Raw genomic sequence first — 113,644 nt, 5'->3', positions numbered from 1 at the left:
GCAACGCACCGGTCCCACACCCCCGCGCGTCTGCCCACGGAATCGACCCCGCGCGGGAACAGGAGATCCTGGCCGCCGCCAGCGCTCGACACTGACCGGGTTGATGTGGGTGGGTGGACCAGAGGTCACCCACCCACACCGGCTGAGGTGACCTACTCGATCGCCAGTCGTGAGATGCTGCCGCCGATCTGCCTCGGGGCAGCGACCCGGGTGTATTCCTCGAGCGCCTCCTTGAGCGCGATGGCACCGGGCGAGGTCCTGACCGGCTCCGTAGTGAGCAGTCGGCCGACATGAACGACTCGCTCGACCAGACCCGCAGCCCGGCGCTCAGGGGCGAGCGCCCTAATGGGCTCCAGGACCTCGGCGGCCTCGTCCAGCTCGCTGCCGAGAATCAGGGCTGCCGCGAGATCCGCGCGGGCCTCCGCCTCGATCCGGGGAAGCCGCTGGGCCTCGGGCAGGGCGGCCTGCAGCTCCAGCACACGCCTCGCGTGCTCCTGGGCACCGGCTCCGTCGCGGAGGAGCAGGAACGTCGTGCCGTGCGAGCGCGAGATCCGCTCGGGGCCGTGGAGGAACTCGCCGGCGACCTCGTCGTGGAGGTCGTCCACCTCTGCGGGGTCGAGGTCGAGTGCGCGCTCGACCGCGGCCGTCGCCCGCTGCCGGTCGCCGAGGTGCCCGTAGGCCCTGGCCTCGATGGCGGCGATGCGGGTCCGGCCGGCCGCGCCGACACCGGTGAATGAGTTGGCTTGGCGGATGAAGCGGATCGCCTCGCTGGGGCGGCCCTCCCAGTAGGCAAGCATGCCGAGCGTGCCGGCCGCGAATGCGGCCAGGGGGTTGAAGCGGGTGGCTTCGGCGTACATGCCGGCAGACCGGGCGAGCCGGGTCGCTTCGCCCAGGGAGCCGAGGTCGAATGCCGTCATGGCGAGCAGGGCCGTCGTCTGGCCGATCACGATCAGCAGTTGCTGCCGCTGCTCGGGGATATGGGTGCGGTCCAGGAGCTCCTCGGCATCTGCCCGAAGCTGCCGGGCTTCGCGGAGCACGTCGAACGGCGGCCGATTGTTGTAGGTGCGGGCGAGTCGGCGCACGTCTTCCTGGACCTGTTCTATGGACAGGTCGGAGAGGAAGGCGGACGCAACGGAAGCGGCGTGGTCGGATGCTTCGCGTGCGGTCATCGCGAGTTCTCTTTCAAGGTCTTGCCGGGATAGTGCGGTCGGGTCTCCCTCTCGGGGCGGGGCGAGGAGTTCGGCGATCGACCTGTTGTCGAACAGGTGCTGGATCGTCTGTACGAACACCCCTGTCGGCCGGCTGACCGTCCCCGCGACCCAGCGCCGGAACGTCGACTCGGACATGTCCAGGTTGCGGAACCGCGGGTCCTTGAGGTTGCGCGCCAGCTCGTTCCCGGCGCTCCTGAACTCCCTTAGGAAGTCCGGGAATTCCCATCCTTCCTTCTCGATCAGGGCACCCAGTAGCGTCCTGTTCGCCATATCGTGGCCTCCGCCCCCGTGGTCTCAACCTGGCCCGACCGCGAACTGCGCGGGGAGAGCCTGGCTCAAGCAATACCCGACAAGGAGCCTCTCCACAGCGCGATCTGACGAGATGACTCCTCGATGACGTGTTGCTGACTTCGCCATGCGACAGATGACACCTGGCTGTCGTGGCGCTGCTCTGGCCAAGGCGAGACAGTGAGTCGCCGATCACTGAAACGCAGTTGCGAGGTGATCCGGTCAGCCCCGTCTGCCTGCTCAACCGAAGGTGTCTCCGGCTACCTACTGGCCGCCCTGCCCACGGCTTCGGTTGTCCGGTCAGGCGGGACGGCATCCGACAGACCACGAAGGGGGAACCGGTCATGCCATCAGCGCCTACGGCTGACGATCAGCTCGTGCAACACCCCGCTGGTCACGACGGTGAACTGCGGTCCGCAGTAGAAGAATTGCGGCAGGGACAGTGGTGGTCGACGCGCACGCTTCTGGCTCGCTCTTGGGGTGACCCCGGCTTGTGGGCGTCGCGCACCCAGGTCTTCGGCGCGGTGGCCGGCCACAACGACGTCCTGCACCACTGGGGCGCCGAGGAGCCTGCCGCGTTCGGCCTGACGACGCTGCGAGCCCGCGTGGCTGTCGATCAGGCTCTGCTGGTCGGCCAGCGGCAGCCGGACTCGCGCGACGCCCTGGCGCTCGAAGGCGGTGCCCGGCAGTGGTGCTGGCTGGCGGCTTCAGTGCTCGGGGGCGATCCAGTGCCGTGGCTTGGGCTGCTCACCCTCGCGCAGCTGGATCTCAAACAGGCTCGTCTCGAACACAAGGTTCCGGCTCCGGACCTGATGCTCCCGGTCGGTCCTTGGGGGCTGTTCGACCAGGCTCGCCGGACCGACCCGTGGGGGCGGGAGGTGTTTCATCGGATGCTCCGCTTCTGGCTGGCCCGCGGTGAGGTTGGCCCGGCAACAGAGTTCCTGGCCACCTACCTGCCCGGCGCACCAGGCGGTTCCGCCCTCCACGCGCTACCGCTGTACCTGTACGTCGACCGCTACCGCCGCGCCGAGCGCAAGGAGGCCGTCCAGCTGCAATGGACGGACGATGAGACGGTCCGCGACACGGTGCTACGCGCCTTCGGCCACTGGCAGGCTGCCCGCGAACGGGGCACTCGGTGGCCGGTTACGGATGAGAGCCACCTCGCCCACGCGCTCTGGGCCAGTCGCCAACGTCGTGAGGCCGCCGAGGTCTTCGCCGCGATGGCCCCGTTCATCTCCGCTCAGCCCTGGCAGAACCTGACGGACCGGCCCAGCGAGCTGCTGCGGCAAGCAATGGCCCAGTCCTACGCCGCCGGCTGACCACCGTCGACCGGTCTTCCGCCCGGTGCCGTACCGGGCCCACTACCCGACTTCCCCTGGGGGTTTCGCCATGTCCTGGCCTCAGCGCACCGCGTCCGGACCCGAGGACCAGCATCTTCGGTCATTGGGCTACGAGCCCGAACTCGTCCGCCGGATGGGCGGGTTCGGCAACTTCGCCGTCTCCTTCTCTGTGATCAGCGTCCTGTCCGGGTGCATGACCCTGTTCGGGTTCGGGCTGGTGACCGGCGGCCCGGCGGTGATGATGTGGGGCTGGGTCGCCGTCGGCCTGGCCGTGCTGCTGGTCGGCGCGGCGCTCGCCGAGGTCACCAGCGCCTACCCCACCTCCGGCGGCCTCTACTACATGGCCCAGCGGCTCGGCGGTCCGCGGTGGGGCTGGACGACCGGCTGGTTGAACCTCCTCGGGTTGTTGGGCGGGATCGCCGGCATCGACTACGGCGCCGCCAGCTTCATTGCCGCGTTCGCCGGGCTGCAGTGGGGGGTCGCCCCGACGCCGGGCCTGATCCTGACGATTTTCGCGGGCGTCCTGGTGCTGCACGCCCTGCTGAACGTTGTCGGGGTCCGCGTCGTGAGCCTGCTCAACAGCGTCTCAGTTTGGTGGCACCTTCTGGGCGTCGCCCTGATCGTCACCGTGCTCACCGTCGTCCCCTCCCACCACCAGTCCCTGTCCTGGGTGTTCGCGCACTTCGAGAACGGAACCGGCTGGACGAACCCCCTCTACGTCTCGGCGATCGGTCTGCTGCTGGGCGGCTACACGTTCTGCGGCTACGACGCCTCCGCGCACCTGTCGGAGGAGACGAAGGACGCCCGGGTCGCCGCGCCGCGCGGCATCGTCCGCTCGATCTACGTCTCCTTGCTCGCGGGGTTCGTGCTGCTGGCCGGACTGCTGTTCGCCGTCCAGGACTACGCCGGCGTGTCCGGCGCAGCCGTGCCGCCCGCCCAGATCTTCCTGGACGCGGTCGGGACGACCGGCGCGAAGCTGCTGCTGCTCGTCGTGATCGGTGCCCAACTGTTCTGCGGCAGCGCGGAGACCACCGCCGCGTCGCGCATGATCTACGCCTTCTCGCGGGACGGTGCGCTGCCCGGCTCGGCGACGTGGCGCCGGGTCTCGGCAGGCGGCGTGCCGGTTCCCGCCGTGTGGCTGGCGGTGTCGGTGGCCTTCGTCCTGGCCGTCCCCTCGCTCTGGTCTCCGGTCGCCTACGGCGCGGTGACGGCTGTGAACGTCATCGGGATGAACCCCTCGTACATCATCCCGGTCTACCTGCGGCTGCGGCAGGGCAGCCGGTTCGTCCCCGGGCCGTGGAACCTGGGCCGGTGGAGCAGGCCGATCGGGATCGCCGCTGTGGTGTGGGTGGTGATCTTGACGGTGCTGGTGTGCCTGCCGCAGCGCGCCCCCGTGACCATCGAGACGTTCAACTACGCGCCCGTCACCCTCGCGGTGGTCCTCGTGCTGGCGTGGGCGTGGTGGAAGCTGGCCGGCAACAAGTTCTCCGTGCCGGTGGTGGAGGACCCGCACCTGGCCCGGGTCGAGGCGCAGATCGTATGAGGGCGACGATGCGGGCCGCCCGCTCCCGTGCGGCCAAGTCCCGGACGGTGGCGCTCTCGTCGACCGGGCCGCTGGAGCATCTGATCTCCGCTTTCGGCATCGACACGGTGCTGCTGGCGACGGTCGATGCGCAGGGCCGGCTCAAGGGCAAGGAGTACGACGCGGCCCAGCTGGTGGAGCGGCTGCGGTCGGGGGCGCTGTCCCCGGAGATGTGCGGGTACGTGCTCGGCACCGACCTGGGGATGACCCCGGCGGTCAGCGGTCCGTTCTCCTGGCAGTCCGGGTTCGGTGACGTCGCTCTGCTGCCCGACACCCGGCGGGCCCGGGTGTTGCCGTGGCTGCCGGGCACCGCTCTGGTGCTCGCCGAGCCGATCAGCCATGGCTACCCGCACCCGCTGGCTCCGGGCACGGTGCTGGCCGAGCAGCTGCACCGGCTCGCCGGGCTCGGTGTGGTTCCGGCGGTGGGGATCGAGACGGAGTTCGTGCTCTACGAGGGCACCGCCCGGGACTCGGCGGCGGTCGGCTGGCGGGGACTTCGCCCCGCAGCCCGGGACAACCGTGACTACGCCCTCGACCAGCCGTCCACGGTGCGGGATTTCGGACGCCGGCTCCGCCAGGTCCTGGCCGCCGCCGGCATGCCGGTCGAGGCCGTCAAGGGCGAAGGCGCCCCCGGTCAGATCGAGGTGACCTTCCCGTACGGGGAGGCGGTGGCGGCGTGCGAGCAGCACGTGCTGTTCAAGCACGCCGCGAAGACGGTCGCCGAGGACGCCGGGTTGATGGCGTCGTTCATGGCGGCCCCGTCCACCGACGTCGGCAGCGGCCTGCATCTGCACGTGTCGCTGGCCGACTTCGACAACCGGCCGGTGCTGGCCGCCGACCCGCAGTACGGGACCGAACTGTCGGAGCTGGGCGAGCAGGCGGTGGCCGGGCTGCTGACGGTACTGCCGGAGGTCGCGCCGATGTGGGCGCCGTACGTGAACAGCTACAAGCGCCTGCAGCCGCACTCCTTCGCGCCGGCCCGGCTTGCCTGGGGCTGGGACAACCGGACGTGCGCGGTGCGGGTGGTCGGCCACGGCCGCAGCCTGCGGCTGGAGGTGCGGCTGCCGGGCGCGGACGCCAACCCGATGCTCGCCCTGGCCGCGGTGTTCGCCGGCATCCGGCACGGCATCGAGGCCGGCCTCAAGCCCCCGCAGCCCACCGTCGGCGACGCCTACGAGCAGCGGGATGTGCCGCTGGTGCCGCAGTCGCTGGATGAGGCCGTCGCCGCGTTCGAGGCCAGCACGCTGGCCGGTGCGCTGCTGGAGGAACGGGTGGTTGCGCACCTGGCCCGGATCGCCCGCATGGACCTGGACCACCACGCCCGTGTGGTCACCGACGCCGAGGTCGAGCGCGGTCTCGTCCAGGCATGAGCCCCGGGCCGGTCGCGGGTCGAATCCCCCTCCTCGCGCCCGGCCCGGACCCAACCCCCACACCCTGCTTCCCTGTTGGAGAACATCATGGACACCACCACCCGCCCCGAGACCGTTGTCGGCACCCAGGCGCTTCCGGTCGTGCCCGGTCTGTTGGCGGCCGTGCACCTGGTCGACGTCGCCGCCCCCGGCATGGAGGGCCTGGCCCGGTGGCTGGCCGAGGCGGGAGCCGACGTCACCGGCAGCATCCGCGAGGCCGACCAGCACAGCCCCGTCGTCGCCGCTCTCGAAGCGGCGGGCGTGCGGGTCCTCGTCGGGTTCGAGGCCGGGCACGTCCGCACCGACCGTACGGCGGTGGTGTGGTCGGGCGTCGTCGCCGGGCCGCACCCCGAGCTGGACCGCGCCCAGGTGCTGCGGCTGCCGATCCTTCCACGTGCCCTCGCGCTCAAGGCCATCTCAGTCCAGGCCGCCTCCGGGGCGGTGGCCGTGGGGGGCAGTCACAGCACCGCGACCGCGGCAGCCGCCCTCGCTCACGTCCTCGACGACGGGCAGACGGGCTGGGTGCTGACCGCGCCGGCCCGCGACGGCGTGGCCGGGCACGCGGGCGGCGGCAGCCGGATCGTCGTGGATCTGTGCCCGGACGCCGGCACCCACGAGGCCGCTCCGCCCGCTGCCTGGCAGCACCGCCCCGCCCCGCACTTCCTTCACACCGAGCCCAAGTTCACCGCCGCGCTGATCCTCGCCACCAGCGCCAACGCGCCGCACTTCGAGGACAACATCGCCGGGCTCGACGCCGCCGAACGGCTCGCCCGAACCGCGAGCGTGGTCGTCCTGCCGACCTGGGACACCAGCGTGGCGAACCTGCGCGAACGCCTCGGCGACCGTCCCGTTCCCGGCCAGCGGGTCGTCACCGTCGGCACCGACCCCGCCTCCACCGTGTGGATCATGACGCCGCGCTGGACGGGCGAGGACTTCCGCGTCGTCCTGCGCTACCAGGAGAGGGACCACGCCTTCGTCCTCCCGGTGGCCGGCCGCCACCACGCGCTGGCGTTGTGCGCGGCCATCGCCACCGCCCTAGTCCTCGGCGAGGAGCCGCAGGCCGTCGCCGATCGCGCCGCCTCCTTCCGCGGGGTGGAGCGCTCGCTGTCCACGGTCGGCTCGTACCGCGGCATCGCGGTGGTCGACTCCCGGGCCCGGCATCCGCGCGAGGTCGCCCAGGACGTGGAGGCCGCCCGGATGCTCACCGAGGGCTCCCTGCTCGTCGTCCTGGAGCCGGACGGCATCGCCCGCACCAGCGAGCACGCGGCCGACCTCGGCGCCGCGCTCAAGGGCGTGGACCACGCGCTGCTGCTGCCGGTCAGCACCACGCTGGTCCGCCACACCGTGCCCGACCCGCTGGACGTCGTCGAGCAGGCCGCCCGCCGCATGCTCGGCGACGGCAAGGTCCAGCGCGCCCGCTCGGGACCGTGCGAGCCCGGCCCCGAGCAGCGCATCGGCGAGCTGGCCGCCGAGGGCGACCTGGTGCTGGTCGTCGGTACCGGGCAGGCCGAGCGGTTCGGAGCACGTCTGCTGTTCCACCTGGCGGCACCGGCTGCGCCGATCCCGCAGCACCTGTGAAGCCGTCCGAACCACCCTGTTGGAGAAGCCGCTGTGCTCACCGCCCCCTTGCCCGCCCTCGCTGCCGCCGAGCTTCGGCTGATCGTCCTGGCCGCCGCCGGAGCCAGCTTCGAGCAGATCGCCGCCGACCCCGAGACGCGGCTGCGCCTGGATGACGTCCGCAGCGCGATCGAGGCGGTCCTCGTAACGACCGGCACCCGCACCCTGCTCCAGCTCGCCGCCTGGGCCACCGCCCACCGGATCGTCACCCAGCCCGTGCACCCCAGCGGGGCACTGGCCATCAAGCCCTCCCTCGCCCCTCGACTGTCGCAGATCCTCCGCGGCTGGGCGGGCGGTCGCAGCACCCCGGAGCTGACCGCCGACTTCGGCATCTCCCCGACGACGATGCGCACCTACACCAAGACCCTCCTCACCACGCTGAACGTCGACTCCCCACCCCAGGCCGTCGTCGTCGGTGTCCTCGCCGAGCTGGTGCTGCTGAGCGACATCGACCCCACGTGGCCGGCCGAACCGCTCGCCCGCACCGCCGGGACGAAGAGCGCGGCACCGTGAGCGCCCGGCCGAAACCTGGGCGGATCGCCCTCGCCGTGCTGTGCTTCCTGCTCGGCGTCCTCGTCGGCGGCTGCGCGATCTACCTGCTGGAGCACCTCACCGAGATCGGCCAGCCCATCTACCTCGGCATCTTCGCCGCAGCCGCCCTGACCACCCTCGGCGTCGCCGACCGCCTGGTCAACCACCGCGCACCCTCGCAGAACTCCCGCCGATCCGGCACCCGCCGCACCGGCTGAACTTCACCCCGCTCCACCCCATGGCGGCCGTTCGGGCCAGGGCCGCACCCCTTCGACCACAGAGAGCCGATGTCCTCACCACCCGTCCACCACCGGGGCACCGCCCTCGGCAGTGCCCTCACCATCGTGTCCCTGCGCTACATCGAGGCCCCGGAGCCGTACGAGCCGGACGCTCTGCCGTCGGTGTTCCTCGCCGGTGCGACCGTCGGCTGCCCGGACTGGCAGTGGGAGGCGGTCGAGTTGCTGGCGAGCGCCGGCTTCGAGGGCACCGTCCTCAATCCCCGCCCCTCCCGCAACCGGGCCACCGACCCCTACGCCGCGTGGGCACCCTTCGGCTGGCAGGACCGCAACATCCGCCGCACCAGCGCCGTCCTGTTCTGGAACCCGATCGGCCACGTGCGCGTGCACGACTGCTACGAGGCCGGCCTGTTCTCCCCGTACGGCGGGACGGTGGTCGTCGGCTGCGACCCGGCCGACCCCGTCCAGCAGGCCAACCGCGTCCTGCTCTCCAGCCTCATGCCGTGGCTGCCCGTAGCGGACACGCTCGCCGACACCGTCGCCGCCGCCCTCACCGCGCTCGCCACCCCGACCACCGTCCGCGGCTGACCACCACCCCTCCCACCCACGTCAGGACCTCCATGCTCCGCGCCCCTGCCCCGTTCCGGATCGAGGACCTCGCCCTCCTCGGCAACACGCGCTCCGCCGCGCTGGTTCGCCCGGACGGCGCCATTAACTGGGCCTGTATGCCCGACTTCGACTCCCCGGCCGTCTTCGCCTCGATGCTCGGCGGCGAGGAGCACGGCTTCTGGCGCGTCGGCCCGGCCGTCTACGACGGCTCCCCGCCACCGGCCGCCGACCGCCGCCAGTACCTGGGCGACACCATGATCCTGCGCCAGGAGTGGGACACCGACACCGGCACCCTCGCGATCACCGACTTCATGCCCGCCCCCGACGTCACCGACAACGCCGAACCGCAGATCATCCGGATCGTCGAGTGCGTTAGCGGCGTGGTTCGCGTCGCCTCCGTCTTCCGCCCCCGCACCGACTACGGCGCCACGCTGCCGACCATCCAGCGCTTCAACCACGGCACCCCGCGCCTGTCGGCGACCACCTACCCGCACTCGTACTGGCTCGACGGCCCCTCCCACACCGTCAACCGCGACGGGGTGTGCCGGGCCGACCTCTCCCTCCACGCGCACCAGAGCATCACGCTCTCACTCACCTGGAAGCCCTCCAACAGGCCAGCGCCCATCCCACCGGACGCCTTCGCCGAGCTGGACGCGACCGTGGAGTACTGGGACCAGTGGGCGCGCGGGTGCACCTACCGCGGCCCCTACCGCGATGCCGTAGTGCGCTCCGCCCTCACCCTCAAGGCAACGTGCCACCCGGGCGGCGGCGTCGTCGCCGCGCCCACCACCTCCCTGCCCGAGCAGCTCGGCGGCGAGCGGCAGTGGGACTACCGGTTCGTGTGGCTGCGCGACAGCGCGCTGACCATCGCCGCCCTGATCCGGCTCGGACAGCTGGAGGAGGCCCGGCGCTGGCGGAGCTGGCTCATCGACACGGTCACCCCCGTGCGCCTCCAGCCGATCTACCGCCTCAACGGCGACGCCGACCTCGACGAGGAAGTCCTGGACCACCTGCCCGGATACGAGGAATCCCGGCCGGTGCGGATCGGCAACGGCGCCGCCGGCCAGCTCCAGCTCGACGTCTTCGGCGAACTCGCCGACACCCTGCTGCTCGCCGAGGACACGGGCTTGCCGGCGGACCCGAAGATCGACGCCCTGCTCCTCGCCCTGATCACGCAGCTGGAGCTGCGCTGGAAGGAGCCGGACGAGGGCATCTGGGAAATCCGCGGCGAGGCGCGGCACTTCACCCACTCCAAGGTCATGTGCTGGGTCGCCGTGGACCGCACCCTGCGGCTGCTGGAACGCCGGCCCGACGCCGACCCGGCCGTCCTGGTGCGCCTCGCCGTGCTGCGTGAGGAGATTCATCACGATGTCTGCACCCGCGGCGTCGACCCCGAGCGCGGGGTGTTCACCCAGTACTACGGCGGCGAGGACCTCGACGCCTCCCTGCTACTGATCTCCCAGGTCGGCTTCCTGCCTGCCGACGATCAGCGCGTCATCGCCACCGTCGAGGCCATCCAGCACCACCTCACCGAGTACGGTCTGGTGCTGCGCTACGCCACCCGCGAGGAGCCCGGCACCAACGTCGACGGCCTCGCCGGCCACGAGGGTGCCTTCCTCGCCTGCTCGTTCTGGCTCGCCGAGGGCCTCGCCGCTATCGGCCGCTACGGCCAGGCCACCGGGCTGTTCGACCGGCTCCTCGCCCTGCGCAGCGACCTCGGCCTGCTCGCCGAGGAGTACGACCCCCTCGCGAGGCGCCAGCTCGGGAACTACCCGCAGGCGTTCTCGCACTGGGCCTTGGCCGATGCCGCCGTCCGACTCTGGTCCCGGGCGGGCCGGTCCAACCCGTCCCGCCCTCGTGCCGCCGTCGAGCAGGCGGTGCCGGCCGCCGTGGTCGCGTAGTGAGCGGGGGCGAGGTGCACAGGACCGCTTGCGGCTCCGGGGCGGGGGTCGCCGTCCGGGCCGGGCACATCACCGCAGGCATACATCTCCACCCGGGCCCGCCCTTGGCGCCGGTGCCAGCTCCGTGCCAACTCTCCCCCGTCCCAGCGGTGTTCACCGGCCGGGAGCAGTCCCTGCTGTCCCTGGGCGCCGTCCTCGGCCGGACGGCGGCGGACGGGAGCGCGCCCGTCGTGGTGATCACCGGCGCGGACGGTGTCGGCAAGCGGACCCTGGCCACGAAGCTGGGCCACAAGGTCGCCGACCGATACCCGGACGGCCAGCTCGTGGCCCGGCTACGCGCCGACGCCCCGGGCGGCCCCGCCACGACCGCCGAGGTCGCGCGGTCGCTGCTGCGCTCGCTCGGCCTCGGTGAGCACGCCCCGCTGCCCTGGACCGAGCAGGACCTGCTCGGCCTGTGGCACAGCGAGACCGCCCGGCGGCGCCTGTTGGTGGTGCTGGAGGACGCTGTCGACGCCGGGCAGGTGCTGCCGCTCGTTCCGGCCACGCCGGGCTGCCTGCTCGTGGTCACCAGCCGCGAGCCGCTGCCGGCGCTGCTTGCCCACGGTGCCGTCCACCACCGTCTCGGGCCGCTTGCGGCCGAGCACGGTCTGTGGCTGCTGTCGCGGATCGTCGGCGAAGAACGCACCGGGCGCGACCCGGACGGGGCAGCCGCCTTCGTCGGGTTCCACGGCGGGATGCCGCTGGCAATCGTGCTCGCCGCCGCCGAACTCATCCTCCAGCCGGACCTGCCGCTGATCGCCGGCCTACCCGAACCCTCCCCGTCAGGCCCGACCCGATCGGACAACCCCGTGCGCGACGCCGTCGACACCGCCTTCGCCCACCTGTCTCCGCGGGAGGCAGGCTTCCTGCAGCGGCTCGCTCTCGTCCCGGCTCCCGACCTCGACCTCGCCTCCAGCGCCGCCGCAACCGGCACCACCCGCGGCCAGGCCAGGGTGCTCCTCACCGAGCTGACCGCCCGGGGCCTACTCGACACGGCCCAGCGCGCCGCCGTCCGCGGCGACCTCTACACGCTCCGTCCCGCCGTCCGCTCCGCCGCCATCGGCGTCGGAACACCAGCCAGGCTCGCCGCTACCGAAGCCACCGCCGGCTACCTCACCCACCTCCTCCAGGCCGCCCGCGCCTGCGCCCAGCTCCTCACCCCGCACCACCGCGCCCTGCCCCGCCCGACCCTGCTGGAGCAGCCAGTCGAGCCGGTCCGCTTCACCAACCGGCACGAAGCCCTGGCCTGGCTGGAGGCCATCGCACCCGCCGTCGGGGCGGCCATGATCACCGCCGTCTCCTGCGACGACCCGGCGGTTGCCTGCGCGCTCGCCTCCGATCTGTGGCCCCTCTTCCACTACCACCGCGACGTCACGATGTGGATCATCGTGTACGAGGCCGGGCTGCGGGCCGCGCTGCGCTGGGGCGACCCGATGGCGATCCACGAGATGTCCTCCATCCTCGCCCTCGGCCTGGTCGCCGCCGAACGCTACTCCGAGGCCGCCACCCACTACTCCCGGGCCGCAGCCCTGGCTCACGCGGTAGGCGACCGTGCCGGGGTCGCCCAGTCCACCTTCGGAATCGGGGCAGCCCTCCATGACGCCGGGCTCAACGACGAGGCCCAGGTCTTCCTCGGAGACGCTCTCGGCCTCTACGCCGACCTCGACGACCGCAGAGGCGCGGGACTCGCCGGGATGCTCCTGGGCTCCGCCGCCGCCCGGCAGGGGAACGCCGACTTCGCCCTCCCCGTCCTGCGCACGGCCCGTGCCGATCTCGCCGACCTCCAGCCGCCCAACCCGCTCGACGCCGCCCGCGCGCTGGCCTACCTCGGCGAGGGCTACTCCCTCGCCGGCCAGCACGATCTCGCCGTCGCCGCACTCCTTCAGGCCCGGCGTGAATTCGCCGACGTCGGCCACGGCCACTGGACCGCCCGCACCATCGAGTTCCTCGGCCAAGCCGCCGAGCGAGCCGGGCAGCCGGACGTCGCCCTCGGCTGGTACACCGCCAGCCTCAGCCACTACACGGGCCTCACCAGCATCAGGGACCTTGAGCGTCTCAACGGCCGCATGTCGGCGGTGCGCGTCTCGTGACCACTCTCACCACCATCAGTCCCACTGGCCTGGCCCCGTACCTGGCCGCCCAAGTTCTGACTGGGGGAACGCAGTTCGCTGCAGTGCGGGGGTCTACCGATCAACGGCGATGGCAGGGTTTCGTGTCCTAGCCCCGCCGATCCCTCCGTCCCCTGGTCTCCGAAGGAGCCCCGCTTGCCGCCGTCCGCCGACGCCATCGCCACCGTCACCCGCGCCTACCTGGACTGTCACCCCGCCGAACGCGCCAAGCTCGAGCCGCTGCTCGCGATGCTCGCCACCGAACTGGAGCCGACCAGCCGCACGACCCTGCCCGCGCACGTCACGTGCAGCGCCGTCGTCATCAACCGCGACCGCGAGGTCCTGCACATCCACCACAAGGCCACCGGGCTGACGCTCTGCCCCGGCGGCCACGGGGGCGAGGAGAGCGACACCACTCTGATGGCCACCGCGCTGCGGGAGGTCGCCGAGGAAGCCGGCGTCCAGCCCGGCGCGCTGTGCCTGGCCCCGCAGCTCCTCGACCAGCCGGTCGACATCGACATCAACGACATCGACCCGAACCCCGCGCGCGGTGAAGGCGCCCACCAGCACTACGACTTCCGCTTCGTCTTCTACCTCGCCGACCCGGCGACACCCGAGACCGCGCTCCAGGAGGAGGAGGTCACCGGCTGCGAGTGGCGCCCCTTCGACCAGGTCGCCTCCCCCTCGCTGCGGGCAAAGCTGCAGTCGCTGGGTCTGGACGGGCGGCCCGAGCCGGTGAACGCGAGCGCTCTGATCCACGACGGAGCCGGCCGCTATCTCCTGCACCTGCGCGATGCCTTCGACCACATTTGGGCGCCGGGTGAGTTCAGTCTGCTGGGCGGCGGCGCGGAACCTGGTGACGGCAGCTTGGAGGGCACCCTTCGGCGTGAACTGGCCGAGGAAGTACCGGGGCTGCGCCTGGGTGAGGTGGAGCGGCTGAGGGTTGAGTGGACGACCGGCGTGGACGGCCTGGCCGTGCCGATCCAGATCTTCGCCGCGTCCTGGCAGGGCGACCCGCAGACGGCCGATCTCCGCGAGGGTGTCCTGCTGCACTGGTTCCGGCCCGAGGACCTGCACCGGCTGCGGCTGCGCGACTCCACCCGCCGGCTCATCCACGACCACCACGCCGCCCTGCCCGGCCAGGTCCGTCCGAGTGTTGCGGAGCCCGCCGTGGTGGTGCTCGACGGGGCCGGGCTGAGCCGCACGGCGCCGCAGGAGGCGCTGGAGTGCTCTGGCTCCGCCGGGGAGATCGAGGGCTGGACCACGCTGTCGTCGGTCGTCGCGTTCAGGGGTGACCGGGTGGTCCTGCGCCGCGACGAGGTGCGGCGCGCCGACCAGAGCCTGGGGACGTACGAGTACTCCGAGTTGGCCGACGGGGTGAGGGTGGTGGCCCTGGATGACCGCGGCCGGATCGCGTTGGTGGAGGAGAGCGTCTACGTCTGCGGTCAGCGGCTGCTGATGTGCCCCGGTGGGGGGTGCGAACCCGGCGAGGCCCCGCTCACGGCCGCGCACCGCGAGCTGGCCGAGGAGGCCGGCATCCGTGCTGCTGAGGTCGAGCCGCTGACCACGATGTGGCGGATGCCCGCCGGCGCCCGCACCCAAGAACACCTCTACCTGGCCCAGGACCTCACGGTCGGCGAGCACCACCGGGACGCGAGCGAGGCCGACATGGACCTGCGCTGGGTACCGCTGGAGGAGGCGGTGGCGATGTGCGGCGACGGCCGGATCACCGAGGCAGGCACCCTGGCGGCCGTCCTGCTCACCGTCCAGCGCATCACCCGCTCGTCGAGCGCGGCCTCCACTGACGAAGCGACCAACCGAGAGCAGGAGAGCATCTGATGCACACGACCAGCAGGTTGACCGTCAGCGTCATCGTTCACGACCTGGCCACCGACCGGATCGCCACCCTCCACTACGCCGCGCGCAGTTGGAGCCCCGGCCCGGTGTGGACGTTTCCCGGTGGGAAGGTCGACCCCGGCGAGGAGATCCATACGGCTGCGGCGAGGGAGCTACGTGAGGAGACCGGCCTCGTTGTCGCGCCAGCCGACCTGCGCCTGGTCCACACGGTCCAGGTGAAGGAGGGCTGGGACGGCAAGGGCGGGTTCGTGACGTTCGTGTTCGCGGCTTCGGAGTTCACCGGCGAGCTGGTCAACACCGAACCCACCAAGCACCTGGAGGTCCGCTGGGCACCGGCGACCTCGCTGCCCGGCCCGATGTTCCCGACGTCGATGACCTCGGTGGAGGCGTACCTGGCCGGTGGCCCGGCGTTCGCCACCTACGGGTTCGATGACACCCCGGACCACCATCGGCTGGTGGAGGCGTGATCGGCACCGACTCCTCGACCGGCCACGCCGCCGTGCCGCCGGGGCCGACCGATCGCGGCGGGAAGTCGATGGAGGGCTTGAGCGCCCCGGGTCCGTGGGATGCCGACTACCGCGAGGGCGCGCGCTTCCGGACAGTCACCGGCCAGGAGGTCGATCTCCTTGCCGGGCACCTCCACCGTCCGGTCGCCGGGATGGCGGTGCTGGATGTGTGCTGCGGCACCGGTGAGTTGAGCGTGGCCCTTGCCGAGCGGGGCGCCGCCGTCACCGGCGTCGACTTCGCACCCAGCGCGATCACCGCCGCCCGCGAACGCTGCGCCCACCTGCCCGGCACGGTCTTCCGCGAACTCGACGTCAACCACGCCCTGGACGAACTGCCCGACCGCAGATTCGACCTCGTCGCCTTCCGTCTCGCGCTGGCTTTCCTCGACCAACCGGCTGTCCTCGCCGCCGCCCGCCGCCGCCTCGCCCCGGGCGGCGTGATCGCGGTGACCACCCCGCTCGCCGAGCGGCAGAGCGACGGCCGCCACCACATCGGCCTCGACCACGCCGCCCTTGAACGCCTGCGCACCGGCTGGCGTGAGGTGACCGAATACCCGCTCGGCTCCCTGCTGTGCCTGCTCCTGCGCCCCTGAACACCATCCAACGCGCCGCCCCGATCAGCTCCGGGGCGGCACTGACCCATGGAGTTGACGACATGTCGGAGACCGAGCGACCCGGGCGCGCGGTGTTCTCGACCGCCGCCGGCGGACTGATCACCCGCGGCGACACCGAAGTGCTGCTCGTCCACCACGGCCGCTCCCGCACCTGGGTCGTGCCCGGAGGTAAGGCCGAATGGGACGAGGCCCCGGCCGCAACCTGCGCCCGCGAGCTCTCCGAAGAGCTCGGCGTCCCCGTCACCGTCGGCCGCCTGCTGGTCTACAACTGGATGACCACCAAGGCCGAGCTGTTCCCCGGCGCCGCCGCGAACCCGTCGGCCTACCCCTGCCACGTGTTCACCTTCCACGCCACCCTCGCCCCCGGCACGGAGGAGCGAATCCGCACACCCGACGGGGAGTTGCTGGGCTGGCGCTGGTGGGACCTGGACCAGGCGTGCGCGCCGGGCGTGATGGAGCGGTACAACGCCCGCAACCTGCGCGCCGCCCACACCGCCCTGCGCGGCGGCGGCACCGCCTACCTCGAATCCTGACGAACCGGCGGGCCGCCGCCCGCCGCCTCGACGAAAGGCACCTACTTGACCAGTGGAACCACGAAGCCGGATGAGCCGGCGTCGGGCAGCGAGCAGCTGCTGTTCGGCGGCCCGATGCGTTACGACTACGGCTGGGCCAAGCACGAGCTGGCCAGCGGGGAAGTCACGTTCTGGGCGGTCGCGCGCCAAATGCCCCGGTTCCTGCGCCTGGCCGGGCGGATGGCGTGGCAGGCCGACCGCCGGGCCCTGGTCGCGCTGGTCGGTGCCGAGGTGCTGCGGGGCCTGGCGGCGGCTGCCGCGCTGATCGCGACCAACCGCGCCCTGTCGGCGGTCCTGGCGCCCGGCGAGGTCGGGCAGGTTCTGCGCGCGGCGCTCCCGGCGGTCGTCACCGTCGGTGCCCTGGCCGCGCTCTCCTCGGTCCTGTCGGCGCTCTCCGCGTGGGCGGGCGGCCGTCTGGAGCCGGCGGTCTTCCGCCGGGCCACCGTCGAGTTCCTCGGCATCGTCAGCCGGTCCGAGCTGGAGGCCATCGAGGACCCCGAGTTCCTCGCGGAGGTCGACAGCGCCCGCTGGGGCGCGATGTCCCTGCAGAACATCATCGGCCAGGCGACCTCCGTCCTCACCGCCGGCTTCTCCCTCGTCTCCGCCGCCGGCGTGCTGTCCGTCCTCCACCCGGTACTGCTGCCGATGTTGGTGCTGATCACCGCGCCGCGTGGCTGGGGAGCTGTGCTCATCGCCCGCCGCCAGTACGCCTCCACCCGGTCCTGGCTCCAGCACTCCCGCGCCAGCACCGCACTGGCGGACATGATGATCCGCCCCTACTCGGCGGCCGAGCAGCGCGTCCACGCCAGCGGCCCCTTCCTGCTCCACCACTACGAGCAGATGGCCGCCTCCGCCGAACAGGAACAGGCCCGCCTCGCCGCCGCCCGCGCCCGCACCGACCTGCTCACCGCCACCCTCGCCGGCCTCGCCACCACCGGCGCCTTCGCCCTGCTCGGCTGGCTCGTTGTGGACGGCTCCATCCCGCTCGCCGCCGCCGGCACGGCCGTCGTCGCCCTCCGCACCGGGTCAGCGAGCATCGGCGGCCTCGTCTCCCAGGTCAACCGCCTCTACGAGGAGAGCCTCTTCGTCCGCGACCTCGACCAGCTGCGCCGCGACGGCCACCGCCGGGCGATCCCCACCGGCGGGACGCCTCTTCCGGAACGCCCCGAGACGATCACGGTCGAAGAGGTAACCTTCAGCTACCCCGGCCGCGAGGCCCCGGCGCTCGACAAGATCAGCCTGACCATCCCGCGAGGGAAGGTCGTCGCCCTGGTCGGCCGGAACGGCTCGGGCAAGACCACGCTGGCCCACATCCTGTGCGGCGTCTACCAGCCCCACCAGGGCAAGGTGCTGTGGGACGGCGTCGACACCGCCACCGCCGACCGCCACCAGCAGTTCCGCAGCGTCGCGCTGCTCGCGCAGAACTTCCAGCGGTGGATCTTCACCCTGCGGGCCAACCTGCTGCTGGGCCGCCCCGAGGTCCCCCTCGGCCAAGAGCACCTGGACGCCGCCGCCGACTACGCCGACCTCCAGCCAGTGCTCGACGAACTGCCCCGCGGCTGGAACACCCTGCTGGCCAAGGGCTTCGAGGGCGGTGTGCAGCTGTCCGGCGGCCAGTGGCAGAAGGTCGCCCTGGCCCGTACCCGCCTCCGTCTGACCACCCCCGACCAGGACAACCGGCTGCCAGCGCTGGTCGTCGTCGACGAACCCACCTCCGCGCTCGACCCGCAGGCCGAAGTCGCCGCGTTCGAGCAGATCCGCCACCTCACCGAACTCGGCGTCACCGTCGTCCTGATCACCCACCGCCTCGGCGCCACGGCGAAGGCCGACCACATCTTCGTCCTGGACCACGGCCGGCTCATCGAGGAAGGCACGCACGCCGACCTCATGGCCCGCCAGCCCGCGACCCACTATCGCGAGGGATACCTGCTCCAGGCCCGCCAGTACGACACCACCGTCCCCGTCCAGACGCGCGGCCGGGACGGCGCCGACACCCACTGATCCCGATCCGGGTGCCGGCAGAGCCAGCAGGCACCCGCTTGACCTGGAGGTGCTGATGGAACCGCTGTTGGGCCACGGACCGTCCGCGGGCGCCGGGGAGCTGCCCCGCGCGGGCTGGCAGGCCGAGGCACTGCCGGTGCTGCGGGCGCTGGCGGCCGACGAGCCCTCCGTGCAGAAGCTGGATGTGGCCGGGTCTGCGGCCGGGGACGGCCGGGCGCTCGACGTCTGGTCCGACTTGGACGTGCTGGTCACCATCGACGGTGACCCGGCCCCGGTCGCCGAACGCCTCGCGCAGGCGGTGCCCGCCGCTCTCGGGCCCCTGTACGCGAGCAGCCACTCGGGGGACGGCCGGGAGGCCGGGGTGCGGCTGGTCCTGGCGGACCTCCGCCGCATCGACCTCACGGTCCGCACTGCCACCAGCGCGCTGTACCCGCCGAGGATGTGCGGTGCTGTCGGGCTGGCTGGAATCGCCGCGGCGTTCCGGTTCGACGCAGTGCTCGCCGCGTTCAAGACCGCGCGCCAGGACCTGCTGATCGGTGCGCACCTCGCGCTCCAACTTCCCCGACACCTCCTGGTCGCCGCCATGATTCTCCGCGACCAGGAGACCGGCACGTGCCACCACCGGTACGGCAGCACCGAGTGGAACGTCTGGCCCGAACGCCTCGGGGCAGTCGCTCCCCCGAGCGACACGCTCACCGTCATCGCCTCGATCCGCCACCACGCCCACGTCCTCCAGGACCTGCTCGCTGTCCACGCGCCCGACCTGGCCGTCGACGACGACCCGCTGCACCGGCTGCTCGCCGCCGTCGACCGCAGCGCCGAGCGTCATTCGGCGCCCTCGGCCAGGCCCTGACCCACCTGTTCTGGCTCCGGCACGTCCGGCTCCAGCTGTTCCTCGAGAAAGAACCTCATGACGACCATCGACGTCCTCAACAAGGCCGGGCACTCCGGCGAACCGTACGTGGCGCCGCTCCGCGCCGCGCTGGTGAGGGTAGGCCCGCGAGTTACCGCCCTGACGGGGCTGCCGCTTCCGCCGATGGTCCGGCTGCGGCTGCTGAGCGTGCCGGACAGCGTGACCGCGACCAGCGTCTCCCTCCAACGTGCGCTTCGCGAGGCGGCTCCCACAGTGGCAGGGGCGACCGACGAGTTGGTCGGGCGGTTGCACCGCCAGGCCACGGATGCCACCAGGGACGTGGAGACCGCTCTCTGGCCGCGCACCCTCGGCAAGGTCATTTACGGGCCCGCCGACACCCCACCGGAGATCGTCGTCACGCCGGCGTCGTACGACGAGGCTCGCGTCACCGAGCCTCTCATGTACGTCACCCTGGCCAACAAGCTCGTCCAGCTGGCGGCCGTCGCTCTCCGGCCGAGCCTGCTCGCTGACGCGGCCCGGATCAACCTACTGGCGGTCCTGCGGCGTCAGACGCCGATTGACCAACCTCGGCCGCTGCACGTGGTCGAGGGCTACGCGCGCTTGGTCAGTGAAACCATCGCCGCGGACCTGACCGGTGCCCCGTCGCTTGAGCGCAGGCCGGGCGATCCGCAGCCCTCGGGGGCGTTCCGAGTCGCAGAGCAGCTTCGCGAGCTGGCCCCGTACAGCCACGCCACCGCTCTCGCAGAGCAGGCGAAACCGTTCGTCGAGGCGGTTCTCCAGGCAGGCGGCCCGGAGCTGATCAAGCGGGTGCTGCTGGACGACCTCATGTGGCCGACGTCTGCGGACCTGGCCGCTCCGGCGGAGTGGATCTCTCGGCACGTCGCCGGAGGCGGCGCCCGCTGACGTAACCAGGCAACACGAAGTTCTGAACGGCGAGGTCGGGTGCTCGATGAGCACCCGACCTCGTTCTCGTGGCGGCCGGGGTAGGCGCGGTACTCGGCGGGTAAGCGGGCGGCGCGTTCAGGTCGGTCACCGCCCGGGGAGTACGCCCGTCGTGCCGATCCTGTCGAGCCATCCCGCCACCGCGACCGTGGCGACGAGCCACAGGGCGAAGGCGCCGAGGAGCCCTGCCACCACAAGGACGCGGCCCGCGATCTCGGCGACCGTCATGCGCGTCACCGGCCTCATCACGCGGCAGCCTTGCCGCTGGGCACGTCCTCGACGCGCAGAAGTCGTTGCAGCTCGTTCTTGCGGACCCGGTACTCCTTGCCGAGGTGGATCACGGCGCACGGGTACTGGCCAGTCCTCGCGAGCTTGTACCCCGTCGTGCGGCTGAGCGACAGCAGCGTGTTCGCCACCGGCAGCGGGATGGCCGGCGGCAACGCGGCGAACGCGCGCCGGAGGCCCGTGTCGTCCAGGCCGAGGAGGCGCAGAAGCTCGGCCGTCACCACCCTGTGGCCGTCACCGACCTGGATGGTGGCGCAGGGGTATTCGCCGTCTCGGGCCATCCGGTAGCCCTTGGTCCGGCTCAGGGCGAGCAGGCGGTTGGCGTCCGTCAGCAGCATCGCCGGGGGGAGGGCCGCGAGCGCTGCCCGCGAGTACCGCGCTTCACCCAATGCCTTCACTTCCCGCATATCAACCTTCCCGGTGCTGCACGTTCTCTGTGAGAGAAACATCTATCACGACTTCCACCAAAGAAGCATTCCGCAAGTTACACTTCTCTCATGACAACGCAGCCCACCATCCCAGACCTCACCGCCCGCATCGGCGTCGCGGTGAAGGCCGCCCGCAGTGCCGCCGGCCTCAGCGCACCCGCCCTCGCCGCCGCCTGCACCGAACTAGGAGTGCCAACGGCCGCGAACGCGGTCAACAAGATCGAGACCGCCCGCCGCGAGTCCATCAAGCTGGAGGAGGCCATCGCCTTCGCCGTCGCCTCTGGTGTACCGCTCGTCAGCCTCCTCGTCCCCCTGGACGGCGAGGCCGAGGTCGACCTCCTCCCCAACCTGAGACTGCCGGTCTGGGAGGCCGCAACGCTCATCACTGGCGAGGACTACTCCGAGGACGCCGCCCCCGAGGACCGGCCCCGCGCCGTCCTCACGGTCTTCCGCGAGCACGCCATCGACGTCCGCACCGCACTCATCTCGACCCGCGAAGCCCGCGACCGGCGCTCCCAGGCAGCCCACCACCACGTCGGCTCCGACCGCTATCAGCAACTGTCCCGCCAGGCAGCCGAGTTCGAGCGAATCGCAACCGAGGACTGCCAGCGGCTGCGGGACACCCGTGCCCGCATGCGCGCTCAGGGGCTTCACCCCGCCCCGCTTCCGGCCGCTCTGGCCTTCATCGCCCCCGACGAACAGGAGGACACCACCTGAAAGGCTCCATAACCCGGCGCTGCTCGTGCCGGAACCCCGCCACCGGGGCGCACTACTACTCCGCCTGCCCGAAGCTCAGCTCCCGGAAGCACGGCGTCTGGTCCGTACGGCAAGAGGTCCACCCGGACGAGGACGGGAAACGGCGCACCTTCCGCCGCTCCGGCTTCTCCGGAGTCGATGCCGCCCAGAAGGAGCTGGACCACGTCCGCGCGCTCCTGGCGCTCGCACCCAAGGACGACCCTGAGACCCGCCGGGTCGTCAGCGACATGATCATGGCGTGCGTCCGGACCAAGTCGGACCTCCCCGACGTCGAGGAGACCAGCCGGAAGGTAAAGGCCGGCCACAGCCTGACCGTGGCGATGACGGTCGGCGAGTGGCTCGACACCTGGCTTGCTGGCCGGAAGAAGCTCCGCCCGAACGGAGTCGCCCGCTACGAGACGGATATCCGCGTCCACCTCAAGCCCCACTTGGGTGCCCTGCGACTGGACCGGCTGCGGGTCGAGCACTTGGACACGATGTTCGAGTCGATCAACGACACGAACGAGGAGATCGTCGAGCAGAACGCCCAACGGCGCCAGGCGGTCAACGACCTCAAGCTGGTCGTCGGCCGCGCGGCACGGCGAGCGGCCAAGGCCGCCATCGCGGAGATGCCCCCGTTCCGCCGCGTCACCGGTCTGTCGACCCAGCAGCACATCCGGGCGACGCTGCGGGCCGCGCTCAACGTCGCCATCGCGCGGCAGCTGATCACCTTCAACCCCGCAGCCCACGTCGAGCTCGAAACCGCCCCCAAGCCCAAGGCGCTCGTCTGGACCGCCGCGCGCATCGCCGAGTGGCAGCGCACCGGGCTCAAGCCGTCCCCTGTGATGATCTGGACCCCGGCCCAAGCCGGTCACTTCCTCGACTCCGTCGAGGAGCACCGGCTGTACGCCCTGTGGCACCTCTACATCTTCCGCGGTCCGCGCCGCGGCGAAGGCGTCGGCGCAAGGTGGGTGGACTTCGACCAGGAGTCCCAGAAGCTCACCGTCGAGACCACCCTCGTCCAGCTCAACTGGGAAGTGCTGGAGGGAACACCGAAGACGACCAGCGGCTCGCGCGAGGTCAGCCTCGACGGCGACACCACTGGGTCGCTCGTGGCCCACCGCCACCGGCAGAAGCTGGAACGGATCAAGTGGGGGCCCGCCTGGGTCGACACCGGCCGCATCTTCACCGCCGAAGACGGCACCTGGCTCCACCCGGCCTGGGTGAGCGAGGAGTTCCAGCGCCTGGCCGCCGCAGCCGGACTTCCTCCCGTCCGCCTGCATGACCTGCGCCACCTCGCGGCCACCCTCGCGCTGCTCGCCAAGGTGGACATCCGCGTCGTGTCGGAGATGCTCGGCCACAGCGACACCTCGATCACCCGCGACACCTACCAGACGGTGCTGTCGGAACTCGCCCGCGACGCCGCCGAAGCGGTCGTCAGCCTCGTCCCCCGGCGACGGCGCGCGGTCCCCGGCGCGGGTGCCGCCTGAGCCGCCCGGTGACCGTCCTGCCACCGCAGCCGTAGCTCCACACCCTGACCGCCGCCAGCGGCCAGGGCCAGCCAGCGCCACCGGCGCCTGCCCATCTCCCGACCAGTGGAGGACCATGTCCACTCCCCCGTCCACCCTTCCCACCGCTGCTGAGCTCCGCCGGCTCCTGGCCGACCCCTCGATCCCCGAGCAGGCGCGGCTCCTCAGCTGGGCACTCGCCCACCCTGCCCCCGTCACCCTGACCTTCGCCGAAGCGGCTACGCTCGCAACATCCCGCCGCCCCGCCCCGCGGACTGCACCTGGCTGACGCCTTGTCGAACGGAACCCTGCTCTCCAGCAGGCCACTTGATGGCCAGCCCTGTCCTGCCACCAGCCCTCGACGACAAGGAGCACCCATCCGGTGAACCTCCGCCAAGCGCACGCCATCATCACCACCGGCGACCAGCTCACCGCCCTGGCCCCGGACCTCGGCATCGTGCTGTGGCCACACGACAGTGACCACCCCACCTCCACCCCGGGCCTACCCGACCACATCTCGGGACACCTCGAAATCCCCGACGCCACGGGCGCGACCTCGCGGTGCTACTACGGCCTGACTATCAGCCCCGGTCCCACCACGACCGAGATCACCGTATTCCTCAACGCCGCCTCCGACTCGGACCTGGACAACGGCGTGCTGGTGAACCTCACCGCGACCGTCCACGACCCGGGCGAAGAAGCTGGCGCCCCGTTCCGCCCCGTCGGAGCCGACCTTGCGCAGACGGTGATCGACACGATCCGCGAGCGGGAAGCCCGACGGCCCCGCTAGACCGATGGGGGCCTGTCCCCGTGCAGTCCGACCCTTCGAAGTGATGAGCAACCGACGCGGGCCCCGGCACGATGTGCCGGGGCCCGCAGCGCTATCCACAGCACTCTCGGCCGCGCGGTCCAGCTCGGCAACGGCCGGATCAGGCTCCAACAGCCCTTCATGACGGAAAATCTCACGCTGTGTAACGAGGATCAGGGTGCCCCAGTCCCCGTCGCGCCACCTCGTCCACGAGCGGCGGAGCGCTGCCGAGACACGGCCCGGGACAACCGGGCACCCCTTGGGCACTTTCATGGCGCGTGCATGTCACTTTCATCCCTCCCGAGGGCGATGAACTTGACCGCGAACATGCAAAAGGCCAGGTCACGGGCTATGTGACCTGGCCTTTTTGCGAGCCGCCTATGGGATTCGAACCCATGACCTACGCATTACGAGTGCGTTGCTCTGGCCAACTGAGCTAAGGCGGCGCCGCTGCCGAGTGCTTCGGCAACGCGGGCCAGTCTACACAGGTTCGAGGGGTGATCCGTACCCGGTTCTCCGGTGGGGTCAGGCGGAGGAGACGGCGAGCTTGGCGGCGAAGCCCGCGAAGAGGACGGCCACGCCGCTGGTGAGGCCCGCGGAGAGGCGCCGGCGGCGGCGGAAGGCGGTGGCGAGGGTGGTGCCCGCGAAGATCAGCATGGAGAGGTAGAGCAGGCTGAAGGTCTGCAGGATGCCGCCGAGGAGGGCGAAGGAGAGCGCCGGTCGGCCGTAGGAGGGGTCGACGAACTGGGTGAAGAAGGTGACCCCGAGCTAGGCATAATCGTGATGATCACATGATGGGGGGACCTTGTGAGCCCGCAGACACTTCCACGACGGCGCAAAGCACAGCAGGGCCAGTACGCGGGGCTGCGCGCCGGCATCTACGCCCGCAAGTCCCAGTACCGGGGCAAGAAGAACAGTCGGCACCGTTCGGTCGCTGAGCAGCTCACCGCAGGGCGTGAGGATGCCGACAGGCTCGGTGTGGTGATCGGCCCCAACGGCGAGTACGTCGATGACGGGATCTCGGCGTCGCGACACGCCGCCGAGCACACTCGGGATGACTTCGAGCGCCTGCTCGACGACATCGAGCACCGCCGGCTCGACATCGTGATCGCCTGGGCCTCCACTCGGCTCCAGCGCGACCTGTCGGTGTATGTCCGACTCCGGGACGCGTGCACGAAAGCCGGCGTGCTGTGGTGCTACGGCGGCCGGATCTACGACCTGTCCGACAAGGACGACCGTTTCCGGACCGGCCTCGACGCGCTCGTCGGCGAGCGTGAGGTCGACGAGCTTCGCGACAACGTGATGCGCTCGTTGAGGGCAAACGCCTCCGATGGCCGACCGCACGGACGGGCCCCCTACGGGTATCAGCGGGTCTACGACGCGAAGACCGGCGCCTACGTCCGAACGGACCTCAATCCCGAGCAAGCCAAGATCGTCAGGGAGATCTGCGAAAGCGTCGCGTCGGGGAAGGCGTACAAGGCCATTGCCGAAAGCCTGAACGCTCGGGGAATCACCCCGCCCACCGAGTTCTGGTCGTCGAAGCAGGTCGAGCGCATGACCTGGATTCCGGTCGGCACGCACCCGCAGCACTCGGCAATCAAGGCCGAAGTGGTTCGCCGCCTCGACGCTGGCGAGACCTCGAAGGACGTCGCGAAGGACTTCAACGAGCGCGACGTGCCGAAGCTCGCCGCACAGTGGTACCCGGCGACGATCACCGCCTACGCGAGTGACCCGCGGTACCTGGGTGCCCGTACGCACAACGGTGTCGTCACCGCCGAGAACGCATGGCCGGAGATCATCGACGCGAGCACCCACGCCCAGTGTTTGGCAGTGATCAAGAAGCGCAAGAAGGGTAAGACCTACAACACGCGACCGGGTAAGGCTAAGTACTGGCTGCCCGGCATCGCGACCTGCCACGTCTGCAGTGCCCCGGTGTTCTTCGGGATGAACGGCACCAAGGCGACCGCCACGGCCAAGGGAACGATGAAGCCGCGGCTGAACTGCACGGCGCCCGGCGTGCCTGGCCTGTACGACGGCAAGGGGTACCACGTCAGCTTTGATATGGAGCTCGCGGACGACTTCGTACGGGACAAGCTGTTCGACTGGCTTGCGTCGCCTGGCTTCATCGCGGCGTATGTGGCGAGCGACGCGGAACGGGCGAAGCAGGTCGGGAACGCCGAGGGAGAGCTAGCGATCCTCCGGGCACGCCTCGACGAGTTCGAGGAACAGGCGGTCAACGGCGTTCTCTCGGCTCAGAGCTTCGCGAAGATCGAGGCCGGCCTGCGAGTCAAGATCGCCGAGGCGGAGAAGCGACTGGGCCAGTTGCGCGTGCCGACCGTCGTCGCGGATCTGGCCGGGGCTACACGGGACGAGATCGCGGATGCTTGGGAGCTGCTCGATCTGCCGCAGCAGCGCCTCATCGCGGAAACACTGCTGGACGTGCGGATCAAGCCTTCCGGTCGCGGGAACCGCCCAGAGTCCGCAGAGCCGTATGTCACGGTGACGCCGAAGCGACTCACCCTCGCTTCGTAGCGGCCGAACGCCGAACGGGCCACACAGCGTGCTGTGTGACCCGTTCGGCGTTCGGGGGCCTTGATCAACGGCCTTTGTCCTCGGTCGTCCCCTCGTCCCCGACAAGGCCGTTCAGGGCGGCCTCAATAGCTGCGGCGCCCGTAGGGGTGATGTGCCGGTCGTCGACTGCGAGTTCGAGCGTCTTGGAGGTTGCGCGGGCGACGGCCGGGGCGCCTGGATCGAGTCGGGTACGGGTGACCTTGATCATGGAGATTCCCCCTTGTGGGCATGCGGCACGCCCGATTCGGACTGGCGTACGAATCGGGCGTGCACACATTACCGGCACGGTCGCGGCCCAGTCGAGCACGTTCCGTGACGGTTCCTACGGGGTAGTACGTTCCGGGGCGGCGGCCCAGTTCCGCAGCAGCGCCTCGACTTGCGGCATGTCCGCCCGCCGGAGGCCGGGCACGTGCGCGACGACGACCGCCGCATCTGGGCTGCTCACGTCAAACGGATCGCCCGCAACCAACCCCACGTATTGCTCAGCGGCAGCCGCTTGCACCTCTCTCACGGGCCTACCGAGCGCGGCCGCGGCCGCTCTGATCACCCATGGGGCGATCTTGACCATGTCACCCTGAGCAATCTTCCACAAAGTGTTGTGGGTGAGGCTCTGCCCTGTCTGAGGGTCGGTGGCCCGCTCGGCGAGCTTCCGCCATGTCATCCCGGGGGCCTCGTTGGCCTCGCGCACCATGTCGGCGAACGGCGTGGATTCCCAGGTCATGTCTCATCTCCGTTCGTGTCTCGTTACGCGAACGCTCCCATTGAAGCGCACATGAGGACGGTTTACCCAACCAGGAACTTCGTTGACGTGCAGAATCAGCCGACCTACGGTCGTATCTGTCTCAAAACGAAGACAGGCCGTTAGGTGCATTTCAGGCCGCGCCGCGCGCTCCTGTCTTCGTTCTACAACACCGTAGAAGACGAGGGGGAGCTGATGTCTGACTTCGACCACACCACCCCGCCGGCACAGGTGCAGGGGTGGCCCGATCCCACCACCGAGCAGGTGTCGTTGATCGCGCGAGTGCTCGCGCCGCACATTCACCGTCTGCGTGCCGAGCGGCGCGCGGCCGAGCAGTCGACCCGGCGGAGCACCGCTGTTCGGGCGGCGGCATGAGTACCGCCTCGACTGCTGTGGAGTTCCTTGGGCCCCCGCCTCCGGCGGCCGCGTCGACCAAGCACGGCCGTATCGCTGCCGCGCTCCGCGGGCGTCCGGGCGAGTGGGCGGTCGTGCAGCGCGCTGCCACCATCGCGCGTGCTGCGAGTGCAGCTCAGGCGATCCGGTCGGCGAAGCTCGCCGCCTACGGGCCGCCCGGCTCGTTTCAGGCGGTCTCGCGGACCGTGGACGGGGAGCACCGGGTGTACGCCCGGTTCGTTGGGGAGCAGCGCCGGCCGCCGGTGGTCGGTGGTGGTGCCCAGTGATCCGGGCCGATCTGCACCCGGACGGGTACACCGTCCGCCTCGACATCACGGACGACTCCGAGCGCCTGCTCGACCGGGTCGCGCTCGCCTACGCGGCCGACGAGCAGCTCGTCGGCGAGCTGCTGCGCGAGCTCGCCGCTGCCGCCGACCAGCACCGCGCCCGGAAGACCGACCCGCGCGCCGACGACGTCGCCCTCGACTGGTCGGGCGCCTCATTGGATGCCGCCCGCGTTCGGGCCCGGGCCGGGGTGCGCGGCGCATTGCTGCGCTGGGCCTACCGGCGCCGCCGGGGCGCAGTGCTGCTGCGTCGCCGGGCCGCGCTGGTCGCCGAGCTTCCGGGGCCCGACGGCCTGCTCGCCGCCGACCTGTCCTACCGGGCCGCGGCCGAGCTCGGCCGCCGGCTGCAGCAGCTCGCCGAGCGCACGGTCGCCGGCCGACACCTAATCGAACTGGAGTACGACCGATGACCGAGCGGTGGTGGTTGGCCGCTGCCACCAGCGCGCCGGACGTCGACCAGGTGCGCGGGCTCTGGCGCGCGGCCCGGGCGGCGGGCGAGCCGCGGTGGTACCTCGATCTGATCGCACGGATCGGCCGGCAGACCGCCGCCGGGCCGTCGAGGGCCGGCTCGTGAGCCGCCGGCGGCCGGCCGTCGAGGGCCGGGTCGAGCGGCCGGTGCAGCTCGCCCTCGACGGCAGCGCGCAGCCGTACCCGACGACCCCGCCGCCGGTGCGCCCGCGTCCGCGGCGCCGGCCGGTGGTCGAGGCCGTCGTCGACCCGGTGCCCGGGCAGCTCGACGCGCTCGGCGCCGACGGCTCGTGAGCCCGTTCTGCGGCGCCGGCCCGGGCCCGTGCGGCAGGCCGGCCCGCCCGTACCCGTGCGGGCCGCGGTGCGCCGCCCACTCCCCCGCCGCCGTCTCCGGCCGCGCCGATCCCCCGTCTACGCCCAACACCCAAGGGAGGGAACCCCGTTGAGTCACACTGCACGCGAGTGGGTGTGGGAGTGCTCGGACACGCGCGGCACGGCCCGCCTCGTCCTGCTCGCCCTGGCCGACCGCGCCGGCGAGTCCTGCATCGCGTTCGGCTCGACCCGCGCCCTGTCCGAGCGCGTCAACTCCTCCGAGCGAGCCGTGAGCGACGCGATCAAGGCCGCGATCCGGCTCGGCGAGCTGCAGCTCGTCGAGGGCCGCAAGGGCCCCTACGGCGCGCGCGTCTACCGCCTGCCCAAGGCCGTCGGTTGGACTCCCGGCGCGCCCGCTGAGGGGGGTGAAGATTCTTCCGCTCCCGCCGATGGGGGGTGCGAGAACTGCACCCCTGGGGGTGCAGATTCTTCGGGGCGGGGGTGCAGTTCCTGCGGGGCCGCCCCCGAAGATTCTTCCCCCCAGAACCAGAAGAACCAGAGTGGAACGGGAGGGAACCAGAGGGGCGCGCGCGGGCGCGCGGGCTCTGCGCCTGTGGGTGGTGCTGCTGCGATCTCTCTGCCTGCCGACTGGCAGCCCGACGACGAGCTGCTCGGCTGGGCCGCGGTCGCCGGCCACCTGCAGCGGCTCGGCCCCGATGGCCTCGACCACGCCACGGCGAAATGGGCGCGGCACAGGGCGACTGCGCCCGCACGGACCCCCGCGCAGTGGCGCGCCGACTGGCAGCAGTGGATCGGCCGGGAACGCCCGACGAGCCGCCCGCCGTTGCGGGCCGTGCCCGGGGGCGCCTCCCGCCCCTCACCGCCGGCTAACCGGAACGCCGCGCTGTTGCAGGCCGCGCTCGACGATCTGCAGGCCCGCGGGGGTGCCCGATGACCCCCGAAGAGGTGGCCGCGCTGCTCGCCTACGCCGGTGAGCTCGACCCCCGCACCGCCAACACCGACGAGGAAGAGGCCCGGGCCCAGCTTCGCCGGTGGTGCGAGCTGCTGCAGGACGTGCCGGCCGTCGCGGTCGAGGGGTGGGACGCCGCGGCGGTGGTCCGTCGACACATCGCGTCGTCGCCGTGGCCGATCATCGCGGCGGACGTCACCCGGCCGTGGGCCGCGCACCGCCGGGCCCTGCTCGCTCGGCACACCGACCCGCGCCCGGCCGTCGACCCCGACGACGACCGCGCCTACCGGGACGCGATCCGGGCGCAGCGCGCGGCGGTGGCGACGGGGCAGGCCGCGCCGAACAGCACGCGGCAGCTGACCGGCGGGCCGGCCGCTTCGGTGGCCGCCCGGCTCGGCCGGGTGCTGCCCGCGGCCGCGGCGGAGCAGCTCGCCGCGTACCGGCCGATGCGGGCGGCGCGGGAGGCCGAGGCCGCCGCGGGCCGCCCGGATGCGCTGGCCGTCGCGTGCGACTGGTGCCACGCGCCGGCCGGTGAGCCGTGCCGGCGGCGCACCCTCGCGCCCGGCGCGCAGGCCGGCACCTGGTCGAGGCGCCGAACCGTCCACCCGACCCGGACCGACAAGGCCGCCGCCCGCCGACAGGAGAGTGCCGCATGAAGTCCCGCCACCGCCCGGGCGCCCGCCACCCGATCCCCGTGTCCGCCTACCGGCTCACCGCCACGTGGCCCGGCCACGCGCGCCGCCCGGCCCTGTTCGAGACGTCCGACCGCCGCCAGTTCCGGCGGGTGGCGCGCGAGTACGCCGCGGCCGGCGCCGTGGTGCTCTGTGAGGAGTCCCTCGGGTACGGCCGGTGGCGCGCGCTCGACCCGATCGACGGGCCGGCCCTGCTGCGGGCGCAGCGTGAGGCCGAGCTCGCCGCCCGCCGGGTCGAGGCTGATCTGCTCGCCGAGCAGCGCCGCGAGGAGCAGCGGGCCGTCGAGCTCGCCGCCGTCGAGGCCGTCATGGTGCAGCCTCCGATCCCGCGCGACGGCGGCCGCCCGCGGGCCCGAACTGTCGCTCGCCGTAGGGGAATTCGATGATCCTCCCGCCGCGACCGGTCGATGCGCCCCCCATGCGCGCGGGTGTCCGCGCCGCCCCTTCCGAAAGGTCACTACCCGTGTCCGTCCTGCCCTCCCGCTACCTCGTGCACGAGACCCGCGCCGAGCGTGCCCTGCCCTTCCCCGTGTCCCTGCCCGTCGTCGCCGAGCTGCTCGACACGGTGCGCGCCGAGCTGCGCGCCGCCGGCCGTCCCGCCGCGGACGCCGAACTGTCGCTCGACCCCGTCGAGGGCCGGCTCGTCGTCGCCTACGTGCTCGACCCGCGGGACATCCCGTGAGCGCGGGCGCCGCCGCCCGGGCGGACGTCGAGCAGTTGCTGCACCTGGTCGACCGGGCGGCGCGTGGCGCGCTGCTGCCCGGTGAGGCCGAGCTGCTGCGCGAGGGGATCGGCGAACTCGCCCGCTACCGGGAGTGGTGCGCCGAGTGGAGTATCCGCTACCTGCAACTGCGCCGCACCGCCCGGCAGCGGCTGCTCGCCCTGCGCCGAGCACTGGCCCGGGCGCAGCGCGGCCGGCTCGTCGAGGCCGAGCTCGCCCTGCTGCGGGCGCGCCTCGACGCCGCGGCGCAGCCGGCCGTCGTCGAGCAGGCCGAGTACGAGCGGCTGCTCGCCGCCGAGCTGCTCGACGGGTGGGTGCTGGCCCGCGGCCGCGCCGCCGTCGAGCTCGCCGCGGCCGGCCTGCAGGTGGACGTCGCGGTGAACACCACCACTTCCACCCTGGTCCCGGCCGACCGGCCGGCCCCCTAGACCGGGCCCGGGCGCCCCCGTACCACGACAGAGGGGCGCCCGGGCTCACCAACTTTCCACCGCAAAGCCTGATTTGGGAGCGCACCGTGTACCCGTCCACCCGCATCCGACACGCGGTAGAGCAACTGCGCACCGTGCGCGCACACTGGGGGGCGCTGCTCGTCGCGATCGAGACCGCCCCGGCCCCCGTGTGGCCACCCGCCCAGCTCTCCACCCACCTTGCCCGGCAGGTCGCCGACGACGTCGAGCTGCTCGTCGACGACCGGGCGCCGCTCACCCTTCGCCAGCACCCCGCCCCCGCCAACCTGCATGCCCTCGACGCCGCGGTGCGCGTCGAACGGCTCATGTTCGACGCCGCCGACACGCTCGCCGCCGCGGTGCAGCGGCCGATCGAGCGCCGGCCCGTCTCGACTCCCGGCCGGCCGGTCGTGTGGGCCCTCGACGAGGCGGACGCCGCCGACCCGCGCCGGTGGCACTACGCGAGCCCGACCGACCCCGGGAGCCGCCGGCACGGCCTGCACTGGGCCGCGCTCTACGTCGAGGGGCGCCTGCTCGACGTAGACACCGAAGCGGAGCAGCGCGCCGGCTCGCACACCCGCGGGCCGGCGCTGTTCAGCCTGCTGCCCGAGCACCTCGCGCACGAGGCGGTGCGCGTCGCCGGGCAGGCCGAGCACCTCGTGCTCGGCGCGCTCGGCCTCGACCGCAGCGAGACCGTGATCGAGGGCCGGCCCTGCCCGTGGTGCTCCGGCGAGCTGACCCTGCACACCGACCCGCGCACCGCCCCGAGCGTCACCTGCGCCACCGGCCGCACCTGCCCTGCCCCCGTCGACCTCGACCGCCGCGGCCGGCGCGCGTGGCACGCGGCCGAGCTCGTCGAGCTGCTCGCCGCCCTCGACCAGCCCGCCACCGGCCGGGCCGCGTGACCCCGGGGGCACACCCCCGACGGCGGGCCCGGGCTGCTGCCCGGGCCCGCTTTCGTCACCCCCTTGCCAACATGGACTGTAATCATTACAGTAATCATTACTGCAGCGATTGCAGGGCCGGCCGCTACCCGGCGCCCCACCATCACCAGGGAGAGCACCCCATGCGCTACGCAACCACCAAGCCCGAAGGCGAAGTTCTGCACATCCAGAACGAGAGCGTCACGCGCACCTACTGCAAGCGCACCGCGCTGCACGTCGTCCACCCGGAGACCGCGAACAAGGGTCTGTCCACCGGGACCCTTCGCGTGTGCCTGAACTGCGACCGCATGCTCGGCGACCGCCGGCGCGCCGCGCGGTCGCTCGCCGAGCAGCCCCTGCTCAACCCCCCGGCCGCCCCCGCCCGCAAGCGCCCGGCCGCCGTCGAGCCGACCCTCTTCGACGCTCCGGCCACGCCCGCGCCGGCCGCCGTCGAGCAGGCGCCCGCCAAGCCGCGCCGTCGTCGACTGGCGCAGCCAGCCGCGCTGCCGGTGGCCACCAACGCGTTCGAGCAGGCCGTGCTCGGCGTGCACGAGCCGCGCCCGGACCGGTACGCCCTGCAGGTCTGCGAGGACCCGCGCAGCGTCTGCGAGCGCGGCGCCTGCAGCCTGCACTCGACCCGCGCCGTCGGGCGCCTCGACGAGGTGCGCCTCGCCGGTGGCATGTTCCGCCACGCGTGGGCCGCCGCCGAGGACGGGACCCGTATCCCGGTCACCGGTCAGCCGGTGCCCGCCGCCGCCGAGCAGGCGCCCGTCGAGAACCTGCCCGACGGCCCCATGCGCGTCCGGGTGCGGATGGGTATCCCGCGGGCCGAACTCGACCGGATCAAGGCGCAGGCGGACGCCGCCCGCGCGAAGTTCGAGGCCGAGTCCGCCGCGCGGCGCGCCGCGGAGTGGGCGAAGTACGGCCCGAAGGACGAGGCGCAGCAGGCGCCCGTCGAGGGCACGGTCGTCCTTCACCGCGGGGAGACCCTCGGGGAGGCCCGCGGGTGCCTGCCTAAGCACGCGGACCACCCGGACGTTCGGGCCGCGCTCGACGTCCTCACCGGTCACGGCAAGCGGCCATCGCTGCGGCTGGCGGCGCTTCGGGGCGACGACGTCGAGGACAACCCGCACGCCGCCGGGGTCGTGGTCGAGCCGCGCGGGGGCGGGCGGGTCGCGCTGTACTGGTACATCGACGGCAAGCACTGTGACGACCAGGGCGAGCCGTGGCGGGTGGGGCTGGAGATTCTCCGCGACCGCATGGCGGCCGGCGGGTGGCTGGTCGAGGCCGGCACCGTCTACGCCGTGATGGCATGGCGGCCGGACGAGCGCCCCGTCGTCGAGGTGCCGGAGGAGATCGAGCAGGCGCCGCGGTGCCGTGACTGCTCCGGCCGCGGGTGCCACTGGTGCTACTGGACCGGCGAGAACCACCTCAGCTAGGACCGGGAGTCGACCGCCGGCGCCACGGTGCGCCGGCGGATCGGCGAGAGTAGGCAGTGACAGCACCGGCCGGTCGAGCAGCAACTCGACCGGCCCCCAGGGAAGGAAGCCGCAGACGATGCCCGAGCAGCCCGCGCCCCAGTTCAGCTACGAGGATGCCGAGCGCATCCGGCGCGAGTCGGAGCAGCTCGACGAGCAGCTCGCCCGGATCATCGGAGAGGCCCGGGACAGGGGCCTGTCTGCGGCGCAGATCGCGCGCGATCTGCGCTACACCGAGGGTCGGGTCTACCAGATTCTCCGCAAGCTTCGCGCCGCCGCCGAGCAGGCGTGAACGGGTCGGCCGGCGTCGCTACAGCGCCGGCCGACCCTGCGGCCCCACGGGGCCGCGCACCCGACAGAGAGCACCTGTCAGGGGCGTCACCTACCCTACGGCGGGTAGGGCCCGGCGCCCGCACCGAGCGCCAGGGAGGCGCCCACCATGACCGAGAAGCCCGACCCCGCCGTCTACGCCAAGCGACCGGCGGGGGAAGCAATAACCGAGCAGGAACAGCGGACCGCCGCACGCGTCTTCGCCGAGCAGCTCGGCGCGCTGCTCGACGAACACGACGCCGAGACGGCGCGCGCCCGGCTGCGCACGGCCCGGGAGCAGGCCGCGGCTGGCCACCCGATCGAGGGGGAGCTCGCCGCCCTGGTGGTCGAGGCGTCCGTCGACGGCGGCCTGCCGGCCTCCGCAATCGCGGCCGAGCTAGACGTCGCCGAAGACCGGGTCCGGGCCGTGATCGACGGGCGCATGCTGTTCGCGTACCGGGTCGACCTGCAGACCGCGAACGGGTGGGAAGAGGCGGACTACGCCGAGTTCGCACCCGTCGAGATCCTCGACGCCGACCCGACGCGCAACGCGCGCCGGTTCGCAGAGACGACCGTCGAGGAGGTGCTCGCCGACTACGCCGCGGACGAGGAGGTAACGGCCGCGCGCGTGCTGGTCTGGCCCGGCCGCCCCGGGCGCGACCAGGGCGCCGCCGCGGTCGTCGAACGAGCCCGGGCCTAACCCTCTTGCGCCGTTATCGATCTGTGACCTAGAGTTGGAGGCGCTTCCGGCGTGCCCGGAAGCGAACTCCAGACCCACGGCCCGCCACCATCCCCCCGGTGGCGGGCCGTTCTGCGTGCCCGGGAGGTGATGCCCCGTGCGCGAGCCCATCACCGACCAGGACCGCGACCAGGTGCGCCGCCTGCACGCCGACGGCCTGTCCCGCAACGCCATCGCAGCCCAGATCGGGCGCAGCAGTTCGACCGTGTCGAAGATCGCGGCTGAGTTGGGGTTGGCGTTCGTCGGGGGCGCCCGGGTGGCGTCGGCGACCGCGGCCCGGCAGGAAGACCTCGCGGCCCTCCGTCGGGACCTTACGGCCCGGCTGTACCGGCGGGCCGCGGCGAACCTCGACCGGGTCGAGGCCGACACCTACGTGCGGGTTGAGCTGCTGCCCACCGGCGAGACGGCCGAGGTCGTCAGCGACGATCCGCCCGCGCAGGACGAGCGCCACCACAGCCAAGCGATCGGCGGCTATCTGACCAGCGCGGCCCGGCTCGCGGAGATCGACGCCGGCACGTCCGGGCACGAGGTGCGAAGCATGCTTACGGATCTTGCCCGGGGCCTGCGGGCCGCCTTCGCCGATGAGGACGAGGCGGCCGCCGACGGGGGGTGAGCCGTGCCCGCCCCGATCTTCGATCTCCCGCTCTCCCGCAAGCAGTTGCGCAGCGTCGCGCGGGCCACCGCCCGCATCAACGTGTGGCATGGCGCGGTGCGCTCCGGCAAGACCGTGGCCTCGTTGCTGGCGTTCCTGCTGGCCGTCGCGGAGGCGCCGCCGTCCGGGCTCATCATCATCTGTGGCAGGTCGCTACAAACGATCGAACGTAACGTGCTGGAGGCGTTGGCCGATCCGGCGCTGTTCGGGCCGGTCGCGGCCGGGCAGGTCCGGCACACCCGCGGCGCCACCACCGCCGTCATCCTCGGGCGCACCGTCCACCTGATCGGCGCGGCAGACTCCCGGGCCGAGGGTCGACTGCGCGGCCTGACGGCCTACCTCGCGTACGTCGACGAGGCGACGCTGCTGCCCGAAGCGTTTTGGGTGCAGCTGCTCGCGCGACTCAGCGTGGACGGCGCGCGCGTGCTGGCCACCACCAACCCCGACGGCCCCCGGCACTGGCTCAAGGCTGGATACCTCGACCGCGCGGCCGAACTCGACCTGCGTGCCTGGCATTTCAGCCTGCACGACAACCCCTCGTTGTCTCCGGCCTACGTCCGGTCGCTGCACGCCGAGTACACCGGGCTGTGGCGCCGGCGCATGATCGACGGCGCGTGGGTGATTGCCGAGGGCTCGATCTACGACTGCTGGGACGAGCAGCAGCACGTCGTCGACGAGCTGCCGCCCATGGTCCGGCACTGGCTCGGGATCGACTACGGCACCACGAACCCGTTCGCCGCCGTCCTGCTGGGGCTCGGCGAGGACAACCGGCTGTACGCGTGCGCGGAGTGGCGTTACGACTCTCGCGCCCGCCGCCGGCAGATGACCGATGCCCAGTACAGCGCCGCCCTGCGCGGCTGGCTGGCCGGGCTCGGCGTCGACCCCGAGTGGACGTTCCTCGACCCGTCCGCCGCTTCCTTCCTCGCTCAGCTCTGGGAGGACGGGCACCAAGGGACCGCCCGCGCGCGGAACGAGGTACTCGACGGCATCCGGTCGACGTCGACCGCGCTCGCGGCCGGCCTGCTGCTCGTGCACCGCTCGTGCGAGGGCCTGCTCGCGGAGCTGCCCGGCTACGTGTGGGACCCGGCCGGGACCGCCGCCGGCGAAGACCGCCCACTCAAGATCAACGATCACTCGGTCGACGCGCTGCGGTACGTCGTGCACTCCACCGCCGCCGAGTGGCGCCACCTGGTTCCCGACCTGATCCCGGAGGAGGTGAGCGCCGATGCCGCTTCCTGAGCCCAACTCTGTTTGGCCGCCGCGCCGGTGGGCGCCCGAGCTCGCCGAGATCGCGATCGATGATGCGTGGTACTCCGGCGATCCGACGCGGCTCGCCGCCGTTTACCAGGGGCAGACCCGTCGGCGCGACGGCCGGCGCCGCCTGTGGGGACGCGACCGAACGTCCGCCGCGGACCGGCGCGAGTCCCGCCTGCACATCCCCATGCCGGCCGACGTTGCCCGCCGCTCCGCCGGTCTGCTGATGGGTGAGCCCCCACGGGTGACCGTCACCGACGCCGCTTTGCAGGCGCGCCTCGACGAGCTGCTCGGCCCGCGCGCCGAGCGGACCCTGCTGGAGGCCGCCGAGGTGTGCGCCGCGCTCGGTGGGGTCTATCTGGTGGCCGCGTGGGACGCCGAGATCGGCCCGCGCCCGCTGCTTACCACCGTGCACCACGACGCCGCCCTGCCCGAGGTGCGATACGGGCACCTGGTTGCCCTGACGTGCTGGGAGGAGCTGGAGCGGCGCGGTTCAACCGTGCTGCGCCGGTTGGAGCGGCACGAGCGCGGCCGGATCGAGCACGCCCTCTACGAAGGCACCACCGACAACATCGGCCGCCGCGTGCCCCTCACGGAGCACCCGACCACGGCCGCGGTCGTCGACAGTCTCGGCCCGTCCGGCGCGATCGAGACCGGCATCCCCGCTCTCACCGCGGCCTACTGGCCCAACATCGGCCCCAACCGCTCCCACCGCGGGTCGCCGCTCGGTCGATCCGACCTGCAAGGGGCCGCGCGCGACCTGTGCGACGCGCTCGACGAGGTGTGGTCGAGCTGGATGCGCGACATCCGACTCGCCCGCGCCCGCCTCATCGTCCCCGCCGGCTACCTCCGCAACCGCGGGCCCGGTCAAGGCGCAGCGTTCGACAACGACCAGGAGATTTGGCAGGCGCTCGACATCCCGCCGACCGACACGGGCGCCGGTATCACCATGTCGCAGTTCGCGATTCGCGTTGCAGAGCACAAGGCGACGTCCGACGCACTCGTGCGGCAGATCGTCGAGGCGGCCGGCTACAGCCCGAGCACGTTCGGGCTCGACGGCGGTCCGCCAGTCACCGCGACGGAGACACTGGCCCGCGGGCACGACAGCATGGTGACCCGCGCGGCGAAGATCGGTTACGCGGCCCCGGCCGTCGCCGACATCGTCGAGGCGCTGCTGCAGCTCGACCGCGCGCTCGGCTGGTCCCGACTCGCCCCGGAGCGGCCGACCGTGGCGTTCGGGGCGGCGGTCGCCCCGGACGCCCAGACGCAGGCGCAAACGCTCTCCCTACTCGGTCAGGCGCAGGCCGTCAGCACCGAGACCAAAGTCCGCATGGTGCACCCGGATTGGGATACCGCCGCGGTCGCCGCCGAGGTGGCCCGCATCCACGCCGAGACCGGGCAGGCCGTGCCGGACCCGGCGCCCACCTTCGGCGTGTAGGTGGTCGAGGGGGTGATCGCGTGCCGGTCTCCCCCTGGATGGCCGAGGATCTCGCCGAGCGCGTGCGGGCCCTGTACGAGGACGCCGAGCAGCGCCTGCTCGGCATCGTCGCCCGGCAGATCGCCGACGGCCTCGAAGCCCCCGGGTGGGCCGTCGCCAAGCTGCAGGACGTGCAGCCCCTGCGCCGCGCGGCGCAGGGCGTCGTCGACGCGCTCGGCACCGCCATGACCACCGAAGTGCACGACGTCGTCGCCGAGGCGTTCAACCGCGGCGCCCGGACCGGGCTCGCCGAGCTCGGCGCCCTGGCCGACGTCGACGCCGCGCGCATCGCGGAGTCGACCCCGGCCGGGCGCGCCGTCGACCGGCTCGCCGCCGAGACAATCGAGCTCGTCACCGCCACTCATCGCGGCATCCTGCGCGGCGTCGAGGACGGCTACCGGCAGGTCGTCTCCGAAGTGGCCGCAACGCCGCTGCTCGGCATCGACACCCGCCGGCAGGCCACCGCCCGGGCCATGGAAAGGTTCGCCGACCGCGGCCTACGGTCCTTCGTCGACAAGTCCGGCCGATCGTGGCAGATGACCAGCTACGCCGAGATGGCCGTCCGGACCGCCGTTGGCAGGGCCGCGGTCGAGGGCCAGGCCGACCGGCTGCGCGCCGCCGGCGTCGACCTCGTGATCGTCTCCACGGCGCCGCGCGAGTGCTCGCTCTGCCGCAAGTGGGAAGGCCAGGTGCTCTCGCTCGACGGCCCGGACGGGTCGCGCGAGGTCGCGGTCGAGCACGCCGTCGACGACGCCCGCACCGTGCGCGTGCGGGTGGCTGGCAGCGTCGAGCAGGCCCGCCGCGCCGGACTCCAACACCCCAACTGCCGACACAGCCTCTCCGCCTACACCCCGGGCGTCACCACCGCGGAGCCGCCGGAGCCGTCCGACGGCACCGGGTACGAGGCAGGCCAGCGGCAGCGCGCGATCGAGCGCCAGATCCGCAAGTACAAGAAGCGCGCGGCCGCGGCCGCGACGCCCGAGGCCCGGCAGGTGGCCGAGCAGCGGGTGCGCGACTGGCAGGGCCGGATGCGCGACCACCTCGCCGCTCACCCCGACTTGAAGCGGCTCAGGTACCGCGAGCAGCCGGGGGCGGGGAACCTCCCCGAGCCGCGCCGGCCGGTACCGCCGGATGCGGTCGAGGCCGCGAAGGTGCGCGCCGGCGACCACCGGACGCCGGCCGAGATGAGCGACGAGCAGCTCGGCGCCGCCCTGCGGCACGGCTCGCTCGACGAGCGTGACCGCGCCAAGGTCGAGGCCGAGGCGAACCGGCGGGACGAGCAGGCCCTGCTCGACCGCGTGCGGCCCGGCGGCCGGATGGCCGAGCATCTGGTCGAGTTCAGCGACGATGAGCTCGCCCGCGTGCTGCCGCTTCTCAGCGACGCCGACGTGCTGCGGGTGGCGGCCGAGTTGGACCGGCGCGATGTTGACGCCGCCCTGCCCGGCGCCCGGCGCGACTTGATCGCGCTGTCCGAGCGGCAGCTCGCCGAGCGCGCCCGGCACGCCACCGGCGAGGAACTCGCCGCCCTGGCAGCCGAAGCGGACCGCCGGCAGCTGCTCGCCGAGCTGTTCCCCGGCGGCCGGCTACTGGCCGACCTCTCGCAGGTGGCCGACGACCGCCTCGGGTGGGCGCTGCGCTACACCGACCCCGCTGGGGCCGAACGGATCGCCGCCGAGCTCGACCGCCGCTACCCCCTCGACCCGCCGCCGGCCGCCACCGGCCGCGGCGTCGAGGCGCAGCTCGCCGACCGGGCCGCCCTCGACGACGCGCTGCGCCCGGGCTCCCGGATGGACGACTGGTCGTGGGTCGACCAGGCCCCCGACGAACACCCCTGGGACCGGCTACCCGCCGCCGAGCGGTGGCTCGCCGAACGGGAATGGGCCGAGTCCGGGAACCGGCAGGCGTTCAGCCGCGCGCAGGTCCGGCAGATGTACGACGAGTACGTCTATGCGCAGTGGCTCGACGCCGAAGAGTGGTGCCGCGGCGTGCTGCTCACCAAGAGGGCCGAACTCGACGGCGTCGACCCCCTGAGCCTGTTCTCTGGGCCGGCGCACGTGGCCTACGCCCGGGCGTCCGAGGAACTGCGCCGCTACTGGGCCGAGGTATCCCCCCGGACCACGCTCGCCGAGTACACCGAGCAGCTCACCGGCGTGAGGTCCGCCGCCGCCGACACCGCCCGCAAAACCAGCTCGGACGTCTCCAACAAGTTCTAGGGGGTGACGAGTTGGGGTTCCGCGCCGATGTCGTGCGCGCCGCCGCCGCCGGCCGCGATGCGGCCCGCGCCGGCTGGCCGGTCACCGCCTGTCCCCACCCACGCGAGTCCCTGCTGCGCCCGGCATGGGTGCGCGGCTACGCCGCCGCGCGCCCGATCAGCCGTCCCCTGTCCGGTCCTGCATGACCTCATCCCGAAGGGAACCGACGTGAACCTCGCCAACCGCCACTCCGGCACCGTCCACCTGGGCCGGCAGTTCCGGTTCGACCACCTGCCCGAGCACCTGCAGGCCGTCAGCCGACCGTGTCACGAGCTCGCCGCCGACATGATCGCCACGCTGCCCGACGGGCCCGAACTGACCGCGGGTCTGCGTCTGCTGCTGCAGGCCAAGGACTCGTTCGTTCGGGCCGCCGTCGACGCCGCGTAGGCCACCACACCACATCCAGCAGGGCCCGCCCCCGTCCCGGGAGCGGGCCCTTTCCCATGTCCGGAGGGACCCACTCCATGACCACCGCACCCGCCGGCGCCCCCGACCCCGGCACGCCGAGCAGCGACCCGACCGCCCCGCCCACTGCCCCGGTCCCCACCGACCCGCCGGCCGCACCGCCCGCAGCCGCCCCCGCCCCGCCCGGTCCGACCGCTGAGCAGCTCGCCGACGCCCAGCGCCAGGCGACCGAGGCCGCCGAGCAGCGCGACACGCTGCAGGCCGCCCTCGACGCGATCAACAAGGCCATCAACCCCGACGCCGGAGCGGACTCCGATCCGGCGCAGCTCGCCGCGCAGGTGGCCGAGCGCGACCGGCAGCTCGCCGAGCTCGGCGCGCAGCTTCGCACCGCGCGGGTCGAGCTCGCCGCCCACCAGGCCGCCGAGGCGGCCGGCGCCCGCCCCGACCGCCTGCTCAACTCCCGCTCGTTCGCTGCCGCGGTCGCCGACCTCGACCCGACCGACGCGCAGTTCGGCGAGCAGCTCACGGCCGCCATCACGGCGGCGGTCGAGGCCGACCCCGAGCTCTACCGCGCCGCCGGCGCCCCGCCGGCCCGCTCCGGCGGCGAGTTCCGCGGCGCCCCCACCACCCGTACCGAACCCGCGTCGCTGCTCGAAGCGATCTCGGCGCGGCTCGCCAAGTAAGGAGGCCGCCCCGTGGCTATCACGCTGGCTGATGCCAAGCTCAACACGCAGGATGCCGTAGACCTGCAGGTGATCGACGAATTCGCCAAGTCGAGTTGGCTGCTCGACAACATGATCTGGGACACCGCCGTCAACCCGGCCGGCGGTGGCGCGACCCTCAGCTATGGCTACACCCGGCTCATCGCCGAGCGCGGCGCAGCCTTCCGCCCGCTGAACACCGAGTACGCCAAGGGCCAGGCCAAGCGCCAGCGGTTCACCGTCGACCTGTCCCCGCTCGGCGGCGCGTTCGAGATCGACCGCACGATCGCCGAGCTCGGCCCGGCCGCATCTGCTGAGGTCAACTTTCAGATGCTGCAGACCATCAAGGCCGCGAACGCGTTCTTCTCCGAGCAGGTGATCACCGGGAAGCGGGTCAACACCCCGGGCGCCGAGCAGGGGTTCGACGGCCTCGACCGCGCGCTCGCCGGCTCTGTGACCGAGATGGGCGCCGGTGCTTCCCTCGACTGGACCGGCACCACCCTGGGCGCCGACACAGCCAAGGTGCACGCCGCGCTCGACATCCTCGACGAGTTCCTCGGGCTGCTCGACGGCGTTCCGTCCGCGCTGCTGGGCAACAAGAAGACGATCGCGCGCGTGCGCTCGCTCGCCCGCCGGGCCGGCTACTACAGCCGCACCGAGAACTCGTTCGGGCAGACCGTCGAGGCGTACAACGGGATTCCGTTCGTCGACCTGGGCGCCGTCGCCGGCAGCAGCAACCCCGTCATCCCGATCGAGTCGCGCGACGTCGACGGCGCCGGCCCCGGCGGGCAGATCACCGGCCTGTCCGACATCTACGCCGTCCGGCTGGGGATCGACGGGTTCCACGGTGTGACCACCACGAGCGGCAAGCTGGTCCGGCAGTGGCTGCCCGATTTCGATCGGGCCGGCGCGGTCAAGGTCGGTGAGGTCGAGCTCGGGCCGGTGGCCGTCGTGCTCAAGGCGACCCGGGCGGCCGCGGTGCTGCGAAACGTCAAGGTGCAGTGATGCCGTACGCGATCGCCTCCCCGTACGGGGATGACGGCCCGGTTGCCGGCGTCCACTTCACCGCCGGCCGGGCCACCGTCGACGAACTCGGCGCCGGGGCCCGGCTGTACTTCCTGCGGCACGACTACGAGATCGAGCAACTCGACGACACCGACGAGCAGGGCCCGACCGGCGACGGCCCGCCGCCGGCCCCGCCCACCACCGCCAAGGGGCGCAGCCGCGCCAAGGAAGGGGCGGCGCCGCCCGCGCCGCCCCGGTGATCGGGGGTGGGCATCGTGGCACTCACCTACGCCACCCCCGCGCAGCTCGCCGCGTGGCTGGGCCGGCCCGCGCCGGCGGACGCCGAGCGGCTGCTCGCCCGCGCGTCCGCCGATGTCGACGCCGCGCTGCTCACCGCCTGCTACCCGGTCGACTCCACCGGCGCCCCTACCCGCCCCGAGCACGTCGCCGCGTTGGCCGATGCCGCGTGCGCGCAAGTCGAGTACCAGCTCGCCGCGGGCGAGGACGGGACCGGCGCGGCCGCGCGCTGGTCGAGCGTGAGCGCCGGTGTGATCAGCCTCTCGGCGAGCAGCTCGGCCCCGGCCGGCGCCCTCGATCTGGCGCCCCGGGCACGGCGTGCCCTGCAGCAGGCCGGGCTCACCGGTCACGGGGTGGGCGCCCCGTGGTGACCCGCGTCCCCCGGTGGCTGCTGCGCCACCGCATCGTGATCGAGCCGTACGTCGGAGAGTCCGCGTACGGGCCCGTCTACGGCCCGCCCCTCGACGACGTGCCCGCGCTCGTGTCCGAGTCGGCGCGGCTCGTGCGCGCCCCGGACGGGCGGCAGGTCGTCAGCTCGGCGCAGGTCGTGCTCGACCTCGACACCGACGTGCCGGCCGGCTCCCGGATCACCCTGCCGACCGGCCGCACAACCGTGCCGATCACCGTCTCGACCGTCGACGCGCCGGGCCTGCCCGTGCCCGCGCACAAGGAGGTGACCTGCGAATGAGTCGCCCCCGCGCCCGGATCGAGTGGACCGGTGACGCTGTCCTGCGGGCCGAGCGCGCCGCCGCGGCGCGCGGCCTGCTCGCCGCCGCCGAGCACGTGCTGCAGAAGTCGCGCGAGGTGGTGCCGATCGAAGAGGGGACCCTCGCGCGCTCCGGCGTCGCGTCCGTCGACGAGCAGCAGCTCGTCGCCGGAGTCTCCTACGACACCCCCTACGCGACCAGGGTGCACGAGGACCTCAACGCCCGCCACGACGCCGGCCGGACGGCGAAGTTCCTGGAGCGACCGGCCGCCGAGGAAGCCGCGGCGGTCGAGCAGATCATCGCGGCCGCGGTCCGGCGGGCGCTTCGTGGCTGACGTCCTCGACTCCCTCGCCCGCTACCTGCAGGCCGCCGGCCTGCTCACCTACGACCCCACCGGCGTCAAGGGCGACACCTTCATCGAGACCATGCCGCCCGCGCCCGACCGCGCGGTGCAGCTCTCCCTCTACGGCGCCGGAACCCCCGACCCGCTCAACCCCTGGGACGAGCGGTCGCTGCAGGTGCGGGTACGCGGCACCACCGATCCCCGGGTGTCCCGCGCCCGCGCCGAAGCGATCTACGGCGCGCTGCACGGGCTCGCCGGAGTCGAACTCCCGGGCGGGCTCTGGCTCGTGCTGTGCATCGCGCAGCAGACCCCCGCCCCGCTCGGCGTCGACGCCGCCGGCCGGCACGAGCACGTGCTGAATCTCCGCCTCGACGTCGAGGCGACGACCCCCCGACCCACCTAGGAGGTGACCCCATGGCGACCCCCGGAGCCCCCCGCCCCATCGACGCCCGCGGCTGGATCTTCGAAGTGCAGGACCTGACGGCGGCCAGCACTGAGACATGGCTGCGCGTGGGCCTGCTGACGTCCTTCTCGCACTCGCCGGGCGAGAACGAGGAAACCGAGGACATCACCACGTTCGACGACGACGGCCACTACTCGCAGGACATCATGCAGCGCGGCGCGTCCATCTCCCTGGAATCCAAGTACGCCGCCGACAAGACCGGCGCGCGCGACCCCGGGCAGGCGTACGTCGACGAGAAGTGGGTGCCCCGTCTCGGCGCCGAGTCCCACAACCCCGTGCGCTGGCGCCACCGCACCCAAACCGCATGGGTGGTGTGGGACGCGACCGTGTCGCCCGGCGAGCAGGGCGGCGGAACCACCGAGAAGACTTCGTGGTCCGCGACGATCACCCGGTGTGGCAAGCCGTCGACCACCGCGGTGACCCCGCCGCCGGCCGGGGGTGGCTCGTGACCGACGACGAGCTCGACCTCGACCACCAGGACCAGCCCGGCGGGGGGTTCGCGGACTTCGATGCCTTCTTCGCCGAACAGTCCACCAACGGACCTGCAGAAACGTTTCAGCTCTACGGCCGGACCTACCGGCTCCCCGATGCCCTGCCGCTGATGTTCACGCTGCAGATGGAGCGGCTGCAGGCGTCCGACGACCCGGACGACGTGCGCGCGATGCTGCGGACCCTGGTGGGCGAGGATGCCCTCGACCACTGGGCAGCGGCCGGCATGACCGACAAGCAGCTCGGCATCGTGCTCATCTACGCGGCCGCGACCGTGCGCCGGCCCGGCAGCATCACCCTGCAGCGCGCCGCCGAGCTCTACGACCAGCAGAACGCAGCCGCGGCCGCGGGAAAAGCCCCGACGCCGCCAGCCCCGAACCGGGCGACCCGCCGGGCGAAGACAGGGCGGCGGCGGGCGGGCTCTGGTCGGCGGTCCTGACGCACTGGGCCGCCGTCGAGGCAGACCTCACCCGCACCTACCACCTCACCGCCGAGCAGATCGTCGCCCTGTCCGAGCGACGGTTCGTGGTCCTGCTCGGCGGGCTCGGCGAAGACTCCCGGTTCCGGGAGCTGTGGGCACGCACCCCCCGCACCGTCTCGACGGCGGCGGAGATCGCCGCGATCACGGGCCTACCCGCCGAGGGCTGAGCGTGGGCTGCATCTGATCGAACACGACGACCTTCCAGCAGCGGATCATCCGCGGTTGGTTGCACTCGGCGAGGGGGTGAGCCGAGTTGGCGCTCACCGTCGGCGAGCTGCTCGCCACCATCACCGTCGACGACGCCCCGGCCGAGGCTGGGCTGCGCCGCACCGAGCAGGGCATCCGCCGTACCGCGCAGGTCATCGAGGACGAAGCGGGCCGGGCCGGGCAGGCGGCCGGGCGCGAGCTCGGCGAGCAGCTCGCCGAGGAGTCCGAGCGCGGCGCCGAGCGCGCCGGCTCCGGCATCACCAGCGCGCTCGGGGCCGTCAAGGGTGCCTTGATCGGCGGCGCGATCGGCGCCGCCCTGATGGCCGGGCTGTCCGAGGCCGTCGAGCAGGACAAGGGGACCGACCTCCTTGCGGCTCGACTCGGCGCCACCCCGGAGCAGTCCGAGCGGCTCGGCAAGGCGGCCGGGAAGCTGTTCACCGGCGGATACACCGAGTCCGTCGAGGCCGCCAACGAAGCTCTCCAACACCTGTGGCAGCAAGGGCTCGTACCGGCCGACGCGACGGCCGAGCAGCTGCAGCAAGTCGGCGGCCGCGCGCAGCAGGTCGCCGACATTCTCGGCGAGGAAGTCGGCCCGGTTGCCAAAAGTGTTGGGCAGATGCTCAAAACGGGAATGGCCAAGGATGCCGACGAAGCGTTCGACATTCTCGTAAGGGGAACTCAACTCGGCGCAAATAAAGCCGAAGACCTGTTGGATACTTTCAACGAATATCCGACACAATTTCGGGATCTGGGCATTGATGGAAAACAGGCCATGGGCCTCATCCATCAAGGCTTGGAAGCTGGAGCGCGCGACGCCGATATCGTCGCCGACGCTTTCAAAGAACTAAATATCAGGGTCAAGGACGGTAGCGCCGCCGACGGCCTCAAGTCGATCGGCTTGAACGCCGACAAAATGGCCGCCGCGTTCAACAAGGGCGGCCCGGAGGCGAATGCCGCACTTGATCAGATCATGGATCGGCTGCGGCAGGTCAAGGACCCGTCCGAGCGATCCAAGCTCGCATTCTCACTTCTGGGAACTCAGGCCGAGGACCTTTCCAAAGCCCTTTTCTCGCTCGACCCGTCGAGCGCGGTCGCAGGGCTCGGCGCCGTCGACGGCGCAGCCGCCAAGGCGGGCGACACCATGCGAGACAACGCCTCGACCCGGTGGACGCAGTTCACGCGCGGCCTGCAGCAAGGCGCCGTCGAGGTGCTCGGCTCCAAAGTGGTGCCGGCCCTCATGGCGGCCGCCGACTGGGTCGGCACGCTCGGCCAGAAGTACGAGGCCGGCAAGCGGTTCGTGACCGAGCACAGTCTCGCGTTCAGCATCGCTGCCGGCATCGTGACGGCAGTTTTGCTGCCGACGCTCATCGCGCTTGCGGTGCAGGCCACCGTCACCACCGCTACGACCGTCGCCGGTTGGGCGGCGCAAGCCGCGGCCGCGGTGCGCACCGGCGCAACCTATCTCCTCACCAACGCGGAGATGCTCGCTGGTTGGGCGGCGCAGGGCGTCGCCGCCGTTGCGGCCGGCGTCCGGGTGGTCGGGGCATGGGTGCTCATGGGCACACAGAGCCTGCTGCAGGCCGCCCGCATGGCGGCCGCGTGGGTGATCGCACTTGGCCCCGTCGGGTGGATCATCGCCGCCGTGGTCGGCCTGGTCGCCCTGGTCGTCAGCAACTGGGACACCGTCAGCAGCGCGACGGCCGCCGCGTGGAACTGGATAGTCGGATTTGTGAAGTCGGCAGCCGGCTGGCTCGTCGACGTATTCCTCAATTGGACGTTGATCGGGCTCCTGATCAAGCATTGGGATTCCATCAAGTCGGGCGCTATCACGGGCTGGAATGCAACCGTGGATTTCGTCCGCGGCATTCCTGGGCGCATCGTCGAGTTCTTCCTGAACTGGACTCTCGTCGGGCTCCTGATACGACACTGGGATTCGATCCGCTCGGGTGTGGCCGAGAAGGCGTCCGGACTCGTCTCGGACGTCAAGGCGCTGCCCGGCCGCATCGCCGAAGGGCTCGGAAATCTCGGCTCGCTACTGGTCGACAAGGGCCGCGACATCGTGCGCGGCTTGTGGTCCGGCATTCAGTCCATGGGCGGCTGGCTCAAGGACACCTTGATGGGCTGGGCCAAGAATCTCATTCCGGGCCCGATCGCGAAGGCGCTGGGAATCCACTCGCCGTCGCGCGTGATGGCCCAACGGGTTGGCCGCTGGATTCCCGCCGGCATCGTGTCGGGGATCGAGGGCGCGCAGCCCGAACTCGCCGCCGCCATGCGGGATCTCGTCGAGGTCCCGGACACCCCCGCGCTCGCAGCGGCCGCGCGCACGCCGCACCCCGCGGTGGCCGCGCAGCTTCCGACCGCCGCCTACAGCACGGCCGGCGCCGGGCCGTCCGGCCCGCTGCTTCACATCGAGCAGTTCAACGCCGGTGGCCAGTCGCCCGAGCAGCTCGCGGCCGCGCTCGGGTGGGAGCTCAAGGTGAGGGGGTGATCCGATGGGCGCGGGCGACCGCGTGCTCGCCCCGGGGCACATCCAGTTCGGCGAGCTCCTGCTCGGCCCCGGCACCCCCTACCGGTGGCGGAAGCTAAGCGGCTGGTCCGACTCCCCCGCATGGGATTCGGGCACCACCAACCGCCCGGCCGGCCACGGCGCCTACCCGGGTGCGCTGTGGGCGCAGCCGCGCACGGTGACGGTTGACGACATCGTGATCCGGGCGCCGGCCGCGCGGATCGGCGCGGTCGTCGGCGCGTTCGAGGCGGGCGCGGCGTCGATCGACGACGAGCTGCCGCTCGTCGTGTGCGTCGACGAGCGCGGCCCGCTGCTGGTGTGGGCGCGGTGCCTGCGGTGGTCGGTACCGATCAGCCGCGGGTACCGGGTCGGCACCATCACCGGCGCCGCGCTGCAGTTCGAGGCGACCGACCCTCGCCGCTACGGCCTCACCGAACGGCACGCCGATACCGGCCTGCCGATCGACGAGCAGGGCCTCGACTGGCACCTCGATGCGGCCGCCGAGCGTGGCCTCGACTGGCACCTCGCCACTTTGCTGGGCGGCGTCCCGCCGACCGAGGACGGGATCACCTTCGGGTCCGGCGGGTCCGCCGGCATCATCACCACCACCAACGCCGGCCGGGCCCCCGCGCCCGCGGTGCTCGTGTTCACCGGGCCGGTGGAGCTGCCGTCGCTCGTTGACCTGCGCACCGGCCGGCGGTGGGAGTACGACATCACGCTCGGCGCCGGCGAGCAGCTCGTCGTCGACGGGGCGGCCGGCACGGTCACCCTGTCCGGCTCGTCCCGCATCCACACCGCGACGGACCGCTCGGCCCCCGAGCAGTTCCTCGTCGCGCCCCCGGGCGTCTGCGACTTCGCGTTCGCCGGCGCCCCCGGCACCGTCCCGCACCACGCCGCCCGCGCAGAACTGCGCTGGCGTGACGCCCACTGGTAAGGAGGCACATCGCATGCCCGTGCGCGCCGCGTGGCTCCCGCCCACCGGGCAGACCCGCACCGACACCCGACTCGCCCCCGTCGGCACCATGACCCCCACCGGGGCGACCACGACCGCCCCCGGAGTGATCCCCGGCGGCACCCCCCTCATGCTCACCCCGACCGCCCCCATGCAGGCGCAGCTCGACGCCGGCCGGGCCATCGTGCAGGGCAGCGCGCTGCAGGGCGCCTACCCCGTGACCCTCACCCTGCCCGAAACGCTCGCCTTCGCCCCCGGCCACGCTCAGTGGGACCGGATCGACGTCGTGCTGCTGCACGTCTACGACGGGCTCTACGACCAGAGCGGCAAGGCTCTGGCGGTGGTCGAGATCCTCAAGGGCACCCCGGCCGCCGACCCGAAGCCGGCTCCTCTCCCCGCGTGCTCGCTGCCGCTGTGGGCGGTGCGGGTGCCCGTCGCCGCGTCCGCCGGCACCGGCGGCATCCCCTGGGCCACCGCCGTCACGGACCTACGCGTCTACACCGTCGCCGCCGGCGGCGTCCGGCCCGACGCAAGCAGCGAACCGGGCGCCTACGTCGGGCAGCTGCGCGACACCGGCACACGGGTCGAGCGGTGGTCCGGCGCCGCGTGGGTGCCCTACCCGTCCGCGCTCGGCGGCATCGTGCCCAACACCGGCCCCGCGTTCGGCAGCTACGTCGGCCAGTGGCGCGACGGCCCCAACGGTCTGGACCGCTGGGACGGTGCGCAGTGGGCGCCGCTCGGCCGGTGGGTGCCGTACACCCCGTTCTGGTCAGGACTTGACGTTTACGGCGAGGTGACGGCCGGCGGCCGGTACTGCCGGATCGGCCGGCACGTCGACGTCGTCGCGTGGCTGGCGTGGGGCCCCGGCAGTTCGCTCGGGTTCGGGAACATCCGGGTGTCGCTCCCGGTGGCGTCCGCGGACGTCGGGGCGCCGCACGGGTGGCAGGGCACCGGCCGCCACGTCGACGCAGAGACGTACTGGCGCGAGCTGATTCCGGTGTTGGACGCCGGCGACGGCGGGGCGCAGGTGCTCGCGGCTGCGTCCGACGGGCAGTGGATGAACCCCGGGCAGCTCGGCTACCGGTGGAACCGGGAAGGCGCCTCGATGCGCGTGCAGTTCAGCTACGAGACCGCCTAGGGCCACCGGCCCCGGGCCCCGGGGGGTGGTTGAGCTGCCACCTCTGGCCACCGCCTACACCCCGTACCGCGTGCTGATCTGCGACCTGCGCAGCGACCAGCTGCTCGACGTTCTGCCGCTCTGGGGCGTCTCGTTCGACGAGTTCCTCGGGAAGACCGGTTCGCTCCGGGCGACGGTGCACCTGGTCACGGCCGAGCTCGCCGCCCGCGCCCGCGCCGCGCTGGTTCCCGGCCGCACCGGGCTGTGGGTCGAGCGGGCGGGCGCGATCTGGTGGGGCGGCGTCCTGTGGACCACCAGCCTTGCCAGCGACGAGCACGGCGAGCTCTCCCTCGCCCTGCAGGCCGCCACCTGGGATTCGTACCTCAGTCACAGAATCCTGTTCGACTCCCACCAGGCCGAGCAGGTCGACCAGTTCGACATTGTGCGCAACCTCATCGAGTACAGCGCGGCGCAGCCTGGGGGCGACATCGGGATCGAGTTCGGCAGCGAGCTGTCGGGGGTGCGCCGCGACCGCTTCTACAGCCGGTACGACCAGCCCTACATCCGCGATTTGATCGAGCAGCTCTCCCGCGTCGAGCGCGGTTTCGAGTGGCGGATCGCCTCGACCCGCGACCCCGACACCGGCCGGCGGATCAAGCGGCTGCAGCTCGGCCACCCGGTGATCCGGGCCGGCGCGAACGAGGTGGTACTCAGCCGGCCCGGCCCGATTCTCTCGTACACGTGGCCCGTCGACGCCACCACCAAGGCGAACGTCTGGCAGAGCCGCGGCGCCAGCGTGAACCGCAACCAGACGGCCGACTCCCATCCCCTGCTGTCCCCGCTCGTCACCAGCTCGGCGGACGTCGCGGCGGGATGGCCGCGGCTCGACGGGTCCGCCGACTACAGCACCGTTGAGCAGCAGGAGACGCTCGACGCGCACGCCCGCGCGGACGCCGCCGCCCACCTCGCCCCTCAGACCGTGCCCGCGATCACCGTGCGGCTCGACGCGCAGATCAGCCCCGCCCTGCTCGGAGCGACCGCACGCGTCAAGATCACCGATCTGTGGTGGCCCGAGGGCATGACCGCCCGGCACCGGATCGTCGGCATTTCCGTGACACCGCCCGAGCGCGGCCGCCCTGAATCCGCCCAACTCCTTTTGGAGGTTTGACCTTGGCCGCGATCCCGCAGGATCTCCTCGACCGCATCCGCACTCTCGAACGGCAGGTGCGCGAGCTCTCCGGCCGGGCCCAGACCCGGCCAGCCCTCGACCGCATCCAGCACGGCCCCGTCGTCATCGGCGAAGGCGGCACGCTCACCGTGCAGGACGCCGACGGCACGCCCATGGTCTACATCGGCGACCTCGACATACCGCGCCCGAACGGCGCTCCTCAGTACGGTGTCCTGATCAGCCGGGAAGACGGGTCCCTCGCGCTCGCCATGTTCTCCAACGGCACCATGCCGCAGGGCCTCGACATCTACGACAACCGCGGCAACACGATCTTCACCGAAGACCGGGTGAACGGCGGCCTCGCCGTGCCCTACCTGCACACACCGTTCTATCCCGATGGGGACCTCGATCGGTACGCGCGCACGCAGTCAGGCAGCCCGGAATCACTGTGGACCGCCCCGCACGTGCGCTATCACCCGATGCTCACCGTGGCCGCCTACGCCGCGAGCGACGTCGGAACCACCGGTGCCGCGCAGGTCTACGTCGACGGCCAGCCCTGGGGCGAGCAGCACAACCTCAACTCCGGCGACTGGATCTACGTCACCGACGGCCCGAAGCTCTGCCCCGGCAAGTACGGCGACGTCACCCGAGTTGAGATCCGGGCATGGCGCACCGGCGGCACCGGCAACGTCTACACCTGCGCCGCCGGCGCCATCGGCACACAGACCCGCTAGATCCCCAACTCGCAACTACCCCAAAACCGTTCGCCCCGCGGCCCACCGGCCCCGGGGCTTTCCCATGTCTGGAGACACCCCTGATGTCGTGGTACCCCGGCGCCGAAAAGATCGAGCTGCAGCCCGAGAGCGACCAGCAGCCGGCCATCACCCCCACGCAGTTCATCCTCCACTCGATCGCCGCGGAGTGGGGGCCGCACCGGATCTACGAGTTCTGGCGCGATTCGACGAACCTCGAATCGCACTTCGGGCTCGGCTATCGGGGCGAGCTCGGGCAGTTCATCGGGACCGGCACTCGGGCGGACGCGAACGCGTCCGCCAACCGCAGGAACGACGGCACCGGTGCGGTCTCGATCGAGACCGAGTCCAACAGCGAGCACACCGACCCGTGGACCGAGCAGCAAATCGAGCAGCTCGTCGCCCTGGGCGTCTGGCTCCACCACGAACACGGCATCCCGCTCCGCATCTGCCGGACCCCGGATGACCCCGGCTACGGCTACCACCGGCTTCACCGATCGTGGTCGACGTCCGGCACGGCCTGCCCCGGCGACGCGAGGGTGCAGCAGTTCCACGACATCGTGTTCCCCGCGATCGTCGCCCGCGCCAACGGCGCCCCGGAGTCGACCCCCGCCCCCGCGCCGGCCCCCGACCCGCAGCCGGCCGGGCCCGCCCGCTACCGGGTGACCATCGGCGGACTGGAGTACGGCTACGGCGCGCACGGCCCGCACGTCCGGCAGGTCGGCGAAGCGCTCGTGTCCGCCGGTCACGGCCAGCACTACGCCGTCGGCCCCAACGAGGACTGGACCGACGCCGACACCCTGAACTACTCCGAGTGGCAGCAGGCGCTCGGCTACTCGGGGAGCGACGCCGACGGGGTGCCGGGCGAGCAGTCGCTGCGGCGCCTGCTCGGCGGCGCACTGCCAGGCGAGCAGGCGGTCGTCGACCTCGACCAGGTGATCGCCGCCGCCCGCCGTGACCCCGGCCTCCCGCAGGGCGGCACCACCTACCCGGACGCCGTCCGGGTAGTCGAGGCCGCGCTCGCCGCCGAGGGCCTGCTCGACCGGCAGTGGTCCGGCGACGGCAGTTTCGGCTCGCGCACCGTGGCGGCCTACGCCGCGTGGCAGCGCACCCTCGGCTACTCCGGCACCGCGGCCGACGGAATCCCCGGCCGCACCTCCCTCGAACAGCTCGGCGCCCGCCACGACTTCACCGTCCGCTAACCCCCGCCCGGGGCCAGCCGGCCCCGGGCACCCACCAACAGGAGGCACCCCCTTGACCGACGCCACCCGCCGCACCATCCGCACCGGCCTGCAGGCCCTGCTCGGCCTACTCGCCGCACTCCCCCTGCTCGTCTCCACCGCCGGCATCCCCGAGACACTGCCCGGCATCGCGGTGGCGCTCACCGTCGCCGGAGCCGTCACCCGCGTGATGGCCCTGCCCGTCGTCGAGCAGCTGCTGCCCGCGTGGCTGCGCACCCCGAAGGGAGACACCACCGAGTGAGCGACCCCACCGGCGCCGGCCGGCTCGACGACATCCTGCTGTGGGCCGGCGCGGTGGTCACCCTCTCTGCCGCACTCGGCCTCATCTGGCGCGCCACCCGCGGCGTCCGCCGCCTCGCTGCCAAGGTCGAGGAAGTCGTCGACGACTGGACCGGCGTTCCCGACCGCCCCGGAGTACCCGGCCGGCCCGGCGTTATGGCCAGGCTCGACACGATCGAGCACCGGATCGCCGCCGTCGAGCACGAGCTGCACCCCAACAGCGGGGCGAGCTTGCGCGATGCCGTTGACCGCGTCGACCAGCGCACCGCCCACCTCGACCCCCCGTAGACAGCACAGCGTCCCCGTCCCGACCTCCGGGCCATTCGAGGGGCGCCCGTACGATGGCAGCCCCTCTCCCACACGAAGGTCTCTGCCAATGCTCGGGGTCACCGATCTGCCTGCCTACGTCATAGGCGCGCTCGTCATCGTCCTGCTACCTGGTCCGAACTCCCTCTATGTCCTGTCTGTGGCCGCCCGCAAGGGTGTCCGCACCGGCTACAAGGCTGCGGCCGGTGTCTTCGTCGGGGACCTGACGTTGATCAGCCTTACGTCGATGGGCGCTTCGTCGCTGCTCAAGGCCAACCCGGCAGTCTTCGCTGTCGTTAAGTTCGGCGGCGCTGCCTACCTGCTGTGGATCGGCATTGGCATGCTGCGCGCCGCCCGTCAGCTCTGGCGCCAGCGCCACACCACCGACGAGTCAACGGCCCCGGCAGCTGCTGCTGAGGAGCCGAGCGAGCGGCCGTTCCGGCGGGCGCTGGTGATCAGCCTGCTGAACCCCAAGGCGATCTTGTTCCTTCTGTCGTTCTTCACACAATTCGTTGACCCGTCCTACGGCCTGCCGATCCTCTCGTTCGGCGTGCTCGGGGGCATCCTGCAAGCGTTCAGCTTCCTGTACCTGTCGGCGCTGATCTTCGCCGGCACCTCCCTCTCGGCAGCGTTCCGCCGCCGCAAGCGCCTGTCCGCCAGCCTCACCACGGGCGTCGCCGCGCTGTTCGCCGGCTTCGCCGCCAAGCTCGCCATCTCTTCCGCTGCCTAGATCAGCACAGCGCCCCCTTGCACCGGCTACGTGCCGGTACAAGGGGGCGCTTTCTGCGTTGGGGGATGAACTACTCGGTGTCGAAGTCTCCGGCCCGGACGGCGACGACGAAGGAACGCCAGGCACTCGCCGGAAACGTTAGGGCAGGTCCGTGCGGGTCCTTGGAGTCACGCACAGGCACGGCGCCCGGCATTCCGTCGCCCACCTCGATGCAGTTCCCGCCGTTCGTGCTGTGACGGCTCTTCCTCCACGTCACATCAAGGTCACTCGCCCTGTTCATTGCTTCAGTTCCTCCACTCGCGCGCCGATCAGCTCGGCCGACGCCTCCGGCGACAGGGCAACAGCCCTGAGCAGATCATAGGCGCGCCCCGCCTCGATGACCTCGTTAGATTCGAGCGCCAAACGCCCTTGCGAGAAGCCGTCAACGTAGAGGACATCGGGCTGTTCATCGAACGACATGACCGTGAACGGTCCGGCGAGTCCCGGGTGAGCAACGACGCTCGCCGGCACTACCTGAATGACCGTCCGCGGCTGTTGTCCAGCGTCGAGAAGTCGTTCCAACTGCTCGATCATGATCAGCGGCCCACCTATGGTGCGGAGCAGCGCCTGCTCGTCGACCACGAACCAGGTATGCGGCGGAACCTTCCGCTCGAACAGCGCTTGCCGAGACATCCTCGCCGCCACTAGGTCATCAAGGTTGTCCGGCCGCACAGCAGCGAGCATCGCGCGCGCATACCCCTCCGTCTGCAGCAATCCCGGAACGATCTGACTCTCGAACACCCGCATGGACTTTGAGTCGTGCTCCAGCTGGACATACGGAAGGAACCACGAGGGGTAGGCGTAGCGCAGCACCAACGGCAGCAGCCTGCCAAGGTGGCCACCCGTCTCGAACACCGCGTCGAGATCTCGAACGAGATCGTCAGTGGGCACGCGCTTTGCTGACTCCAGATAGCTGATCATGGCCTGCGTGGTGTGCGCCTCCTTGGCCAACGCGCCCTGAGACCAGCCTCGTTCAGTCCGGAGCCGAAGGATCTCCGAGCCAAAGAAGGCCAGCAGCGACGAAGTTGGGTCCGGCGCGTCAGTCTCGACGGTCACGCGACCAGCTCCTATAACTCTCCGGGTGTTATAGCTCGACTCCTGGTGAGCGTAGCGCCAGAGGACGATCCTTAGAACACAGCGAGGACGTACGGAGCGACACAAGCACCAACGGAGACGCATTCATGACGGATCATCAGACTTTGGGACCGGGCACCCCCGGGCACTTGCCGGTGGTGGAAGATCGACACATGAGGCCGTGCACCTGCGGCCGGTGCAGCACCGGAGCACCCGTCGCCGACCTCGTCGCTCTGGCTCCGATGTTCTCGAACGGTGACCCGAGCAAGACTGCGCACAAGCCTCTCGCCAACCCCTACGACGCGCCGCGCGGCGAACTCGTTTACGACGTGCTGACCGGTCGACTCGGGGTGGTGATGGAGCGGGTGGGTCGTACGGTTCACCTACGCCCGGAAACGGGCGGATGCGAGTGGGAGACCGATCACCGGTTCATCGAGCGTCCGCCTGCCCGCACGACGGCGGACCCGCACCGCCCGCTCGTCGACACGGTGCAGCCGCGCACCGCCGAGGGCGCCCTCGCGCTCAACCGCTCCAACCTCCCGCCCCCGGCTTCCGCTGCGTGACGTCGTGCTCCGTCACACAGCGGACCTACCGGCACCGGCCCGCAGGCCGGAGCCAACACCGTCCGGTCCGGGCAGCCTCCCCGGTGCTCAGCCCTTCCGGACGCCGCACACACCTCTGCCTGACGCGTGTGCGACCGCCGCCCGCTTCCCGCACAGCGGGCGGCAAATCTTCCAGCGCGCGCCCAAGGTTGGCGCAGCACTGGAACGCGCTCCGGAGTCTCTAGGGTCCTTCACGGAGCGCACGTCCCTGTCGGCCATCGGTCGGGAACCCCGGCCGGCAGGGACACCCCTTGATCACCCGCCCCACTCGTCGCGTGACAGGCCACCCGTGGGGCGGGACCAGCCACCGGCCGCTTGCGCGGCCGATGGGGTGCACCATCCCCCTCGCCCCGGTGACATGACAGTGGACGGCATGGACGACCGGGCGAGGGGGCACTCGCTCAGGCCACCTAGTCATCTGGACTACTCCCCATGACATCCCACCCCATCGGACCCCCGTTGGAGCCGCTTCCGCCCGATCGTGAGCCGACGCGCACTGAACGCGTCCAGTTGATCGCGCGCTACCAGGGCGGCACCACCATGGAAGCGCTCTCCCAGCAGATCGGCCGGTCCGACGATTGGCTGCGCATACGCCTGCAGCGGTGGGGCGTGCGCATCCGGGGCCGGTCCGAGGCTCAGCGACTGCGCTGGAAGCGACACCGAGCGACCGGGAACGCCACCCCATAGGAGGCGCACCGGCCACGCAAGGGCGGGGGAATCCCGCTCCCCATGGCTCCGTCTGCGGCTGTCGCGAAAGCGGCAGTGCGGGCGGTCGGCGGCGCAACACGTTACGCCGCCACACGTTCGGCTGACCGGCCGAACGGTCCTGTGCACCAACCACGTTGGAGGGAAAATGTCCAACCTGTACGAGCTGCCGGAGGTCACCTCCGGTCTGTTCGAGCGGCAGTGCGGCGGCAACCTGGAGAGCGAGAGCGAGACCTGTGTCGCGATCGCCCCGCTCTCCGGCGTCGCGGACGGGTTCGCCATGCGCGACAGCAAGAAGGAGGGGGAGGGCCGCGAGCTGCGGTTCACCACCGCCGAGCTCGACGCGTTCGCCGTCGGGTGGGTCGCCAGCCGGGGGCTCGCGGCCTGACGCCCTAGGCTGACGCACCCATGAACACGGAGGTGCCCGCCCCAAATCCAACTTGGGGCGGGCACCTCCTCATTGGAGGATAACCCGTGGACTTCTCTGGCCACTGGCACGGGTACGGGCCCTGGATCGGCACGAACGCCCAGTACCACACGGAATACCTGCGCCGGCCGAACCCGATCGACCCCGAGTGGCTCAAGTCGCAGAAGGCGCCGGACCCGAACGCCTTCACTCCGTTCGAACGACGAGCCATTCCGCCCCTGCGCACGGGGCACTACCTGCTGCGTCGACCCGCCGAACTCGCCGACAACACGTGGAAGGAGGCAGAGCCGGCCCTTCGCTGGCTTGTGACGACCTACCAGGCGAACCCGCCCGCTCGGCGTCCCGACGGGGGCGCGGTCGACGCTGGCCTCGATGCCCGGGCCCACCACGCGCGCACGGACATCACCAACGGTGTCGACGTCGTGTGGTCCTACTACGTGCCCGGCGACCGGATGATCAGCTACGCGGTCATTGCCTGCCCGAATCGCCACCTCCCCGAGATCACGTGCCCGCTCGGGCTGTGAAAGGAGACTGTTCGATGTCGCTCTCGGAGCTGCTCGGGCAGCACGCCGAGTCTCTGCTCGCCGAATGCCCCACCGAGCCCAAGCTCTACCGCCGCAAGGATGCCGAGCTGGACCGTCAGATCACGCTCGGACTGATGGATACCCACATCGATCGCGGGCTGCTGATTCCCGCGTACACCGCCGCGGTGAAGGATGGCCGCGCCGTGCACCCCGGGCGATTCTCCGATCGCGGGGAGATGACCCCCGGCAAGCTCCGCGGACTCTTCAACGACGGGCACACGATCAACCTTCGCGAGATTCAGCGCGCCGTGCCGTACCTCGCCGAGCTCTGCGAGGCCATCCAGGCCGAAACCCGGTACTCCCTGTACGTCTCTGCGATCATCACGCCGCCGGGGAAACAGGGGCTCCGTCATCACTGGGACCAGTTCACCGCGGTCGTCACGCAGATGCACGGCCAGAAGGTCTGGCCCATCTGGCGCCCCGAGGTCGAGCTGCCCACCGCGCGATACCTCACTTCACCGGCCACGTGGACGCCGGAGATGCAAGAGCGTTGGGAGAGCACCGGTCCCAACGTCGAATTCACACTCGAACCGGGCGACACGCTCGTACTGCCCCGCGGGTGGGTGCACAGCCCGTACGCCACCGGTGACGCCACCAGCTTCCATCTGACCTTCGCTCTTCGGGAGCGAACCCGTCTGGATCTCGCGCGGGCGCTAGTTGAGACGCTTCTGCCGGATGCTGCCTTCCGCGCCGGGCTCGCCCCCGCCGCTCTGCAGGACACGGCCCTTCCTCGAACCCTGCAGGACGTTCGCGATCAGTTGGTCGCGCGCCTTGCCCATGCCGACATGGGCGACGCGGCCGGGACCGTCAGTCCCCTACTGACCTGAGGATGTGCTGACCGACGGCCCCGCCCGGCCCCACCAGGGCGGGGCCTCTCAGTCTTCGTCAGTCGGCGCGACCACGCGAGATCCGCGGCCCCATTCCGTCTTGACGAGTCCACGCTCGCGCATCGTCGCTACGGCTCGCCGAGCTGTCTCACGTGCCACCCCGAATCGTGCGCACAGCTCGTGCTCAGACGGAATCCGCTCGCCCGGTGCGTACTTCCCCGTCCGGATTTCCTCGGACAGCACGGCGACGATCCGCATATACGGGGCGGTCGGCTTGTAGGGGGCATCCGGGCTCTCAGGCATGCGCCGAGCGTAGACAACACCGAATCCGCCATCCACTTAGACAAGCAGACGACCTAGACAAGTTAGACGAGTGGCTACTACCGTCGAAGCACAAAAAAGACCCCCGGACGGCTGGCACCGCCGGGGGTCCGGCCCTAGCTTCGTGGAGCTAAGACATGCATCAGATTATCGGCTGGCTGCTCAGCCAAGCTCGAACCTTGCTCGCCCCCGGCACCGGCCGCCGCGCCCGCCGCCCACAGCGCCGCACCGCTCTGCGGGAAACCGCCCTCGCGTGGCTCACCCCGCCGGCCGCCGCTCCCGAACCGATCCACCCATCTGGCGTCGACCTGAACAGTCGACCGCGGACAATCCTCGACCCGCACCTCGTTGCGGCCCCGACGGAACTCATGGCGTGCCCGCACCTCGACGAACCCCCGGCCGGCACCTTGGTCCGCCCATACATCGACCAGGACGCCTGGCGTCGTGAACTCGACGCGATCGAAGCGGCATACGAGGCCAGGCAACAGGCATTCCGTCGAGCAGCGGCTGCTGCAGCAGCCACAAACCACCCCGACCCCGGATACACCTACCCGGGCGCGCACACGCTCGTCGGGGCGGTGGCCTGATGGCCGCGAAGGCGTTCATCGTGACCCTCCCCAACGGCGCCCGCGAAGGCAACACCCGGGGACTCAAGCGGTGCCGTGACGAAGGATGGTCGATCCTGGCGGGTCAGTGCTGGGAAGTACGCCACGAACCCCGTGCCCTGCGTGACCCCCGACCGTGGACCGACGGCCTTCTGCGCTTCCGCGCGCTCGACTGCTGGGCGGTCCCCCCGCACCGCCGCACCGCACACCAGGTGAAGTAAGACGACGGAGGCCCCCGCCCGGGACAACCCGGGCGGGGGCCTCTTGCGTCCCCGTCGGCCCGTCAAGGCCATCCCCTTTGGGGTGTGAGGCTCAGTCAGTACAGAAGGCTCTACCGCGCATGACTGACTGCCCATACAATCCTGTCTTACTCGGGATAACCAAGGAGAGCAGGAAGAGGATGGCCTTGGGGTTCAGCAGGCTGATCACCAGGGCGCGGCGGAACGGGCGCTCGGTGGACTCCGGGGTGGGGGCCGCGGCGGCGGCGTCGGGGTCGGCGGCGCGGTGTTCGCGCCAGAGCTGGCGGGCCGCGCGGAGCATGCCGACGCCGATCCAGAGCAGGTACGCAGCGCCGCCGAACTTCACCACGGCGAAGACCGCCGGGTTGGCCTCCAGGAGCGAGGCGGCGCCCAGCGAGGTCAGGCTGATCAGCGTGAAGTCGCCCACGAAGACGCCGGCGGCGGCGGTGTAGCCGGTCCGGACGCCCTTGCGGGCGGCGACGGACAGCACGTACAGGGAGTTGGGGCCAGGGAGGAGGATGATGGCGAGGGCGCCGAGGACGTAGGTCGCCAGGTCGTTGACTCCGAGCACGGTGCGCTCCGGTGAGGGTGGCAGGTGGGGGCGGGGCGCTCATCGTAACGTCGTACCCGCGAGAGGTTGAAGCGGAAATCATCTGCTTCGTGTAAGCCCCGCGTCGCGCCTGCGGCCATCACCCGCGGCACAGCGGCCCGACCGCCCAGCCGCCACCGCCGTCAGGCCCCGCAGCGCTTGCCGTTCTCCGGCGCCTCGCCGCCCAGCAGGTACCGGTTGACGGCGCCGTCGACGCAGGCGTCTCGGCGGCCGTAGGCGGTGTGGCCGTCCCCCTCGTAGGTCAGCAGCCGGCCGGACTCCAGCTGGCCGGCCAGGGACTGCGCCCACGCGTACGGGGTGGCCGGGTCGCGGGTGGTGCCGACGACGACGATCGGGGCCGCGCCGGCCGCCCGGACGGTGTGCGCCGAGCCGGTGGCCCGCACCGGCCAGTAGCCGCAGGTCAGCGCCATCCAGGCCATGTCGCGGCCGAACCGGGGCGAGGACCGCTCGAAGTCCGGCACCGCCCGCTGGACGTCGGCCGGGCCGGCGAACGGGGCCGGCAGGTCCAGGCAGTTCACCGCCATGTTGGCGAACATCAGGTTGGGGTACGAGCCGTCCGGGCCGCGGTCGTAGTACGAGTCCGAGAGCTTGAGCAGGCCGGTGCCGTCGCCGGCCTTCGCGTCGGCGAGCGCGGTGCGCAGCCTCGGCCAGAGGAAGTCGGCGTACATGGCCTGGATGACGCCGGTGGTGGCCTGGGCCTCGGTGAGCCGGCGGGCGGAGTCGTTGGTGGGCAGCGGCCGGGCGTCGACGGCCTGGAACAGGGCGGTGAGCTGCTCGCCGGCCTGCTGCTCGGTCCGGCCGAGGGGGCAGTCCTCCCGCTTGACGCAGTCCTGGGCGAAGGCCGCCCAGGCGGTCTCGAAGCCGCCGGCCTGGGTGCGGTTGCCGCCGAGCGAGTCGAGCGACGGGTCCATCGCGCCGTCCAGCACGATCCGGCCGGTGCGGGTGGGGAAGAGCCCGGCGTAGGTCGCGCCGAGGAAGGTCCCGTACGACTTGCCGACGTAGTTGAGCCGCTCGTCACCGACCAGTGCCCGGAGCACGTCCATGTCCCGGGCCGCCTCGACGGTGCCGAGGTGGCCGAGCCGGTCTCCGGCCTGCCGGCGGCAGCCCTCGGCGAACTCCTTGTCGGCCGCCACCAGGGCGTCGATCTCGGCCTGGTCGTCGGGGGTGATGTCGACGGCGGTGTAGGCGTCCATCCGCTCGCCGCTCAGGCAGGTGACCGGGCTGCTGCGGCCGACCCCGCGCGGGTCGAGGCCGACCAGGTCGTACCGGGCGCGCACGCCGCTGTCGAAGCTGCTCGCGGCGGCTTCCACGTACTCGACCGCCGAGCCGCCGGGGCCCCCCGGGTTGAGCAGCAGCGAACCGAGGCGGCCCGCCCCCGCGGGGCCCGGGCCGCTCCCCGAGTCGGCCGGGAGCGCCGGGGCCCGGACCGCCGACAGGGCGAGGTCCCCGCCCTCCGGGTGCGCGTAGTCGAGCGGCACCTTGAAGGTGGTGCACTCGAAGCCGTCGTCACAGGGCTGCCAGTCGAGCTTCTGCCCATAGTACGGAGCCAGGGCGGCGGGAACGGCCGCCGGAAGCGGTTCCAGCGGTGTGGCACCGGGCCGGGCGTCCCCCACCGGGAGCGCGCCCGAAGCCGAGGCCACGGCCGGGGACGCCCCTGTACCGGCTGCCGGGCCCCCGGCGGCCGTCGACCCGGCCGTGTCCGAGGAGGCGGAGCCGGGGGTGGACGCGGTGGTCGACCCCGCGGAGGAGCACCCGCCGAGCAGCAGCCCGGCCACCGCCAGCAGCGCGACCACCGCCGTCGAGTGCCGGTCCCGCTCTGCCCTCATCCGCTCCCCCTCGGGTGCAGGGGCGCGGCCGGTGCCGGCACCCCGGGTACGTCGAAGCGTAGTCCTCGCTGCGGCCCTGCTCAGGACGGCTTGGCCAGGGTCTCGGCCAGGTACTGCGCCGCCTGCCGGACCAGCCGCAGCCGCTCCCGGTCCGGCGTGTAGTCCTGGACGTTGTCGGAGATCCGCACGTCGGCGCGGGCCGCCGCACCGGTCCCGCCGCGCAGCGCGGCCTGCAGCTTGCGGGCGGCGTCCAGCCCGGCGGCGTCGGCCTTGGCGGCGGCCAGCAACAGCTTGGGGGCGGCGTTGGCGGGGGCCTCGGCTCCGGTCAGGGCCAGCGCGGCGGTGTCGAACCGGCCGGAGACCGCGGCGGCCGCGCCGTACAGGTCGGGGCGTGCCAGGCCGGCGGCCGCGGCGCAGGGCGCTCCGCCCTCCACACCGAGCGTGCCCCAGGAGGCCGGCCCGGGCGGCAGGGTCCGGAAGGCCGCCGCGATGGTGGTGCGCAGCGCGGCGTCGTCGGCGACGGCCTGCGGCGCGGCGGCGACCAGGTCGCAGGGGTGCTCGGTGCCGTTCGGGGCCTCGGGGGCGACCAGGATGAACGGCCGGGCCTTGCCGGTCTGGACGGCCGAGCTCAGGCCCTCGAAGACGTCGGGGACCTCGGCGTCGGCGGTCTTCCGCGGGGTGGCGGCCTGCATCACGACCACGGGGAACCGAGCGTTCGGCTCCTTGGCGTACTGGGCCGGCAGCCAGACCCGGACGTTGCGCGGGTGTCCGTCCGGACCGAGGACGGCGGACTGCAGCAGCTCCCCGCCGCCCGGGTGGCCGACGCTGTCGAACCGGCTGGTCGCCGGTGCGGCCGCCGGCGCGGCGCCCGGGGCGGACGCGGCGGCCGGCACGGCGGGAACGGCACCAGGCGCGGCAGCGGGAGCGGCGCCGGACGCGGGCGCGGTGGCCGGCGCGCCGTCGGCCGCCGGGGGCGCCGCCTGCCGCCCGCCGCCGGCCGCGGCGCCGTCGGCCGGGTCGGCGGCCAGCTCCGCGGACCCGGACCGCGACTCCGACGACCCGAGCGCCCCGAACGTCCCGAGCGCCGTCAGCACGGTGAGCAGCGTGACGAAGACGCCGCAGACCATCGCCCCGGCCGCCCGCAGCAGCATCGGACGCTGGTCACCCGTCAGCTCGTAGGTCTCGGCGGCCCGCAGGTCGCGCCAGCGCTGCAGGGCGCCGCGGGCGAGCCAGACACCGCCCGCGGCGGCGGCGAGCAGGGGAACGACGAGGAGCGAACGGACCATGGGACGCACCGCCTCGGGAGGAGGGCCGGGCCACCGGTGGGCGCCGGTGCCGGACGGGACGCGACGGCCCCGCCGTCGGGGCGCAGTCGGCCCCAGCGTGCAAGACGACCCGGCGGTCACACGCCGGTGTGCGCGGCGCGTACTGCCCGTTCACTCGAAGGTGGGACGTGCGGCTAGGGCGGGAAGCCCTATCCGGTAGTCCCGGGCCTCGACCGGCCCGGAGCGCGCCGGGGACCGAGGGCGCCGCGAGACGCCGCAGGCCGAGCAGGCCGGGGGACCGACGACGCCGCGAGACGCCGCCCGCCCGCCCGCACGACGGCCGGACGCCTCAGCCCGCCCGCAGCGCGACCGTCATCGCCTCCACCGCGAGCAGCGGGTCGACGTTGCGGTCCAGCGCCTGCCGGCAGGCCAGCACGGCCTCGATCCGCCGCAGCGTGCTCTCCGGCGGACCGGCCTGGGCGACCCGGTTCAGCGCCTGCCGCTGGTCCTCGTTGGACAGCGGGCCGGCCGAGCCGAGCTGCAGGGCGAGCACGTCCCGGTAGAAACCGAGCAGGTCCAGCAGCGCGACACCGAGCGTCTCCCGGCGGGTCCGGGTGGCGCGGCTCTTCTGCCGCTTCTCCAGCTCCTTGACCGCCCCGGCCATCCCGCGCGGGGCCTTGCCGCCCTCGGCCGCGCCGTACGCGGCCTTGAGGTCGTCGGTCTCCTTGGCGTCCTGGGTCTCGGCGAGCGCCTCGGCGTCGGCCTTCGCGGTGTCGACGAGGCGCTGGGCGGCGGCCAGGCAACCGCCGATGTCCGAGACCTCCAGCGGGATCCGCAGCACCTCGGTGCGCCGGGTGCGGGCCTGCTCGTCCACGGCCAGGCGGCGGGAGCGCTCGATGTCCCCCTGCCCGGCGAGCGCGGCCAAGCGGGCGGTCTCGGGATCGACGCCGTCGCGCCGGACCAGCATGTCGGCGACGGCCTCGGCGGCGGGCTGGCGCAGCACCAGCAGCCGGCAGCGCGAGCGGATGGTGGGCAGCACGTCCTGCACGGACGGCGCGCAGAGCAGCCAGACGGTGCGTGGGGACGGTTCCTCGACGCCCTTGAGCAGGGCGTTGGCGGCGGCCTCGGTGAGCCGGTGGGCGGCGTCGACCAGGATCACCGACCAGCGGCCACCGGTCGGGTAGCTGGACGCGCGCAGCACCAGGTCGCGCATGTCGCCGACGCCGATCGACAGGCCGTCGGTGCGGACGTACTTCACGTCGGCGTGGCTGCCCGCCATCACGGTGTGGCAGCCGTCGCAGAAGCCGCAGCCGGGCGTGCCGCCGAGCGCGAGGTCCGGGCTGGTGCACTGGAGAGCGGCGGCGAAGGCGCGGGCGGCGGTGGTCTGACCCGCCCCGGGCGGACCGGTGAACAGCCAGGCGTGCGTCATCAGCGAGGCGTTGCCGCCCGGCTCGGGTGCCGCCCCGCGCCCGGCGGCGACCGTGGCCCCGGCCGCCCGGGCGGCGGCGGTCAGCTGCTCGACCACGCGCTCCTGGCCCACCAGGTCGTCCCAGACGGCCACTGCTGCTCCCAAGTTCGGTACGAGCCACCTCGTACGGACTACTTGCCTCGTGCTGATCGCCCTGCGGCCCCGGACCGGCCCGAACGCCGTGTCCGCGCTGCCTCAGGGCACGCGGCCCGGGGCGGTTTCCGCCGTCGAGCATACGGGGCGGGGACGACAGCGGGCGGTGCCGCCGGAGCACCGCGCCCCGACCGCACCGCCCGACGCACCGCTGACCGCACCGCCCGCTGTACCGCTCACCGCACCGCCCGCTGTACCGCTCACCGCACCGCCCGCTGCCGGCCCGGCCCGTCCGGCCGCCGACGCGGCAGGCCACCGCCTCCGCCGGCCTGCAGCCTGCGGCCTCCGGTCCTGCGCCGGGTCAGCTCCGGCGCCGCCAGCGCCGGCCGCCCTTGCCCTTGTCCCCGGGCCCCTCCTGCCCGCGGTCGCCCGCACCGGGCCGACCGGGGTCACCCGGCTGACCGCCCTGGTCCGCCGTGCCGGCGCCGTAGTGGACACGCGGGTCTCGGGGGCCGGACTCCCCGGCGCCGCCCTGCTCCCAGCGGGCCCACTCGTCACGCGAGCCGAGCAGGGTGTCGGTGAGGCTCGGCAGGTCGTCCATCGGCGTCTCCTCGGCCCAGGAGGGCCGGGGCCGCGGCTCGACGGCGGGCTGCTGTTCCTCGTCGTCGACCACGGGCAGCTCGCGCGTGCTGTCGACCGGCTGCTCCTGGTGGGCGTGGGCGGCGCGCCCGGTCGGCTCGTCCCGCCAGAGGCCCGGCGGCACGGCCGGACCTGCGGGACCAGCAGGGCCGGCAGGTGTGGAAGGACCGGCCGACTCGATCCGGGGCAGCAGCTCGGTCCGGTCGGTGGCACCACGGTCGGCGTCTGCCGCGGGGATCCGGGGCAGCACGGCCGTCTCGTCCGCCGCGGCGGGAGTCGCCGGGGCCGCCGGGGGCACCGGGGGCACCGGGGGCACCGGCGTACCGGGCACGACCGGCAGCTTGGCCGTCACGTCGACCTCCGAGGCACCACCGGCTCGAGAGCCGTCACCCCGAGCACCGCTCGCCGTGGCCCCGCCGGCCGCAGCCGCCTCGGCGGCCCGGACGGCCGCCCGGCGGTCCCGCTCGGAGATCTCCTGCGTGACGTCGTCGGCGCCCCGCTCCTTCACCACCCGCAGCTCGGTGGTCACCGCGTCACCGGGCGCCGGAGCCGGGGACGGCGTCGGAGCCGAAGCCGGGGACGGGGCAGGCGCCGGAGCCTCGGCGGCAGCCGCCCGCTCCGCCCGCTCGGCCGCCTCCGCCGCTGCGGCGGCCGCCGCCGCCAGCGCCGCGGCCTGCGCCAGCCGGGCCTCCTCGGCCCGCTGCAGCGCCTCCTCGGCACGACGGCGCTGCTCCTCGCGCTGCAGCTCCCGCTGCCGCTGGAGCTCCGCCTGCGCGGCGGCCTCCTCGGCGAGCCGCTTGCGCTCGGCGGCCTCGGCGGCCAGCCGCGCCTCCTCGGCCGCGCGGAGCCTCGCCTCCTCCTCGGCGCGCCGGCGGGCCTCCTCCTCCGCCTTGCGCCGGGCCTCTTCGGCGGCCTTGCGCGCCGCCTCCGCGGCCTTGCGCTCGGCCTCCTCCTTGGCCAGCCGCTCCTTCTCCGCCTGCTCGGCCCGCAGCTGCTCCAGCAGCTCCTGCCGCTTGCGCTCGGCAGCCTCGGCCTCGGCCTTCTTCCGCGCCTCCTCGGCCGCGCGGCGCTCCGCCTCCTCGCGGGCGAGCCGCTCCTGCTCGACGCGGGCGGCCTTCTCCTGCTCGGAGAGCGGCAGCTCCCGGTCGAGCCGGTGGCGGATCGCCGTGGTGACGGAGCCGGGCTGCTGGCTGCCGTCGACGACCAGGTAACGGGCGGGGTCGGCGGCCGCCAGCGCGAGGAAGCCCGCGCGCACCCGCTGGTGGAACTCGGTCGGCTCGGACTCCAGCCGGTCCAGCGCCTCGGTGAACCGTTCCCGGGCCTTGGTCGGGTCGACGTCCAGCACGACGGTCAGGTCGGGCAGCAGCCCGCCGATCGCCCAGCGCGAGATCCGGGCGACCTCGGTCGCGGCCAGGTCGCGGCCGGCGCCCTGGTAGGCGATGGAGGAGTCCATGTAGCGATCGGTGATCACCACCGCGCCACGGGCGAGAGCGGGCCGGATCACGTTCTCGACGTGCTCGGCGCGGTCGGCGGCGTAGATCAGCGCCTCGGCGCGGTGCGAGAGGCCGGTGTTGGCGACGTCCAGGACGAGCCCGCGCAGCCGCTGGCCGACCGGGCTGCCACCGGGCTCGCGGGTGAGCACCACCTCGTGGCCCTTGCCGCGGATCCACTCGGCGAGCGCCTGCGCCTGGGTGGACTTGCCGGCGCCGTCGCCGCCCTCCAGGGCGATGAAGAAGCCGGTGCCGGTCGTCCGGTGCGGCGGGAGCCCGGCACCGCCGCGGAGGGCGTCCAGCAGATCCCGGCCGAACGGCGCGGTGCCCCGGCGGTCGTCGGTCTTCAGCAGCACGACGGCGGCGAGCACCAGGGTGAACAGGCCCGCGGTGGCCACCGCGAGGGCGGCACCGCCGTGGATGAAGGTGAACGAGCCGGGCTCGACCGTCCCGTACTCGACGTTCCCGTAGGCGGCGGCGATCAGCGGGACGACCACCAGCGCGGCGGCCACCACGGCCCGCAGCACCGCGAACAGGTGCTCGGTGACCTTCGGCAGCCGGGACTCCTCGACCTCCTGGGCGAGCAGGGTCCGACCGGTCGAGACGACGATCCCGGCGGCCAGCGCGGCCAGCACGGTCAGCAGCAGGACCAGCACGAAGTTCAGCACCAGGCCCGCGAGGATCAGCGCGACGCCCTCGACCAGCAACGCGAGCGCGAGCAGCCGGCGGCGGGAGAGCGCGGGCAGGGTGGCCCTGGTCACCCGGACGCCGAGCGCCGGGACGCCGACGGCGGCCAGCACCAGCAGGCCGTAGCCGATCGGGCCGGCCCGGTGCTCGGCGGCGGTCAGCAGCGCGAGCGCGGCGACACCCGCCATCGAGGCGTACCCGGCGGCGACCGCGAAGGTGAAGTAGGGGGCGGAGCCGGTGCGGCCCTTGCGCAGAGCGGGGCCGGGCGTGGCGTCGGTCGGCGCGCGCAGGCCCTGGAGCGGGGAGTGCGGGGCGACGGCCCCCGGGCCGCCGGGCAGCTGCTGCAGGTACACCCGGACGGCCGCGACCGCGAACAGGGCGGCCGCGCCGAGCGCGGCGAAGGTGGTCTGGTGGGCGCGCAGCCAGTCCGAGCCGAGGGCGGCGAAGACGTTGTTGACCAGGGTGAGCGCGACCAGCGCGGCGGCGGCCAGGGGCACGGTGCCCCAGCCGGTGCGGCGGTCCAGCGTCCGGACGGTGTCCAGGTCGGCGGCGGAGGGGCGTTGCTCGGCGGCCGGCGCGTACGGGTTGGCCGGGGGGAGCAGGCCCGGCACGGCGGCGGCCTTGGCGATGGCCCAGACCCGCTCGGCGGTGCCGGTCACGAAGACCGTGCCGAGCAGCACGTAGGTCGCGGCGCCGGACGGCCTGGGGCCGGAGCCCAGCCAGACGATCCACCACGGCGCGATGCCGACCAGCACGGCCCGCAGCACGTCCGCGCCGAAGAGCGTCCAGCGGCGGTCCAGCTTTCCGGCGAGCAGCCCGTGCACCGGGCCGAGCAGGGCGACGCCGACCAGCCCGGTCGCGGCCAACCGGGCGGCGAAGACCGCGGCGACCGCGAAGGCGAGGTTGCGCGGCAGGTCGCCGAACTGGCCACCGAGGGCGGCGGCGATCACGGTCAGCGCGAGGAGCACCAGGAACCCGAGCCGGTCGGCGGTGCCACCGATCAGCTGGGTGGTCCAGAGCCTCCGGTACGGGCGCAGCCGCAGCAGCGCGCGGGCCCGCTCACCGGGGGTTCCGGCGGGGACGACCTCCAGGAGGTCGGGCGTACCGGGTCTCGTGGCCGCGGGGGCGCTGGGGGTGGGCTGCTCCTCGCTCGTCATACGGTCAGCGTAGCGGTCGGGGCAGGTCGTAAAAGAGGGAAGCGGGCCTCCGCATGCCGGTCATTGCAGGGTTGTGACGCAGCCCGCACGGCTCCCCGACGGCCGCGGGCCCGCACCTCTCCCCGGGGCCCGACGGCCGCGGGCCCGCGCCTCTCCCCGGGAGGGAGGGGCACGGGCCCGGGTTTCCGCCGCCGGGGACGGATCAGCCCTCGTCCGTGGCGGTCCCGCTCGTCGCGGACTTGCTCGCCGCGGTCTTCGTGGCGGCCGTCTTCTTCACGGCCGCCTTGGCCGTGGTCGTCTTGCCGGTGGTCGTCTTGGTCGTCGTCGTCTTCTTGGCCGCGGTCTTCTTGGCCGCCGTCTTGGTCGCGGCGGTCTTGGTGGCCGTCTTCTTCGCGGCCGCCTTCTTCGCCGGGGCCTTCTTGGCGGCCTTCTTCACCGGACCGCGCGCCCGCTTCTCCGCCAGGAGCTCGTAGCCGCGCTCCGGCGTGATGGTCTCGACGTCGTCGTCCTTGCGCAGCGTGGCATTGGTCTCGCCGTCGGTGACGTACGGGCCGAAGCGACCGTCCTTGACCACCACCGGGCGCTCGCTGACCGGGTCGGTGCCCAGCTCCTTGAGCGGCGGGGCGGCGGCGGCCCGGCCGCGCTGCTTCGGCTGCGCGTAGATGGCCAGGGCCTCCTCCAGGGTGACCGTGAACATCTGCTCCTCACTGGCGAGCGAGCGGGAGTCGGTACCGCGCTTGAGGTACGGGCCGTACCGGCCGTTCTGCGCGGTGATCTCCACGCCCTCAGCGTCGACGCCGACCACGCGCGGCAGCGAGAGCAGCTTCAGCGCGTCCTCCAGCGTGACGGTGTCCAGCGACATCGTCTTGAGCAGCGAGGCGGTGCGCGGCTTCACGGCGTTCTTGCCGGTCTTGGGCGTGCCCTCCGGCAGGATCTCGGTCACGTAGGGGCCGAAGCGGCCCTTCTTGGCGACCAGCATGTTGCCGCTGACCGGGTCGGGTCCGAGCTCGTAGTCGCCGCTCGGGCTGGCCAGCAGCTCCTCGGCGAGCTCGACGGTGAGCTCGTCCGGCGGCAGGTCGTCCGGGATGTCGGCGCGCTGGCCCGGCTCGCCCTCGACGGCGGAGGCACGCTCGACGTACGGGCCGTAGCGGCCGACCCGCAGCGTGATGTCCTCGCTGATCCGGAACGAGCTGATCTCCCGGGCGTCGATGGCGCCGAGGTCGGTGACCAGCTCCTTCAGACCGCCCAGGTGGTCGCCGTCGCCGTTGCCGGCCTCGGCGGCGCCACCGGTCGCGTGGCCCTCGCCCTCGCCGAAGTAGAAGCGCTTCAGCCACGGGACGGACTGCGCCTCACCGGCGGCGATCCGGTCGAGGTCGTCCTCCATCTTCGCGGTGAAGTCGTAGTCGACCAGCCGGCCGAAGTGCTTCTCCAGCAGGTTGACCACGGCGAAGGAGAGGAACGACGGCACGAGCGCCGTCCCCTTCTTGAAGACGTAGCGGCGGCCGATGATCGTGTCGATGATCGAGGCGTAGGTGGAGGGGCGGCCGATCTCCCGGTCCTCCAGCTCCTTGACCAGCGACGCCTCGGTGTAGCGGGCCGGCGGCTTGGTCGCGTGGCCCTCCGGGGTGAGCTGCTCGGCGGCCAGCGGGTCGCCCTCGGCGACCTGGGGCAGCCGGCGCTCGCGGTCGTCGAGCTCGGCGTTCGGGTCGTCCGCGCCCTCGACGTAGGCCTTGAGGAAGCCGTGGAAGGTGATGATCTTGCCGGAGGCGGAGAACTCGGCGTCCCGCCCGTCCGCGGCGCGGCCGCCGACCTTGACGGTGACCGACTGGCCGACCGCGTCCTTCATCTGGGAGGCGACGGTGCGCATCCAGATCAGCTCGTAGAGCCGGAAGTCGTCACCGGTCAGACCGGTCTCGGCCGGGGTGCGGAAGCGGTCGCCGGACGGGCGGACGGCCTCGTGCGCCTCCTGCGCGTTCTTCACCTTGCTGGCGTACGTGCGCGGCGCGTCCGGCAGGTAGTCGGCGCCGTAGAGCTGGGTGACCTGCGCGCGGGCGGCCGCCACGGCGGTGTCCGAGAGCGTCGTCGAGTCGGTACGCATATAGGTGATGAAGCCGTTCTCGTACAGCTTCTGGGCCACCTGCATGGTCCGCTTGGCGCCGAAGCCCAGCTTGCGGCTGGCCTCCTGCTGCAGCGTGGTGGTGCGGAACGGCGCGTACGGCGAGCGGCGGTAGGGCTTGGACTCGACGCTGCGGACGCTGAACGCGGTCTGCTCCAGGGCGGCGGCCAGCGCGCGGGCGGCCTGCTCGTCCAGGTGCAGGGTGTTGGTGCTGCTCGCCTTCAGCCGACCGTCCGGGCCGAAGTCGCGGCCGCTGGCGATCCGCTTGCCGTCGACGGCGGAGAGGCGGGCGCCGAAGGTCTCCGGGTTGGCGGCGTCGGCCGGGGTGCGGCCGGTGCCGAAGGTGCCGACCAGGTCCCAGTAGGAAGCGGTGCGGAAGGCCATACGCTCGCGCTCGCGCTCGACCACGAGGCGGGTCGCGACCGACTGCACGCGGCCGGCCGAGAGCTTCGGCATGACCTTCTTCCACAGCACCGGCGAGACCTCGAAGCCGTAGAGGCGGTCGAGGATGCGGCGGGTCTCCTGGGCGTCGACCAGGCGCTGGTTCAGCTCGCGCGGGTTGGCCACGGCCTCCTGGATCGCCGACTTGGTGATCTCGTGGAACACCATGCGGTGCACCGGCACCTTGGGCTTCAGGACCTGCTGGAGGTGCCACGCGATGGCCTCGCCCTCGCGGTCCTCATCGGTGGCGAGGAAGAGCTCGTCGGACTCCGCGAGCAGCGACTTCAACTTGCTGACCTGGGACTTCTTGTCAGCGTTGACCACGTAGATGGGAGCGAAGTCGTGGTCGACGTCCACGCCGAGGCGGCGCACCTCGCCCGTGTACTTGTCCGGGACCTCGGCGGCCGTGCTGGGCAGGTCGCGGATGTGCCCGACGCTCGCCTCGACGATGTAGCCGGGGCCCAGGTAGCCCTTGATCGTCTTCGCCTTGGCCGGCGACTCGACAATGACGAGTCGCTGTCCGTGCGCGGTCTCGCTGCTCGGGGACACCTTCGCTCTTCTCTCCCGGTCGTTATGTGAGCTGGTCGGCGCTGGCAGCACGGGCTGCGCTCCGCCCGACCCCTCCACCGTCCCGGGGCTGCCGCTGTACGACGACCCCACCAGCGGAGTGTGACCGTACCCCGGCCACCCTTGTCAAACGGACGGATCCCGCTTTTTCACCGGCAAGGCCGACCGACGCCACTCGAACGGTAACCCGATGATGGAGCATCGCGCCCCGTGGAGGGGGGCTTCGGCGGGTTTCGAAGGATGGAATGACGGATTTCAAGATCTGTCAACGGAAATTCGCCGCACCGGCGACCGGGGCAGCGGCAGTGGTAGAGGTAGGGGTGGGCCCACGGCGTATGGCGCAGGGCGCACGGTGTCTACGACGTACGGCGTACAGCGCCGGTCGGCGCGGCCCTCGCGTCGGGACGGCCGGCGCGGGCCGGGAAGGCCGACGCGGCCCGGGAGGGCCGGCGCGGGTGCCCGGGTGCGGCTCAGCGGGTGCCCGTGTGGCACAGCGGGTGCCCGTGTGGCTCAGCGGGTGGCGACGACCGCCGGCAACACGGCGCCTGCGACCAGGCAGCCGGTACCGAGCGCCGCCCACAGCAGATCCGTCAGAGCGACCCGGCTCGTCTCCGCCGCCGCCAGCACCACGCGGTTCGGACGGCGCGGGTCATAGGCGATCCGGACGGACGCCGCCGGTACACCGCGCCGCCGCAGTCGGTGACGAAGGCGCACTTCAGCGGCGCACCAGAGCAACAGCGCGCCCCCGAAGAGCGCGAGCACCATGCCGCCCACCGTCGCCGTCGTCGGCTCCACCCCTCACCCCCAGCTCTGTCCACAGCCTGTGGACAGAGCCTCACAGTCAAGGGGCAACGAGGGACAGACGTTCGACGACTGCCGGGAGAATCGGGGGCTACCGCGAGATGAACCCGAACGGCCCGTCCGCGCCTCCCCGGCGACGGACAGGCCGAGGACGACGGACAGGCCGACGGCTGCACGTGGGCCCGGGTAGCCACGGAAGCCCGGGTTGCCCGAGAAGCGGATAGCCCGAGAAGCCCGGGTGGCCGCGGCAGCCCGGGTGGCCACGAGGCTGCGGGAGGCCCGAGGAGCTCGGGGTCCGAGCCCCGAACGGAGCCCGGGCTGCGGACGGCCCGGGCTCCGATCGGTCGATCGGTCAGGCGACCGGCTGGATGAAGCCCTGTTCGGTGAGCATCCGCAGCGACTCCGGCACCCGGTCGCGGAGCACCACGCGGTCCTCGCCGAGCAGCTGCGCGATGGCGTCCACGATCTCGCCTGCCGACAGCGTGCCGTCGCAGACGCCGACGAACCCGGCGCCCACCGTGTCCACCTTGGTCGCGCGCCGCATGCCGCGGTTGTGCCGCAGCACGACGTGCTCGGGGTCCTCCGCACCGGGTTCGCCGACCTGCTCCTGGACCACCTCGTCGGCCAGCACGTACCGGGCGGCCAGCAGCCCCGCGTCGTCGTGCGTCCGCAGGAAGTCCTGCCGGTCGAACCACTTCTCGATGTGCGGGCCGAGCGGCTGCTCGACCGGGTGCGGCCACTCCTCCACCCGGACGGTCGGCCGCTCGGCGGCGCTGGCCCGCAGCGTGATCCACCCGAAGCCGATGCCCTCGACCCGGCCCGCCTCGAAGGCGTCCAGCCACTCCCCGTACCTGGCCTGGTAGTCGCCGCCGGGGCCGCGGTGGTCACCACCGTCGCGCAGCCACAACTCGGCGTACTGGGCCACGTCCTGGACCTCACGCTGGACGATCCAGGCGTCAAGGCCGGTGCCCGCGACCCAGCCGGCCAGCCGCTCGTGCCAGTCCTCGCCCTTGACGTGCTGCCAGTTGGCCAGCAGCTGGCAGTAGCCGCCGGGTTCCAGGTGGTCGGCGGCCGAGCGGACCAGGCTGCGGCAGAGGTCGTCGCCGGCCATCCCGCCGTCGCGGTAGGTGAACCGGCCGGCCGGCGAGATGACGAACGGCGGGTTGGAGACGATCAGGTCGAACCGCCGCTCCCCGACCGGCTCGAAGAGGCTGCCGGCAGCGGTGCCGGTGTTCTCGAACCCGGAGAGCGCCAGGGTCAGTTCGGTGAACCGCAGCGCGCGCGGGTTGAGGTCGGTCGCGGTGACCCGCTGGGCGTGCCGGGCGGCGTGCAGTGCCTGCACCCCGGAGCCCGAACCGAGGTCCAGCGCCGTCCGGACCGGGCGGCGCACGGTGATGTTGGCCAGCGTGGTGGACGCGCCGCCCACGCCGAGCACCAGGTCCCGGCGGGCCACGCCGTGCGCGGTCTCGCCGGAGCCGATCCCGCCCGCGCCGCCGACCGCGCAGCCCAGGTCCGAGACCACCCAGGCGTCCGAACTGGGCAGGCCGGCGACCTCGTTGGCGTAGGGGCGGACGTCCACGGTGGCGCGCACCTGGTCGCCGTCCGGCCGCAGCCAGCCGTCAGCCAGGCAGTCCTCAACCGGCAACGCGGCGGCGGCCGCCTTGTACGGCACGGGCTGCTGCAGCAGGAACAGCCGCACCAGCGTCTCCAGCGGGCTGCCGCCGCGGGTCGCACGCAGCGCCGGGACCGCCTCGCTACGGGCCAGCGCCGCATAGCCGGTGGGCCCGAGGAGGTCGAGGCAGCCGTCGGCGGTGAACGAGGCGGCGAGCAGCGCCTCGCGCAGCTTGGCGAGGCGGGTCGGGTCGAGAACGGGGCTACTGATCACCCCGCCATTGTCCCCCGGCCACCGCCCGAGCTCTCCCCGCTCGGGTGACCTGTCGGCAGGCGGTGCAGGCGGCGCAGGCGGTGCAGGCGGCGCAGGCGGCCGGTGGCTCGGCTGATGGTGGTCCGGCGGACGGGCCCGGCTCCTGGCGCCTCGTCGCCCGGCGCCTGGTTACCGGTGGCCGGCGGATGTCGCGGGCTGCCCTCGGACGGCTCGCCCGGGGCAGCCCGTGAGGATCAGCTCGCCGTGGCGGCGGGGGTCGTCGGGGACGTGGCCGCGGGGGCGGTCGCTGGTGCACCGGACGCCGAGCCGGACGGGGCCGGCGTGGCGGCCTGGTCCGTCGCCCCCGGCGTCGGGGTACCCGGGGCCGGAGAGCCCGAGGCCGGGGATCCCGTGGCCGGGGATCCCGTGGCCGGGGCGCCGGCGGTCGGAGCCGCCGCCGCCGAGCCCGGCTTGCAGCCCTCCTGCTTCGCCATCGCGGCACCGAGCTCGCCGCGCTGCAGCTTGGCCTGCGCCTGGGTGGAGAGCGAGGCCAGCTGCTGGATCTGGTCCGCCACGCTGCGCAGCCCGTCCGCGAACTTCGACTGGTCGGCGTTGGACACCGCGTCCAGCTTCTTCTGAACCTCCAGGTAGCCGTCCGCCGCCTTGTTCAGCTCGGCGACGGTGTCCTTCTGGATGGTCGCGCCGTCGTCCACCTTGGGCGCCCCGGCGGAGTCGATCGCCGCGGCGATGTCCTGGTTGGTCTTGGCGAGACGCCCGATGTCCGTGGAGAGGCGCTTCTGAAGGTCCGCGGGCGCCTCGCCGGTCTTCACCTGGCCGGTGTCCGCGAGCGCGGTCTGGGCCTGGGCGATCGGGTCCTTGGCCGCGCCGCAGACGTTCGCCGCCCAGGACTCCAGCTGCTTGGTGTTGTCGTCGCCGCAGCCGACGGCGCCGAACGCGAGCAGCGCGCCGAGCGCGGGTACGGCCAGCAGTCGCTTGTTCACCGGGAGAAGCCTTTCGGTTTCGGTCGTCTTGGGTCGTCGAACTGCGAACCTACACGGCCACCGACCGGCCCCCGGTTCCCGCTCCCGCTCCTCCACCGACCGCCGGCACCCCGTCCCGGGCCGGGACCCCGGTCCGGACGCCGCCACCCGGCCGGTTCGGGGCCGGGTGCCGGGGCCGGACCAGGCACGGGCCGGTCAGGCGCGCTCGACGCGGACCGAGTCGCCCGCCCGGACCGTCCGCAGCACCTGGGCGTCCCCGTCCAGCACGCCGAGGACGTTGCACGGGCTCGCCAGCCGGCACTCGTCACCGTGCGAGATCGGCGTCGGCCCGTAGGGCAGCGCCAGGCTGTCGCCGTCCGTCCAGAACGCGACCGTGCCCGGCTCGACGACCTGCCGGGCCCCGGCCTCGCGCGGCACGCTGACGGGCGTGCCGAAATAGACCTCCTCGCCCCAGAGACTCGCCGACGAAGTGATCGGCAGCGCGTCCCAGAGCGCCTCGGCGGTGGGCGTGGGGTCGAGCGTGGCGGTGGCCTGCCCGGCCGGCCAGAGTATGCGGATCCGCATGGCTTTCCTCTTCCGCGACAGGTCCGATCGAGGATCGGACCCGGTCGTGCCGGAAGCAGCGAACCGCCGGGCTCAACAATTTGTCAACGCGCTCCCGGGGAATGGACTCCCCGGGAATGGACCGGGACCCCCTTGGACGACGGACGCAATCGCGCGCGCGGACTCAGGAAGCACGCGATGACTCAGGCGCACGGGCGCGTGGTCCGGACCGCAGGCGAAGGCCAGGGCAAGGCGCAGGCCGGCACAGGCGCAGGCCACCTCACGGGTACGTCGAACCATGCAGACGTCCGAGCAGGCGGACCGGCGCGAGCGGGAGCGCCTCAGACCGCGACGGCGTCGACCGAGACCGGCCAGCTCATCCGGATCACGCCACCCTCGGCACCGTCGGCGACCTCCAGGTCCTCGACCAGGCCGGTGATCACCGCGAGGCCCAGGGTGTCCTCGTCCGGATCGGCGCCCTCGGCTCCGGCGCCGGCCGGGGCGGTGACGGGGCCGGCCTCGTCCTCGACCTCGATGAGGAAACGCTTCTCCTCGTCCTTGAGCGCCACCCGGACCGTGCCGGTGATCCCACCGCGCTGGTGCAGGCCGACGGCACGGGAGCAGGCCTCGCCAACCGCGAGACGCACCTCGTCGAGCACCGACTCGTCCACTCCGGCCCGTCTGGCGACAGCCGCGGCGACCAGCCGGGCCGTACGCACGTGCTCGGGAAGCGCACTGAATCGAAGTTCGACGGTTGCCATCATTCCCCCTCGGGGTGTCCGACCGGGGCCGGGCATGCGGCCCCTGTGAGCCGGCATCAACCGGCTCCGAGGCGGCCGGGACCACCGAGGCCGCCCCGCGGCCCCGGCACGCCGGACGCATGGATCGGGCGGGCCGGCCCGGAGGCCGGCCCGGCCACATCAGTCGGTCGAGTTGACCGCGTCGTCCACCGAGGTGTGGATCGGGAAGACCTTGGTCAGGCCGGTGATGCGGAAGATCTTCAGGATGCGCTCCTGGTTGCACACCAGCCGCAGCGAACCCTCATGGGCACGCACACGCTTGAGACCGCCCACCAGCACACCGAGGCCGGCCGAGTCGAGGAAGTCCACGCCCTCCATGTCGACGACGAGGTGGTAGTTGCCGTCGTTGACGAGCTCGACCAACTGCTCACGCAGCTTCGGGGCGGTGTACACATCGATCTCGCCGCCAACCTCGACGACCGTGCGATCGCCGACTGTACGGGTCGACAGGGACAGGTCCACGGAACCTCCAGCACCTTGCCTTGCTACGTCATGTGCGATCTCCGGCCGGACAGCCGCAACCGCATGGTCGCGAGCCCGGGCGCGCCAGCCAACACGTGGCAAGCCTCGGCGCTGCGACCCACGGCCGTACGGCCGTCACGGCCACATTCAACCACCTGCGACCATGACCGCACGATGGCTTACAACGATTCTCCGTCACGCCGGTGACACACTGGGTCCCCATGCCGCCCCGTCACAGCCTGCCTGAGGCACTGCTCGCGACCCTGTCCGCCACCCGGGGGCGGTCGGACCGGCTCACCCATACGGAGCACCTTCCCGCCCGACCTGCCCGTTATTCGCCGTGGCCCGACTCGATCCGTCCGGAGATCGTGGCCGCCGCCCACGACCTGGGCGTGGAACAGCCCTGGACCCACCAGGCGGAAGCCATGAACCTGGCCAAAACCGGCCATTCCGTGGTGATCGCCACAGGAACCGCCTCGGGCAAGTCGCTCGGCTATCTGGCTCCGGTCCTGAGCGACCTGCTGGACGGCACCGAGGCCCGGAACGGACGCGGCGCCACCGCGCTCTACCTGGCGCCGACCAAGGCGCTCGCCGCCGACCAGCGCCGCCGCGCCGCCGAACTCGCCCCGCCCAGGGTCCGCGCCGCGCTCTACGACGGCGACACTCCACCGGAGGAGCGCGAATGGGTGCGCCAGTACGCCTCGTACGTGCTCACCAACCCCGACATGCTCCACCGCGGCATCCTGCCCGCCCACGCGCGCTGGTCCTCCTTCCTCAAGACGCTCCGCTACGTGGTCGTCGACGAGTGCCACAGCTACCGGGGCGTGTTCGGCTCGCACGTCGCCCAGGTGCTGCGGCGACTGCGCCGGATCTGCGCCCGGTACGGCTCCTCCCCCACCTTCCTGCTCGCTTCCGCCACCACCGCCGACCCGGCCGCCACCGCGCGCCGGCTGACCGGGCTGGCCACCCGGGCGGTCACCGAGGACGCCTCCCCGCGCGGCCCGATGGTCTTCGGTCTCTGGGAACCGCCGCTCACCGAGAACGTCGGCGAGCACGGTGCCCCCGTCCGCCGGACCGCCACCGCCGAGGCCGCCCACCTGCTGACCGACCTGGTCGAGCAGCAGACCCGGACCGTCGTCTTCGTCCGCTCCCGCCGGGCCGCCGAACTCGTCGCCCTCCAGGCCCAGGACCAGCTCGGCAGGCCGCTCGCCGACCGCGTGGCCGCCTACCGCGGCGGCTACCTCGCCGACGAGCGCCGGGCCCTCGAACGCGCGCTGCACACCGGCCGGCTGCTCGGCCTCGCCTCCACCTCCGCCCTCGAACTCGGGGTCGACATCTCCGGCCTCGACGCCGTCCTGATGGCGGGCTACCCCGGCACCCGGGCCTCGCTCTGGCAGCAGGCCGGCCGCGCCGGGCGGGAGGCCCAGGGAGCGCTCGCCGTCCTGATCGCACGCGACGACCCGCTGGACACCTATCTGGTGCACCACCCGGAGGCCCTCTTCGCCACCCCTGTCGAGGCCACCGTGCTCGATCCGGACAACCCGCACGTTCTCGCCCCGCACCTGTGCGCGGCCGCCGCCGAACTCCCGATCACCGACGCCGACCTGGAGCTGTTCGGCCCGTCCACCGGCCCGCTGCTGCCCGTCCTGGAACACCGCGGACTGCTCCGCCGGCGCGGCGGCTCCTGGTACTGGACCCGCCGCGAACGGGCCGCCGACGCCGTCGACCTGCGCGGCAGCGGCGGCAGCCCGGTGCAGATCGTCGAGGCCCCGACCGGCCGGCTACTGGGCACCGTGGACGCCGCGGCGGCCCACACCACCGTCCACACCGGCGCCGTCCACCTGCACCAGGGGCGCAGCTACCTCGTCCGGGAGCTCGACCTGGAGACCTCCGTCGCACTGGTCGAGCCGGCCGACCCGCCCTACACGACGGCCGCCCGGGACATCACCTCCATCTCCGTGCTCTCCACCGACACCTCGATCGACTGGGGCGAAGGGCGGCTCAGCTTCGGCTCGGTGGAGGTGGTCAACCAGGTGGTCGGCTACCTCCGCAAGCGGATCTCCACCGGGGAGATCATGGGCGAGACCAAGCTCGACCTGCCGCCCCGCACCCTGCGCACCCGGGCGGTCTGGTGGTCCGTCACCGAGGACCAGCTCCTCGACGCCGAGATCCCGCCCGACCAGTTGCCGGGCGCCGCCCACGCCGCCGAGCACGCGTCCATCGGCCTGCTGCCGCTGTTCGCCACCTGCGACCGGTGGGACATCGGCGGCGTCTCGGTGCCGCTTCACCCCGACACCGAACTGCCGACCGTGTTCGTCTACGACGGCCACCCCGGCGGGGCCGGCTTCGCCGAACGCGGCTTCCGGCGCGCCGTCCAGTGGCTGACCGCGACCCGGGAGGCGATCGCGGCCTGCGAGTGCGAGCGCGGCTGCCCCTCGTGCGTGCAGTCGCCCAAATGCGGCAACGGCAACGACCCGCTGGACAAGGCGGCCGCCGTCCGACTGCTGGACGTCCTGCTGGCCGGAGCACCGGCGGCGGGTGACGGGCACGCCGACGAAGAGGCGGGCCCGGTCGGGGACGGCACGGCCGCACCGGCCGCACCGGCCGCACCGGCCGCACCGGGCGGACAGGGCGGACAAGACGAATCGGGTGGGCCGGAAGGACCTGGCGAGCCCGGCAGGGCCGGCGAGGCGGACTCGCCGGGCGAACCGGACGGCGCACCCTCGGCTGGCGGACAGGCAGCGGCCGGGGGACAGGCCTCGCCGGACGGACAGGGCCCGACTGGCGGGCCCGCCGGCCCGGAGGGTCAGGACCGGACGGGCGAACCCCGGGAGCCCGGTACCGGGGGCTCATGAGCCGCCCACGGCGCTGAGGTCCACGCCCGCTCCGGCTCCGGCCGGAGCGGGCGCCGCGCGAACCGGTCCGGCCCGCGACCGGGCACGGGCCGGACCGACCGGCAGTCGCCCCGGCACTCCGGCGACCGGGACTTCGGCCACCACCTCGACGGCATCCGCCTCCCGGTCGACCGCGCAGGAGACCACTGTGGCCCGCTGTGCAGCGGCCACACCGACCGCCCGCGCGCACCCGCCGTCCGGATCGAGCAACAGCCGGTCGGCCGCCGCGAGGGCGGCGAGGTCCGCGGCCGCCTCCGCCCGGTGGCGGGCGCCCACCACCACGCCGACCGCGAGGGTCGCGGTGAACGCTGCACACCCGAGCACCGCGAACGCGACCAGCCAGACCGTCGCCGAACCAGCGTCGGGCCCCCGCCCCGCCCTCGCCGCTGCACGGCTGGTCCGGAGTCGCACGGCCCGTTCCGCCGCCCGCCACAGCGGACCGACGAGTCCCGCGCTCAGGCCGGCCACGGGCCGCCACCTCCTCCAGCACCGGCCCCGCCACCGCTGCCACCGCTGCCACCGCCCAGGGTGTCCTCCCGCGCAGCCACGGCGGCCGCGCCGAGCCGCACCGACAGCAGGGCCGCAAGCCGGCCGGGAGCCGCCGACCGCGCCTCGACCGTGACCCGCACGGTGTCGGCCTCGGCCGCGATCCGGACGGCCGCCCCGGCCGGGGCGGCCGAGCGGGCGATGGCGACGGCGTCCGTCTCACCACGGGCGGCCGCTCTGGCCCCGGCCCGTGCGGCGTCCACGCAGCGGAGCTGTGCGCTGGCCGCGAGCACGCCCCAGACCAGCATCGCCGCGAGCAACACCAGCGCGGGCAGGGCCACCGCCGTCTCGGCCGTGGCGAACCCGGCGTCGCCCCGGCGCCGGGCCCACTGCCGCCTGCGCCATCGCGCGGCGCACCGCCCGCCCCAGGACGCACGCCGGGCGGGCCGACCGTCACGTCGCATGGAGCGCCCGGTCCAGCAGATCGGTCAGGGTCCCGATGACGGCCGCGCTGGTCACCACCTTGTAGAGCCCGGCGGCCAGCGCGCACGCCCCGAGTGTCCCGACCGCGTACTCCGCGGTCGTCATCCCGGCGTCCGACCTCCCCTTGCCGGCCGGCCGACCACCGGGCCTGCGCACGGACCTGGCCGAGCGCAACTCCAGGCCCCGGCCGTCGCCCCCACCGGGGTTCCCGCTCCCGAGTGCCCGCCGGACCCGGCCGACCACCCAGACGGCTCGCCGTCGGCGCCTTCCGAGCAGACGGCGCCGGCGGGGGCCGCCGACCGGCTTGGGCATCGTGACTGCGGTCATGGGTTCTCTCCTCGATCGAAGACGATGATTCGGTGTCGGACCGGTTGCCGGAGGCTGGGCCCGGGTGCAGAGACGGTCACAGTGCCTGCGCGAAGCGGGAGGTAAGGCCGAGGACCACCGGGACGACGCTGATCAGCACGAACGCCGGGAGGAAGCAGAGCCCGAGCGGGGCCGTGGCCAGCACCCCGGCTCGCCGGACCCGGGCATGTGCCGTGCGGACGGCCTCCGACCGCCGCCCATGCGCCAGCGCGGTCAGCGGCATGGCCGCCGGAGCGCCGCTGAGGCTCGTCCGCATCAGGCAGCGCGCCAGCGGCGCCAGGGGCGGGTGCTCCTCGCCCAGGCGCAGCCAGCAGACCTCCGGCGGTGCGCCCAGGGCCAGCTCGGCCGCGATCGCCACCAGCCGCGGCCCCATCGGAGCGCCGACACTCCGGCCGACCGCCGCGACCGCCACGGCCGGCGAGGCAGCCGAGCCGAGGCAGGCCGCCAGCAGCTCCGCGGTGAGCGGGAGCTGGCGGGTCAGCTGCTCGTCCTCCAGCGCGGCCCGCCGTTCGGCCGGTGACCGCGGCCTCGGCAGCCACCGGTACAGCCCCGCGGCCAACAGCGCGCCGACGACCAGCCCGGCCGCTCCTCCGAGCACCGCCGCCGCGATCAGTGCGGCGCCGCCCGGCACGACGGCGCGCCGTACGCGCTCCGCACCGAGGGCCACCGGCACCGACCCGTTGCCGCCCGGCCAGGACGCATCCGCCCCGGCCCCATCAGGAGCCCGGGACTGCCGCTCGCGGGGCCGCCGCACGAATGGCCCCCGGGCCCGGTCCGCCGACCGGTTCCCCGCCCGGAGCCAGGCTGCCGCCCGCCGCCGCGCCGCCCACCGGACAGCCGTCCGGGGCAGCAGGAGAACCCCGGCGGTCACCGCGGGAACCACGGCCACGCCGCCCGCACCCCGGATCACGCCGGCATCACCTCCGGCCGGGGCACGCCGTTCGGCCGCCCCGAACGGGTTCCGGTCCGAGAGATGCCGCACCGCCGGGCCTCGCGGTCACGGTCCCGCCCACGACGCGGGCCCGTACCCGTGCCCGGGAGCGAACCGCGGCCCGCACCCTCCACGGCCGCCGGTCCACCGTCCACCGGCGCCTCGATGGCCCCCCGCGACGCGGCCCGGACGATCCGCGCCGTCCACACCAGGCCGAGGCCCTCCAGGACCGCCCCGGCCAGCAGGCAGGCCAGCCCGGCGGGGGTGTGGAGCAGGACGTCGAGCGGTCCGGCCCCGAGCGCCGCCCCGAGCAGCAGCCCCGCGACCGGGAGTGCCGCCAGGACCGCGACCGTGGTCCGCGGTGCGGCCAGCTCGGCCGAGATCTCCTCGGCCAGTGCTTGCTCGGCGCGCAGCGCCTCCGCCACGCCGTCCAGTGCCGCCGCGAGCCCCGATCCGCCGTCGGCGGTGACCCGCCAGCAGGCGGCGATCGCCGTGGCCCCGCTGCCGCCCGGAAGCTCCGCGAGCAGTTGGAAGGCCAGCGGAACGTCCCCGCCGTACCTGCCCGCGGCGAGCCGGGCCACCGGCTCCGCACCGATCCGGTGGAGCGCCTCGTGGTCCGCCGCGAGGCGGGTCGTCACCAGGTGCAGCGCCTGCTCCGGGGTCGCCCCGCCGCGCAACTCACCGGCCAGCCCGGCACAGAGGTCCACGACCGCGGCGGCCCGTCGACGGGCCTCCTCCTCCGTGGCACGGCGCTGCCGTCGGCGCCGCAGCGGCACGAAGGCCAGCACAGCTGCCAGCACCGGGACGGGGGAGCCCGTCGCCCACGCAAAGGCCAATCCGCCCGGAACCAGCAGCCATTCGGGCGTCAGCCGGTCGCGCCGGCGGCGACCGCCCGGCTGCTCGCCCCCGGCCGACCCGGACATCGCAGGGACGCCCCACCAGACTCCCGCCGCCCGGCGCGCACCACGCCCCACACCATCTCCACCGTCTCCGCCGCCTCCACCGCCGCCGCCGGAACCACCACCGCCTCCGGCCAGCACCAATCGGCGCCTCCGCGAGCCGCGCGCCGCCGGTTGCAGCGACCACCACCCGGCGAACGCCGCCACGATGAGCACCGCCGCCCAGCCCAGGGACAACTGATCACGCGCCATGTCCCGCACCTCCCTCTCGACCGGGCCCCGACCAGGCCCCTCGATCAGATCCGTCGTTCCGATACCCCGCCCGGTCCCCGTTCGGCCGCCCGCCCCGGCGGCCGAGCAGCAACAGGGCTGCCACCGCGCATCCGCAGAGCGCGAGGCTGAACACCGCCTCGACCACGGCCGGCATCACGGCGCCCGGTCCGCCGCCGTCACGCCCCGAGTCGCCAGCAGACCGGCCAGCCGCTCCCAGCCCGCACCCCGCACGGTGCTGCCGTCCGCAGCGAACAGCACCGCCGGTTCGGTGACGGCCAGGCCGTCCCGGTCGCCGGCCAGCGTGCGGATCTCGGCGACCCTGCGCCGCCCGGTGCCCGGCTCCCGCACCAGGTGCACCACCAGGTCGAGCGCCGCCCGGAGTTGGCTGTGCAGCGCAGACCGGTCCAGGCCCGCGAGCGAGCCGAGCGCCTCCAGCCGGACCGGGACGTCCGCCGCCGTGTTGGCGTGCACCGTGCCGCACCCGCCCTCGTGGCCGGTGTTCAACGCGGCCAGCAGGTCGGACACTTCGGCTCCGCGGACCTCCCCGACCACCAGCCGGTCGGGGCGCATCCGCAGGGCCTGGCGGACGAGGTCGCGCAAGGTCAGCTCGCCCAGGCCCTCCTGGTTGGGCGGCCGGCTCTGCAACCGGACCACGTGCGGGTGGGCCGGACGGAGCTCGGCCGAGTCCTCGACGACGACGATCCGTTCATCCGCTCCGGCCAGCCCGAGCAGGGCCGACAGCAGCGTGGTCTTGCCCGTGCCCGTCCCGCCCGAGATCAGCAGGGACAACCGCGCACGCACAATGCCCGCCAGCAGCTCGGCACCGGCCTCGGGGACCGCCCCGCCGGCCACCAACTCGTCGAGCGTGAAGGGGCGGGGGCGACAGACCCGCAGCGAGATGTGGGTGCAGCCGGTCGCGATCGGCGGCAGCACGGCGTGCAGGCGCGTACCGTCCGGGAGCCGCGCGTCCACCCAGGGCCGGGCGTCGTCGAGTCGCCGTCCGGCCGCCGTGGCCAGCCGGTGGGCCAGCCGCCGGACCGCCTCGGCGTCGGCGAAGCGGACGCCGACGGCCCGGTGCAGCCCGCCGCCACGGTCCACCCAGACCTCGTCCGGACCGTTCACCAGGACGTCCGTGACGTCGGGTGCCGCCAGCAGTCGGTCCAGCGGGCCCGCACCCACCAGCTCGGCACGCAGCGACCGCACCGTGTCGAGGACTTCGTCACCGCCGAGCGGCGGCCTGGTGGCCCGCAGCACCGCCGCGACGGATCCGGCCGTCGGCGGTGCCCCGGACTCCGCCAGCCGCAGCCGCACCGCGTCCACCAGCGCCGCGGTGCGCTCCTCCCGAGCGGTTCGCCCGTAGGGGTTCGGCTCCGGGCCCGGACGGCGCCCCGGCGGTCCGTCGGCCGCCGTGACGGTCCTCAGCCACCGGTGCTCCCGCGCACCGGTCCCGCCGGTCGGGCCACCGGCCGTCGCCCCACTGCAGGTTCTGCGCAGACGGACCATCAGTAGACACCTCCTCCGACCGCCGGCACCGGCGGCAGCACCTCGTCCAGGAAGGTTTGGCAGAACCGCGCCAGCGGTCCGTTCTCGCGGATCCCGGGCGGCACGCCCTGCTCCACGTCGGCGGCCAGGCCGGGCTCGCCCTCCAGGACGCCCGCGAGCTTCAGCCGAAGCCCGCGGGCGATCCGGTGGGCCGGGAGTCCGAAGGGACGCAGCGGGCGCACCACGACCCGCAGGTCGTCGAGCCGCATCCGGGCGCAGGCCGCGACCCGGTCGGCGGCGGCCACCGCGCGCAGCTCGCCGGGAACCACCAGCAGCGCCGTGTCTGCCTGCTCCAGCGCCTGGCCGGCCGCCGGATCGAGGTGGCGCGGGACGTCGACCACGACCAGCCCGCCGCGCCGCCGGGCGGCGGCCAGCACGCTGCGCATCGCCTCCGGAGGCACGGCGAGCATGTCGCCGCGGTCCCAGGAGAGGCAGGAGAGCGCGGTCAGCCGTTTCAGCACCGGTAGCGCCTTGGCCAGTTCGGCGCCGCTGACCCGGCCGCGGGCACCGGCCAGGTCGGGCCAGCGGAGGCCACCGGCCGTCTCGCCGCCGAGCAGGATGTCGATCCCGCCGCCCAGCGGATCGCCGTCGACGAGTATGGTCCGGCGGCCCGTCCGGGCGGCCGTGACCGCGAGTGCGCAGGCCAGGGTGGAGGCGCCGGCACCCCCGCGGCCGCCGAGGACCGCGACCGTGAGCGCGGGTGTGCCGACGCCCTCGGCCGCGTCGGCGATCCGGTCGAGCAGCCACGCCTCCGCGTCGGGCAGGAACAGCACGTGCTCGGCGCCGAGTTGGACGGCCCTGACCCAGACACCCGGGTCGTCGAGGTCCAGCCCGAGCAGCAGCACACCGGTGCGGCGGGGCATCGCCGCACACCGCTCGACCTGGTCGTCACCGACCAGTACGAGCGAGGAGCCCTCCCAGAGGCCGCGCGGCGGCGGGGAACCCCGGATCAGCCGGGGTTCGGTGCCGGCGGCCGCGCAGAGCCGCAGCAGCTGCTCGGCCAGGGCCTCGTCGTCGGTGACGACCAGCGGCCCCGTCTCCGGTCCCTGGGCGGCGGTGTGGCCGGCGATCGGCGTCGACATGGCGCTCTCCCCTCTGCGGGCGCCCGTCCGCGCGAAGCGGTCCTGGACGCGTCCGGATGGTCCAGCAGGCGGCCGGTCGGGGCACCTCGTGAGGAGGTCCCGGCAGCCGCTGCCGTGCACCACGGTGGGGGGCGGCGCGGATTCCGTCAGCCGCGTCCCGAATCCCTGTGGATAACTCGGGGGTTGTGGATAACAACGTTCACCCGGGCGGGGGGCTATTGAGCGAAGAATTGACGGAAGGGCTTCACCGAGGAGAACCGCCCGGCCGGGCGCCTGCCCGGTAGCAGGCCGGCCGACGCCCGGAAGGGCACGGACTCCGGCCCCGCCGGCCACCGCCCACCGACCCCGTCGGGCCCTCCGCGCCAGTCCTGCGCTCGGTCCTTTGGGGTCGCTCCGACCCTCGTGGGAGCATGCCGGAGCGGCCGGTCACGATGTGCAACCGGCGACGCAGAGTGACGAAGTCGGGTCCGCGGCTCGCCGGCCCGACACCCCCTGAAGACGGCCGCACACGCGAGGCGGCACCTGCCGCCCGGCCTGTTCAAGCCCTGAAAATGGCCCCGGACGTGCGACGACCCCCGCCGGGGGGGAGAGCGGGGGTCGTCTATCCACAGCCCGACTCGGGGGGGAGGAGCCGGACCGGGTTAGCACGGTCGCGAACGATCCGTGACTTCCATGGTGTACCCGAGCGGCCAGAAACACAAACCCGCACGCCCACGAGTACGCCGAATGGCGGCCCGTTTCGCGGCTCCCTCTATCCTCGGTTCCCGTGGACACCACCGAGAACGCCGACGAGTACGCCGACGAGTCCGCGGACTCCACCACCGCGGCCGCCGAGGCGGCCGACCCCGCACCGGAGACGGCTCCCGAGACGCCTTCCCAGACCCCCTCCGGGACGCCGGGAACCACCGACGGGGCCACCACCGACGGGGCCGCCACCGGGGGCGCCGGCCAGGACGCCGGTCATGGCGCCGAGACCCCCAGGGCCGCCGAGCCCGCCGAGCCGGCCGCAAGCGCCTCCGCCAGGCCCCCGCTCGCCCGCACCCGCCCCGTCGGCCCGCGGACCGCCGCCTTCTTCGACCTCGACAAGACCATCATCGCCAAGTCGAGCGCCCTCGCCTTCAGCCGGCCCTTCTACCAGGGCGGCCTGATCAACCGTCGGGCCGTACTGCGCAGCGCGTACGCCCAGTTCGTGTTCCTGGTCGGCGGCGCGGACCACGACCAGATGGAGAAGATGCGCGAGTACCTCTCCGCGCTCACCCGGGGCTGGAACGTCCAGCAGGTCCGGGAGATCGTCGCCGAGACCCTGCACAACCTGATCGACCCGATCATCTACGACGAGGCCGCCTCGCTGATCGAGCAGCACCACGCGGCCGGCCGCGACGTGGTGATCGTGAGCAGCTCCGGCTCGGAGGTGGTCGAGCCGATCGGCGCCCTGCTCGGTGCGGACCACGTGATCGCCACCCGCCTGAAGATCGAGGACGGCCGCTACACCGGTGAGATCGAGTACTACGCCTACGCCGAGAACAAGGCCGCGGCGATCCGGGAGTTGGCCGAGGTCGAGGGCTACGACCTGGCCGCGTGCTACGCGTACAGCGACTCCTCCACCGACCTGCCGCTGCTGGAGGCGGTGGGCCACCCGTCCGCGGTCAACCCGGACCGGGCGCTGCGCAAGGAGGCGGTGGCCCGCGAGTGGCCGGTGCTGGTCTTCGACCGGCCGGTGGAACTGCGGCGCCGGCTCCCGGAGTTCTCCGCGCCGAGCCGTTCGGTGCTGACCGCGGTGGCGGTCGGCACGGCGGTGCTCACCGCCGGCGTGATCTGGTACGCCGCGCGACGCCGCCGGCCGGCCGCCTGAGCGGAGCCCGTGGGCACCGGCCGGGGCCGAACCCCCCAGGCCCGTGGCCGAACCCGGCCCAGGGACCGGCGGGACGGAGGCCACTGAATGCCTGCACTTTGGGACAAAACGGGCAAAAGCCGAAGACTTCTCGTTTCGGGTTCCCCTTTCGCCCGAAACGCGATACAAATGAAGCACGGCCCGCGAGACCCGGTCAGGACCCGAAGAGGTCAAACCGACAACGCAGTTCAGGCCCCACGGACCGTGTGTACAGTAGCCGAGCACCCACATGCAGCCGACCCGCTGTCGGGCCGCCGGACCAGACGAACGGGCAGGATCCCCGTCTGATCGGCACTTCCGGTGCATGCATGGTCACCCGGTACCTGTGCCAGCGGCGGCACCCGGCAGGATCAGGTGCCGCCGCATCCGTACGTCCCGCAGGCCGGCGCGTCCGTGCACGCCCCCCGCGCACCCGACGGCACCGGCCGGACCGGAACCGTCAGACCATCCCCCGCTGCATCGCCTCGCAGACCGCCGTGCTCTCGCGCACGCCGAGCCGCAGCGCCCGCCCGCAGTGGCCGATCCAGGCCGCCATCCCCTCCGGGGTGCCCGCCAGGTAGCCCGCCAGCGCCCGCCGGTAGGACTCGGTGCCGAGCTCCGCGAGACCGACCTCGGCCGGGCAGATCGACTTCGGGTCGAGCCCTTCGGCGATCAGCACGATCCGCTGCGCGGCCCGTGCGATCACCCCGTTGTGGGCGCCGAACGGTCGCAGGGCCAGCAGTTCCCCGTGCACCACCGAGGCGACCACCAGCGCCGGGGTCCCGACCCCCTGTCCCTCGGCGCGGGCGACCAGCAGCCGGGACAGCTGGTCGAGCCGGGCGGCGACCTCCTCGGCCCCCGGCGCGGACGGAAGCGCGGGCGCCGGCCCGGCCGGTGCCGGAGCGGCGTCGACGCCCTCCACCGGCTCGAGCTCCAGCGGGAACAGCTCCTCGGCGGGCTCGCCGGCCTGTCGCGGCCGACCCGCCGCCGGGTCCGCGTCGCCGACCGCCAGCAGGTGCAGCCGGGCCAGCACCTGCAGCGGCGAGTGCCGCCAGACGCTCAGCAGCTGGCCGGCCTCGGCGGCGATCCGCAGCGCGGCGCCGACCGTGCGGGTCTCCTCGTCGGCGCCGAAGTCGCTGCGGCGGCGCACCTCCTCCAGCGGCCAGTCGGCCCCGGCCAGCGCCGCCGAGGCGCGGGCACCGCGCAGGGCGGACTCGGAGGTGACCTCGGCCGCGCGGCGGCGCATCACCCGGTGCCCGTAGAGGCGGTCGACGGCCTTGCGCACCTCGGCCACCGCGTCGGGCACCCCGGGGAGCTGGGCCAGCGGGGCGAGGGGATCTGTTCCAGTGCTCACCTACCCGAGAGTAATGACCGGACGCCCCTCCTGGAACAGCAACCCCGCATCACCCGTTCGAGGCAATCCTCACTTCCCTCCGGCGACTGACCCGAAACCGCCGATAGCATGGCTGCTATCGGAGACGATAACGATTTCCAACTCTGGAGATCGTCCCGCCTCGGCGCGGTCGGCACCGGCCCTGGACGAGCAGCCCGGAGCGGAGCGGGCGAGGCACCGAGCACGCGGCCCGAGGGCGGGCCCCAGAGCGAGAGCCGGAGTCCCAGATGAAGATCGCGTTCGTCGGCAAGGGCGGCAGCGGCAAGACCACGCTGTCCTCACTGTTCATCCGCCACCTGGCCGCCGCGGGCCGCCCGGTCATCGCCGTCGACGCCGACATCAACCAACACCTGGGCCCGGCACTCGGACTGACGGACGCCCAGGCCGCGGAGCTGCCGTCGCTCGGCGCCCACCTGCCCGAGATCAAGGAGTACCTGCGCGGCTCCAACCCGCTGATCCGGTCCGCCGATGAGATGATCAAGACCACCCCGCCCGGACGGGGTTCACGCCTGCTGCGGATCGTCGAGGAGAACCCGGTCTACGCGGCCTGCGCGCGCCCGATCGCGCTGGACGAGGGATCGGTGCGGCTGCTGGCGACCGGCGCGTTCACCGAGGAGGACCTCGGGGTCGCCTGCTACCACTCCAAGGTGGGCGCCGTCGAGCTGCTGCTCAACCACCTCGTGGACGGCCGGGACGAGTACGTGGTGACCGACATGACGGCGGGCTCGGACTCGTTCGCCTCCGGGCTGTTCACCCGCTTCGACCTCACCTTCCTGGTGGCCGAGCCGACCCGCAAGGGCGTCTCGGTCTACCGCCAGTACAAGGACTACGCGCGCGACTTCGGCGTGCAGCTCCGAGTGGTCGGCAACAAGGTGCAGGGCCCGGACGACCTGGACTTCCTCCGCTGCGAGGTGGGCGACGACCTGCTGACCTCCTTCGGACACTCGGACTGGGTCCGCCGGCTGGAGCAGGGCGCGGAGCCGCCGCTGCGGACGCTGGAACCCGGCAACCGGACCGTGCTGGAGCAGCTGCGCCAGGAGGCCGACGCCGCCCACGAGCTGCGGGACGCCCGCCGCTACACCGAGCAGGCCGTCCTCTTCCACCTCCGCAACGCCGAGAGCTGGGCCAACGCCAAGGTCGGGACCGACCTCGCCACCCAGGTGGACCACGAGTTCGTCCTCGGCGGCGAGCAGGCCGCGACCGCGGGGGCGCTCGGCTGAGCAGCGGCCGGCCGGGCACGCGCACGGCCGACCGGAGCAGCCGCCGAACGGGCTGCGGCCCCCGTTTCCACCGGGGTGCCGCAGCCCGTTCCCGTTTGCGATCGACCGGAGACGGCCCCCGACCGTCCCGCCCACCCCGCGCCGGGCTCCACCCGCCCGGGGCCGCCACCAGCAGATTCCCGCCTGTTCGACCACCACCCAATGGGGTGAATCGGGCGCTTTGTCACTGTCGCCCGGGATGACGCTGTGCAAAGCTTTCATTACCCTCGGTTTACCGAGTCTTGATGGTCCTCCCGAGGCAGCCGCCCACTGCCTCCCCGAGCCCCCCAGATGGTCCACGGTCCGGCCGGCGACACCCGTGATCCCCGCGCGACCACGCCATCCCGCCACACCGTCGCGACCCACGACAGCCGATCCGCCCCGGTGAGCCGACGACCGGACCCCCGCCGGACCTGACTGCGTTCGTTCCCCCCGGACAGACGGGAAGACAATGACCCTCGACATCTCCAGCGCCCCCATCGCCTCCGACACCAACGACCACGCCCCACCGGGCCCCCGCGCCCGCTGGGCCCAGGACCTCTCCGCCTCCCTCGTGGTCTTCCTGATCGCCGTGCCGTTCTCACTCGGCATCGCCCTGGCCACCGGCGCCCCGCTCACGGCCGGGCTCGCCGCCGCGGCCGTCGGCGGCCTCGTGGTCGGTTTCCTCGGCGGCAGCACACTCCAGGTGAGCGGCCCCTCCGCCGCGCTGACCGTGATCACCGCCGGACTGATCTCCCAGTACGGCTGGCAGGCCACCTGCGCCGTCACCCTCGCCGCCGGCCTCCTCCAACTCCTCCTCGGAGCGCGGCGGGTGGCCCGGACGGCGCTCGCCGTCTCGCCCGCCATCGTGCACGGCATGCTGGCCGGAATCGGCCTCACCATCGCCCTCGCCCAGCTCCACGTCGTCCTCGGCGGCTCGCCGCAGAGCTCGGCGCCCGCGAACCTCCTCGCGCTGCCGGGCCAGTTGGCCGGGTCGCACCCGCCCGCCGTGGCCGTGGGCACGGTCACCGCGGCCCTCCTGGTGATCTGGCCCCGACTCGGCCGACTCCCCGGCCGGGCCGGCGCGTTGGGTGCCCGCCTGGCCAAGGTGCCCGGCCCGCTGGTCGCCGTGGCCGTCGCGACGAGCCTCGCCATGGCCCTCGGCCTGCAACTCGCCCGGGTCGAACTGCCCGCCTGGCAGCCGCACGACATCGTTCCCCAGCTGCCCCACGGCCCGATCGCGGGCGTGCTGGCCGCGGTGCTGACCGTCACCGCCGTGGCGAGCGTCGAGTCGCTGCTCTCCGCCGTCGCGATCGACCGGATGTCGCACCGCACCGGCGACCTCGACCGTGAGCTGCGCGGCCAGGGCGTCGCCAACGTGGTCAGCGGCCTGCTCGGCGGCCTCCCGATCGCCGGCGGCGCGGTGCGCAGCACCGCGAACGTCCGGGCCGGCGCTCGGACCCGGTGGTCCTCGATCCTGCACGGCGTCTGGGTGCTGGCCGCCGCGCTCCTGCTCGCCGGCGGACTGCGCCGGATCCCGCTCGCCGCGCTGGCCGCCCTGGTGCTGGTCGTCGGCCTGCAGATGGTGAGCTTCGCGCACATCCGCAAGGTGCACCGGCACCGTGAGTTCCCGGTCTACCTGGCCACCGTGCTCGGCGTGGTGCTGTTCGGCGTACTGCTCGGCGTGGCGCTGGGCGCCGCAACGGCCGTCCTGCTCGCGCTCTACCGCCTGACCCGCGCCCACGTGGACGTCATGCCCGGCCCCGGCGGCTCGTTCACCGTGCAGACGCACGGCCCGCTCACCTTCGCCGCCGTACCCCGGCTGAGCCGTGCGCTGGCCGGCATCCCCGGCACCGCCCAGGTCGCGGTCGTCCACGACGGATCCTTCCTGGACCACGCCGCGTACGAGACCCTGCACAGCTGGCGGGTCGGCCACCTGGCGGCGGGCGGCCAGGTCTCGATGGTGACGCGGCGCCAGGACGCCGAGGTGCTCGACCCCGACGGCACGGTTCGCACGGGTAGCTCCCCCGGCCCACACCGGTGCCGGGCGTGGACGCCCTGGGTCGGCCACCACTGCATCGAGCAGCAGGAGGACCCGCACGGCCGGTTGCTGGACGGTGTCCGCGGCTTCCAGCTGCACACCGCCCCGCTGGTCCGTCCCGAACTGGCCCGGCTCGCCCGCGAGGGGCAGACCCCCTCCCAGCTCTTCCTGACCTGCGCGGACTCGCGGATGGTCACCAGCATGATCACGAACAGCGGCCCGGGCGACCTCTTCACGGTCCGCAACGTCGGCAACCTGGTGCCCGCCCCGTTCGAACCGGGCGCGGCCGACGACTCGGTGGCCGCCGCGGTGCAGTACGCCGTCGAGGCGCTGGAGGTCCGGTCGATCACGGTCTGCGGGCACTCCGGCTGCGGCGCGATGAAGGCCCTGCTGGACGGCGTGCACGAACGCCCCGGGCCGCCGACCCCGCTGGCCCGCTGGCTGCGCAACGGCCGCGGCGCCCTCGACCGGCTGCGCCGGGCCCCTGCCGAGTTCACCACCCGGCCGGTGGTCGATCTGGTCGAGCAGCTCTGCATCACCAACGTGGTCCAGCAGTTGGACCAGCTGATGGCGAACCCCGCAGTGGAGCGACGGGTCGCCGAGGGCACCCTGCGCCTGGTCGGGATGTACTTCGACTTCGCCACCGCCCAGGCCTACGTGCTCGACCGTGAGAGCGGGCGGTTCAGCCCCGTCGAGGCGCTGGAGGGTCAGCCGGCCGGGCCCGCGCCCTGCGACACGCCCGAACGGGTGAACGGAATCGAACAGGTCTCCGCCGTATCCGCCGCCACCGGGGGTGACCCCCGCCTGGCCGCCTGAGAGCCGGGTCCGCGCCCCGCCGGGCGGGCAGGGGCGCGGGCCCATCTCCTTTCCGCACGGGCGAGTTCCCCACGCCCTCCGCAAGCGCCACGGCCGGGCCGCTCGGCCGACCCTTCGCCTCCCCGTTCGACTCCCCCTTCGATATTCGAGCAAAGGTCTACACCAATTCTCCGGCGCCTCTTGTCAACCGACCTGTTCGCCTGGTGAGCTGTGTGCTGGGACACACGGGACAATCCCCACGCACGGGAACGACCCCGATCATGACTCGATGAGGAGTGCGCGTTGAGCAACGAGAGCCTGGCCAACCTGCTCAAGGAGGAGCGGCGTTTCGCCCCGCCGGCAGAGCTCGCCGCCGGCGCCAACGTCACCGCGGCCGCGTACGCGCAGGCCTCCGAGGACCGTCTGGGCTTCTGGGCCGAGCAGGCCCGCCGGCTGAGCTGGGCGGTCGAGCCCACCGAGACGCTGGACTGGTCGAACCCGCCGTTCGCGAAGTGGTTCGCCGACGGCCGGCTGAACGTCGCCTACAACTGCGTCGACCGCCACGTCGAGGCCGGCCTGGGCGACCGGGTCGCGATCCACTTCGAGGGCGAGCCCGGTGACGGCCGCTCGATCACCTACGCCCAGCTGCGGGACGAGGTCTCCCGCGCCGCGAACGCCCTGCTCGAACTCGGTGTCACCAAGGGCGACCGGGTCGCGGTGTACCTGCCGATGATCCCCGAGGCCGTGGTCGCGATGCTGGCCTGCGCCCGGATCGGCGCGACCCACTCGGTGGTCTTCGGCGGCTTCTCCGCGGACGCGGTGGCCTCCCGGATCCAGGACGCCCGCGCCAAGCTGGTCATCACCGCCGACGGCGGCTACCGCCGCGGCAAGCCCTCCGCCCTCAAGCCCGCCATCGACGAGGCGCTGACCAAGGTCGACGGCGTCGAGCACGTGCTGGTGGTGCGCCGCACCGGCCAGGACACCCCGTTCACCGCGGGCCGGGACGTGTGGTGGCACGAGATCACCGGCCGCCAGAGCGCCGCGCACACGCCCGAGCCGCACGAGGCCGAGCACCCGCTGTTCATCCTCTACACCTCCGGCACCACCGGGAAGCCCAAGGGCATCCTGCACACCTCGGGCGGCTACCTGACCCAGGCCGCCTACACCCACCACGCGGTGTTCGACCTCAAGCCCGCCACGGACGTGTACTGGTGCACCGCCGACATCGGCTGGGTGACCGGGCACTCGTACATCGTGTACGGGCCGCTGGCCAACGGCGCCACCCAGGTGATCTACGAGGGCACCCCGGACACCCCGCACCAGGGCCGGTTCTGGGAGATCGTCCAGAAGTACGGGGTGACGATCCTGTACACCGCGCCGACCGCGATCCGCACGTTCATGAAGTGGGGCGACGACATCCCGGCGAAGTTCGACCTGTCCTCGCTGCGGGTGCTGGGCAGTGTCGGCGAGCCGATCAACCCCGAGGCGTGGGTCTGGTACCGCGAGCACATCGGCGCCGGCCAGGCCCCGATCGTCGACACCTGGTGGCAGACCGAGACCGGCGCGATCATGATCAGCCCGCTGCCCGGCGTCACCGAGACCAAGCCCGGCTCGGCCCAGCGCGCGCTGCCCGGCATCGCCGCGACCGTCGTCGACGACGAGGCCCGCGAGGTCCCCAACGGCTCCGGCGGCTACCTCGTCCTCACCGAGCCCTGGCCCTCCATGCTCCGCACCATCTGGGGCGACGACCAGCGCTACATCGACACCTACTGGTCCCGCTTCGACGGCCGCTACTTCGCCGGGGACGGGGCGAAGAAGGACGAGGACGGCGACATCTGGCTGCTCGGCCGCGTCGACGACGTCATGCTGGTCTCCGGCCACAACATCTCCACCACCGAGGTCGAATCCGCCCTGGTCGGCCACCCGGCGGTGGCCGAGTCCGCCGTCGTCGGCGCCACCGACGCCACCACCGGCCAGGCCATCGTCGCCTTCGTCATCCTGCGCGGCACCGCCACCGAGACCCCCGAACTCGTCGAGGAACTCCGCGCCCACGTCGGCAGGACCCTCGGCCCCATCGCCAAGCCCAAGCAGATCAAGGTCGTCGGCGAACTCCCCAAGACCCGCTCCGGCAAGATCATGCGCCGCCTGCTGCGCGACATCGCCGAGGGCCGCGAGGTCGGCGACACCACCACCCTGGCCGACAGCACCGTGATGAGCCTGATCCAGTCCCAGCTCCCGCCCGCCGGCAGCGAGAGCTGACCTGCGAACTGCGCCGAGCGCAGAACTGCACGGAACGGGTGCCCCGGGGCGGTCAGGACGACCGCCCCGGGGCACCGCCGCGCCAGGCGCGGAACCGGACCGGCCGAGACGACCGGCACGGAACCGGACCGGCTTGAGCGGCCGGGCGGCCTCCGCGCCGGGCGGCCGGGATCGCAGCCGAGGCGGGGCCGGGTGATAAGAGGGGCGGTCTTGGGACGGTCGTGCCTCCCCAGCACAGCAGGGTGAGGCGAGGGAGGAGAGGGAAGAGGGAGGGACGAGCACGCCGTCCGAACGGACAGCGCCTGCGATCGACGATAGGGAGGCGTTCACCCGTCTGCATGCGGCCGGCTCCATTCGGGGGCCGTCGGGCCGCCCGTACGGGGGCGGAAGAGGCCACCAGGGCTTAGGTCCTGAAATATGACGATCAGGGTGTCATCTCGCCCTTCCGGCTAGACTGTCAAAGACGCATCAAGATCCAACGCCATGGGATCCAGCGTCACAGGGCGCGCCGGGAAGTCTGGTCGGCACTGCACCACAGGTGCATCCGTACGCCGTTCCCCGCCCCAGGAGGTCTCGCGTGGCCAGCCAGCCGCCCGTCCACGAGCCGACGAACCGACGCCACCAACTCCTCGGCAGGCTGCCGCTCCCCGAGCGCACGTTCATCCTCGACGCCCTGCGCACCGAGACGGTCGGCGGCATCCTGCTCCTCGCCGCCGCGCTGGTGGCCCTGATCTGGGCCAACGTGTGGCCCGCCGCGTACGACAGCGTCCTCGACTACACCATCGGGCCGTCCAGCCCGCTCCACCTCGACCTCACCCTGGCCGACTGGGCCAAGGACGGCCTGCTGGCGGTCTTCTTCTTCGTGGCGGGCATCGAACTCAAGCGCGAGTTCGTGGCGGGCGAGCTGCGCACCCCGAGCGCCGCGCTGCTCCCCGTGGTCGCCGCGGTCTGCGGCGTCGCACTGCCGGCGATCCTGTTCGCCGTCGACAACGCGGGGAGCGGCGGTCATCCGGAGGGCTGGGCGATCCCGACCGCGACGGACATCGCCTTCGCACTCGGCGTGCTGGCCGTGATCAGCACCCACCTGCCCGCCGCGCTGCGCGCCTTCCTGCTCACCCTCGCCGTCGTCGACGACCTGATCGCGATCCTGATCATCGCGATCTTCTACAGCTCGGGCATCAAGTTCTGGGCGCTGGGGCTCTCCTTCGCGGGCCTGGTGCTGTTCTGGTTCCTGCACCGGCGCGGGGTGCACGGCTGGTACCTCTACGTGCCGTTGGCCTTCGTCATCTGGGCGCTGATGCACGAGAGCGGCGTGCACGCCACGGTGGCGGGCGTCGCGATGGGCCTCATCCTGCGCTGCCACCGGGTCGGCGACGAGCGGGAGTCCCCCGGCGAGCACATCGAGCACCTGGTCCGTCCGGTGTCGGCCGGGTTCGCCGTCCCCGTCTTCGCGCTGTTCGCCGCCGGGGTGACCATCTCGGGGCCGGCGCTGGGCGAGGTCTTCACCCAGGCCACCCCGCTCGGGATCATCCTCGGCCTCGTGGTCGGCAAGTCGGTGGGCGTCTTCGGCGGCACCTGGCTGACCGCCCGCTTCACCCGCGCAGAGCTGAACCCGCAGCTCAAGTGGGCCGACATGTTCGCCGTCTCGGTGCTGGCGGGCATCGGTTTCACCGTCTCGCTGCTGATCAGCGAGCTGGCCTTCCCGGACGACCCGGCACTGGCCAACCGTTCCAAGGCGGCCGTCCTGGTCGGGTCGCTGCTCTGCGCCCTGCTCGCCACCGTGCTGCTCAAGCTCCGGAACCGGCACTACCGGGCGCTGTACGAGGAGGAGGAGCGCGACCTCGACGGCGACGGGATCCCCGACGTCTACCAGCAGGACGACCCGGGCTGGCGGGCGCGGACGGCGGAGCTGACGGACCACCCGGCGGAGGGCCCGTCAGGGAGCTCGACCGGCCGTCCGGCCGACGGCGCTGCGGACAACCCGGTCGAGACCCCGGCGGACAACCCGGTCGAGACCCCGATGGACAACCCGGCGAAGGACTCCCCGAACGGCACCACCGGGGGCTCGACGAAGGGACGCCCGGACCGCGGTTCCGGCACCGGCTGAGGCCTGCGGCGCCGTCGGCAGCAAGGGGACACACCACCCCGGGAGGGCCCCCGGAGTGGTGTGCGACTGACTGCTGGGGGCATGATTCTGAGCTGTCGACAGTCCACAGCCGCCACCGGGCCCCCTCCGGCCCCGGAGAACGCACCGCCCGGCGGCGTACGCCGCAGAGCCGCAGAAGGAGAACCGCTGATGCCCGCAGGAGCCGCAGACCCGTCCAGCAACGGCCGGGCGCCCTACGAGGGCGAGCGTTCGGTGGGGCAGCTGTTCGCGGCGGCCACCGCCGACCTGTCCGCTCTGGTCCACGACGAGATCGCGCTGGCCAAGGCCGAGCTGCGCGCCGACGTCAAGCGCGGCGTCTCCGGCGGCGCCTCGCTGACGGTCGCCGGCGTGGTGGCGCTGGCCGCCGTGCCGATGCTGAGCGCCGCGGCGGCGTTCGGGATCCACGCGCTGGGCCTCTCGCTCGGCTGGTCGTTCCTGATCGTGGCCGGTGCCTACCTGCTGCTCGCCGTGGTGCTCGGGCTCCTGGCGCTGCGTTCGTTCAAGCGGATCGAGAAGCCGCACCGCACGATCGAGGGCGCTCAGAAGACCGCCGACGTGCTGAAGAACGCCCGCCCGCGCCCCGCCACCAAGGAGGAGATCGACCGGGCCCTGGGCCGCATCCCGTAAGGATGACGGGCCCTGCGACGCGCGCGGACGCTCCGAGACCGAGTGCCGGGCGCGTGTCCGGCGCACGGATGTGACACGCTCTCGGTATGCCGCTCGACCAGAAGCACCTGCCTGCGCAGCCGTCCGCCGGCTCCGGTCCCGACCGCACGAGCGGTCGGGAGGCCGTCGACCGGGACGCCGTCGACCAGGACGCCGTCGACCAGGACGCCGTCGACGAGGCGCCCGAGGAGGCGCCCGACGGCACGACCGCGCTCGCCGACGGCGGCGACCCGCCGGCGCCCTCGCCCGTCTGGGACATCCGGCAGGCGGGCCCCTGGACGCACCGCGACCTGGCCGCGAACGGCGCCCGGTTCCACATCGCCGAGCTGGGCGAGGGGCCGCTGGTGCTGCTGGTCCACGGCTGGCCGGAGTACTGGTGGGCCTGGCGCCACCAGCTAACCGCGCTCGCCGAGGCCGGCTACCGGGCGGTCGCGCTCGACCTGCGGGGCATCGGCGGCAGCGACCGCACCCCGCGCGGGTACGACCCGGGCAACCTCGCGCTGGACATCACCGGGGTGATCCGCTCGCTCGGCGAGAACCGCGCCCACCTGGTCGGCCACGCCTCCGGCGGCACGCTGTCCTGGGTGGCGGCGGTGATGCGGCCCTCGGTGATCCAGAGCCTCACCGTGGTCTCCGCCGCACACCCGCGCGACTTGCGCCGGGCCCTGCTGACCGACCGCCGGCAGATGGCCGCCTTCGAGCACGTGCTGGGCTTCCAGCGGCCGTGGATACCGGAACGCCGGCTGGTCGCCGACGACGGCGAGCTGGTCGGCCGCTACCTGGACGCCTGGACCGGCCGCAACCAGCTCGACCGGGCGGCGGTCGCGGCGTACCGGCAGGCGATCCAGATCCCCAGCACCGCGCACTGCTCGATCGAGCCGTACCGCTGGCTGCTGCGCTCGATGGCCCGACCGGACGGCATCCAGTTCGCCCGCCGGATGAAGAAGCCGATCACCGCCCCGACCCTGCACGTCCAGGGCGCGGCGGACCCGGTGCTGCTCTCGCACACCGCGCTCGGCGGCGGCGAGTACGTGGCCGCGCCGTACCGCTGGCGGCTGATGCCGGAGATCGGGCACTTCCCGCACGAGGAGGCGCCGGAGGAGTTCACGGCCGAGCTGCTGGACTGGATCGGCCAGCACAAGGACTGAACCGCCGCGGCCGCCCACCTGGGAACCCGCCCCGGGAGCCGAGCCCACCACGGGAGCGGAGCCCACCGCGGGAGCGGAGCCCGCCCGGAAGGCGGCCCCGGAGGGCGGCCCCGGAAGGCGGCCCCGGGCGGCGCTCCGGGCGGCCTGGGCACCCGGACGGCGGACGGAGCGGGCGTCACGGGTGGGTTCGGTCCAGAGGCCAAGGACCCCAACTCCCTTGATACCCCGTTCATATGACAAACGCATAGGCCAAGTTGGCGTCGCCACGAGCGATTACCCCGACCGGCCCAGGGGCATCCATTGCGGTATGACCTGGATGCCCGATCGCGGCGGCGCTCCGCGCGGCCGACGCCACAACAGCTCGCAGAGGTCCGGACACCGCCCCGACTGGGCGGACGACCTCGGATACGACGGGCTGGACCGCCGTCAGCGCACGAGGCAACGGCAGCTCGGCATCCCGCGCATCCTGGGCCGGCGCGCCCGCTGGGTGGGCGCACGCCTGCGGCGCGACGGCTGAGGCCGGCGCCGCGCCCGACCACCGGACGGCCCTCGGCACCAGGCCGGGCCGCAGGGACGGCCCCGGCCCCGGCCCGACAGGTGTCCCCCGGCCCCGGCCCGACAGGCCGCCCGGGACCTGGCCCGGGCGGCCCGGACCTGGCCGCGATCGGCGCACGGGCCCGGACCGGCCGACGACCGCGGGCGGACTGACGGACCACCGCGGACCGACGGACGCCCCCGCCCCCGCCCCCGCCCCCGCCCCCGCAGGTGTCAGAGCGCGCAGCCCTGGGTGTCCACCCGGGCACTCGCCGCACTGCCCTGGACGGCGTCGTCACGCACCTCGGCGGCGGTCAGCACGTACCCGGTGTCCCCGCTGTCCAGCGACTTGGCGAACACCACGCCGTACACCTGGCCGTCCGGGGTGAGCAGCGGGCCTCCGCTGTTGCCCTGGCGGACCAGTGAGCGCACCGAGTAGACGTCCCGGACCACCTGGCCGCGGTGGTAGATGTCCGGGCCGTTGGCCTGGATCCGGCCGCGGATGCGGGCGGGCTGGACGTTGAAGGCGCCGTTCTCGGGGAAGCCCGCCACGATCGCACTGTCGTTGGTCCTGGCCTCGCCGGCGAAGGCGAGCGGCGGCGCGTTGAGCTTGGGCACGTCCAGGACGGCGATGTCGCGCTGCCAGTCGTAGCGCACCACGGTCGCGTCGTAGAGCTGGCCGACGCCCCCGATCTGCACGGTGGGCTCGTCGACGCCGCCGACCACGTGGGCGTTGGTCATCACCCGGTGCGGGGCGTAGACGAAGCCGCTGCCCTCCAGCGTCTTGCCGCACGCGGTGGCGGTGCCGACGACCTTGACCAGGCTCTGCTTCGCCCTGGCCACCGCCGGGCTGGCGGCCAGCGCCGGGTCGGGGGTGTCCACCTGGGTGATCGGCTCGTGCTCGAAGGGGTTGAAGACCTGCGGGAAGCCGTTGCGGGCGAGGACCTTGGAGAAGTCGGAGAACCAGTTGGGCGCGTCGCCGGGCAGCGCGTCCTGGACGCCGCCGAGCACCGCCGAGCTGCGGACCTGCTTGGAGACGGTCGGCAGGGACGTGCCGGCGAGCGCCGAGCCGATCAGCCAGGCGACCAGCAGCATCGAGATCACGTTGACCACGGCACCGCCGGCCGCGTCCAGGGCCTTGGCGGGACGGCGGTCGATGTGGCCGCGCAGTTTCCAGCCGAAGTGGGTGGTGACCGCCTGGCCGATCGCCGCCAGCACGATCACCACCACGACGGCGATCACCGACGCGGTGGTGCCGGGACTGAGGTGGGCGAGCAGCAGCGGCAGCAGTTGGACGGCGAGCAGGCCACCGCCGAGGAAGCCGAGGACCGACATCACGCCGACCACGAAGCCCTGCCGGTAGCCGGACACGGCGAATCCCACGGCGGCGGCGATCAGCAGCAGATCCAGGACGTTCACCCGAACACCCTCCCACGCCCGGCGGAGCGCCCGCGCAGACGGGCGGCCACGGCTCCCCGGCCACGGCGGCGCACGGCCGGGGAGCCGCCGCTCGCCGGACGGACGGCCACGGGCCCCGGAACAGCCCGACCCACGATCACGGCAACCCGGCGTCGCGCAGTCACGGTGACCCCGCTTCGCGCAGCCACGGCGACCCGGCGTCGCGCACTCACGGCGACCCCGCATCGCGCAGTCACGGCAGCCCCGCGTCGCGCAGTCACGGCGACCCGGCGTCGCCGCCCGACAGCGAGCCGGCGCGCCCGCGGTCGCCGCCCTGCGCCAGTTCGATCGCCTCCTCCGAGAGGTCGAGCGTCCGGGAGACGTCCCAGGGCAGCTCCAGACCGCTGTGGTGCAGCACCCGGTCGATCACCCCGGCGGTGAAGCCCCAGACCAGCCGCCCGCCGACCTCGAAGGCCGGGCCGAGGTGACCGGAGGGGTGGCGCAGCCGGGCCCGGTTGGCCGGGTCGGTGAGCTCGGCGATCGGCACCCGGAACACCGCACCGGTCTCGCCCGCGTCCACCGGGCGGACCGGCGACTCCTCGCGCCACCAGCCGAGCACCGGGGTCACGACGAAGCGGCTGACCGGGATGTAGAGGGCGGGCAGCGTGGCGAAGACCTGCACTCCGGCCGGGTCCAGCCCGGTCTCCTCCCAGGCCTCGCGCAGCGCCGCCGCGACCGGGCCGGGCCCGCCGGGGTCGCCGTCCTCCGGGTCCAGCGCGCCGCCCGGGAAGGACGGCTGGCCGGCGTGCGAGCGCAGCGACCGGGCTCGCTCGATCAGGAGCAGGTCCGGTCCGGCGGCGCCTTCGCCGAAGAGCATCAGGACGGCGGCGGCCCGGCCGCCCTCGGCGGGCGGGAGGAAGCGGCTCAGCTGCTCGGGCAGGACGCGCTCGGCGGCGTCCCGGACGGGCTCCAGCCAGGACGGCAGGCCGTCCCGCTCCACCTGACGGATCGGCGCCTCCGGCTGCCCCCCGTGGCCCCGCGCCGTCATTCGGCCACCGCCATGTCCGCGACCTCGCCGTGGTGCGCGGCGGCGTCGGCCCGCGCCGCCGCCTCGCCCGGGAAGTCGGCGGGCGGCCGCAGCCGCTGGCCGGGTTGGCCGCCCATCTCGTACTTCAGGAGCTTCTTCGCCTTCTCCGGATCGGTCTCGCCCTCCCCGTAGGACGGGCAGAGCGGCGCGACCGGGCAGGCCCCGCAGGCCGGTTTGCGGGAGTGGCAGATCCGCCGGCCGTGGAAGACCACGCGGTGGGAGAGCATCGTCCACTCGGACTTCGGGAAGATCTCGGCCACTGCGGCCTCGACCTTCTCCGGGTCCTCCTCGGTCGTCCAGCCGAACCGCCGCGCCAACCGCCCGAAGTGGGTGTCCACGGTGATCCCCGGCACGCCGAAGGCGTTGCCCAGCACCACGTTGGCGGTCTTGCGCCCGACACCGGGCAGCGTGACCAGGTCCTCCAGCCGGCCGGGCACCTCGCCGCCGAAGTTGTCCCGCAGCGCGATCGAGAGCCCGATCAGCGACTTCGCCTTGGCCCGGAAGAAGCCGGTCGGCCGGATGACCTCCTCCAGTTCCTCCGGCACCGCCGCCGCCATGTCCTCCGGTGTGGGGTACTTGGCGAACAGCGCCGGGGTGGTCTGGTTCACCCGGAGGTCGGTGGTCTGGGCCGACAGCACCGTCGCCACCAGCAGCTCGAAGGGGTTGTCGAAGTCCAGCTCCGGATGCGCGTACGGATAGAGCTCCGCGAGCTCCCGGTTGATGCTCCGGGCCCGGCGCACCATGCCCAGGTGCGTCTCGGGCTTCCTCGGCTTCACAGCCGCCCTGCTCCCCGCCGGCTTCTTCGCGGCCGCCCGCTCGGCGCCCGTGTTCTTCACGACCGCCTTGTTCGTGGCCGCGTTCTTCGCGGCCGCGTTCTTCGCGGCCGCGTTCTTCGCGGCCGGCTTCTTCGCGGCCGGCTCCGGCTCCGCGGACTTCCGGACCTTGCTCTCTGCCATGCCCGAAGGCTACGCCGAGCGCTCGGCGGCCGGGAGCACTTCATGACCGTTCACAAGACCCCCTTGTGCGCGGGCGCCGGATGTGCCGGAGGGGGCGGTTCAGGGGCAGGTGACGACCTGGCCGGCCCAGGAGAGGCCGCCGCCGAAGCCGAGCAGGAGGGCGGGGGCGCCGCCGGGGGCCTCGCCGCGCTCGACCAGCTTGGCGAGGGCCAGCGGGACGGAGGCGGCGGAGGTGTTGCCGGAGTCGACGACGTCGCGGGCGACGACGGCACGGTCGGCGCCGAGCCGTCGGGTGATGGCCTCGACGATCCGCAGGTTGGCCTGGTGGGTGACCACGGCACCGAGCTCGGCCGGGGTGATGCCGGCCCGGCGGCAGGCCTCCTCGGCGATCGGGACGAGGGCGGTGGTCGCCCAGCGGAACACGGTCTGCCCCTCCTGGCGGAACCGGGGCTGCCAGCCGTCGTCCAGCCGGACGGCGTGTCCCCGGGTCGGGTCGGAGCCCCAGACCACCGGACCGACGCTCCCGCCGGTCGGGTCGTGGCTGAGGACCGCCGCACCGGCGCCGTCGCCGAGCAGGACGCAGGTGGTGCGGTCGGTCCAGTCGGTGACGTCGCTCATCCGCTCCGCGCCGATCACCAGGGCGTGCCGGGCGGCACCGGCCCGGATCGCGTGGTCGGCGGTGGCCAGCGCGGTGCAGAAGCCCGCGCAGCCGTTGTTGACGTCGAAGCCGACCGCCGCGGGGACGCCCAGCCGGCCGGCGACCTGGGTGGCGATGCTCGGGCAGCGGTCCATCGCGGAGCAGGTGGCGACCACCACCATGTCGATCTCGTCGGGGGCCAGGCCGGACGAGGCGAGCGCCTTGCCGGCCGCGGCCGCGGCCAGGTCCGTGACCGACTCGGTCTCGGCGATCCGCCGGGTGACGATGCCCGTCCGCTGCCGGATCCACGCGTCGCTGGTGTCGACCATCCCGGCGAGGTCGTCGTTGGTGAGGACCTTCCCGGGCTGGTGGTGGCCGAGGGCGGTGATGCGGGAACCGGGCATGCCTGCTCCTTCACGGGTGGCGTCACGCATGACGGGGTGTCACGCCGGTGACTATAGCGTCCGAACGATCGGACGCTAAAGTGTGCGCGCTGGCTACACTGGCGCGGTGAGCCCCAGAAGATCCGTCGCCGACACCCGCCGGACCCGAACCGCGATCCTGCGCCGCGGCCTGGACCTCGCCTCGGTCGAGGGGCTGGAGGGCCTGACCATCGGGCGGCTCGCCACTGACCTGGCGATGAGCAAGTCCGGCGTGCTCGGCCACTTCGGCACCAAGGAGAGCCTGCAGCTCGCCGTCGTCGACGAGGCGGTGGCCCTCTTCGTCCGCGAGGTGGTGCGCCGGGCGGATGCGGCCGGTGCGGCTCCCGGGCTGCCCCGGCTGCTGGTCCGGTGCGAGGCCTGGATCTCCTACCTGGAACGCGAACTGCTGCCGGGCGGTTGCTTCTTCACCACCGTCACCGCCGAGTTCGACGACCGGGAGAGCGGCCCGGTCCGCTCCGCCGTCGCCGCCAAGAACGCCGTCTGGCAGCGGGAGCTGCGGCGGCAGGCCGAGCTGGCGATCGCCGCCGGGCAGCTGCCCGGCGATCCGGACGCCGAGCAGCTGGTGTTCGAACTCACCGGCCAGGTGCTCGCGCTCAACCACGCCCGGCAGCTGTACCGGGACGGAGCCGCGGCCGAGCGCGCCCGGCGGGCGATGCGGCGCGTCCTCGGCCTGCCGGCGGGGACGGGGCCCCTCGCCGAGCTGCCCCATCCGGCGCCGGGCGCGACGGCCGGGCACCCCGAGGCGTAGGACGCTCCCCGGGCGGCGCGCCGGGCCTCGCCGCCCGGGGCCTCGCCGCCCGCGGGCTCAGCGCCCTGCGGCCTCGGCGGGCCGCAGGCGAGGTGTCAGCGCCGGTGGAGCGCGTCCAGCTCGCCGAAGCCGAGCGAACCGTCCAGCTCCGTCAGCGTGCCCGCGCCCAGCAGTTCGGCGGCGGCCCGCCGGGCGGCGGTGTACGCGGCCTGTGCCAGCCCGGTGCCCACGCTGATCCGCCGCACCCCGGCGGCGGCGAGTTCGGCGACGCCCGGACCGCCGGCCACGGCCATCGCGTTCACCGGCAGCGGGGTGGCGGCGGTCAGCCGGGCCAGCACGTCGAGATCCAGCAGGCCGGGAACGAAGAGCCCGTCCGCGCCGGCCTCCGCGTACGCCTCGGCGCGGAGCAGGACGTCGTCCAAGCCGCCCAGGCCGAAGAGGAAGACGTCCGTCCGGGCGTTGACCACCAGCTCCGGCAGGCCCGCCTCGGCGGCCGCCTCCCGGGCCGCGCGCAGCCGTACGGCCTGCTCGGCCACCGGGAAGAGCGGTCCGCCGGGAGCCGCCGAGTCCTCCAGGTTGACGCCGGACGCACCTGCCGCGACCAGTGCCCGGACGGTGTCGGCGACATCGTCCGGCCCCGGTCCGTAGCCACCCTCGGCGTCGACGGTGACCGGCAGGTCGACGGCCGCGGTGATCCGGCGGGCCGCCGCCGCCATGTCCTCCCGGCCGAGCTGCTGGCCGTCGCCGCGGCCGAGCGACCAGGAGACGCCGCCGCTGGTGGTGGCGACGGCGGCCGCGCCGGCCGAGGCGATCACGGCGGCGCTGCCGGCGTCCCAGGCGTTCGGCAGGACGAGCACGCCCTCGGCCACCAGCTTGCGCAGCCGCAGGGCGTGCTCGCGGAGCTTCGTGGTGGGGAGGGTGGCGTCAGTGGACATGCGGGGTCACCGTCTTTCGGGTCTGCGGGTGGAGAGCGGGTCTGCAGGCGCTTCGGGACTTCGGGTGCTTCGGTCTGCGGGCGGGTGCGAGGCTGCCGACCGGCCCTGGTCGGAATCCTGTGCCCGATGCGGCCCGCTCTCCATTGATTAAGCTGAGGCCGAATCATGGGTGGCCCATGGAGCGCGACGCCCCAAGGCCCAAGGCCCGACGCCCCGGAGCCCGATACCCCGAGGCCCCGATACCCCGGAACCCGACGCCCCGGGTCCGAACCAGGGCCTGACCGGAGACAGAGGAGGAGAGCGCGTCGATGCGGACCGCGCTGGCGTTCTCGGCGAACGACCTGGCCCAGACCCGGTTCGCCGTCTCCCCCATGTGGGAGGTCGTGACCAGCCTCCGTGCCCTGGCCCACGCGCCCGCGCCCGCCCTGCACCGCCGCTGGGCCGAGCAGGTCCGGCCCCGGTTGGCCGCCGCCGGGCTGGACCGCGGTCGGCTCGCCGCGATGGTCCCGGCCACCGGCCACCTGCCCGACTTCCTGAACCCGACGCCGACCGGCCCCTCCCCCGCGCTCGCCGAGGAGCTGACCGCGATCGGCGCCACCGCCGCGGGACAGGTCCGGACCGACCTCGACCACGTCGCGGCCGAGCAGGGCGGACGGCTGCCGGCCCGGCTCGGCCCGCTGTACCGGGACCCGGCGGGCCAGCTGCCCCGGGTGGTCGCCGAGATCGAGGCGTACTGGGAGCTGGCGCTGGCCCCGTACTGGGCCCGGATCCGTGCGGTACTGGAGGCTGACGTCTTCCACCGGGCCCGGCAGGCCGTCGAGCACGGCACCGCGCGGGTCCTCGACGACCTGCACGAGACGGTCCACTGGGACGGCGACGCGCTGCGGCTGGAGCAGCGGCACTGCGCGGTCGAGCGGATCGACGCCGCGGAGGGGCTGCTGCTGGTCCCGTCCGCGTTCGCCTGGCCGCGCGTCCTGACCCGCTCGCTGCCGCCGGATCCGCCGCAGCTCGCCTACCCGGCCCGCGGCACCGCCGCACTGTGGGAGCGCCGCCCGGGCGCCGGCTCCGACGAGCACGCCGGTGCACTCGCCGCCGTGCTCGGCCGGTCCCGGGCCCGGCTGCTCGCCGAACTGGACTCGCCGGCCTCCACCACCGAGCTGGCCCGCCGGACGGGGCTCTCCGCCCCCGGGGTGTCCCAGCACCTCACCGCCCTGCGCGCGGCCGGACTGACCAGCGCCCACCGGGCCGGCCACGCCGTCCTCTACGCCCGGACCGCCGTCGCCGACGCGCTGCTCGACCCGGCACGCGCCGCCGGCTGAATCCGCGCGAAAGCGGGCGAATCCGGCGCCCGTCGCCCCTCCGCGCCGGCCGGACCGGCGGTACGAATGGCCCCGCGCAGCACACCTCGGCACACCCCCTCCTCATATGATCGGAGCGACATGCGCCATGCTTGGTGATGCAGAGCACTGTACGGAACTTGCGCCGGTCGGCTTGATCGCCGGGCGGCCGAGAAGGAGGAAGCACGTGGACGACGTTCTGCGGCGCGCCGCACTCTTCGCGGCACTCGACGACGAACAGGCCGGCGAGCTGCGCGCTTCCATGACCGAGGTCACCCTCGCCCGCGGTGAGTCGCTGTTCCACGAGGGCGACCCCGGCGACCGGCTCTACGTCGTCGCCGAGGGCAAGGTCAAGCTGCACCGCGCCTCGCCGGACGGCCGCGAGAACATGCTCGCCGTCCTGGGCCCCAGCGAGATGATCGGCGAGCTGTCGCTCTTCGACCCGGGCCCGCGCACCGCCACCGCCAGCGCGCTGACCGAGGTCAAGCTGCTGGGCCTCGGCCACGGTGACCTCCAGCCCTGGCTGCACGCCCGGCCCGAGGTGTCGATCGCGCTGCTGCGGGCCATCGCCCGCCGCCTCCGCCGGACCAACGACGTGATGTCCGACCTGGTCTTCTCCGACGTGCCCGGGCGCGTCGCCAAGGCCCTGCTGGACCTCTCCCGCCGCTTCGGCGTGCAGTCCGAGGAGGGCATCCACGTCGCCCACGACCTCACCCAGGAGGAGCTGGCCCAGCTGGTCGGCGCCTCCCGCGAGACGGTCAACAAGGCGCTCGCCGACTTCGCCGGCCGCGGCTGGCTGAAGCTGGAGGCGCGTGCCGTGGTCCTGATGGACGTCGAGCGGCTCTCGCGCCGTTCGCGCTGACCGCACCCGTCCGGCCATCGGCCGGCTGCCGACCCGGTCCACCGCGAGGGCCCGCACACCACCCGGTGTGCGGGCCCTCGCGCACGTCCGGGAACCCGTACGCGCGGGTGGGTGCGCCGCCCAGGACCGGACAGGGCCTCGGGCGCGCCCGGGCCGGTCAGATCAGCCCGTGGTCCTCCAGGTACTGGAGCTGGGCCAGGACCGACAGCTCGGCCGCCGGCCAGAGCGCCCGGTCCACGTCCGCGTAGACCCGGGCCACCACCTCGTACGCCGTCCGGCAGCCCGCCTCGACGGCCGTCTCGACCTGGGCCAGCCGGCCCGCCCGGTGCGCGAGGTAGTAGTCGACGGCGCCCAGCGCATCCGCGAGCACCGGCCCGTGACCGGGCAGCACGGTCCGGACGCCGTGCTCGGCGGCCATGGTGTGCAGGTGGCGCAGCGAGTCCAGGTAGTCGCCGAGCCGGCCGTCGGGGTGGGCGACCATCGTGGTGCCCCGCCCGAGGACCGTGTCGCCGGTGAGGATCGCGCCGTCGGCCGGCAGGTGAAAGGTCAGCGAGTCGGAGGTGTGGCCCGGAGTCGCGATCACCCGCAGGTCCAGGCCACCGACGTCCAGCCGCTGGCCGCCGGTCAGGCCCTCGGAACCGAGCCGGTGCGCCGGGTCCAGTGCGCGGACCTCGGTCCGGGTGAGCTCGGCGAACCGCGCGGCGCCCTCGGAGTGGTCGGCGTGGCCGTGCGTGAGCAGGGTCAGCGCGACGCGCTTGCCCTGCTGCTCGGCGGTCTCGATCACCCGGCGCAGGTGGCCCTCGTGCAGCGGCCCCGGGTCGATCACCACCGCGAGGTCCGAGCCGGGCTCGGAGAGCAGCCAGGTGTTGGTGCCGTCCAGCGTCATCGGTGACGGGTTCGGCGCCAGGACGCAGACCGCCCGTGGGGTGGCCTCGCCGCCGATGCCGGCGGCGGGGTCACCCGGCAGGAGACCGCTCACCGGCCGCCCTCGCTGGAACGCTGCAGCCTGCGCAGCGGGAGGGCCCGGACGATCGCGCGCTGCGCCACCTCGGTGAAGGGGACGGAGGCGGATTCGCAGGCGGGGACGTACGGGTACAGGCTGCGGGCGGGCATCTCGCGCGCCGTCCGGCGAGCCACGTCGTTGTGGGTCATCGGGCGTCGGTCCTTCCTCGGGTCGGCCGTGGTGTCGGCGTCGTCGGCATTTCTCGGGCGGTGGCGGTCGTGGCGGTCGTGGCGGCGGTTCGGTCGTGTCGGCGGTGGCGGTCGTAGCGGCGGTGGCGTCGGCGTTCGGTGCCGGTCGACACCTCGGGCCCGGCGGTCTCGCCGCGTCCGGGGGCTCAGACGTCGGCGGGGAAGAGTCCGTCGATGGTCAGTTCGTCGTACCCGGCCCAGCGAACCGTCAAGCGGTCGCCCCGGACCTCGGCCCGGCCGAGGATCGGATCGAGCGAACGGCCCGCGGCCGCCTGCAGCGCCTCGGCGGCGCTCTTCACCGGCATCAGCTCGCGCAGCACCGTGACGGTGGGCGGCAGCATGCCGAACCGGCCCTCCTCGCGGCCCCGGACCGCCTCGGCCGGGGTGAGCCAGGTGACCCGGTCGGCCTCGCCGACCTCCAGCGCGGCCCGCTGGCCCGGCGGCAGGGCGGCCACGAAGAACCAGGTGTCGTACCGGCGCTCCTCGAACTCCGGGGTGACCCAGCGGGCCCAGCCGCCCAGCAGGTCGCTGCGGAGCAGCAGGCCGTGCTTGCGCAGGAAGTCGGCGAAGGACAGTTCGTGGGCTTCCAGCGCGGCGCGCTCGGCGCTCCAGTCCCGCGGTTCGGCGGTGCTCTCCGCATCGGGGCCGGCCAGCAGGACGCCGGCCTCCTCGAAGGTCTCGCGGACGGCGGCGCAGACCACGGCCTGCGCCGTCCCGGCGTCCACCCCGAGCCGCTCGGCCCACTCCTGGGGGCCGGGGCCGACCCAGCCGAGTTCCGCCTCGGCGTCGCGCGGGTCCACCCCGCCGCCCGGGTAGGCGTACATGCCGGCGGCGAAGGCCATCGACGTGCGCCGGCGCAGCAGATAGGCCTCGGGCCCGTCCGCCGCGTCCCGCAACAGCACCACGGTGGCGGCGGGCTTGGGCACCGGCGGGGTCAGCTCGCCGGACTCGACCCCCCGGATCCGGGCAGGCCAGCCGGGCGGCATCGGGAGCGTCGTTGCTCGATGGTCCATGCCCCGGATGCTAAGCGCACGGAGGCGGGGTTGGAAGGGCCAACCCCGCCTCGTGATCGACAGTGCCCCCGGCCACCGGCCCGCGGTCACGGCCCGCGGTCAGGCGCACGGGCTCAGGCGCACGGGCTCAGGCGCACGGGCTCAGGCGCACGGGTGCCGGGACTCGGGTGCCGGGCTCGGGTGCCGAAGCCCGGACACCAGCGCTCGGGTACCGGTGATCGAGCGTCGTGCTCAGGCTTCGTGCTTGATCCGGACCTGCAGCTCGACCTCGACCGGGGCGTCCAGCGGCAGGACGGTGACGCCGACCGCGCTGCGGGCGTGCACACCGGCCTCGCCCAGCACCTGGCCGAGCAGCTCGCTGGCGCCGTTGATCACGGCGGGCTGGCCGGTGAAGTCCGGGGCGGAGGCGACGAAGCCGACCACCTTCACGACCCGCTCGATCAGGTCCAGGTCGCCGATCACCGACTTCACGGCGGCCAGCGCGTTGAGCGCGCAGGTCCGTGCGAGCTCCTTGGCCTCCTCCGGGGTGACCTCGGCGCCGACCTTGCCGGTGCTCGGCAGCTTGCCGCCCACCATCGGCAGCTGGCCGGAGGTGAAGACGAACTCACCCGTCCGCAGGGCCGGGACGTAGGCGGCGACCGGAGCGGCCACCGGCGGCAGCGTCAGGCCCAGCTCGGCGAGCTTCTCCTCGACCTTGCTCATGCGTTCTTCTCCCGCTTGAAGTAGGCCACCAGCTGCTCCGGGTTCGGGCCCGGCACGACCTGGACGAGCTCCCAGCCGTCCTCGCCGAAGTTGTCCAGGATCTGCTTCGTCGCGTGCACGAGCAGGGGCGCCGTCATGTATTCCCACTTGGTCATGGCCAGACTCTAGACGAGCGGCCCCCGCGGGCGGCGCGGCCCGCGGCCCGGCGTGTGAGGTGGCCCACAAACCGGGCATGATTCAGCCCTGGTCCCCCCGATGCTCCCGGCATCCGGCGCGGTCCCTGGTTACCCTCGCGGGAGGGCACCTGAGCGGTGCCGGCCCTCGGAGACGGACGGAGACGGAGCGTGGCACGCACCCCCGGCCAGGAGGCGGCCCGGCGCGACCCCGACTGGGAGGGCGTACGGCTGCACGTGGTCAGTGGCAAGGGCGGCACCGGGAAGACCACCCTGGCCGCGGCACTGGCCCTGGCGCTGGCCGCCGAGGGCCGGCGGACCCTGCTGATCGAGGTGGAGGGCCGCCAGGGCATCGCCGAGCTGTTCGGGATCTCCGCGCTGCCGTACGAGGAGCGCAGGATCGCCTCCGTCTCGCGCGCCCAGCTGGGGCTGCCCGGTGCCGGCTCCGGGAGCGGGGCGGCCGGCGGCGAGGTCTTCGCCCTGGCCATCGACACCGAGCAGGCGCTGCTCGAGTACCTGGAGATGTTCTACAAGCTGGGCCGGGCCGGCAAGGCGCTGCAGAAGGTCGGCTTCGTCGACTTCGCGACCACCATCGCGCCCGGCGTCCGGGACGTCCTGCTCACCGGCAAGGCCTGCGAGGCGGCCCGGCGCAAGGGCCCGGACGGGCGGCTGGCGTACGACGCCGTCGTGATGGACGCGCCGCCGACCGGCCGGCTCACCCGGTTCCTGAACGTGAACTCCGAGGTGGCCGGGTTGGCCCGGATAGGCCCGATCCACACGCAGGCGCAGGCCGTGATGCGGGTGCTGAAGTCCCCGGAGACCGCGGTGCACCTGGTCACCCTGCTGGAGGAGATGCCGGTGCAGGAGACGGTCGACGGCTTCGCCGAGCTGCGCGAGGCCGCGCTCCCCGTGGGCGGGGTCATGGTGAACATGGTCCGGCCCCCGGTCCTGGACGCCGCGGCGGTGGCGGCGG

General features: G+C 73.3%; 112 protein-coding genes, 1 tRNA gene and 3 pseudogenes (1 of these 116 cut by a window edge). 76 read left to right on the top strand and 40 right to left on the bottom strand.

The window, feature by feature from the left end; all coding sequences use genetic code 11:
- Positions 1–95 carry the final stretch of an NAD-dependent epimerase/dehydratase family protein gene (locus tag MCM47_RS34300; RefSeq protein ID WP_238950744.1) on the top strand. 943 nt of this gene lie to the left of the window's left edge, so only the last 95 of its 1,038 coding nucleotides appear in the window; its start codon lies off the left edge, out of view; its stop codon occupies positions 93–95.
- 57 nt (positions 96–152) lie between these two features.
- Here the strand turns inward: MCM47_RS34300 and MCM47_RS34295 are convergent, their stop codons facing one another.
- On the bottom strand, positions 153–1,481 hold the full coding sequence (locus MCM47_RS34295) for a DNA-binding protein (protein WP_238950742.1): 1,329 nt from the start codon (positions 1,479–1,481) through the stop codon (positions 153–155).
- Between the two features lie 395 nt (positions 1,482–1,876).
- On the opposite strand from MCM47_RS34295, the gene MCM47_RS34290 reads away from it, so the two are divergent.
- The 16 genes from MCM47_RS34290 (at position 1,877) to MCM47_RS34215 (ending at position 20,198) form a co-directional block, all read left to right on the top strand.
- Positions 1,877–2,818 (top strand): hypothetical protein, encoded by a 942-nt coding sequence (locus MCM47_RS34290; protein ID WP_238950740.1) that lies wholly within the window; start codon positions 1,877–1,879, stop codon positions 2,816–2,818.
- A gap of 70 nt (positions 2,819–2,888) precedes the next feature.
- Positions 2,889–4,382, top strand: a complete 1,494-nt coding sequence (locus tag MCM47_RS34285; protein ID WP_238950737.1) for an amino acid permease — start codon at positions 2,889–2,891, stop codon at positions 4,380–4,382.
- Entirely contained in the window at positions 4,379–5,791 is a 1,413-nt protein-coding gene (locus MCM47_RS34280) for a glutamine synthetase family protein (protein WP_238950734.1), read from the top strand. The genes MCM47_RS34285 and MCM47_RS34280 overlap by 4 nt, the downstream gene beginning before the upstream one ends.
- 87 nt (positions 5,792–5,878) lie before the next feature.
- A complete protein-coding gene (locus tag MCM47_RS34275; protein ID WP_238950732.1) occupies positions 5,879–7,408 on the top strand; it encodes a Mur ligase domain-containing protein in 1,530 nt (509 codons plus the stop codon).
- A gap of 33 nt (positions 7,409–7,441) precedes the next feature.
- On the top strand, positions 7,442–7,960 hold the full coding sequence (locus MCM47_RS34270) for a LuxR C-terminal-related transcriptional regulator (protein WP_238950730.1): 519 nt from the start codon (positions 7,442–7,444) through the stop codon (positions 7,958–7,960).
- On the top strand, positions 7,957–8,196 hold the full coding sequence (locus tag MCM47_RS34265; protein WP_238950727.1) for a hypothetical protein: 240 nt from the start codon (positions 7,957–7,959) through the stop codon (positions 8,194–8,196). The genes MCM47_RS34270 and MCM47_RS34265 overlap by 4 nt, the downstream gene beginning before the upstream one ends.
- A gap of 69 nt (positions 8,197–8,265) precedes the next feature.
- Entirely contained in the window at positions 8,266–8,802 is a 537-nt protein-coding gene (locus tag MCM47_RS34260; RefSeq protein WP_238950725.1) for a nucleoside 2-deoxyribosyltransferase domain-containing protein, read from the top strand.
- 32 nt (positions 8,803–8,834) lie between these two features.
- Positions 8,835–10,724: a glycoside hydrolase family 15 protein gene (locus MCM47_RS34255; protein WP_238950723.1), complete on the top strand. Its 1,890-nt coding sequence runs from the start codon at positions 8,835–8,837 to the stop codon at positions 10,722–10,724.
- Positions 10,725–10,873: 149 nt separating this feature from the next.
- Positions 10,874–12,853 carry an NB-ARC domain-containing protein gene (locus MCM47_RS34250; RefSeq protein ID WP_238950720.1) on the top strand — a complete coding sequence of 660 codons (1,980 nt, stop codon included), beginning with the start codon at positions 10,874–10,876 and terminating at the stop codon, positions 12,851–12,853.
- A 174-nt stretch (positions 12,854–13,027) separates the two neighbouring features.
- Entirely contained in the window at positions 13,028–14,710 is a 1,683-nt protein-coding gene (locus MCM47_RS34245; RefSeq protein ID WP_238950718.1) for an NUDIX domain-containing protein, read from the top strand.
- On the top strand, positions 14,710–15,195 hold the full coding sequence (locus MCM47_RS34240) for an NUDIX domain-containing protein (RefSeq protein ID WP_238950716.1): 486 nt from the start codon (positions 14,710–14,712) through the stop codon (positions 15,193–15,195). The genes MCM47_RS34245 and MCM47_RS34240 overlap by 1 nt, the downstream gene beginning before the upstream one ends.
- Complete coding sequence (locus MCM47_RS34235) at positions 15,192–15,827, top strand: bifunctional 2-polyprenyl-6-hydroxyphenol methylase/3-demethylubiquinol 3-O-methyltransferase UbiG (RefSeq protein ID WP_238950713.1); 636 nt, start codon at positions 15,192–15,194, stop codon at positions 15,825–15,827. Before MCM47_RS34240 ends, MCM47_RS34235 begins: the two co-directional genes overlap by 4 nt.
- A gap of 62 nt (positions 15,828–15,889) precedes the next feature.
- The gene (locus MCM47_RS34230; RefSeq protein ID WP_238950711.1) at positions 15,890–16,381 is read left to right on the top strand and encodes an NUDIX domain-containing protein; all 492 of its coding nucleotides are present in this window, start codon (positions 15,890–15,892) and stop codon (positions 16,379–16,381) included.
- 45 nt (positions 16,382–16,426) lie between these two features.
- Entirely contained in the window at positions 16,427–18,421 is a 1,995-nt protein-coding gene (locus tag MCM47_RS34225) for an ABC transporter ATP-binding protein (protein ID WP_238950709.1), read from the top strand.
- A gap of 55 nt (positions 18,422–18,476) precedes the next feature.
- Positions 18,477–19,274 carry a hypothetical protein gene (locus tag MCM47_RS34220; protein ID WP_238950707.1) on the top strand — a complete coding sequence of 266 codons (798 nt, stop codon included), beginning with the start codon at positions 18,477–18,479 and terminating at the stop codon, positions 19,272–19,274.
- Between the two features lie 57 nt (positions 19,275–19,331).
- Positions 19,332–20,198: a hypothetical protein gene (locus MCM47_RS34215; RefSeq protein ID WP_238950705.1), complete on the top strand. Its 867-nt coding sequence runs from the start codon at positions 19,332–19,334 to the stop codon at positions 20,196–20,198.
- A 126-nt stretch (positions 20,199–20,324) separates the two neighbouring features.
- On the opposite strand, the gene MCM47_RS34210 is transcribed toward MCM47_RS34215, so the two are convergent.
- Positions 20,325–20,465, bottom strand: a complete 141-nt coding sequence (locus MCM47_RS34210; protein WP_238950703.1) for a hypothetical protein — start codon at positions 20,463–20,465, stop codon at positions 20,325–20,327.
- A 17-nt stretch (positions 20,466–20,482) separates the two neighbouring features.
- A complete protein-coding gene (locus MCM47_RS43545) occupies positions 20,483–20,929 on the bottom strand; it encodes a hypothetical protein (RefSeq protein WP_308222567.1) in 447 nt (148 codons plus the stop codon).
- Positions 20,930–21,019: 90 nt separating this feature from the next.
- Between MCM47_RS43545 and MCM47_RS34200 the strand changes: the two genes are divergently transcribed.
- The 3 genes from MCM47_RS34200 to MCM47_RS34190 all read left to right on the top strand — a co-directional run bounded on the left by MCM47_RS34200 (position 21,020) and on the right by MCM47_RS34190 (position 23,983).
- A complete protein-coding gene (locus MCM47_RS34200) occupies positions 21,020–21,667 on the top strand; it encodes an XRE family transcriptional regulator (protein ID WP_238950700.1) in 648 nt (215 codons plus the stop codon).
- A 272-nt stretch (positions 21,668–21,939) separates the two neighbouring features.
- Positions 21,940–23,175: a site-specific integrase gene (locus tag MCM47_RS34195; RefSeq protein ID WP_232794883.1), complete on the top strand. Its 1,236-nt coding sequence runs from the start codon at positions 21,940–21,942 to the stop codon at positions 23,173–23,175.
- A gap of 400 nt (positions 23,176–23,575) precedes the next feature.
- Positions 23,576–23,983 carry a hypothetical protein gene (locus tag MCM47_RS34190; protein WP_238950698.1) on the top strand — a complete coding sequence of 136 codons (408 nt, stop codon included), beginning with the start codon at positions 23,576–23,578 and terminating at the stop codon, positions 23,981–23,983.
- A 390-nt stretch (positions 23,984–24,373) separates the two neighbouring features.
- Here the strand turns inward: MCM47_RS34190 and MCM47_RS34185 are convergent.
- Together MCM47_RS34185 and MCM47_RS34180 are read right to left on the bottom strand one after the other, a co-directional pair.
- Positions 24,374–24,447 (bottom strand) — tRNA-Thr (locus MCM47_RS34185).
- A gap of 79 nt (positions 24,448–24,526) precedes the next feature.
- Positions 24,527–24,763, bottom strand: a pseudogene (locus MCM47_RS34180) (LysE family transporter); the annotation flags it as partial.
- A 45-nt stretch (positions 24,764–24,808) separates the two neighbouring features.
- On the opposite strand from MCM47_RS34180, the gene MCM47_RS34175 reads away from it, so the two are divergent.
- On the top strand, positions 24,809–26,533 hold the full coding sequence (locus MCM47_RS34175; protein WP_238950696.1) for a recombinase family protein: 1,725 nt from the start codon (positions 24,809–24,811) through the stop codon (positions 26,531–26,533).
- A 64-nt stretch (positions 26,534–26,597) separates the two neighbouring features.
- Here MCM47_RS34175 and MCM47_RS34170 read toward each other — a convergent pair whose 3' ends face one another.
- Together MCM47_RS34170 and MCM47_RS34165 are read right to left on the bottom strand one after the other, a co-directional pair.
- Positions 26,598–26,780, bottom strand: coding sequence for a hypothetical protein (locus tag MCM47_RS34170; RefSeq protein WP_238950693.1), 183 nt, complete (start codon positions 26,778–26,780; stop codon positions 26,598–26,600).
- Between the two features lie 114 nt (positions 26,781–26,894).
- Positions 26,895–27,293 carry a hypothetical protein gene (locus tag MCM47_RS34165; protein WP_238950691.1) on the bottom strand — a complete coding sequence of 133 codons (399 nt, stop codon included), beginning with the start codon at positions 27,291–27,293 and terminating at the stop codon, positions 26,895–26,897.
- Positions 27,294–27,506: 213 nt separating this feature from the next.
- On the opposite strand from MCM47_RS34165, the gene MCM47_RS34160 reads away from it, so the two are divergent.
- The 37 genes from MCM47_RS34160 (at position 27,507) to leuE (MCM47_RS33985) (ending at position 54,890) form a co-directional block, all read left to right on the top strand.
- Positions 27,507–27,686 (top strand): hypothetical protein, encoded by a 180-nt coding sequence (locus MCM47_RS34160; RefSeq protein ID WP_238950689.1) that lies wholly within the window; start codon positions 27,507–27,509, stop codon positions 27,684–27,686.
- Between the two features lie 301 nt (positions 27,687–27,987).
- A complete protein-coding gene (locus tag MCM47_RS34155) occupies positions 27,988–28,458 on the top strand; it encodes a hypothetical protein (RefSeq protein WP_238950687.1) in 471 nt (156 codons plus the stop codon).
- Positions 28,455–28,622 carry a hypothetical protein gene (locus tag MCM47_RS34150; RefSeq protein ID WP_238950685.1) on the top strand — a complete coding sequence of 56 codons (168 nt, stop codon included), beginning with the start codon at positions 28,455–28,457 and terminating at the stop codon, positions 28,620–28,622. The genes MCM47_RS34155 and MCM47_RS34150 overlap by 4 nt, the downstream gene beginning before the upstream one ends.
- Positions 28,619–28,810 (top strand): hypothetical protein, encoded by a 192-nt coding sequence (locus tag MCM47_RS34145; RefSeq protein WP_238950683.1) that lies wholly within the window; start codon positions 28,619–28,621, stop codon positions 28,808–28,810. The genes MCM47_RS34150 and MCM47_RS34145 overlap by 4 nt, the downstream gene beginning before the upstream one ends.
- Positions 28,811–28,958: 148 nt before the next feature.
- The gene (locus tag MCM47_RS34140; RefSeq protein ID WP_238950681.1) at positions 28,959–29,783 is read left to right on the top strand and encodes a helix-turn-helix domain-containing protein; all 825 of its coding nucleotides are present in this window, start codon (positions 28,959–28,961) and stop codon (positions 29,781–29,783) included.
- Positions 29,780–30,454, top strand: coding sequence for a hypothetical protein (locus MCM47_RS34135; protein ID WP_238950679.1), 675 nt, complete (start codon positions 29,780–29,782; stop codon positions 30,452–30,454). Before MCM47_RS34140 ends, MCM47_RS34135 begins: the two co-directional genes overlap by 4 nt.
- Positions 30,451–30,876, top strand: coding sequence for a hypothetical protein (locus tag MCM47_RS34130; RefSeq protein WP_238950677.1), 426 nt, complete (start codon positions 30,451–30,453; stop codon positions 30,874–30,876). The genes MCM47_RS34135 and MCM47_RS34130 overlap by 4 nt, the downstream gene beginning before the upstream one ends.
- A 77-nt stretch (positions 30,877–30,953) precedes the next feature.
- A complete protein-coding gene (locus MCM47_RS34125) occupies positions 30,954–31,172 on the top strand; it encodes a hypothetical protein (protein ID WP_238950674.1) in 219 nt (72 codons plus the stop codon).
- Positions 31,169–31,639, top strand: coding sequence for a hypothetical protein (locus MCM47_RS34120; RefSeq protein WP_238950672.1), 471 nt, complete (start codon positions 31,169–31,171; stop codon positions 31,637–31,639). Before MCM47_RS34125 ends, MCM47_RS34120 begins: the two co-directional genes overlap by 4 nt.
- Positions 31,640–31,725: 86 nt before the next feature.
- Complete coding sequence (locus tag MCM47_RS34115; RefSeq protein WP_238950670.1) at positions 31,726–32,562, top strand: Lar family restriction alleviation protein; 837 nt, start codon at positions 31,726–31,728, stop codon at positions 32,560–32,562.
- 161 nt (positions 32,563–32,723) lie between these two features.
- The gene (locus MCM47_RS34110; protein WP_238950668.1) at positions 32,724–34,019 is read left to right on the top strand and encodes a hypothetical protein; all 1,296 of its coding nucleotides are present in this window, start codon (positions 32,724–32,726) and stop codon (positions 34,017–34,019) included.
- 118 nt (positions 34,020–34,137) lie between these two features.
- Positions 34,138–34,350: a hypothetical protein gene (locus MCM47_RS34105; RefSeq protein WP_238950666.1), complete on the top strand. Its 213-nt coding sequence runs from the start codon at positions 34,138–34,140 to the stop codon at positions 34,348–34,350.
- A gap of 147 nt (positions 34,351–34,497) precedes the next feature.
- Positions 34,498–35,067 (top strand): hypothetical protein, encoded by a 570-nt coding sequence (locus MCM47_RS34100; RefSeq protein ID WP_238950664.1) that lies wholly within the window; start codon positions 34,498–34,500, stop codon positions 35,065–35,067.
- Between the two features lie 136 nt (positions 35,068–35,203).
- Positions 35,204–35,719, top strand: coding sequence for a helix-turn-helix domain-containing protein (locus tag MCM47_RS34095; RefSeq protein WP_238950615.1), 516 nt, complete (start codon positions 35,204–35,206; stop codon positions 35,717–35,719).
- Between the two features lie 3 nt (positions 35,720–35,722).
- Positions 35,723–36,997 carry a PBSX family phage terminase large subunit gene (locus tag MCM47_RS34090; RefSeq protein WP_238950605.1) on the top strand — a complete coding sequence of 425 codons (1,275 nt, stop codon included), beginning with the start codon at positions 35,723–35,725 and terminating at the stop codon, positions 36,995–36,997.
- On the top strand, positions 36,984–38,450 hold the full coding sequence (locus tag MCM47_RS34085) for a phage capsid protein (RefSeq protein WP_238950594.1): 1,467 nt from the start codon (positions 36,984–36,986) through the stop codon (positions 38,448–38,450). The genes MCM47_RS34090 and MCM47_RS34085 overlap by 14 nt, the downstream gene beginning before the upstream one ends.
- A gap of 20 nt (positions 38,451–38,470) precedes the next feature.
- The gene (locus MCM47_RS34080; protein ID WP_238950584.1) at positions 38,471–40,702 is read left to right on the top strand and encodes a phage minor capsid protein; all 2,232 of its coding nucleotides are present in this window, start codon (positions 38,471–38,473) and stop codon (positions 40,700–40,702) included.
- A gap of 32 nt (positions 40,703–40,734) precedes the next feature.
- Complete coding sequence (locus MCM47_RS42745) at positions 40,735–40,887, top strand: Rmf/CrpP fold protein (protein WP_308222568.1); 153 nt, start codon at positions 40,735–40,737, stop codon at positions 40,885–40,887.
- Between the two features lie 22 nt (positions 40,888–40,909).
- Positions 40,910–41,128, top strand: a complete 219-nt coding sequence (locus MCM47_RS34075) for a hypothetical protein (protein WP_238950582.1) — start codon at positions 40,910–40,912, stop codon at positions 41,126–41,128.
- A gap of 77 nt (positions 41,129–41,205) precedes the next feature.
- Positions 41,206–41,829 (top strand): hypothetical protein, encoded by a 624-nt coding sequence (locus MCM47_RS34070; RefSeq protein WP_238950570.1) that lies wholly within the window; start codon positions 41,206–41,208, stop codon positions 41,827–41,829.
- 12 nt (positions 41,830–41,841) lie between these two features.
- Entirely contained in the window at positions 41,842–42,852 is a 1,011-nt protein-coding gene (locus tag MCM47_RS34065; RefSeq protein WP_238950568.1) for a major capsid protein, read from the top strand.
- Entirely contained in the window at positions 42,852–43,112 is a 261-nt protein-coding gene (locus MCM47_RS34060) for a hypothetical protein (RefSeq protein ID WP_238950566.1), read from the top strand. The genes MCM47_RS34065 and MCM47_RS34060 overlap by 1 nt, the downstream gene beginning before the upstream one ends.
- Positions 43,113–43,127: 15 nt before the next feature.
- Positions 43,128–43,520 (top strand): hypothetical protein, encoded by a 393-nt coding sequence (locus MCM47_RS34055; protein ID WP_238950564.1) that lies wholly within the window; start codon positions 43,128–43,130, stop codon positions 43,518–43,520.
- Positions 43,517–43,837: a hypothetical protein gene (locus tag MCM47_RS34050; protein ID WP_238950562.1), complete on the top strand. Its 321-nt coding sequence runs from the start codon at positions 43,517–43,519 to the stop codon at positions 43,835–43,837. The genes MCM47_RS34055 and MCM47_RS34050 overlap by 4 nt, the downstream gene beginning before the upstream one ends.
- Positions 43,834–44,190 carry a minor capsid protein gene (locus MCM47_RS34045; protein ID WP_238950559.1) on the top strand — a complete coding sequence of 119 codons (357 nt, stop codon included), beginning with the start codon at positions 43,834–43,836 and terminating at the stop codon, positions 44,188–44,190. Before MCM47_RS34050 ends, MCM47_RS34045 begins: the two co-directional genes overlap by 4 nt.
- Positions 44,183–44,602: a minor capsid protein gene (locus MCM47_RS34040; protein WP_238950557.1), complete on the top strand. Its 420-nt coding sequence runs from the start codon at positions 44,183–44,185 to the stop codon at positions 44,600–44,602. Before MCM47_RS34045 ends, MCM47_RS34040 begins: the two co-directional genes overlap by 8 nt.
- A gap of 11 nt (positions 44,603–44,613) precedes the next feature.
- Positions 44,614–45,111: a phage tail tube protein gene (locus MCM47_RS34035; RefSeq protein WP_238950555.1), complete on the top strand. Its 498-nt coding sequence runs from the start codon at positions 44,614–44,616 to the stop codon at positions 45,109–45,111.
- Positions 45,108–45,590: a hypothetical protein gene (locus MCM47_RS34030; RefSeq protein WP_238950553.1), complete on the top strand. Its 483-nt coding sequence runs from the start codon at positions 45,108–45,110 to the stop codon at positions 45,588–45,590. Before MCM47_RS34035 ends, MCM47_RS34030 begins: the two co-directional genes overlap by 4 nt.
- 295 nt (positions 45,591–45,885) lie before the next feature.
- Positions 45,886–48,327, top strand: a complete 2,442-nt coding sequence (locus tag MCM47_RS34025) for a phage tail tape measure protein (RefSeq protein WP_238950551.1) — start codon at positions 45,886–45,888, stop codon at positions 48,325–48,327.
- Positions 48,328–48,331: 4 nt separating this feature from the next.
- Positions 48,332–49,279 carry a phage tail family protein gene (locus tag MCM47_RS34020; protein ID WP_238950549.1) on the top strand — a complete coding sequence of 316 codons (948 nt, stop codon included), beginning with the start codon at positions 48,332–48,334 and terminating at the stop codon, positions 49,277–49,279.
- A 13-nt stretch (positions 49,280–49,292) separates the two neighbouring features.
- A complete protein-coding gene (locus MCM47_RS34015) occupies positions 49,293–50,435 on the top strand; it encodes a hypothetical protein (RefSeq protein WP_238950547.1) in 1,143 nt (380 codons plus the stop codon).
- A gap of 25 nt (positions 50,436–50,460) precedes the next feature.
- Positions 50,461–51,582 carry a hypothetical protein gene (locus MCM47_RS34010; RefSeq protein WP_238950545.1) on the top strand — a complete coding sequence of 374 codons (1,122 nt, stop codon included), beginning with the start codon at positions 50,461–50,463 and terminating at the stop codon, positions 51,580–51,582.
- 2 nt (positions 51,583–51,584) lie between these two features.
- On the top strand, positions 51,585–52,316 hold the full coding sequence (locus MCM47_RS34005; RefSeq protein WP_238950543.1) for a hypothetical protein: 732 nt from the start codon (positions 51,585–51,587) through the stop codon (positions 52,314–52,316).
- A gap of 83 nt (positions 52,317–52,399) precedes the next feature.
- Positions 52,400–53,536 (top strand): peptidoglycan-binding protein, encoded by a 1,137-nt coding sequence (locus tag MCM47_RS34000; RefSeq protein WP_238950541.1) that lies wholly within the window; start codon positions 52,400–52,402, stop codon positions 53,534–53,536.
- Positions 53,537–53,588: 52 nt separating this feature from the next.
- Positions 53,589–53,816, top strand: a complete 228-nt coding sequence (locus MCM47_RS33995; protein WP_238950539.1) for a hypothetical protein — start codon at positions 53,589–53,591, stop codon at positions 53,814–53,816.
- On the top strand, positions 53,813–54,142 hold the full coding sequence (locus tag MCM47_RS33990) for a hypothetical protein (protein WP_238950537.1): 330 nt from the start codon (positions 53,813–53,815) through the stop codon (positions 54,140–54,142). Before MCM47_RS33995 ends, MCM47_RS33990 begins: the two co-directional genes overlap by 4 nt.
- 88 nt (positions 54,143–54,230) lie before the next feature.
- The gene (leuE, locus tag MCM47_RS33985) at positions 54,231–54,890 is read left to right on the top strand and encodes a leucine efflux protein LeuE (RefSeq protein ID WP_238950535.1); all 660 of its coding nucleotides are present in this window, start codon (positions 54,231–54,233) and stop codon (positions 54,888–54,890) included.
- Between the two features lie 70 nt (positions 54,891–54,960).
- Here the strand turns inward: leuE (MCM47_RS33985) and MCM47_RS33980 are convergent, their stop codons facing one another.
- Positions 54,961–55,170 (bottom strand): DUF397 domain-containing protein, encoded by a 210-nt coding sequence (locus MCM47_RS33980; protein WP_238950533.1) that lies wholly within the window; start codon positions 55,168–55,170, stop codon positions 54,961–54,963.
- On the bottom strand, positions 55,167–55,985 hold the full coding sequence (locus MCM47_RS33975) for a helix-turn-helix transcriptional regulator (protein WP_238950522.1): 819 nt from the start codon (positions 55,983–55,985) through the stop codon (positions 55,167–55,169). The genes MCM47_RS33980 and MCM47_RS33975 overlap by 4 nt, the downstream gene beginning before the upstream one ends.
- 125 nt (positions 55,986–56,110) lie before the next feature.
- Here MCM47_RS33975 and MCM47_RS33970 point away from each other — a divergent pair, with 125 nt between their 5' ends.
- From MCM47_RS33970 to MCM47_RS33955, 4 genes are all read left to right on the top strand, one after another.
- A complete protein-coding gene (locus MCM47_RS33970) occupies positions 56,111–56,566 on the top strand; it encodes a hypothetical protein (RefSeq protein ID WP_238950520.1) in 456 nt (151 codons plus the stop codon).
- An 892-nt stretch (positions 56,567–57,458) separates the two neighbouring features.
- Positions 57,459–57,698, top strand: a complete 240-nt coding sequence (locus MCM47_RS33965; protein WP_238950517.1) for a DUF397 domain-containing protein — start codon at positions 57,459–57,461, stop codon at positions 57,696–57,698.
- 86 nt (positions 57,699–57,784) lie between these two features.
- A complete protein-coding gene (locus MCM47_RS33960) occupies positions 57,785–58,261 on the top strand; it encodes a hypothetical protein (RefSeq protein ID WP_238950515.1) in 477 nt (158 codons plus the stop codon).
- A 14-nt stretch (positions 58,262–58,275) separates the two neighbouring features.
- Positions 58,276–59,148, top strand: coding sequence for a cupin domain-containing protein (locus MCM47_RS33955; protein WP_238950512.1), 873 nt, complete (start codon positions 58,276–58,278; stop codon positions 59,146–59,148).
- 48 nt (positions 59,149–59,196) lie between these two features.
- Here the strand turns inward: MCM47_RS33955 and MCM47_RS33950 are convergent, their stop codons facing one another.
- A complete protein-coding gene (locus MCM47_RS33950; RefSeq protein ID WP_238950510.1) occupies positions 59,197–59,451 on the bottom strand; it encodes a GntR family transcriptional regulator in 255 nt (84 codons plus the stop codon).
- 155 nt (positions 59,452–59,606) lie between these two features.
- On the opposite strand from MCM47_RS33950, the gene MCM47_RS33945 reads away from it, so the two are divergent.
- On the top strand, positions 59,607–60,056 hold the full coding sequence (locus tag MCM47_RS33945) for a hypothetical protein (RefSeq protein ID WP_238950508.1): 450 nt from the start codon (positions 59,607–59,609) through the stop codon (positions 60,054–60,056).
- A 393-nt stretch (positions 60,057–60,449) separates the two neighbouring features.
- Here the strand turns inward: MCM47_RS33945 and leuE (MCM47_RS33940) are convergent.
- The 12 genes and pseudogenes from leuE (MCM47_RS33940) to MCM47_RS33885 form a co-directional block, all read right to left on the bottom strand.
- Positions 60,450–60,884 (bottom strand): annotated as a pseudogene (leuE, locus tag MCM47_RS33940) (leucine efflux protein LeuE); the annotation flags it as partial.
- Positions 60,885–61,045: 161 nt separating this feature from the next.
- Entirely contained in the window at positions 61,046–62,749 is a 1,704-nt protein-coding gene (locus MCM47_RS33935) for an alpha/beta hydrolase (RefSeq protein WP_238950506.1), read from the bottom strand.
- Positions 62,750–62,829: 80 nt separating this feature from the next.
- On the bottom strand, positions 62,830–64,035 hold the full coding sequence (locus MCM47_RS33930; protein ID WP_238950503.1) for a hypothetical protein: 1,206 nt from the start codon (positions 64,033–64,035) through the stop codon (positions 62,830–62,832).
- Positions 64,036–64,363: 328 nt separating this feature from the next.
- Complete coding sequence (locus tag MCM47_RS33925) at positions 64,364–65,575, bottom strand: DNA polymerase III subunit delta' (RefSeq protein ID WP_238950501.1); 1,212 nt, start codon at positions 65,573–65,575, stop codon at positions 64,364–64,366.
- 361 nt (positions 65,576–65,936) lie between these two features.
- Positions 65,937–69,548, bottom strand: a complete 3,612-nt coding sequence (gene tmk / locus MCM47_RS33920) for a dTMP kinase (protein ID WP_238950500.1) — start codon at positions 69,546–69,548, stop codon at positions 65,937–65,939.
- A 202-nt stretch (positions 69,549–69,750) separates the two neighbouring features.
- Positions 69,751–72,654, bottom strand: coding sequence for a type I DNA topoisomerase (gene topA / locus MCM47_RS33915; RefSeq protein WP_238950498.1), 2,904 nt, complete (start codon positions 72,652–72,654; stop codon positions 69,751–69,753).
- A 528-nt stretch (positions 72,655–73,182) separates the two neighbouring features.
- Positions 73,183–73,437: a hypothetical protein gene (locus MCM47_RS33910; protein ID WP_238950496.1), complete on the bottom strand. Its 255-nt coding sequence runs from the start codon at positions 73,435–73,437 to the stop codon at positions 73,183–73,185.
- Positions 73,438–73,825: 388 nt separating this feature from the next.
- A complete protein-coding gene (locus tag MCM47_RS33905; protein ID WP_238950495.1) occupies positions 73,826–75,358 on the bottom strand; it encodes a methyltransferase in 1,533 nt (510 codons plus the stop codon).
- A gap of 233 nt (positions 75,359–75,591) precedes the next feature.
- Positions 75,592–76,338, bottom strand: a complete 747-nt coding sequence (locus tag MCM47_RS33900; RefSeq protein WP_238950493.1) for a hypothetical protein — start codon at positions 76,336–76,338, stop codon at positions 75,592–75,594.
- A gap of 195 nt (positions 76,339–76,533) precedes the next feature.
- A complete protein-coding gene (locus tag MCM47_RS33895) occupies positions 76,534–76,902 on the bottom strand; it encodes a cyclophilin-like fold protein (RefSeq protein ID WP_238950491.1) in 369 nt (122 codons plus the stop codon).
- A gap of 320 nt (positions 76,903–77,222) precedes the next feature.
- A complete protein-coding gene (locus tag MCM47_RS33890) occupies positions 77,223–77,642 on the bottom strand; it encodes an ATP-binding protein (protein ID WP_238950479.1) in 420 nt (139 codons plus the stop codon).
- A gap of 159 nt (positions 77,643–77,801) precedes the next feature.
- Complete coding sequence (locus tag MCM47_RS33885; RefSeq protein ID WP_238950469.1) at positions 77,802–78,143, bottom strand: STAS domain-containing protein; 342 nt, start codon at positions 78,141–78,143, stop codon at positions 77,802–77,804.
- A gap of 221 nt (positions 78,144–78,364) precedes the next feature.
- On the opposite strand from MCM47_RS33885, the gene MCM47_RS33880 reads away from it, so the two are divergent.
- Positions 78,365–80,998: a DEAD/DEAH box helicase gene (locus MCM47_RS33880; protein WP_238950466.1), complete on the top strand. Its 2,634-nt coding sequence runs from the start codon at positions 78,365–78,367 to the stop codon at positions 80,996–80,998.
- Here MCM47_RS33880 and MCM47_RS33875 read toward each other — a convergent pair.
- The 7 genes from MCM47_RS33875 to ssd all read right to left on the bottom strand — a co-directional run bounded on the left by MCM47_RS33875 (position 80,993) and on the right by ssd (position 87,099).
- Complete coding sequence (locus tag MCM47_RS33875; protein WP_238950463.1) at positions 80,993–81,505, bottom strand: Rv3654c family TadE-like protein; 513 nt, start codon at positions 81,503–81,505, stop codon at positions 80,993–80,995. The two genes, MCM47_RS33880 and MCM47_RS33875, sit on opposite strands and share 6 nt — an antisense overlap.
- Complete coding sequence (locus tag MCM47_RS33870) at positions 81,493–81,987, bottom strand: TadE family type IV pilus minor pilin (RefSeq protein ID WP_238950461.1); 495 nt, start codon at positions 81,985–81,987, stop codon at positions 81,493–81,495. The genes MCM47_RS33875 and MCM47_RS33870 overlap by 13 nt, the downstream gene beginning before the upstream one ends.
- The gene (locus MCM47_RS33865) at positions 81,977–82,162 is read right to left on the bottom strand and encodes a DUF4244 domain-containing protein (RefSeq protein ID WP_374209259.1); all 186 of its coding nucleotides are present in this window, start codon (positions 82,160–82,162) and stop codon (positions 81,977–81,979) included. Before MCM47_RS33865 ends, MCM47_RS33870 begins: the two co-directional genes overlap by 11 nt.
- 247 nt (positions 82,163–82,409) lie before the next feature.
- Positions 82,410–83,039 carry a type II secretion system F family protein gene (locus MCM47_RS33860; protein WP_238950459.1) on the bottom strand — a complete coding sequence of 210 codons (630 nt, stop codon included), beginning with the start codon at positions 83,037–83,039 and terminating at the stop codon, positions 82,410–82,412.
- Between the two features lie 239 nt (positions 83,040–83,278).
- Entirely contained in the window at positions 83,279–84,103 is an 825-nt protein-coding gene (locus MCM47_RS33855) for a type II secretion system F family protein (RefSeq protein ID WP_238950457.1), read from the bottom strand.
- A 525-nt stretch (positions 84,104–84,628) separates the two neighbouring features.
- Positions 84,629–85,978, bottom strand: coding sequence for a TadA family conjugal transfer-associated ATPase (locus MCM47_RS33850; protein WP_238950455.1), 1,350 nt, complete (start codon positions 85,976–85,978; stop codon positions 84,629–84,631).
- Complete coding sequence (gene ssd / locus MCM47_RS33845) at positions 85,978–87,099, bottom strand: septum site-determining protein Ssd (RefSeq protein WP_238950453.1); 1,122 nt, start codon at positions 87,097–87,099, stop codon at positions 85,978–85,980. The genes MCM47_RS33850 and ssd overlap by 1 nt, the downstream gene beginning before the upstream one ends.
- A 1,054-nt stretch (positions 87,100–88,153) precedes the next feature.
- Between ssd and MCM47_RS33840 the strand changes: the two are divergent.
- A pseudogene (locus tag MCM47_RS33840) lies at positions 88,154–88,951 on the top strand (HAD family hydrolase); the annotation flags it as partial.
- A 478-nt stretch (positions 88,952–89,429) separates the two neighbouring features.
- Here MCM47_RS33840 and MCM47_RS33835 read toward each other — a convergent pair.
- Positions 89,430–90,323 carry an oxidoreductase gene (locus tag MCM47_RS33835; protein WP_238950451.1) on the bottom strand — a complete coding sequence of 298 codons (894 nt, stop codon included), beginning with the start codon at positions 90,321–90,323 and terminating at the stop codon, positions 89,430–89,432.
- Positions 90,324–90,589: 266 nt separating this feature from the next.
- Here MCM47_RS33835 and MCM47_RS33830 point away from each other — a divergent pair, with 266 nt between their 5' ends.
- The 7 genes from MCM47_RS33830 to MCM47_RS33800 all read left to right on the top strand — a co-directional run bounded on the left by MCM47_RS33830 (position 90,590) and on the right by MCM47_RS33800 (position 101,172).
- Positions 90,590–91,582, top strand: coding sequence for an ATP-binding protein (locus MCM47_RS33830; RefSeq protein ID WP_238950447.1), 993 nt, complete (start codon positions 90,590–90,592; stop codon positions 91,580–91,582).
- Between the two features lie 490 nt (positions 91,583–92,072).
- Entirely contained in the window at positions 92,073–94,457 is a 2,385-nt protein-coding gene (locus MCM47_RS33825) for a SulP family inorganic anion transporter (RefSeq protein WP_238950445.1), read from the top strand.
- 282 nt (positions 94,458–94,739) lie between these two features.
- Complete coding sequence (acs, locus tag MCM47_RS33820) at positions 94,740–96,695, top strand: acetate--CoA ligase (protein WP_238950443.1); 1,956 nt, start codon at positions 94,740–94,742, stop codon at positions 96,693–96,695.
- Positions 96,696–97,272: 577 nt separating this feature from the next.
- Positions 97,273–98,802, top strand: a complete 1,530-nt coding sequence (gene nhaA / locus MCM47_RS33815) for a Na+/H+ antiporter NhaA (protein WP_238950440.1) — start codon at positions 97,273–97,275, stop codon at positions 98,800–98,802.
- Between the two features lie 189 nt (positions 98,803–98,991).
- On the top strand, positions 98,992–99,468 hold the full coding sequence (locus tag MCM47_RS33810; RefSeq protein ID WP_238950438.1) for a phage holin family protein: 477 nt from the start codon (positions 98,992–98,994) through the stop codon (positions 99,466–99,468).
- An 86-nt stretch (positions 99,469–99,554) separates the two neighbouring features.
- The gene (locus tag MCM47_RS33805) at positions 99,555–100,655 is read left to right on the top strand and encodes an alpha/beta fold hydrolase (RefSeq protein WP_238950436.1); all 1,101 of its coding nucleotides are present in this window, start codon (positions 99,555–99,557) and stop codon (positions 100,653–100,655) included.
- A gap of 307 nt (positions 100,656–100,962) precedes the next feature.
- The gene (locus tag MCM47_RS33800; protein WP_238950434.1) at positions 100,963–101,172 is read left to right on the top strand and encodes a hypothetical protein; all 210 of its coding nucleotides are present in this window, start codon (positions 100,963–100,965) and stop codon (positions 101,170–101,172) included.
- A gap of 251 nt (positions 101,173–101,423) precedes the next feature.
- Here MCM47_RS33800 and MCM47_RS33795 read toward each other — a convergent pair whose 3' ends face one another.
- The 4 genes from MCM47_RS33795 to MCM47_RS33780 all read right to left on the bottom strand — a co-directional run bounded on the left by MCM47_RS33795 (position 101,424) and on the right by MCM47_RS33780 (position 105,671).
- Positions 101,424–102,608, bottom strand: coding sequence for a MarP family serine protease (locus tag MCM47_RS33795; protein WP_238950432.1), 1,185 nt, complete (start codon positions 102,606–102,608; stop codon positions 101,424–101,426).
- A 256-nt stretch (positions 102,609–102,864) separates the two neighbouring features.
- The gene (locus tag MCM47_RS33790; protein WP_238950421.1) at positions 102,865–103,635 is read right to left on the bottom strand and encodes a CoA pyrophosphatase; all 771 of its coding nucleotides are present in this window, start codon (positions 103,633–103,635) and stop codon (positions 102,865–102,867) included.
- Entirely contained in the window at positions 103,632–104,630 is a 999-nt protein-coding gene (gene nth / locus MCM47_RS33785; protein ID WP_238950419.1) for an endonuclease III, read from the bottom strand. The genes MCM47_RS33790 and nth overlap by 4 nt, the downstream gene beginning before the upstream one ends.
- Positions 104,631–104,729: 99 nt before the next feature.
- Positions 104,730–105,671 (bottom strand): beta-ketoacyl-ACP synthase III, encoded by a 942-nt coding sequence (locus tag MCM47_RS33780; RefSeq protein WP_238950417.1) that lies wholly within the window; start codon positions 105,669–105,671, stop codon positions 104,730–104,732.
- 106 nt (positions 105,672–105,777) lie between these two features.
- On the opposite strand from MCM47_RS33780, the gene MCM47_RS33775 reads away from it, so the two are divergent.
- Positions 105,778–106,458: a TetR/AcrR family transcriptional regulator gene (locus MCM47_RS33775; protein ID WP_238950406.1), complete on the top strand. Its 681-nt coding sequence runs from the start codon at positions 105,778–105,780 to the stop codon at positions 106,456–106,458.
- A 95-nt stretch (positions 106,459–106,553) separates the two neighbouring features.
- Here MCM47_RS33775 and MCM47_RS33770 read toward each other — a convergent pair whose 3' ends face one another.
- Positions 106,554–107,393, bottom strand: coding sequence for an isocitrate lyase/phosphoenolpyruvate mutase family protein (locus MCM47_RS33770; RefSeq protein ID WP_238950404.1), 840 nt, complete (start codon positions 107,391–107,393; stop codon positions 106,554–106,556).
- Positions 107,394–107,701: 308 nt separating this feature from the next.
- Between MCM47_RS33770 and MCM47_RS33765 the strand changes: the two genes are divergently transcribed.
- Both MCM47_RS33765 and MCM47_RS33760 read left to right on the top strand, forming a co-directional pair.
- The gene (locus tag MCM47_RS33765) at positions 107,702–108,712 is read left to right on the top strand and encodes a DUF5937 family protein (protein ID WP_238950402.1); all 1,011 of its coding nucleotides are present in this window, start codon (positions 107,702–107,704) and stop codon (positions 108,710–108,712) included.
- A 205-nt stretch (positions 108,713–108,917) separates the two neighbouring features.
- Positions 108,918–109,592 (top strand): Crp/Fnr family transcriptional regulator, encoded by a 675-nt coding sequence (locus MCM47_RS33760; protein ID WP_030240972.1) that lies wholly within the window; start codon positions 108,918–108,920, stop codon positions 109,590–109,592.
- A gap of 157 nt (positions 109,593–109,749) precedes the next feature.
- Here MCM47_RS33760 and MCM47_RS33755 read toward each other — a convergent pair whose 3' ends face one another.
- From MCM47_RS33755 to MCM47_RS33735, 5 genes are all read right to left on the bottom strand, one after another.
- Positions 109,750–110,571 carry an MBL fold metallo-hydrolase gene (locus MCM47_RS33755; RefSeq protein ID WP_238950399.1) on the bottom strand — a complete coding sequence of 274 codons (822 nt, stop codon included), beginning with the start codon at positions 110,569–110,571 and terminating at the stop codon, positions 109,750–109,752.
- Entirely contained in the window at positions 110,568–110,744 is a 177-nt protein-coding gene (locus MCM47_RS33750) for a hypothetical protein (protein ID WP_238950388.1), read from the bottom strand. Before MCM47_RS33750 ends, MCM47_RS33755 begins: the two co-directional genes overlap by 4 nt.
- Positions 110,745–110,929: 185 nt before the next feature.
- Positions 110,930–111,796 carry an NUDIX hydrolase gene (locus MCM47_RS33745; RefSeq protein WP_238950386.1) on the bottom strand — a complete coding sequence of 289 codons (867 nt, stop codon included), beginning with the start codon at positions 111,794–111,796 and terminating at the stop codon, positions 110,930–110,932.
- A gap of 231 nt (positions 111,797–112,027) precedes the next feature.
- Entirely contained in the window at positions 112,028–112,498 is a 471-nt protein-coding gene (locus MCM47_RS33740; protein WP_238950377.1) for a RidA family protein, read from the bottom strand.
- On the bottom strand, positions 112,495–112,653 hold the full coding sequence (locus MCM47_RS33735) for a DUF4177 domain-containing protein (RefSeq protein WP_094743074.1): 159 nt from the start codon (positions 112,651–112,653) through the stop codon (positions 112,495–112,497). The genes MCM47_RS33740 and MCM47_RS33735 overlap by 4 nt, the downstream gene beginning before the upstream one ends.
- A 189-nt stretch (positions 112,654–112,842) precedes the next feature.
- Here MCM47_RS33735 and MCM47_RS33730 point away from each other — a divergent pair.
- Positions 112,843–113,644, top strand: an 802-nt coding sequence (locus tag MCM47_RS33730; protein ID WP_238950375.1) for an ArsA-related P-loop ATPase, incomplete at its 3' end; no start/stop codon positions are given.

Origin of the sequence: Kitasatospora sp. A2-31, from assembly GCF_022288725.1 — a bacterium.
Taxonomy (GTDB): Bacteria; Actinomycetota; Actinomycetes; order Streptomycetales; family Streptomycetaceae; genus Kitasatospora.
The sequence above is the reverse complement of the archived record's forward strand: the minus strand, read 5'-3'. Positions and strand labels throughout refer to the sequence as shown.

What these genes read in the sequence shown, in the direction of transcription:
- ssd (WP_238950453.1), bottom strand. Translation starts at nt 87,099, where the DNA reads ATGTCGACGCCGATCGCCGGCCACACCGCCGCCCAGGGACCGGAGACG.
- MCM47_RS33870 (WP_238950461.1), bottom strand. Translation starts at nt 81,987, where the DNA reads ATGCGACGTGACGGTCGGCCCGCCCGGCGTGCGTCCTGGGGCGGGCGG.
- MCM47_RS34000 (WP_238950541.1), top strand. Translation starts at nt 52,400, where the DNA reads ATGTCGTGGTACCCCGGCGCCGAAAAGATCGAGCTGCAGCCCGAGAGC.
- MCM47_RS33850 (WP_238950455.1), bottom strand. Translation starts at nt 85,978, where the DNA reads ATGGTCCGTCTGCGCAGAACCTGCAGTGGGGCGACGGCCGGTGGCCCG.
- MCM47_RS33780 (WP_238950417.1), bottom strand. Translation starts at nt 105,671, where the DNA reads ATGCCCGGTTCCCGCATCACCGCCCTCGGCCACCACCAGCCCGGGAAG.
- MCM47_RS34160 (WP_238950689.1), top strand. Translation starts at nt 27,507, where the DNA reads ATGTCTGACTTCGACCACACCACCCCGCCGGCACAGGTGCAGGGGTGG.
- MCM47_RS34260 (WP_238950725.1), top strand. Translation starts at nt 8,266, where the DNA reads ATGTCCTCACCACCCGTCCACCACCGGGGCACCGCCCTCGGCAGTGCC.
- MCM47_RS34215 (WP_238950705.1), top strand. Translation starts at nt 19,332, where the DNA reads ATGACGACCATCGACGTCCTCAACAAGGCCGGGCACTCCGGCGAACCG.
- MCM47_RS33800 (WP_238950434.1), top strand. Translation starts at nt 100,963, where the DNA reads ATGACCTGGATGCCCGATCGCGGCGGCGCTCCGCGCGGCCGACGCCAC.
- MCM47_RS33740 (WP_238950377.1), bottom strand. Translation starts at nt 112,498, where the DNA reads ATGAGCAAGGTCGAGGAGAAGCTCGCCGAGCTGGGCCTGACGCTGCCG.
- MCM47_RS33970 (WP_238950520.1), top strand. Translation starts at nt 56,111, where the DNA reads ATGACGGATCATCAGACTTTGGGACCGGGCACCCCCGGGCACTTGCCG.
- MCM47_RS33880 (WP_238950466.1), top strand. Translation starts at nt 78,365, where the DNA reads ATGCCGCCCCGTCACAGCCTGCCTGAGGCACTGCTCGCGACCCTGTCC.
- MCM47_RS34035 (WP_238950555.1), top strand. Translation starts at nt 44,614, where the DNA reads ATGGCGACCCCCGGAGCCCCCCGCCCCATCGACGCCCGCGGCTGGATC.
- MCM47_RS34015 (WP_238950547.1), top strand. Translation starts at nt 49,293, where the DNA reads ATGCCCGTGCGCGCCGCGTGGCTCCCGCCCACCGGGCAGACCCGCACC.
- MCM47_RS34165 (WP_238950691.1), bottom strand. Translation starts at nt 27,293, where the DNA reads ATGACCTGGGAATCCACGCCGTTCGCCGACATGGTGCGCGAGGCCAAC.
- MCM47_RS33765 (WP_238950402.1), top strand. Translation starts at nt 107,702, where the DNA reads ATGCGGACCGCGCTGGCGTTCTCGGCGAACGACCTGGCCCAGACCCGG.
- MCM47_RS34295 (WP_238950742.1), bottom strand. Translation starts at nt 1,481, where the DNA reads ATGGCGAACAGGACGCTACTGGGTGCCCTGATCGAGAAGGAAGGATGG.
- MCM47_RS33945 (WP_238950508.1), top strand. Translation starts at nt 59,607, where the DNA reads ATGCATCAGATTATCGGCTGGCTGCTCAGCCAAGCTCGAACCTTGCTC.
- MCM47_RS34285 (WP_238950737.1), top strand. Translation starts at nt 2,889, where the DNA reads ATGTCCTGGCCTCAGCGCACCGCGTCCGGACCCGAGGACCAGCATCTT.
- MCM47_RS33980 (WP_238950533.1), bottom strand. Translation starts at nt 55,170, where the DNA reads ATGAACAGGGCGAGTGACCTTGATGTGACGTGGAGGAAGAGCCGTCAC.
- MCM47_RS34275 (WP_238950732.1), top strand. Translation starts at nt 5,879, where the DNA reads ATGGACACCACCACCCGCCCCGAGACCGTTGTCGGCACCCAGGCGCTT.
- leuE (WP_238950535.1), top strand. Translation starts at nt 54,231, where the DNA reads ATGCTCGGGGTCACCGATCTGCCTGCCTACGTCATAGGCGCGCTCGTC.
- MCM47_RS34045 (WP_238950559.1), top strand. Translation starts at nt 43,834, where the DNA reads ATGAGTCGCCCCCGCGCCCGGATCGAGTGGACCGGTGACGCTGTCCTG.
- MCM47_RS34105 (WP_238950666.1), top strand. Translation starts at nt 34,138, where the DNA reads ATGCCCGAGCAGCCCGCGCCCCAGTTCAGCTACGAGGATGCCGAGCGC.
- MCM47_RS33825 (WP_238950445.1), top strand. Translation starts at nt 92,073, where the DNA reads ATGACCCTCGACATCTCCAGCGCCCCCATCGCCTCCGACACCAACGAC.
- MCM47_RS33750 (WP_238950388.1), bottom strand. Translation starts at nt 110,744, where the DNA reads ATGACCCACAACGACGTGGCTCGCCGGACGGCGCGCGAGATGCCCGCC.
- MCM47_RS34150 (WP_238950685.1), top strand. Translation starts at nt 28,455, where the DNA reads ATGACCGAGCGGTGGTGGTTGGCCGCTGCCACCAGCGCGCCGGACGTC.
- MCM47_RS33955 (WP_238950512.1), top strand. Translation starts at nt 58,276, where the DNA reads ATGTCGCTCTCGGAGCTGCTCGGGCAGCACGCCGAGTCTCTGCTCGCC.
- MCM47_RS34085 (WP_238950594.1), top strand. Translation starts at nt 36,984, where the DNA reads ATGCCGCTTCCTGAGCCCAACTCTGTTTGGCCGCCGCGCCGGTGGGCG.
- MCM47_RS33890 (WP_238950479.1), bottom strand. Translation starts at nt 77,642, where the DNA reads ATGGCAACCGTCGAACTTCGATTCAGTGCGCTTCCCGAGCACGTGCGT.
- MCM47_RS34240 (WP_238950716.1), top strand. Translation starts at nt 14,710, where the DNA reads ATGCACACGACCAGCAGGTTGACCGTCAGCGTCATCGTTCACGACCTG.
- MCM47_RS34255 (WP_238950723.1), top strand. Translation starts at nt 8,835, where the DNA reads ATGCTCCGCGCCCCTGCCCCGTTCCGGATCGAGGACCTCGCCCTCCTC.
- MCM47_RS34280 (WP_238950734.1), top strand. Translation starts at nt 4,379, where the DNA reads ATGAGGGCGACGATGCGGGCCGCCCGCTCCCGTGCGGCCAAGTCCCGG.
- MCM47_RS34170 (WP_238950693.1), bottom strand. Translation starts at nt 26,780, where the DNA reads ATGATCAAGGTCACCCGTACCCGACTCGATCCAGGCGCCCCGGCCGTC.
- MCM47_RS33830 (WP_238950447.1), top strand. Translation starts at nt 90,590, where the DNA reads ATGAAGATCGCGTTCGTCGGCAAGGGCGGCAGCGGCAAGACCACGCTG.
- MCM47_RS34220 (WP_238950707.1), top strand. Translation starts at nt 18,477, where the DNA reads ATGGAACCGCTGTTGGGCCACGGACCGTCCGCGGGCGCCGGGGAGCTG.
- MCM47_RS43545 (WP_308222567.1), bottom strand. Translation starts at nt 20,929, where the DNA reads ATGCGGGAAGTGAAGGCATTGGGTGAAGCGCGGTACTCGCGGGCAGCG.
- MCM47_RS34230 (WP_238950711.1), top strand. Translation starts at nt 15,890, where the DNA reads ATGTCGGAGACCGAGCGACCCGGGCGCGCGGTGTTCTCGACCGCCGCC.
- MCM47_RS34135 (WP_238950679.1), top strand. Translation starts at nt 29,780, where the DNA reads ATGACCCCCGAAGAGGTGGCCGCGCTGCTCGCCTACGCCGGTGAGCTC.
- MCM47_RS34195 (WP_232794883.1), top strand. Translation starts at nt 21,940, where the DNA reads ATGGCGTGCGTCCGGACCAAGTCGGACCTCCCCGACGTCGAGGAGACC.
- MCM47_RS33745 (WP_238950386.1), bottom strand. Translation starts at nt 111,796, where the DNA reads ATGGACCATCGAGCAACGACGCTCCCGATGCCGCCCGGCTGGCCTGCC.
- MCM47_RS33790 (WP_238950421.1), bottom strand. Translation starts at nt 103,635, where the DNA reads ATGACGGCGCGGGGCCACGGGGGGCAGCCGGAGGCGCCGATCCGTCAG.
- MCM47_RS34100 (WP_238950664.1), top strand. Translation starts at nt 34,498, where the DNA reads ATGACCGAGAAGCCCGACCCCGCCGTCTACGCCAAGCGACCGGCGGGG.
- MCM47_RS34110 (WP_238950668.1), top strand. Translation starts at nt 32,724, where the DNA reads ATGCGCTACGCAACCACCAAGCCCGAAGGCGAAGTTCTGCACATCCAG.
- MCM47_RS34130 (WP_238950677.1), top strand. Translation starts at nt 30,451, where the DNA reads ATGAAGTCCCGCCACCGCCCGGGCGCCCGCCACCCGATCCCCGTGTCC.
- MCM47_RS33965 (WP_238950517.1), top strand. Translation starts at nt 57,459, where the DNA reads ATGTCCAACCTGTACGAGCTGCCGGAGGTCACCTCCGGTCTGTTCGAG.
- MCM47_RS34070 (WP_238950570.1), top strand. Translation starts at nt 41,206, where the DNA reads ATGACCACCGCACCCGCCGGCGCCCCCGACCCCGGCACGCCGAGCAGC.
- MCM47_RS33930 (WP_238950503.1), bottom strand. Translation starts at nt 64,035, where the DNA reads ATGGTCCGTTCGCTCCTCGTCGTTCCCCTGCTCGCCGCCGCCGCGGGC.
- MCM47_RS34060 (WP_238950566.1), top strand. Translation starts at nt 42,852, where the DNA reads ATGCCGTACGCGATCGCCTCCCCGTACGGGGATGACGGCCCGGTTGCC.
- MCM47_RS34210 (WP_238950703.1), bottom strand. Translation starts at nt 20,465, where the DNA reads ATGACGGTCGCCGAGATCGCGGGCCGCGTCCTTGTGGTGGCAGGGCTC.
- MCM47_RS33770 (WP_238950404.1), bottom strand. Translation starts at nt 107,393, where the DNA reads ATGTCCACTGACGCCACCCTCCCCACCACGAAGCTCCGCGAGCACGCC.
- tmk (WP_238950500.1), bottom strand. Translation starts at nt 69,548, where the DNA reads ATGACGAGCGAGGAGCAGCCCACCCCCAGCGCCCCCGCGGCCACGAGA.
- MCM47_RS33935 (WP_238950506.1), bottom strand. Translation starts at nt 62,749, where the DNA reads ATGAGGGCAGAGCGGGACCGGCACTCGACGGCGGTGGTCGCGCTGCTG.
- MCM47_RS33895 (WP_238950491.1), bottom strand. Translation starts at nt 76,902, where the DNA reads ATGCGGATCCGCATACTCTGGCCGGCCGGGCAGGCCACCGCCACGCTC.
- MCM47_RS34020 (WP_238950549.1), top strand. Translation starts at nt 48,332, where the DNA reads ATGGGCGCGGGCGACCGCGTGCTCGCCCCGGGGCACATCCAGTTCGGC.
- MCM47_RS33805 (WP_238950436.1), top strand. Translation starts at nt 99,555, where the DNA reads ATGCCGCTCGACCAGAAGCACCTGCCTGCGCAGCCGTCCGCCGGCTCC.
- nth (WP_238950419.1), bottom strand. Translation starts at nt 104,630, where the DNA reads ATGGCAGAGAGCAAGGTCCGGAAGTCCGCGGAGCCGGAGCCGGCCGCG.
- MCM47_RS33810 (WP_238950438.1), top strand. Translation starts at nt 98,992, where the DNA reads ATGCCCGCAGGAGCCGCAGACCCGTCCAGCAACGGCCGGGCGCCCTAC.
- MCM47_RS33910 (WP_238950496.1), bottom strand. Translation starts at nt 73,437, where the DNA reads ATGGTGCTCGCGCTCTTCGGGGGCGCGCTGTTGCTCTGGTGCGCCGCT.
- MCM47_RS33950 (WP_238950510.1), bottom strand. Translation starts at nt 59,451, where the DNA reads ATGCCTGAGAGCCCGGATGCCCCCTACAAGCCGACCGCCCCGTATATG.
- MCM47_RS34200 (WP_238950700.1), top strand. Translation starts at nt 21,020, where the DNA reads ATGACAACGCAGCCCACCATCCCAGACCTCACCGCCCGCATCGGCGTC.
- MCM47_RS33735 (WP_094743074.1), bottom strand. Translation starts at nt 112,653, where the DNA reads ATGACCAAGTGGGAATACATGACGGCGCCCCTGCTCGTGCACGCGACG.